The 115343-nt window shown below is 49.5% G+C and carries 114 protein-coding genes and 2 pseudogenes (1 of these 116 running past the window's edge); 62 read left to right on the forward strand and 54 right to left on the reverse strand.

Annotated elements, in window-relative coordinates; translation table 11 throughout:
• From A9180_RS17985 to A9180_RS18010, 7 genes and pseudogenes are all read right to left on the reverse strand, one after another.
• Positions 1–597, reverse strand: a 597-nt coding sequence (locus A9180_RS17985; protein ID WP_074399634.1) for a pyridoxal-dependent decarboxylase, incomplete at its 3' end; no start/stop codon positions are given.
• A gap of 665 nt (positions 598–1262) precedes the next feature.
• A complete protein-coding gene (locus A9180_RS17990) occupies positions 1263–2237 on the reverse strand; it encodes an alpha/beta hydrolase (protein WP_149025981.1) in 975 nt (324 codons plus the stop codon).
• A 1-nt stretch (position 2238) separates the two neighbouring features.
• Positions 2239–2424, reverse strand: a pseudogene (locus tag A9180_RS24800) (cupin domain-containing protein); the annotation flags it as partial.
• Between the two features lie 64 nt (positions 2425–2488).
• Positions 2489–3946, reverse strand: coding sequence for a heavy metal sensor histidine kinase (locus tag A9180_RS17995; RefSeq protein WP_064529941.1), 1458 nt, complete (start codon positions 3944–3946; stop codon positions 2489–2491).
• A 15-nt stretch (positions 3947–3961) separates the two neighbouring features.
• Positions 3962–4642, reverse strand: coding sequence for a heavy metal response regulator transcription factor (locus A9180_RS18000; protein ID WP_064529942.1), 681 nt, complete (start codon positions 4640–4642; stop codon positions 3962–3964).
• A 40-nt stretch (positions 4643–4682) separates the two neighbouring features.
• Complete coding sequence (locus A9180_RS24805; protein WP_262364633.1) at positions 4683–5348, reverse strand: hypothetical protein; 666 nt, start codon at positions 5346–5348, stop codon at positions 4683–4685.
• A gap of 46 nt (positions 5349–5394) precedes the next feature.
• Positions 5395–6327 carry an AEC family transporter gene (locus A9180_RS18010; RefSeq protein WP_064529943.1) on the reverse strand — a complete coding sequence of 311 codons (933 nt, stop codon included), beginning with the start codon at positions 6325–6327 and terminating at the stop codon, positions 5395–5397.
• Between the two features lie 390 nt (positions 6328–6717).
• Here A9180_RS18010 and A9180_RS18015 point away from each other — a divergent pair, with 390 nt between their 5' ends.
• A complete protein-coding gene (locus A9180_RS18015) occupies positions 6718–7743 on the forward strand; it encodes an alpha/beta hydrolase (protein WP_410402967.1) in 1026 nt (341 codons plus the stop codon).
• Positions 7744–8111: 368 nt separating this feature from the next.
• Here the strand turns inward: A9180_RS18015 and lsrK are convergent, their stop codons facing one another.
• Both lsrK and lsrR read right to left on the reverse strand, forming a co-directional pair.
• Positions 8112–9704 carry an autoinducer-2 kinase gene (gene lsrK / locus A9180_RS18020; RefSeq protein ID WP_064529945.1) on the reverse strand — a complete coding sequence of 531 codons (1593 nt, stop codon included), beginning with the start codon at positions 9702–9704 and terminating at the stop codon, positions 8112–8114.
• A gap of 78 nt (positions 9705–9782) precedes the next feature.
• Positions 9783–10736, reverse strand: coding sequence for a transcriptional regulator LsrR (gene lsrR, locus A9180_RS18025; protein ID WP_064529946.1), 954 nt, complete (start codon positions 10734–10736; stop codon positions 9783–9785).
• A gap of 248 nt (positions 10737–10984) precedes the next feature.
• Here lsrR and lsrA point away from each other — a divergent pair, with 248 nt between their 5' ends.
• Genes lsrA through tam form a run of 7 tightly spaced genes read left to right on the forward strand, consistent with a single transcriptional unit; the run spans position 10985 to position 17598 of the window.
• Positions 10985–12520, forward strand: coding sequence for an autoinducer 2 ABC transporter ATP-binding protein LsrA (gene lsrA / locus A9180_RS18030; protein WP_064529947.1), 1536 nt, complete (start codon positions 10985–10987; stop codon positions 12518–12520).
• Positions 12514–13542, forward strand: coding sequence for an autoinducer 2 ABC transporter permease LsrC (gene lsrC, locus A9180_RS18035; protein ID WP_064529948.1), 1029 nt, complete (start codon positions 12514–12516; stop codon positions 13540–13542). Before lsrA ends, lsrC begins: the two co-directional genes overlap by 7 nt.
• The gene (gene lsrD, locus A9180_RS18040; RefSeq protein ID WP_064529949.1) at positions 13539–14528 is read left to right on the forward strand and encodes an autoinducer 2 ABC transporter permease LsrD; all 990 of its coding nucleotides are present in this window, start codon (positions 13539–13541) and stop codon (positions 14526–14528) included. The genes lsrC and lsrD overlap by 4 nt, the downstream gene beginning before the upstream one ends.
• A gap of 17 nt (positions 14529–14545) precedes the next feature.
• Positions 14546–15568: an autoinducer 2 ABC transporter substrate-binding protein LsrB gene (gene lsrB, locus A9180_RS18045; RefSeq protein ID WP_064529950.1), complete on the forward strand. Its 1023-nt coding sequence runs from the start codon at positions 14546–14548 to the stop codon at positions 15566–15568.
• A 26-nt stretch (positions 15569–15594) separates the two neighbouring features.
• A complete protein-coding gene (lsrF, locus tag A9180_RS18050; protein WP_000774178.1) occupies positions 15595–16470 on the forward strand; it encodes a 3-hydroxy-5-phosphonooxypentane-2,4-dione thiolase in 876 nt (291 codons plus the stop codon).
• 22 nt (positions 16471–16492) lie between these two features.
• A complete protein-coding gene (gene lsrG / locus A9180_RS18055) occupies positions 16493–16783 on the forward strand; it encodes a (4S)-4-hydroxy-5-phosphonooxypentane-2,3-dione isomerase (protein WP_064529951.1) in 291 nt (96 codons plus the stop codon).
• A gap of 56 nt (positions 16784–16839) precedes the next feature.
• Positions 16840–17598: a trans-aconitate 2-methyltransferase gene (tam, locus tag A9180_RS18060; protein WP_064529952.1), complete on the forward strand. Its 759-nt coding sequence runs from the start codon at positions 16840–16842 to the stop codon at positions 17596–17598.
• Between the two features lie 3 nt (positions 17599–17601).
• Here the strand turns inward: tam and A9180_RS18065 are convergent, their stop codons facing one another.
• The 7 genes from A9180_RS18065 to sad all read right to left on the reverse strand — a co-directional run bounded on the left by A9180_RS18065 (position 17602) and on the right by sad (position 26320).
• The gene (locus tag A9180_RS18065) at positions 17602–18516 is read right to left on the reverse strand and encodes a bestrophin family protein (RefSeq protein WP_064529953.1); all 915 of its coding nucleotides are present in this window, start codon (positions 18514–18516) and stop codon (positions 17602–17604) included.
• Positions 18517–18801: 285 nt separating this feature from the next.
• A complete protein-coding gene (locus tag A9180_RS18075; protein ID WP_064529954.1) occupies positions 18802–19992 on the reverse strand; it encodes a hypothetical protein in 1191 nt (396 codons plus the stop codon).
• Between the two features lie 335 nt (positions 19993–20327).
• Positions 20328–21779, reverse strand: coding sequence for a tagaturonate reductase (uxaB, locus tag A9180_RS18080; RefSeq protein ID WP_064529955.1), 1452 nt, complete (start codon positions 21777–21779; stop codon positions 20328–20330).
• A gap of 246 nt (positions 21780–22025) precedes the next feature.
• Positions 22026–23444, reverse strand: a complete 1419-nt coding sequence (locus A9180_RS18085; RefSeq protein WP_064529956.1) for a diguanylate cyclase — start codon at positions 23442–23444, stop codon at positions 22026–22028.
• 138 nt (positions 23445–23582) lie between these two features.
• Positions 23583–23942, reverse strand: coding sequence for a DUF4186 domain-containing protein (locus A9180_RS18090; RefSeq protein WP_064529957.1), 360 nt, complete (start codon positions 23940–23942; stop codon positions 23583–23585).
• On the reverse strand, positions 23942–24868 hold the full coding sequence (gene glsB, locus A9180_RS18095) for a glutaminase B (protein WP_064529958.1): 927 nt from the start codon (positions 24866–24868) through the stop codon (positions 23942–23944). The genes A9180_RS18090 and glsB overlap by 1 nt, the downstream gene beginning before the upstream one ends.
• 63 nt (positions 24869–24931) lie before the next feature.
• Positions 24932–26320: a succinate-semialdehyde dehydrogenase gene (gene sad / locus A9180_RS18100; protein ID WP_064529959.1), complete on the reverse strand. Its 1389-nt coding sequence runs from the start codon at positions 26318–26320 to the stop codon at positions 24932–24934.
• Between the two features lie 100 nt (positions 26321–26420).
• Between sad and ptrR the strand changes: the two genes are divergently transcribed.
• On the forward strand, positions 26421–27302 hold the full coding sequence (gene ptrR / locus A9180_RS18105; protein ID WP_064529960.1) for a putrescine utilization regulator PtrR: 882 nt from the start codon (positions 26421–26423) through the stop codon (positions 27300–27302).
• A gap of 88 nt (positions 27303–27390) precedes the next feature.
• Entirely contained in the window at positions 27391–28581 is a 1191-nt protein-coding gene (gene ydeA, locus A9180_RS18110) for an L-arabinose MFS transporter (protein WP_064529961.1), read from the forward strand.
• 152 nt (positions 28582–28733) lie between these two features.
• Here ydeA and marC read toward each other — a convergent pair whose 3' ends face one another.
• Positions 28734–29399 (reverse strand): NAAT family transporter MarC, encoded by a 666-nt coding sequence (marC, locus tag A9180_RS18115; protein ID WP_064529962.1) that lies wholly within the window; start codon positions 29397–29399, stop codon positions 28734–28736.
• A gap of 210 nt (positions 29400–29609) precedes the next feature.
• On the opposite strand from marC, the gene marR reads away from it, so the two are divergent.
• The 3 genes from marR to marB are packed head-to-tail and all read left to right on the forward strand — an operon-like array spanning position 29610 to position 30698.
• Positions 29610–30044, forward strand: a complete 435-nt coding sequence (marR, locus tag A9180_RS18120; RefSeq protein ID WP_000843411.1) for a multiple antibiotic resistance transcriptional regulator MarR — start codon at positions 29610–29612, stop codon at positions 30042–30044.
• A gap of 21 nt (positions 30045–30065) precedes the next feature.
• On the forward strand, positions 30066–30449 hold the full coding sequence (gene marA, locus A9180_RS18125) for an MDR efflux pump AcrAB transcriptional activator MarA (protein WP_000091195.1): 384 nt from the start codon (positions 30066–30068) through the stop codon (positions 30447–30449).
• 30 nt (positions 30450–30479) lie between these two features.
• A complete protein-coding gene (gene marB / locus A9180_RS18130) occupies positions 30480–30698 on the forward strand; it encodes a multiple antibiotic resistance protein MarB (RefSeq protein WP_064529963.1) in 219 nt (72 codons plus the stop codon).
• A 30-nt stretch (positions 30699–30728) separates the two neighbouring features.
• On the opposite strand, the gene eamA is transcribed toward marB, so the two are convergent.
• A complete protein-coding gene (gene eamA, locus A9180_RS18135) occupies positions 30729–31628 on the reverse strand; it encodes an O-acetylserine/cysteine exporter (protein ID WP_064529964.1) in 900 nt (299 codons plus the stop codon).
• A 194-nt stretch (positions 31629–31822) separates the two neighbouring features.
• Between eamA and ydeE the strand changes: the two genes are divergently transcribed.
• Positions 31823–33010 (forward strand): efflux MFS transporter YdeE, encoded by a 1188-nt coding sequence (gene ydeE / locus A9180_RS18140; RefSeq protein WP_064529965.1) that lies wholly within the window; start codon positions 31823–31825, stop codon positions 33008–33010.
• Between the two features lie 40 nt (positions 33011–33050).
• Here ydeE and A9180_RS18145 read toward each other — a convergent pair whose 3' ends face one another.
• Complete coding sequence (locus A9180_RS18145) at positions 33051–33446, reverse strand: rhodanese-like domain-containing protein (protein ID WP_064529966.1); 396 nt, start codon at positions 33444–33446, stop codon at positions 33051–33053.
• Positions 33447–33540: 94 nt separating this feature from the next.
• Between A9180_RS18145 and ftrA the strand changes: the two genes are divergently transcribed.
• The 3 genes and pseudogenes from ftrA (at position 33541) to A9180_RS24640 (ending at position 34818) form a co-directional block, all read left to right on the forward strand.
• Positions 33541–34512, forward strand: a complete 972-nt coding sequence (ftrA, locus tag A9180_RS18150) for a transcriptional regulator FtrA (RefSeq protein WP_123057968.1) — start codon at positions 33541–33543, stop codon at positions 34510–34512.
• 107 nt (positions 34513–34619) lie between these two features.
• Positions 34620–34715: a protein MgtS gene (mgtS, locus tag A9180_RS18155; RefSeq protein ID WP_064529968.1), complete on the forward strand. Its 96-nt coding sequence runs from the start codon at positions 34620–34622 to the stop codon at positions 34713–34715.
• Positions 34715–34818: pseudogene (locus A9180_RS24640) on the forward strand (hypothetical protein). Before mgtS ends, A9180_RS24640 begins: the two are co-directional and overlap by 1 nt.
• 114 nt (positions 34819–34932) lie before the next feature.
• On the opposite strand, the gene A9180_RS18160 reads toward A9180_RS24640, so the two are convergent.
• Together A9180_RS18160 and dcp are read right to left on the reverse strand one after the other, a co-directional pair.
• A complete protein-coding gene (locus tag A9180_RS18160; RefSeq protein ID WP_064529969.1) occupies positions 34933–35823 on the reverse strand; it encodes a diguanylate cyclase in 891 nt (296 codons plus the stop codon).
• A gap of 395 nt (positions 35824–36218) precedes the next feature.
• A complete protein-coding gene (gene dcp, locus A9180_RS18165) occupies positions 36219–38264 on the reverse strand; it encodes a peptidyl-dipeptidase Dcp (protein ID WP_064529970.1) in 2046 nt (681 codons plus the stop codon).
• A gap of 136 nt (positions 38265–38400) precedes the next feature.
• Here dcp and ydfG point away from each other — a divergent pair, with 136 nt between their 5' ends.
• The 3 genes from ydfG (at position 38401) to ydfZ (ending at position 40300) form a co-directional block, all read left to right on the forward strand.
• Complete coding sequence (gene ydfG / locus A9180_RS18170; RefSeq protein ID WP_064529971.1) at positions 38401–39147, forward strand: bifunctional NADP-dependent 3-hydroxy acid dehydrogenase/3-hydroxypropionate dehydrogenase YdfG; 747 nt, start codon at positions 38401–38403, stop codon at positions 39145–39147.
• A gap of 88 nt (positions 39148–39235) precedes the next feature.
• Positions 39236–39922 (forward strand): DNA-binding transcriptional regulator rspR, encoded by a 687-nt coding sequence (gene rspR, locus A9180_RS18175; protein WP_064529972.1) that lies wholly within the window; start codon positions 39236–39238, stop codon positions 39920–39922.
• 174 nt (positions 39923–40096) lie between these two features.
• Positions 40097–40300 (forward strand): putative selenium delivery protein YdfZ, encoded by a 204-nt coding sequence (gene ydfZ, locus A9180_RS18180; RefSeq protein ID WP_000214710.1) that lies wholly within the window; start codon positions 40097–40099, stop codon positions 40298–40300.
• A gap of 39 nt (positions 40301–40339) precedes the next feature.
• Here ydfZ and A9180_RS18185 read toward each other — a convergent pair whose 3' ends face one another.
• The 5 genes from A9180_RS18185 to A9180_RS18205 all read right to left on the reverse strand — a co-directional run bounded on the left by A9180_RS18185 (position 40340) and on the right by A9180_RS18205 (position 46105).
• On the reverse strand, positions 40340–41800 hold the full coding sequence (locus A9180_RS18185; RefSeq protein WP_064529973.1) for a mannitol dehydrogenase family protein: 1461 nt from the start codon (positions 41798–41800) through the stop codon (positions 40340–40342).
• Positions 41801–41888: 88 nt separating this feature from the next.
• Complete coding sequence (ydfJ, locus tag A9180_RS18190) at positions 41889–43256, reverse strand: MHS family MFS transporter YdfJ (protein ID WP_074399636.1); 1368 nt, start codon at positions 43254–43256, stop codon at positions 41889–41891.
• 57 nt (positions 43257–43313) lie between these two features.
• The gene (locus A9180_RS18195; protein ID WP_064529974.1) at positions 43314–44333 is read right to left on the reverse strand and encodes a Zn-dependent oxidoreductase; all 1020 of its coding nucleotides are present in this window, start codon (positions 44331–44333) and stop codon (positions 43314–43316) included.
• Positions 44334–44344: 11 nt separating this feature from the next.
• A complete protein-coding gene (gene rspA, locus A9180_RS18200; RefSeq protein ID WP_064529975.1) occupies positions 44345–45559 on the reverse strand; it encodes a starvation-sensing protein RspA in 1215 nt (404 codons plus the stop codon).
• Positions 45560–45778: 219 nt separating this feature from the next.
• The gene (locus tag A9180_RS18205) at positions 45779–46105 is read right to left on the reverse strand and encodes a YnfA family protein (protein ID WP_064529976.1); all 327 of its coding nucleotides are present in this window, start codon (positions 46103–46105) and stop codon (positions 45779–45781) included.
• A 134-nt stretch (positions 46106–46239) separates the two neighbouring features.
• On the opposite strand from A9180_RS18205, the gene A9180_RS18210 reads away from it, so the two are divergent.
• Complete coding sequence (locus tag A9180_RS18210) at positions 46240–46581, forward strand: DUF1283 family protein (protein WP_064529977.1); 342 nt, start codon at positions 46240–46242, stop codon at positions 46579–46581.
• 34 nt (positions 46582–46615) lie between these two features.
• Positions 46616–47176, forward strand: a complete 561-nt coding sequence (gene speG / locus A9180_RS18215) for a spermidine N1-acetyltransferase (RefSeq protein WP_064529978.1) — start codon at positions 46616–46618, stop codon at positions 47174–47176.
• Positions 47177–47178: 2 nt separating this feature from the next.
• On the opposite strand, the gene A9180_RS18220 is transcribed toward speG, so the two are convergent.
• On the reverse strand, positions 47179–47889 hold the full coding sequence (locus A9180_RS18220) for a YnfC family lipoprotein (RefSeq protein ID WP_074399638.1): 711 nt from the start codon (positions 47887–47889) through the stop codon (positions 47179–47181).
• Positions 47890–47995: 106 nt separating this feature from the next.
• On the opposite strand from A9180_RS18220, the gene A9180_RS18225 reads away from it, so the two are divergent.
• The 6 genes from A9180_RS18225 (at position 47996) to clcB (ending at position 54568) form a co-directional block, all read left to right on the forward strand.
• Positions 47996–48301, forward strand: a complete 306-nt coding sequence (locus A9180_RS18225; RefSeq protein ID WP_064529980.1) for a DUF1161 domain-containing protein — start codon at positions 47996–47998, stop codon at positions 48299–48301.
• Between the two features lie 248 nt (positions 48302–48549).
• Positions 48550–50976, forward strand: a complete 2427-nt coding sequence (gene ynfE / locus A9180_RS18230; RefSeq protein WP_064529981.1) for a selenate/tellurate reductase subunit YnfE — start codon at positions 48550–48552, stop codon at positions 50974–50976.
• Between the two features lie 10 nt (positions 50977–50986).
• The gene (gene ynfG, locus A9180_RS18235; protein WP_064529982.1) at positions 50987–51604 is read left to right on the forward strand and encodes a DMSO reductase like molybdoenzyme iron-sulfur subunit YnfG; all 618 of its coding nucleotides are present in this window, start codon (positions 50987–50989) and stop codon (positions 51602–51604) included.
• Position 51605: 1 nt separating this feature from the next.
• Entirely contained in the window at positions 51606–52460 is an 855-nt protein-coding gene (ynfH, locus tag A9180_RS18240) for a selenate reductase membrane anchor subunit YnfH (protein WP_064529983.1), read from the forward strand.
• A gap of 42 nt (positions 52461–52502) precedes the next feature.
• The gene (gene dmsD / locus A9180_RS18245; protein ID WP_064529984.1) at positions 52503–53117 is read left to right on the forward strand and encodes a Tat proofreading chaperone DmsD; all 615 of its coding nucleotides are present in this window, start codon (positions 52503–52505) and stop codon (positions 53115–53117) included.
• Between the two features lie 158 nt (positions 53118–53275).
• The gene (clcB, locus tag A9180_RS18250; RefSeq protein ID WP_074399639.1) at positions 53276–54568 is read left to right on the forward strand and encodes a voltage-gated ClC-type chloride channel ClcB; all 1293 of its coding nucleotides are present in this window, start codon (positions 53276–53278) and stop codon (positions 54566–54568) included.
• On the opposite strand, the gene bioD is transcribed toward clcB, so the two are convergent.
• The 3 genes from bioD to A9180_RS18265 all read right to left on the reverse strand — a co-directional run bounded on the left by bioD (position 54521) and on the right by A9180_RS18265 (position 57590).
• Positions 54521–55216, reverse strand: coding sequence for a dethiobiotin synthase (gene bioD / locus A9180_RS18255; RefSeq protein WP_064529985.1), 696 nt, complete (start codon positions 55214–55216; stop codon positions 54521–54523). The two genes, clcB and bioD, sit on opposite strands and share 48 nt — an antisense overlap.
• Before the next feature lie 125 nt (positions 55217–55341).
• On the reverse strand, positions 55342–56562 hold the full coding sequence (gene mlc, locus A9180_RS18260; RefSeq protein ID WP_064529986.1) for a sugar metabolism global transcriptional regulator Mlc: 1221 nt from the start codon (positions 56560–56562) through the stop codon (positions 55342–55344).
• 134 nt (positions 56563–56696) lie between these two features.
• Complete coding sequence (locus tag A9180_RS18265; protein ID WP_064529987.1) at positions 56697–57590, reverse strand: LysR family transcriptional regulator; 894 nt, start codon at positions 57588–57590, stop codon at positions 56697–56699.
• A gap of 106 nt (positions 57591–57696) precedes the next feature.
• On the opposite strand from A9180_RS18265, the gene A9180_RS18270 reads away from it, so the two are divergent.
• Positions 57697–58950 (forward strand): MFS transporter, encoded by a 1254-nt coding sequence (locus tag A9180_RS18270; protein ID WP_064529988.1) that lies wholly within the window; start codon positions 57697–57699, stop codon positions 58948–58950.
• A 49-nt stretch (positions 58951–58999) separates the two neighbouring features.
• On the opposite strand, the gene A9180_RS25025 is transcribed toward A9180_RS18270, so the two are convergent.
• Positions 59000–59104 (reverse strand): KPN_01571 family protein, encoded by a 105-nt coding sequence (locus A9180_RS25025; protein WP_222928544.1) that lies wholly within the window; start codon positions 59102–59104, stop codon positions 59000–59002.
• 258 nt (positions 59105–59362) lie between these two features.
• Here A9180_RS25025 and asr point away from each other — a divergent pair, with 258 nt between their 5' ends.
• From asr to A9180_RS18285, 3 genes are all read left to right on the forward strand, one after another.
• Positions 59363–59671, forward strand: a complete 309-nt coding sequence (asr, locus tag A9180_RS18275) for an acid resistance repetitive basic protein Asr (protein ID WP_064529989.1) — start codon at positions 59363–59365, stop codon at positions 59669–59671.
• 92 nt (positions 59672–59763) lie between these two features.
• A complete protein-coding gene (locus A9180_RS18280; RefSeq protein ID WP_000233091.1) occupies positions 59764–59847 on the forward strand; it encodes a hypothetical protein in 84 nt (27 codons plus the stop codon).
• 99 nt (positions 59848–59946) lie between these two features.
• Positions 59947–60768, forward strand: a complete 822-nt coding sequence (locus A9180_RS18285; protein WP_064529990.1) for a trypsin-like serine peptidase — start codon at positions 59947–59949, stop codon at positions 60766–60768.
• Between the two features lie 38 nt (positions 60769–60806).
• Here A9180_RS18285 and mdtI read toward each other — a convergent pair whose 3' ends face one another.
• Both mdtI and mdtJ read right to left on the reverse strand, forming a co-directional pair.
• On the reverse strand, positions 60807–61136 hold the full coding sequence (gene mdtI / locus A9180_RS18290; protein ID WP_064529991.1) for a multidrug/spermidine efflux SMR transporter subunit MdtI: 330 nt from the start codon (positions 61134–61136) through the stop codon (positions 60807–60809).
• On the reverse strand, positions 61123–61488 hold the full coding sequence (mdtJ, locus tag A9180_RS18295; protein ID WP_064529992.1) for a multidrug/spermidine efflux SMR transporter subunit MdtJ: 366 nt from the start codon (positions 61486–61488) through the stop codon (positions 61123–61125). The genes mdtI and mdtJ overlap by 14 nt, the downstream gene beginning before the upstream one ends.
• 411 nt (positions 61489–61899) lie before the next feature.
• On the opposite strand from mdtJ, the gene tqsA reads away from it, so the two are divergent.
• Complete coding sequence (gene tqsA / locus A9180_RS18300; RefSeq protein WP_064529993.1) at positions 61900–62934, forward strand: AI-2 transporter TqsA; 1035 nt, start codon at positions 61900–61902, stop codon at positions 62932–62934.
• Positions 62935–63044: 110 nt separating this feature from the next.
• Here the strand turns inward: tqsA and pntB are convergent, their stop codons facing one another.
• Together pntB and pntA are read right to left on the reverse strand one after the other, a co-directional pair.
• Positions 63045–64433 (reverse strand): Re/Si-specific NAD(P)(+) transhydrogenase subunit beta, encoded by a 1389-nt coding sequence (pntB, locus tag A9180_RS18305; RefSeq protein WP_064529994.1) that lies wholly within the window; start codon positions 64431–64433, stop codon positions 63045–63047.
• A gap of 10 nt (positions 64434–64443) precedes the next feature.
• Entirely contained in the window at positions 64444–65976 is a 1533-nt protein-coding gene (pntA, locus tag A9180_RS18310) for a Re/Si-specific NAD(P)(+) transhydrogenase subunit alpha (protein ID WP_064529995.1), read from the reverse strand.
• Positions 65977–66497: 521 nt separating this feature from the next.
• On the opposite strand from pntA, the gene ydgH reads away from it, so the two are divergent.
• From ydgH to folM, 3 genes are all read left to right on the forward strand, one after another.
• A complete protein-coding gene (gene ydgH, locus A9180_RS18315) occupies positions 66498–67442 on the forward strand; it encodes a DUF1471 family protein YdgH (protein ID WP_064529996.1) in 945 nt (314 codons plus the stop codon).
• 184 nt (positions 67443–67626) lie between these two features.
• Positions 67627–69009 carry an amino acid permease gene (locus A9180_RS18320; protein ID WP_064529997.1) on the forward strand — a complete coding sequence of 461 codons (1383 nt, stop codon included), beginning with the start codon at positions 67627–67629 and terminating at the stop codon, positions 69007–69009.
• A 37-nt stretch (positions 69010–69046) separates the two neighbouring features.
• Positions 69047–69769, forward strand: a complete 723-nt coding sequence (folM, locus tag A9180_RS18325; RefSeq protein WP_064529998.1) for a dihydromonapterin reductase — start codon at positions 69047–69049, stop codon at positions 69767–69769.
• On the opposite strand, the gene A9180_RS18330 is transcribed toward folM, so the two are convergent.
• The gene (locus tag A9180_RS18330; protein ID WP_064529999.1) at positions 69766–70101 is read right to left on the reverse strand and encodes a GlpM family protein; all 336 of its coding nucleotides are present in this window, start codon (positions 70099–70101) and stop codon (positions 69766–69768) included. The two genes, folM and A9180_RS18330, sit on opposite strands and share 4 nt — an antisense overlap.
• 128 nt (positions 70102–70229) lie before the next feature.
• Here A9180_RS18330 and rstA point away from each other — a divergent pair, with 128 nt between their 5' ends.
• From rstA to tus, 3 genes are all read left to right on the forward strand, one after another.
• A complete protein-coding gene (gene rstA, locus A9180_RS18335; protein ID WP_064530000.1) occupies positions 70230–70949 on the forward strand; it encodes a two-component system response regulator RstA in 720 nt (239 codons plus the stop codon).
• 3 nt (positions 70950–70952) lie between these two features.
• The gene (gene rstB / locus A9180_RS18340) at positions 70953–72254 is read left to right on the forward strand and encodes a two-component system sensor histidine kinase RstB (RefSeq protein ID WP_064530001.1); all 1302 of its coding nucleotides are present in this window, start codon (positions 70953–70955) and stop codon (positions 72252–72254) included.
• A gap of 74 nt (positions 72255–72328) precedes the next feature.
• Complete coding sequence (tus, locus tag A9180_RS18345) at positions 72329–73258, forward strand: DNA replication terminus site-binding protein (protein WP_064530002.1); 930 nt, start codon at positions 72329–72331, stop codon at positions 73256–73258.
• On the opposite strand, the gene fumC is transcribed toward tus, so the two are convergent.
• Positions 73255–74658, reverse strand: a complete 1404-nt coding sequence (fumC, locus tag A9180_RS18350) for a class II fumarate hydratase (protein WP_064530003.1) — start codon at positions 74656–74658, stop codon at positions 73255–73257. The genes tus and fumC overlap by 4 nt on opposite strands.
• A gap of 289 nt (positions 74659–74947) precedes the next feature.
• Entirely contained in the window at positions 74948–76594 is a 1647-nt protein-coding gene (fumB, locus tag A9180_RS18355; protein WP_064530004.1) for a class I fumarate hydratase, read from the reverse strand.
• A gap of 198 nt (positions 76595–76792) precedes the next feature.
• On the opposite strand from fumB, the gene manA reads away from it, so the two are divergent.
• Positions 76793–77968, forward strand: a complete 1176-nt coding sequence (gene manA / locus A9180_RS18360; protein WP_064530005.1) for a mannose-6-phosphate isomerase — start codon at positions 76793–76795, stop codon at positions 77966–77968.
• A gap of 99 nt (positions 77969–78067) precedes the next feature.
• Positions 78068–79576: a YdgA family protein gene (locus tag A9180_RS18365; RefSeq protein ID WP_064530006.1), complete on the forward strand. Its 1509-nt coding sequence runs from the start codon at positions 78068–78070 to the stop codon at positions 79574–79576.
• Positions 79577–79801: 225 nt separating this feature from the next.
• On the opposite strand, the gene uidC is transcribed toward A9180_RS18365, so the two are convergent.
• The 6 genes from uidC to malI form a co-directional block, all read right to left on the reverse strand.
• Positions 79802–81067: a glucuronide uptake porin UidC gene (gene uidC / locus A9180_RS18370; RefSeq protein WP_064530007.1), complete on the reverse strand. Its 1266-nt coding sequence runs from the start codon at positions 81065–81067 to the stop codon at positions 79802–79804.
• 38 nt (positions 81068–81105) lie between these two features.
• The gene (gene uidB / locus A9180_RS18375) at positions 81106–82479 is read right to left on the reverse strand and encodes a glucuronide transporter (RefSeq protein WP_064530008.1); all 1374 of its coding nucleotides are present in this window, start codon (positions 82477–82479) and stop codon (positions 81106–81108) included.
• Positions 82476–84287: a beta-glucuronidase gene (gene uidA / locus A9180_RS18380; protein WP_064530009.1), complete on the reverse strand. Its 1812-nt coding sequence runs from the start codon at positions 84285–84287 to the stop codon at positions 82476–82478. The genes uidB and uidA overlap by 4 nt, the downstream gene beginning before the upstream one ends.
• A 383-nt stretch (positions 84288–84670) precedes the next feature.
• On the reverse strand, positions 84671–85258 hold the full coding sequence (uidR, locus tag A9180_RS18385) for a DNA-binding transcriptional regulator UidR (RefSeq protein ID WP_064530010.1): 588 nt from the start codon (positions 85256–85258) through the stop codon (positions 84671–84673).
• Positions 85259–85492: 234 nt separating this feature from the next.
• Positions 85493–86260 carry a 7-alpha-hydroxysteroid dehydrogenase gene (gene hdhA, locus A9180_RS18390; RefSeq protein ID WP_064530011.1) on the reverse strand — a complete coding sequence of 256 codons (768 nt, stop codon included), beginning with the start codon at positions 86258–86260 and terminating at the stop codon, positions 85493–85495.
• A gap of 111 nt (positions 86261–86371) precedes the next feature.
• Positions 86372–87400, reverse strand: coding sequence for a mal regulon transcriptional regulator MalI (gene malI / locus A9180_RS18395; RefSeq protein ID WP_064530012.1), 1029 nt, complete (start codon positions 87398–87400; stop codon positions 86372–86374).
• Between the two features lie 174 nt (positions 87401–87574).
• Here malI and malX point away from each other — a divergent pair, with 174 nt between their 5' ends.
• From malX to add, 3 genes are all read left to right on the forward strand, one after another.
• Positions 87575–89167: a PTS maltose transporter subunit IICB gene (malX, locus tag A9180_RS18400; RefSeq protein ID WP_064530013.1), complete on the forward strand. Its 1593-nt coding sequence runs from the start codon at positions 87575–87577 to the stop codon at positions 89165–89167.
• Between the two features lie 9 nt (positions 89168–89176).
• Entirely contained in the window at positions 89177–90349 is a 1173-nt protein-coding gene (gene malY, locus A9180_RS18405; protein ID WP_064530014.1) for a bifunctional maltose regulon transcriptional repressor/cystathionine beta-lyase MalY, read from the forward strand.
• Positions 90350–90452: 103 nt separating this feature from the next.
• Positions 90453–91454 (forward strand): adenosine deaminase, encoded by a 1002-nt coding sequence (gene add, locus A9180_RS18410; RefSeq protein WP_064530015.1) that lies wholly within the window; start codon positions 90453–90455, stop codon positions 91452–91454.
• A 35-nt stretch (positions 91455–91489) separates the two neighbouring features.
• Here add and A9180_RS18415 read toward each other — a convergent pair whose 3' ends face one another.
• Positions 91490–92530, reverse strand: a complete 1041-nt coding sequence (locus A9180_RS18415; RefSeq protein WP_064530016.1) for an oxidoreductase — start codon at positions 92528–92530, stop codon at positions 91490–91492.
• A 242-nt stretch (positions 92531–92772) separates the two neighbouring features.
• Here A9180_RS18415 and blr point away from each other — a divergent pair, with 242 nt between their 5' ends.
• The 12 genes from blr (at position 92773) to gstA (ending at position 103203) form a co-directional block, all read left to right on the forward strand.
• Positions 92773–92898: a division septum protein Blr gene (blr, locus tag A9180_RS18420; protein WP_032147885.1), complete on the forward strand. Its 126-nt coding sequence runs from the start codon at positions 92773–92775 to the stop codon at positions 92896–92898.
• Between the two features lie 272 nt (positions 92899–93170).
• Entirely contained in the window at positions 93171–93386 is a 216-nt protein-coding gene (gene ydgT / locus A9180_RS18425) for a transcription modulator YdgT (RefSeq protein ID WP_064530017.1), read from the forward strand.
• Positions 93387–93472: 86 nt separating this feature from the next.
• Complete coding sequence (locus A9180_RS18430) at positions 93473–93913, forward strand: DUF2569 domain-containing protein (RefSeq protein WP_064530018.1); 441 nt, start codon at positions 93473–93475, stop codon at positions 93911–93913.
• A gap of 76 nt (positions 93914–93989) precedes the next feature.
• Positions 93990–94571: an electron transport complex subunit RsxA gene (gene rsxA, locus A9180_RS18435; RefSeq protein WP_000133193.1), complete on the forward strand. Its 582-nt coding sequence runs from the start codon at positions 93990–93992 to the stop codon at positions 94569–94571.
• A complete protein-coding gene (rsxB, locus tag A9180_RS18440) occupies positions 94571–95149 on the forward strand; it encodes an electron transport complex subunit RsxB (protein ID WP_000991809.1) in 579 nt (192 codons plus the stop codon). The genes rsxA and rsxB overlap by 1 nt, the downstream gene beginning before the upstream one ends.
• A complete protein-coding gene (rsxC, locus tag A9180_RS18445; RefSeq protein WP_064530019.1) occupies positions 95142–97364 on the forward strand; it encodes an electron transport complex subunit RsxC in 2223 nt (740 codons plus the stop codon). The genes rsxB and rsxC overlap by 8 nt, the downstream gene beginning before the upstream one ends.
• A complete protein-coding gene (gene rsxD, locus A9180_RS18450) occupies positions 97365–98423 on the forward strand; it encodes an electron transport complex subunit RsxD (protein ID WP_064530020.1) in 1059 nt (352 codons plus the stop codon).
• A 3-nt stretch (positions 98424–98426) separates the two neighbouring features.
• The gene (rsxG, locus tag A9180_RS18455; RefSeq protein ID WP_064530021.1) at positions 98427–99047 is read left to right on the forward strand and encodes an electron transport complex subunit RsxG; all 621 of its coding nucleotides are present in this window, start codon (positions 98427–98429) and stop codon (positions 99045–99047) included.
• Positions 99048–99050: 3 nt separating this feature from the next.
• Entirely contained in the window at positions 99051–99746 is a 696-nt protein-coding gene (gene rsxE, locus A9180_RS18460) for an electron transport complex subunit RsxE (RefSeq protein ID WP_064530022.1), read from the forward strand.
• On the forward strand, positions 99746–100381 hold the full coding sequence (gene nth, locus A9180_RS18465; RefSeq protein WP_001030332.1) for an endonuclease III: 636 nt from the start codon (positions 99746–99748) through the stop codon (positions 100379–100381). Before rsxE ends, nth begins: the two co-directional genes overlap by 1 nt.
• 608 nt (positions 100382–100989) lie before the next feature.
• On the forward strand, positions 100990–102492 hold the full coding sequence (dtpA, locus tag A9180_RS18475; RefSeq protein WP_064530078.1) for a dipeptide/tripeptide permease DtpA: 1503 nt from the start codon (positions 100990–100992) through the stop codon (positions 102490–102492).
• Positions 102493–102597: 105 nt separating this feature from the next.
• Positions 102598–103203: a glutathione transferase GstA gene (gene gstA, locus A9180_RS18480; RefSeq protein ID WP_064530023.1), complete on the forward strand. Its 606-nt coding sequence runs from the start codon at positions 102598–102600 to the stop codon at positions 103201–103203.
• A 43-nt stretch (positions 103204–103246) separates the two neighbouring features.
• Here the strand turns inward: gstA and pdxY are convergent, their stop codons facing one another.
• From pdxY to anmK, 5 genes are all read right to left on the reverse strand, one after another.
• Complete coding sequence (gene pdxY / locus A9180_RS18485) at positions 103247–104107, reverse strand: pyridoxal kinase PdxY (protein ID WP_064530024.1); 861 nt, start codon at positions 104105–104107, stop codon at positions 103247–103249.
• A 61-nt stretch (positions 104108–104168) separates the two neighbouring features.
• Complete coding sequence (gene tyrS / locus A9180_RS18490) at positions 104169–105443, reverse strand: tyrosine--tRNA ligase (protein WP_064530025.1); 1275 nt, start codon at positions 105441–105443, stop codon at positions 104169–104171.
• Between the two features lie 128 nt (positions 105444–105571).
• Positions 105572–106228, reverse strand: a complete 657-nt coding sequence (gene pdxH, locus A9180_RS18495) for a pyridoxamine 5'-phosphate oxidase (protein ID WP_064530026.1) — start codon at positions 106226–106228, stop codon at positions 105572–105574.
• Between the two features lie 58 nt (positions 106229–106286).
• On the reverse strand, positions 106287–106616 hold the full coding sequence (gene mliC / locus A9180_RS18500; protein WP_064530027.1) for a C-type lysozyme inhibitor: 330 nt from the start codon (positions 106614–106616) through the stop codon (positions 106287–106289).
• Between the two features lie 84 nt (positions 106617–106700).
• On the reverse strand, positions 106701–107822 hold the full coding sequence (gene anmK / locus A9180_RS18505; RefSeq protein WP_064530028.1) for an anhydro-N-acetylmuramic acid kinase: 1122 nt from the start codon (positions 107820–107822) through the stop codon (positions 106701–106703).
• Between the two features lie 274 nt (positions 107823–108096).
• Between anmK and slyB the strand changes: the two genes are divergently transcribed.
• Positions 108097–108564, forward strand: a complete 468-nt coding sequence (gene slyB, locus A9180_RS18510) for an outer membrane lipoprotein SlyB (protein WP_064530029.1) — start codon at positions 108097–108099, stop codon at positions 108562–108564.
• 46 nt (positions 108565–108610) lie between these two features.
• On the opposite strand, the gene slyA is transcribed toward slyB, so the two are convergent.
• Positions 108611–109045, reverse strand: a complete 435-nt coding sequence (slyA, locus tag A9180_RS18515; RefSeq protein WP_064530079.1) for a transcriptional regulator SlyA — start codon at positions 109043–109045, stop codon at positions 108611–108613.
• Between the two features lie 200 nt (positions 109046–109245).
• Between slyA and A9180_RS18520 the strand changes: the two genes are divergently transcribed.
• Genes A9180_RS18520 through A9180_RS18530 form a run of 3 tightly spaced genes read left to right on the forward strand, consistent with a single transcriptional unit; the run spans position 109246 to position 112354 of the window.
• Positions 109246–109482, forward strand: a complete 237-nt coding sequence (locus A9180_RS18520; RefSeq protein WP_064530030.1) for a DUF1656 domain-containing protein — start codon at positions 109246–109248, stop codon at positions 109480–109482.
• 2 nt (positions 109483–109484) lie between these two features.
• Complete coding sequence (locus A9180_RS18525) at positions 109485–110342, forward strand: HlyD family secretion protein (protein WP_064530031.1); 858 nt, start codon at positions 109485–109487, stop codon at positions 110340–110342.
• Positions 110342–112354 carry an FUSC family protein gene (locus A9180_RS18530; protein ID WP_064530032.1) on the forward strand — a complete coding sequence of 671 codons (2013 nt, stop codon included), beginning with the start codon at positions 110342–110344 and terminating at the stop codon, positions 112352–112354. Before A9180_RS18525 ends, A9180_RS18530 begins: the two co-directional genes overlap by 1 nt.
• Here A9180_RS18530 and sodC read toward each other — a convergent pair whose 3' ends face one another.
• The 3 genes from sodC to A9180_RS18545 all read right to left on the reverse strand — a co-directional run bounded on the left by sodC (position 112355) and on the right by A9180_RS18545 (position 114140).
• Positions 112355–112876, reverse strand: a complete 522-nt coding sequence (gene sodC / locus A9180_RS18535; RefSeq protein WP_064530033.1) for a superoxide dismutase [Cu-Zn] SodC — start codon at positions 112874–112876, stop codon at positions 112355–112357. It abuts the gene before it with no gap.
• 79 nt (positions 112877–112955) lie between these two features.
• Entirely contained in the window at positions 112956–113852 is an 897-nt protein-coding gene (locus A9180_RS18540; protein WP_064530034.1) for an aldo/keto reductase family oxidoreductase, read from the reverse strand.
• Between the two features lie 48 nt (positions 113853–113900).
• The gene (locus A9180_RS18545) at positions 113901–114140 is read right to left on the reverse strand and encodes a DUF1289 domain-containing protein (protein ID WP_064530035.1); all 240 of its coding nucleotides are present in this window, start codon (positions 114138–114140) and stop codon (positions 113901–113903) included.
• A gap of 226 nt (positions 114141–114366) precedes the next feature.
• Here A9180_RS18545 and nemR point away from each other — a divergent pair, with 226 nt between their 5' ends.
• Together nemR and nemA are read left to right on the forward strand one after the other, a co-directional pair.
• Positions 114367–114966 carry a DNA-binding transcriptional regulator NemR gene (gene nemR, locus A9180_RS18550; protein WP_064530036.1) on the forward strand — a complete coding sequence of 200 codons (600 nt, stop codon included), beginning with the start codon at positions 114367–114369 and terminating at the stop codon, positions 114964–114966.
• 36 nt (positions 114967–115002) lie between these two features.
• Positions 115003–115343, forward strand: partial view of an N-ethylmaleimide reductase gene (nemA, locus tag A9180_RS18555; RefSeq protein ID WP_064530037.1) — the 5' end (the start) only. It continues 757 nt past the right edge of the window; 341 of the gene's 1098 nt are visible here — the first part of the coding sequence; its start codon is at positions 115003–115005; its stop codon lies off the right edge, out of view.

The following is a 115343-nucleotide window of genomic DNA, read 5'->3' on the forward strand; positions in this document are numbered from 1 at the left end:
GTCGCAGGCCTCAATCATGCGTTTCGGATCCATAAATAGCTGGCCGGGGCGCATAGGGATCTCACGCAGCTCAACATCCCAGTAGCGGGCAAATTTATGCCAGCAGATTTGCACCGGACCGCAGACCAGGTTTGGTTTATCGGTCGGCTTACCTGCGGCTTCCATACGCTTGCGCCAACGCCATTTCATCGCCATCCCGCCGAGCATACAGGCCTCGGAAGAACCAATGGTGTTGGTGCCAACGGCCTGGCCATTTTTCGGCGCAGGCGCATGCCACAGGTCAGCAACCATGTTTACACAGCGCAGGTCGATGGCTGCGGATTGCGGATATTCTTCTTTGTCGATCCAGTTTTTATTGATCGACAGGTCCATCAATTTATGGACATTTTCGTCGTCCCAGGTCTGGCAAAAAGTTGCCAGGTTCTGACGAGCGTTACCGTCGAGAAATAATTCATCATTGATAATTTGAAATGCGACATCATCGCGCATTTCATGCAGCGGAAAATGTTTAGACTCAGCGATGGTGGAAATAGATTTTGCACCAAAACGTGAATCAAGTAGTTCCGACCTTAAATCCGTTACTTGCTTCTTATCCATTTCAAACTCCTTAAAATGATTGGATCGCAATAAAAAAGTAGGATTTATCGATAAACTAAGCAAGCTCTAAGGTCTGAGTTTTAAATAACAAAATCCTAATTTTATTTTGTTTCTTGTAATTATTTAATCATGTTTTTATTATACAAAACAAAGAGATGCAACATGCGTTACTGATAATATCGAGGTTTTTGGTGTTATTTTAATGTGTTATTTTGCCTGCCGTGATCAGCACGTAAAAATTAGCCAGTAAAATATCATTATTAGTTAGCGGTTAATTTTTAAAACGTCTTTAAAGATTATCGGAAAAATAGATAATTACCATAACCCCTGCCAACGATGTTGATGGGGTAAGTTATTATTTTGGTAGTAATACTCCGTTATAGGTAACTGCGTGAAGGAGTTGTTGCCCTGAATGTAAATATCTTTGGAGGCCCGGGAAGATAACGTCAATACGGCGTTCGGGGAACATTTACACGCCAACTTCCGAAACTGATAAGTCTTCCTTTTAATTAATAGTGTAAAATTTAGGTATAACTCTGACAGGAGGAAATATGCGTAAATACATCACCAACAGCGAATGGGCGCTTTTTTTTAATGCTATAACGGGTACGCGCAATGAAATCCGTGATAAACTATTAAACGGTTAAGGTGATCTTCTAAAATAGCTATTGCAGATTCTTCTCTTTCAAAAACCGACTCACCAAATCAGCGATCTGCACATTATTCAGGTCGGAGAACGGAAAGTGGGTATTACCTCTGATTCCAGCCTCAGGCAGATGCGTCACCGTCACATCCCCGCCATGCATGTTAACCACGTCACGCCACTTACGCGCCATTGCCAGGCGTACTCGCCAGCTGTCCTGGGCGGGCATGGCTACAGGCTTATCCGGTATGTTATCGCCGTAAATAATCAAAATCGGGATTTTAGTCAGCGCCATAAACTGTTCCATTGGCACGGATTCCCCCTTCAGCGTGTCGAACGCACTTGGCATAGGGGCAGGGAGTTCTTTTTCCGGGAACACAAAACCGCTACCAGGCTCGAAGGCGACAATGGCTTTGACCTTGTTGTTTTTCATCGCGGTATACCAGCCTGGTCCACCACCCTGAGAGTGAGTAAAGAGAATTGCCGGGCCTGATTTATCCACTACGGCAGACATCGCATCAGAAATGACATTGACATCAAACGGCCCTGTATTTGGAGTCATCTGGCGGAAATACTGATTTAGTGCCTCTTTGTCGTGGGGAAACTGGACGCCTTTAAAATACTCTGGCCAGACGCCAACACGGAACTGGTTAAACCACATCTGCTCATCTGGTTTTGGTGTAACCGTACCTTCTACAGTGGTACGTCCGGCATCACCCCGACGCGGCTGATCGACAATATACGTGGAGAATCCGCGGCGCAGGAATATGTTCTGGAATCCTTCACGACCATCCGGCGTACTTTCCCAGGTGCGGGAAGACTGGCCTGCGCCATGCAGCATAACTATGGAATATTTATGCGGATTTTCCGGTATTTGATAGAACACCGACGCATGATCGCCATGATAAGTTTGACCTGCTGAGTCCAACGGCTTTTTCGCGTCAAATGTTCCCGGTGCGGTGATGATGGTACCCCCGGCAGAAAAACTTCCTTGCATGGATGTCGTTGTCAGCGCTGAACAGCGGATCAACCCGGACACGACCGGTAAAGTTCTCCGCCGAGCCATACACCGCCGTCTGGCTTCCGGCAGGAGCGATATGGACAGCGGAATTTTGCTCCGCAGCCCAGGATGAAGTTGTGAAGAGAGGCAGTAGTAGCCCGAGATAACGTAACTGTCTGATCATACAAAGCGTCCTTATCTACGGTGATGGGAGGGGATGCCATGATTCTAATCAGCGTGACATGTCGTCAGGCTGACGCCTCGCTGACAATTTTGTCAGTTAACGTTGCTCCAGACTCAGTGCCTGAAGGCGAATTGCCCGCCGTTTTATTCGCTTGTATCGCAAACGTGAGGCCAAATGTATTGATGCCACCTTCACTACGGGCAAAGACATCTCCCCGGTGCATAATAGCGACGGCGCGCACAATCGACAGACCCAACCCATGATGGGCATCACTTCTTGCTCGGGAGGTGTCGATGCGATAAAACCGTTCAAAAAGTCGGTGTAAGTGCTCAGGTGCTATCGGATCGCCCGGATTGGAAACTTCAACACAGGCCTGATTATCCCTTTCGCTTAACCGGACGGTAATCGCGCTATTGGAGGGGGAATGTCTTGCACTATTTTCCAGTAAATTGGCCAGTGAGCGATGGAACAGCCGCCGATCGATAAGCGCAATGACATCGCCTTCAACATCCAGCGAAAGCTGTTTTTCTGTAAAAGAAGGCTCGACATATTCTGCTGTCTTGAGGGTTTCTTCTCGCAAGGAGACTTGTTTAAGCTGAGAAGCCTGTTCTCCCGCGTGGGCATGAGACAGAAACAGCATGTCATTGACGATGGATGTCATACGTTCAAGCTCTTCCAGATTCGAGCCCAATAATTCTTCCAGTTCCTCATGAGAGCGCCGTCGTGACAGCCCCAGTTGCGTCTGGCCAATCAGGTTAGTCAGCGGCGTGCGGAGTTCATGAGCAACATCGGCATTAAAACTTTCGAGTTGCCGCCAGGCGATTTCCTGGCGCTCCAGCACGCCATTAAATGATGATGCCAGTTGCTGCAACTCCTCGGGCAAGGCTCTGTCGTCCAGTCGCTGACTATGGTCCCCAGGGACGAGATGTTGCGCCTGCTTACTGAGCATACCAACCGGACGCAGGCCAATCTTTGAAACAACGTAGCCCAGCAGGGCGACAATCGCTACGCCCAGAGCCGCAATGATCAGCAGTGTCCGCGTAAAGGCATTGAGCGTTCCCATGTACGGCGTGAAATCAATGGCGACCACATAACGTAACTCAGGTCTTTCACCGTTTGCCGGGATCGTTTTCACTAACAAAAACAGTGAACATGCGCCCTCTGATGTGCCGGGCACTTTATTAAATCCCTCCCGTAAAGAAGACCACTGAACTCCCACCGGCGGCATTCCTCCCACGCTAAAACGCGGGTTATCGCTGACAATCCAGTAGCGAACACGCTCACCTTCGGAATTGGTTAATACGGTGAATTTATTGGCAAGCGTGGACCAACCATCGGCCGAGGTTCGCGCGGTGATCCACGGACTCATCAATGATTCCCTGAACAACAGTTCGTTGTGCATCTGTTTTTGCAAGGAATCATGCAAAGAGCTTCTGAGCAGGATACCAATAACGGAAACAATCAGCAGCGCGGATAAAGCAAACATCAGCGCCAGGTGGACAGAGATGGAACGCTTGAGCATGCTTATCCCCTTTATTCACTCAGGCCGGACTTCGAGGACGTACCCCATGCCGCGAACGGTATGAAGCAACTTAACATCGAATGGGGCATCAACTTTGGCGCGTAGACGTTTTATAGCGACTTCAACCACATTGGCATCACTATCAAAATTCATGTCCCAGACTTGTTCAGCAATCATCATCTTTGACAGAATCTCTCCCTGATGCCGGGCCAGAAGGCTCAACAGGGAAAACTCTTTCGCAGTTAGTTCCAATCTCGTTCCACGGCGAAATACCCTGCGCGCCAGTAAGTCGAGATGCAGATCCTGAATGTGCAGTTGGGTGATGTCTGCGCCATCAGTAGGGCGGCGACGCACCAACGCCTGAATACGCGCCACCAATTCAATGAGAGAAAAGGGTTTAGGGAGATAATCATCCGCGCCCATACGAAGCCCTTTGACACGTTCGTCGACAGACCCCCGTGCTGACAACATCAGCACGGGGGTCTGTTTTCTGGCCCGGACGCCTTCCAGTACCTGATAACCATCCATGCCCGGTAGCATCACATCAAGAATTATCGCGTCGTAGTCTAATTCCAGTGCGTAATGAAGCCCTTCAGCACCATCGGCTGAAATATCAACGATGAACCCTGATTCTTTCAATGCACGACTGATATACGTCGAGGTTTTCTCTTCATCTTCTATAAGTAAAAGGCGCATAATATTTATCCCTCTCCATCAATGGTTTTAGGGTGCTGATTTATTTATCGAGTCCTTTATCGTGTAACCACGATGCCAGTATCCCGGCAATCTCCTGATTATTTTTTTCCGCCATCAGGAAATGAGAATTGCCTTTGATACCAATATCAGGAAGATGGACAAGGGTGGCATCTCCACCGTGACGATTGACTGTCATAACAAATTGCTTTGCCATTTCATATTCACTTCTCCATTTATCCGGGCCAACGGCAGTATCCGGTTTTTCAGCAATAAAATCGCCATAATAGATAACGATTGGGATTCGCGTGAGTTTGAGAAATTCGTTCATGGGAACACCCATCGCGGAAGCACTCAATGGTGCAAATGTGGTTTTCACCGGTACAGGCATCTCATTTTCCGGGAAGATAAATGGTGTTCCGCCTGGCTCATAAGCAACAATGGCTTTTACATTGTCGGTATAAAAGGGCGTTCTCCAGCCAATAGTACCGCCCATCGAGTGAGTGATTAAAATACCCTGACCAATTTTTTCAAATAACTGTGCAAGTGTTTTCGCATTCAGGTCATTATCAAGTTCCCCTGAATAGGGATTCCAGGAACGCTGGAATGCTTCAATACTTGCAGGATTGTCAGGGAATTGCGAATTTTTAATTAGTCCGGACAACAAGATATTACCGACCGTTTTTTTGAATAGAGTGTTATGGTTCATATATTATCTCTGATGTTTTATTATGGTTTAAAATAGCGTTCCTGGTTTATCCGATACCTGTCATCATTGCCACGAGAGGCATCGTAATAAGTGACACCAGTGTGGTTAATGTCGCACCTTTAAGAGCTAACGGATAAACTTTTTTATTTAACATCTGAGCTAATAAGGGAGTTCCTGCACCAGCTGGCGTTGCTACCGCAGCAAGCAGGACACCCAACAGTAGCCCATCGTTAATGAATAACTTCATTATTGATATAATAACAAGCGGAATGATGACCATTTTAAAAAAAGTGAATATCCATACTTTCACATCCTTAAAGGCAGATTTCCATTCGATGTCTAACAGGAATGAGCCTATCAGTAGCATTGAAACCGGGCCAGTTATTGCGCCCAGCATTTTTATTGGTTGTGCAATGATGTAAGGAATATGCACATTTGAAATATATAAAAGCAAAGCAAGAATACAGGCAACAATCCCCGGATTGATAACGTTTAACATATTTTTAAAGCTAAGAGTTTCAGCATTACCACTCTGGTCTTTCATGCAGTAATAACCATATGAAAAGAACAACAAGTTATATGGGAGTAAAAATACAGTGATATAAATCATGGCTTCGGCGCCATATAAAGAATAAATCATTGGGATTCCCATCATGGAAACATTAGTAAATGTTGTCATAACAGTAATCACACCATGGTATTCTCTTTCATAGCGTAAAATTCTTGCCAGCATACGACTGCAAATAATCAGTAAAATAAGTGTAGTGAATGCGGATGCAAGTACGATGGAAAGTCCCTTTCTGGAAATATGTGGCTGGTCAGTCGTAACCCCGGAAAGTATAATGGCTGGCATCGCAAAGTTAAAAACAAGAGATGTGAGTTGGGGCGTATTTCCCTGTGTAATAACTCCCACTTTACGTGCTATAACGCCAATGCCAATAAGAAGAAAGAAAATAATAACTTGCTCAAGTGTCGCCATATTAATATCCTTGCCATGGTATATATAATAGTTATCAACTCAGAAGCTGCGAATTTTATTTGTCGAACTGTTATAAGTGACTTATTTTATACGGGGTATATCACAGCCGCTTAAGTCAGAATGAGTATAGCAACATATTTATGTTCATTTGAGAGAGCCTGACCGATAGGGTTAATCAGTCTGATTCATAAATCAGACCCGGGAAAGCGTATTCCAACCGTCGTCAACGGAAAACACGATGAGCTGGGGTTTCCTGACAAAAATGTTATTTAGCGGTCATGATGCTGACAGCTTTTTCTCTCTACTCTGTGTCTGAACGTTCCATCTCGGTTGCCTTATGAACACGCATTTTTATCGGGAGAAACCATGAAATTGACACTTTTAAGTGCAATGCTGATGACGGCAGTCGTCGGTATCACTTCAGCAAATGCAGCAGATTACAAAAAGAACCCGTTTACTCTCGTCTATGACGGGGCTATCACCGAAAATGTCTCAGGCAAGGTCAATATCCATCCTGTGAAATATGATCTGCATGGCATTCAGATTGCAGCGAATGTGTATACACCTGCTAACTATGACCCTGCGAAAAAATATCCGGCAATAGTGGTGGCTCACCCTAATGGTGGCGTAAAAGAGCAGGTCGCCGGATTATATGCCCAACGCCTGGCTGAACACGGATATATTACCATCGCCGCCGATGCTGCTTATCAAGGGGCCAGCGGAGGGCTGCCACGTAACGTAGACAAACCTGCGAATCGTATTGAAGATATCCACGGTATGGCTGATTTCATCAGCCAGTATCCCGGTGTTGATAGCACCCGTATTGGTTTGTTGGGGATTTGCGGGGGAGGAGGGTATTCACTTGCTGCCGCCGAGACGGACAAACGATTCAAATCGATTGCAACCATTAGCATGTTTAATTCAGGACTTGTACGGCGCAATGGTATGCAGGATTCACAGCTGGATACTATTCAGCAACGGCTTCAGCAGGCTTCAGATGCACGAGCTCAGGAAGTAGCCGGTGGCGAAGTGCTTTACTCCGGTGATGCCAACCTGACTGATGAACAGATCGCTAAATTACCTTTTGCGTTATATCGCCAGGGCTACGAGTACTACTGGAAAACCCACGCACATCCAAACTCAACGTTTAAATACACCACGAGCAGTCTGTTAGACTTGATGAACTTTGACGTGACGGACCATATCAACCTGATCAATAAACCTCTGCTAATGATTGCCGGTTCAAAAGCGGATACGCTCTATATGACTAAAGATGCATTCGCTAAAGCTACCGGTACGAAGGACAAAGAACTTTTCCTGATCGATGGTGCTACCCACATTGAGACATATTGGGTGCCTGAATACGTTGACCAGGCGACGCAAAAGTTAGACGTTTTCTTCCATAAGAATATCTAGTTACCCTCCATGGGCTCCCCAGCCGTACAGGCTGGGGGATGTCCATCAGCTGTAGCTAATTAAAAAATCGAAAAAGAGCTCCAGCATCCTGGGGAATCAAGATTCTGACAGTAGGGTAGTAATTTGCTGACTCTACGAGGCGAGACGTGAGTGTAAGATCCAATTCGCAATTTAACATAATATACATTATGCGCACCAATGTTGTAGCTGCAATATCCTAATGTCCGTCTCTGACCAATCCTGACCAAATAGACATGTCTGCGCTACAGTTTCACCACAGCGATCTTTGCAGTCGCCATTGCTCGTCTGAGTCTTCAAACTCTGAAGCCTGGCAGCCACACCATAAGGATGTGGCTTTCATCATGTCACTACAATCCCGGTGCTTTCCATAACGATGTCGTCAGTCCGTGATCAACAAGCCCTAGCTGATCCTGATAAACAGCCTGCCACTTAATGCGTGAATCCTGATAAAGCTCATGCTTTTCCGGGTCTGGTGTGTGCGTTCGTTCCCAGCGCACCAGGCGTTCTCCGGTTTCTGCCATGGATGAAAAAATCCCGGCACCGACGCCAGCTGCAATGGCACACCCTAATGCGGTGGCTTCTTTGACCACCGGAATATTGACGGGTAATCCTGTGACATCAGCGAGAATTTGACTCCATAATTTCCCTTTTGAACCTCCGCCAGCAAAAACCAACGATGTGGGATGAATATTTGAAAAATCAGCAATTTGCTGCAAATTACATGCCGACACAATCGCCGCATTTTCTTCCAGTGCACGGAACAACGTCGCTTTGTTACATTTATCCGGATCAATGGACAAGTTAATAAAGGAAGGCGCAGCGTGATACCAGGTTTTAAAGCGCATTCTGTCGGAGAATATCGGCATCACGCCCCACGATCCTGGCGGTACCCGGCTGGCCATCTCTTCAAGCAGTGTGTAAGTATCGATACCTAAACGTTCGGCAATCAATTTTTCTTCGGCACAAAAGGCATCGCGGAACCAGCGCATGGTGAGTCCGGTAAAAAAGCTAATAGATTCAGCTTGTACCATGCCAGGAATAACGTGAGGATTGACGCGCACGTTCATTTCCGGATCGGTCGCTGGTGCGGCTAAGTTCACTACTTGCTGCCAGAACGTTCCGCCAAGAACAGCAGTTTGTGCCGGACGCACAACGCCTAATCCCAGGCAACCGAGTTGCACGTCCCCTCCTCCCACAACCACCGGAGTGCCAGCCTTCAGACCGCAAAGGTCCGCAGCGTCCGTGCTCACAACGCCAAGTAATGTGCCGGTTTCTTTGACAGGAGAAAGAATATCGGCCCGCAGTCCGGCCATATCCAGCAATGCAGGTTTCCAGTCACGGGTGGTTAGATCGAGAAGTCCCGTGGTGCCAGCGTTAGACGGATCTACCGCCAGTTCCCCACTTAACATATAGGCCAGCCAGTCGCTGATCATGGTAATGGTCGACGCCTGTCGGTAGATATCGGAACGATGATGCGCCAGCCAAAGTAATCTGGGAATAGCGCTTAATGCCAGCGTTTGTCCAGTCGCGCGATACACTTCGTTTTCAAAGGTATTGTTATGCAGTTCTTTAAGTTCGCTGACTTCCCGCGCCGCTCTGGCATCCACATTGGCGCAGGCCCAGATCGGTGTTCCTTCATTGTTATATAAAACAATACCTTCGCGCATCGAACATGCCGAAACGGCAGCAATGTATTCCGGCGCGATACCAGAATTATGTAACGCCTGGCGCATACATTCACACGCCAGTTGCCAGTTCTTATTCAGATCAAATTCCATTGAACCGGGAACATCAGGTACTGCCAGATGCCGCCACTCCGCCTGTCCTACTGCGATTTGATTGCCTTCCAGGTCGAAAATAACAGCCCGGATACTTCCGGTGCCTGCGTCTAGCGCCATCAGGTAATGCTTTGATTCTGAAGGGGTAAAGAGTCGAGCCATTAGATTGTCCTCGGCTTAAGCGTTCTGTCTGTTCCTCTATACGTTCTCCATCGTTCCCGGTAATAAGGTCATGCAAAATTAACCACGCAAAATTGCAGCAGCAGTATCCTGGTCGGTAACCAGTGCGTTGACGTAACCGCCCTTCATCGCAGCGGCGATCGCTTCGGCTTTGTTTTCTCCCCCTGCCACACCTACTCTAATTGGAATGGTTGTCATCGCGGTTAAAGGTAAGCCAATCAGTTCGTTATGTATTCTGACATCCGTGACAACGTCACCTTTTGCGTCAAAAAAGTAACCTAAAATATCGCCAATGGCCCCTTTTCGGCCAATCATTAACTGTTCACCCTGGCTGATATAACCGGAGCGAATAATAGTCGCATCCTCTTTTTGATTCACGGCGCCAATACCGACAATTGCCACATCCGCAGCTTGCGCGGCTAACAGGACATCTTTGACGCAGTTTTCATTTTTCAGCGTTCGGGCAATTTCAGCCGAAGATGCCCGTAATGGCGCCGGAATTATGTTAACGCTGCACGCTGCGTTAAGTTGCCCGATGCCTGTCATATAAGAGCCGACGCCACCGGAGAGTGTTACCAGGCGAATTTGCTGTGACGAAATAAAACCACTTAAGCGTTGCAGCGTGTTCATCGTTGCCTCGCCAAAGCCAATCGCCAGCATTTGCTGTGGCTGGAGCAATCCCATCAACATATGGGCTGCGCCAATTCCTAAGCGCCCGCCGACATCAGCATCTGCGAGTCCAGGGATCACCCGGACATGCTGTAATGAAAACTGGTGACGTAATTGCGTTTCATATTCCAGACAGCCTTCAAAGCGAGAATTAATCTGCACGCGAATAATGCCGGACTGATGCCCTTTCTCCAGCAACCGCGACACTTTCAAACGCGTTAGCCCGAGGCGATCGCTGATCTCGCTCTGAGTTAGCCCGTCGTGATAGTAAAACCACGCTATCCGCGCGACCTGTTCTTCTTCACACATTCCCTGTTCTGAAATTGCCGAATCATTGATTGTCATAATTCATTCTTCACTTTGAACATATTTAAATCTTTAATGCAATTGTTCAGTTATTGCGCGCTTATATCTGTGATAGCCACCACAGTTTAGTCAAACAGTTATTAACAAACGCAACCATAAAAATCAAATTAGCATAAATTGTGATCCATTCGTCGGAATTATGCGCAATAGCCACCTAAGGTTATGAACAAATTAAAAGCAAAAATACATTTGTTCAAACTCACCTGCAGAACTGAACGGGGGAAAATATGCAAACGAGTGATATCTGCGCGTTACCGCTACTTTGCGCCCGCTCGGTTTATAAACAGTATTCCGGCGTTAATGTCCTGAAAGGCATCGATTTTACGTTGCATCAAGGTGAGGTCCACGCCCTGCTCGGCGGTAACGGCGCGGGTAAATCGACGCTAATGAAAATCATCGCCGGTATTACGCCCGCTGATAGCGGCACGCTGGAGATTGGTGGCAATAGCTACGCCAGATTAACGCCTGTACATGCTCACCAACTGGGGATTTATCTCGTTCCCCAGGAACCGTTGCTCTTTCCCAGTCTGTCGATAAAAGAAAACATTCTGTTTGGTCTGGCAAAAAAACAGATCTCCATGCAAAAGATGAATAACTTGCTGGCGGCACTGGGCTGCCAGTTTGATCTCCATAGTCTGGCGGGCTCACTGGATGTTGCCGACCGCCAAATGGTGGAAATATTGCGCGGTCTGATGCGCGACTCGCAAATTCTTATTCTCGATGAACCTACAGCGTCGCTTACCCCTGCGGAAACCGAACGCTTGTTTAGCCGCTTGCGGGAACTGCTCGCCACTGGCGTGGGTATTGTTTTTATCTCACATAAATTGCCGGAAATTCGCCAGATTGCCGATCGTATTAGCGTGATGCGCGACGGAATTATCGCGTTAAGTGGCAAAACTAACGAGCTGTCTACCGACGACATCATTCAGGCCATCACGCCAGCAACGCGGGAAAAATCCCTCTCAGCCAGTCAAAAGTTATGGCTGGAGTTACCCGGTAATCGCCCACAACATGCAGCCGGAACATCGGTACTGGTACTCGAAAATCTGACTGGCGAAGGTTTTATGAATGTCAGTTTTACGCTCAATGCCGGAGAAATTCTTGGCCTGGCTGAACTAGTAGGTGCCGGGCGTACGGAACTGGCGGAAACGTTATATGGTCTGCGGCCTTTGCGTGGTGGGCGCATCATGCTGAATGAAAAAGAGGTCAATAAATTATCCACCGGAGAACGTTTGCATCACGGTCTGGTTTATCTACCAGAAGATCGCCAGTCCTCAGGACTGAATCTCGATGCTTCGCTGGTGTGGAACGTCTGCGCCCTCACCCATAATCAACGCGGATTCTGGGCAAAAACCGCGAAAGATAACGCCACGCTGGAACGATATCGTCGGGCGCTGAACATTAAATTTAACCAACCGGAACAAGCTGCACGGACATTATCCGGTGGCAATCAGCAAAAAATCCTGATTGCCAAATGTCTGGAGGCCTCACCGCAAGTATTGATTGTTGATGAACCGACGCGCGGCGTCGACGTCTCGGCGCGTAATGATATCTACCAGCTGCTGCGCAGTATCGCCGCACAAAATGTGGCGGTGCTACTTATTTCCTCCGATCTGGAAGAGATCGAACTGATGGCTGACCGCGTGTATGTGATGCATCAGGGTGAAATTGCCCACTCTGCGCTGACCGGGCGCGATATTAATGTCGATACCATTATGCGCGTCGCCTTCGGTGATAGTCAGCGCAAGGAGGCTGCATGCTGAAACTTATCCAGAATAACCGAGAGATAACGGCGCTGCTGGCGGTTGTGCTGCTGTTTGTATTACCCGGTTTTCTAGACCGTCAGTATTTAAGTTTGCAAACGCTGACTATGGTTTATAGCAGCGCGCAAATTCTGATCCTGCTGGCAATGGGCGCGACGCTGGTGATGCTGACGCGCAATATTGATGTTTCAGTGGGTTCGATTACCGGAATGTGCGCGGTGCTGTTGGGGATGTTACTGAACGCGGGGTATTCACTGCCTGTTGCTTGTGTCGCGACGTTACTGCTCGGCTTGCTTGCGGGATTTTTCAACGGTGTACTGGTCGCTTGGCTAAAGATCCCGGCCATTGTCGCCACGCTCGGCACATTAGGATTGTACAGGGGCATTATGTTGCTCTGGACCGGCGGTAAATGGATTGAAGGGTTACCCGCCGAACTGAAACAGCTCTCCGTCCCGCTGCTGTTTGGCGTTTCGGCTATTGGTTGGTTGACACTAATTCTGGTGGCATTTATGGCCTGGCTGTTGGCAAAGACGGCGTTTGGACGCAGTTTTTATGCCACGGGTGATAATTTGCAGGGGGCTCGTCAACTGGGCGTTCGTACGGAAGCCATTCGTGTTGTGGCGTTTTCGTTGAATGGCTGCATGGCGGCACTGGCGGGAATTGTGTTTGCTTCGCAGATTGGTTTTATCCCTAATCAGACCGGCACCGGGCTGGAGATGAAAGCTATTGCCGCCTGCGTGCTTGGCGGCATTAGTTTGCTCGGCGGTTCCGGCGCGATCATCGGCGCAGTACTCGGTGCCTGGTTCCTGACGCAGATCGATAGCGTACTGGTGCTGTTGCGAATTCCTGCATGGTGGAATGATTTCATCGCTGGCCTGGTTCTGCTGGCAGTGCTGGTGTTTGATGGACGCCTGCGTTGCGCGCTGGAACGTAATCTACGGCGGCAAAAATATGCCCGTTTTATGACGCCACCGCCAGTCGTTAAACCCGCGTCGTCAGGTAAAAAACGGGAGGCCACATGACGCATATCCGTTATGGTTGGGAGCTGGCACTCGCTGCGCTATTAGTCATTGAGATTGTCGCTTTTGGCGTAATTAACCCGCGGATGTTAGATCTCAACGTGTTGCTGTTCAGTACCAGTGATTTTATCTGCATTGGCATTGTCGCCCTGCCACTCACGATGGTGATTGTCAGTGGCGGGATCGATATTTCGTTTGGTTCAACCATCGGCCTGTGTGCCATCGCATTGGGTGTGTTATTTCAAGGCGGTGTGCCGATTCCGTTGGCGATTATCCTGACGTTACTGCTTGGCGCATTGTGTGGGCTGATTAACGCCGGATTAATCATCTATACCAAAGTCAACCCGCTGGTGATTACGCTTGGCACGCTGTATCTGTTTGCCGGAAGCGCCCTGCTGCTTTCCGGGATGGCGGGGGCGACGGGGTACGAAGGTATTGGCGGATTCCCGATGGCGTTTACTGATTTCGCTAACCTCACCGTGCTGGGCATCCCCATTCCACTGATTATCTTTCTGATATGTCTCATCGTTTTCTGGCTGTGGCTGCATAAAACCCATGCCGGACGTAATGTGTTTTTGATTGGACAAAGCCCACGCGTGGCGCTTTATAGCGCAATTCCAGTTAACCGTACCTTATGCGCGCTCTATGCCATGACGGGTCTGGCGTCTGCGGTCGCCGCCGTGCTGCTGGTTTCGTATTTTGGTTCTGCGCGTTCCGATCTCGGTGCGTCGTTTCTGATGCCCGCCATCACTGCCGTGGTGCTTGGTGGTGCCAATATTTATGGTGGTTCCGGTTCGATTATCGGCACCGCCATTGCGGTTTTATTAGTGGGATATTTGCAACAAGGTTTGCAAATGGCAGGAGTGCCAAATCAGGTGTCCAGCGCCCTTTCCGGTGCGCTGCTTATCGTCGTTGTCGTTGGTCGTTCCGTTAGCCTGCATCGCCAGCAAATTAAAGAGTGGCTGGCGCGCCGGGCCAATAATCCATAGCCATAAAGGATATCTTCATGACACTTCATCGCCTTAAGAAAATCGCCTTACTTAGCGCCCTTGGCATTGCGGCAATCTCTATAAATGCGCAGGCCGCAGAGCGTATTGCTTTTATTCCCAAACTGGTTGGTGTGGGATTTTTTACCAGTGGCGGTAATGGTGCCCAACAAGCCGGTAAAGAACTGGGTGTTGATGTGACCTACGACGGGCCGACAGAACCCAGTGTTTCTGGTCAGGTGCAGTTGATCAATAACTTCGTCAACCAGGGGTATAACGCCATTATTGTTTCTGCCGTTTCGCCAGATGGTTTATGCCCGGCACTGAAACGTGCCATGCAGCGTGGAGTGAAAGTACTAACCTGGGATTCGGACACCAAACCGGAGTGCCGTTCTTACTACATTAACCAGGGAACGCCAGCGCAGTTGGGTGGCATGTTGGTTGATATGGCGGCGCGCCAGGTGAATAAAGACAAAGCCAAAATTGCGTTTTTCTACTCCAGTCCCACCGTTACTGACCAAAACCAGTGGGTGAAAGAAGCGAAAGCGAAAATCGCCAAAGAGCATCCAGGCTGGGAAATCGTCACTACGCAGTTTGGCTATAACGATGCCACCAAGTCATTACAAACCGCCGAAGGGATATTAAAAGCCTATAGCGATCTCGACGCCATCATTGCCCCCGATGCCAACGCCCTGCCCGCCGCCGCGCAAGCCGCTGAAAACCTGAAAAATGACAAAGTTGCAATTGTGGGATTTAGCACGCCAAACGTAATGCGCCCGTATGTAGAACGCGGCACGGTGAAAGAATTTGGCCTGTGGGATGTGGTGCAGCAAGGCAAAATTTCGGTATATGTCGCGGATGTATTATTGAAAAAAGGTGCAATGAAAACTGGCGACAAGCTGGATATTCAGGGCGTAGGTCAAGTGGAAGTCTCGCCAAATAGCGTTCAGGGCTATGACTACGAAGCGGATGGTAATGGCATTGTACTGTTACCGGAGCGCGTGGTTTTCAATAAAGAGAATATCGGCAAATACGATTTCTGATGTGCATTACTTAACCGGAGTAAGTTATGGCAGATTTAGATGACATTAAAGATGGTAAAGATTTTCGCACCGACCAACCGCAACAAAATATCCCTTTTACCCTCAAAGGTTGCGGTGCGCTGGACTGGGGAATGCAGTCACGCTTATCGCGGATATTTAATCCGAAAACGGGTAAAACCGTGATGCTGGCCTTTGATCATGGTTATTTTCAGGGGCCGACTACCGGACTTGAACGTATCGATATTAATATCGCCCCGCTGTTTGAACATGCCGATGTATTGATGTGTACACGCGGTATTTTGCGCAGCGTAGTACCTCCGGCGACCAATAAACCGGTGGTGCTACGGGCGTCAGGTGCAAACTCTATTCTGGCGGAATTAAGCAATGAGGCGGTGGCATTATCGATGGATGACGCCGTACGGCTGAACAGTTGCGCAGTGGCGGCGCAGGTTTATATCGGCAGCGAATATGAACATCAGTCGATCAAAAATATTATTCAACTGGTCGATGCTGGAATGAAAGTGGGAATGCCGACCATGGCTGTGACTGGCGTGGGTAAAGATATGGTGCGCGATCAGCGTTATTTCTCTCTCGCGACCCGAATCGCCGCTGAAATGGGGGCGCAGATTATTAAAACCTATTATGTCGATAAAGGTTTTGAACGGATTGTTGCTGGATGTCCGGTGCCGATTGTTATTGCTGGCGGCAAAAAATTACCGGAGCGTGAGGCGCTGGAAATGTGCTGGCAGGCTATCGATCAGGGCGCATCTGGCGTGGATATGGGACGCAATATTTTCCAGTCTGACCATCCGGTGGCAATGATGAAAGCCGTACAGGCGGTGGTTCACCATAACGAAACGGCTGATCGGGCATATGAACTCTATCTGAGTGAAAAACAGTAACTGCGGATTAAGGAGAAGAATTATGCACGTCACACTGGTTGAAATTAACGTTCATGAAGACAAGGTTGACGAGTTCATCGAAGTCTTTCGCCAGAATCATCTGGGCTCGGTACAGGAAGAAGGCAATTTGCGCTTCGATGTCTTACAGGACCCGGAAGTAAATTCGCGCTTTTATATCTACGAAGCCTATAAAGATGAAGATGCAGTGGCGTTCCATAAAACTACGCCCCACTACAAAACCTGTGTCGAGAAACTTGAACCGCTAATGACCGGGCCGCGTAAAAAACGCGTGTTCAATGGATTGATGCCGTGAGGCGAATTCATCAGATTTATCTACACTTGGGGTAACGCGCTGACGAGAGTATAAAAATGTCTGACTGGAACCCCTCTTTATATCTGCACTTCGCTGCTGAACGCTCGCGTCCGGCGGTGGAGTTGCTTGCCAGAGTTCCGCTGGAGAACGCCGAATATGTTGCCGATCTGGGCTGCGGGCCTGGTAACAGCACCGCCCTTTTGCATCATCGTTGGCCTGCGGCGAAGATAACTGGCATCGATTCGTCCCCGGCGATGATTGCCGAAGCGCGCAGTGCTCTTCCGGAATGTCAATTTATGGAAGCAGACATCCGTAACTGGCAACCGGAACAGGCGCTCGATCTGATATTCGCTAATGCTTCGCTGCAATGGCTGCCCGACCACTACGAGCTGTTCCCTCATTTGGTTTCGTTACTTAAACTGCATGGCGTGTTGGCGGTACAGATGCCAGATAACTGGCTGGAGCCGACCCATGTGTTAATGCGCGAAGTCGCCTGGGAGCAAAACTATCCGGATCGCGGGCGTGAACCGCTGGCAGGTGTTCATGCTTATTACGATATACTGAGCGAAGCCGGATGCGAGGTTGATATCTGGAGAACCACTTATTATCACCAGATGCCGTCGCATCAGGCGATTATTGACTGGGTGACCGCCACCGGATTACGCCCGTGGTTGCAGGATCTGACCGAGAGCGAACAGCAGCATTTTCTTACTCGCTACTATCAGATGCTGGAAGAGCAGTATCCACTCCAGGAGAACGGGCAGATACTGCTGGCATTTCCACGACTGTTTATTGTTGCCCGGCGTATAGAGTAATTGTTACGTCAGTTGGTAATGGCGATCGGGAAGAATTTTCGCTGGAATTTCTGCTTCATCGTTCATCTGTAACAGGTCAATTTCAATGGCGTTGCAGATGGCATCCAGTGGTAAATCGTTATTTTCTGTACCGAACGGATCTTCCAGTTCTTCCGCGAGACAATCCAGCGAAATAAAGGTGTAGGAAATCAGCACAGAGATAAAAGGCGTCATGTAATGCAGGTCCACGACCAGCGCGAACGGCAGCATGATACAAAACAGATAAACGGTACGATGCAAAATCAGTGTGTAGGCAAAGGGAATTGGCGTATAGGCAATACGCTCGCAGCCTGCCAGAACCGCTGAAATATCATTAAGCCGCTCGTTGAGGCTAATAAACAGAATGTCCGAAAGCTGTCCATTGCGTCGCTGAACCGCCAACCACTCCCCCATTATCAACAAAATACGGTTAGCTGGAGAGTTAGAAGCCAGTACACGCTGAAGATCTTCGGCATTGAGATAATGCGCCAGCACCTCTGCCTGTGGCTGTTTACGTAACGTCATCCGTAAACAATGGGCGAAGGCGATTTGAAGTTGGGCAAACTCCTTTACGCTTGCTGAGTCTGGCAAAGTCGTTTTTACCTCACGCAATAATGACCGTGAAGCAATCATCAACTGCCCCCAAAGTTTGCGTGCTTCAACATAACGGGCATACCCCGCGTTATTACGAAAGCCCAAAAAGATGGCGATGGCGACACCCAGAATGCTGAACGGCGCGAGAGTGAATTTGATGCCCAAATGCGTGTACCAGGGCAGCATGAAAATAACGGCGATAGAAAAGAGAAAATTGAGTAGTAAGCGTGAGGATATCTTGGATAATACTGAACCGTGCCAGACAAAAATACGGCGCAGCCAGTGTTGTTGTGGACGAACAATCATGGTTATCTTCAGGCGTGGAAAAGTCGCCCTATTAAACGTGATTGCGATCACGTTCTCAAGCATCAATTCACAAATAGCCTACAAAGCTACAACGTTTACAGGTTTGACATTTGGCACCTGGTTATGAAAAAAGCACATAGGATGTTGTAACTAATGCGTCTCGGTAAAAAACGATCGAACACGGGTTCAGAGATTACGCCGTTATTGGCTAAGTGTACTTTGTTCATGCCGGATGCGGCGTAAACGCCTTATCCGGCCAACCAATGGCCCTGCTAACTATAAGCGCTAATCCGGGTAGTCGTTTTTGGTTACGGTGGTACCCGACTTATCTGCGACAAACAAAAACTCGGTTATACCGCCAGGAAAATTTTGCTTAATCTTTAACACCTGGCTGCCGTCCCAGGTATATTCAACAGAGTCCGTGTCCCCCAGTTTTTCTATTACAAAATCCTCACCCGGCTTCAATGTGGGTACCAGATTTTCACTGTTATAGCGCTTATACGTTTCTTCAAGGGACATTGCGGGATAAAAACAGCGTGTTTGTGAGTGATATTCATCACTGTTTTGTGGCACAGATTCACACTTCTCAATTACAGATTTAGCGGCTGTAGCCCCATCAACACGGGAATAGATAACCATCTTATCTTCATAGAAAAAGGCCAGTTTGTTACCCAAATAAATAAACTCGGGTTTGTCTATAATGCACTCGCCCGACGATGACTTCGTTGCCAGCAGTGTCAGTTCTTCCGGCATTTGTATTCCCGCAGGGGTAAAAAGTGCGGTATAGAACTCAACAGATTTAGCGCTATGGTAATAATTAATCGGTTTCTGAAAATAGGGGCTGAAAGAGAGACGACAGTCATCACTGAATCTTACTTCATTGCCCATAACTGAGATGGGTTTATCACCAAATGTTTGTTTATAAAACGATTCGGGATGCCCGGACTCCCCGTTGACAATCCCTGCAGTCACCGATTCATACTTCCAGGATGATCTATCCAGTTTTTGAATCAGGGCATCAACACGTGGGTTTCTCTTCACCAGTCGCTGCCACTGATTCTCATCCCCATCAAACATCTTGCCCTTAACATAAAAGCCGTCGCTTTGTTTTTTCATCTCAAACTGGGGGGCTGAATAAATACATTCCTCATGCTCATCGCGATGGGTAAACAGTAACGTTGCGCCCGTATCCTGCACGACATAGTCCCCCCGACACGAATATGGAGCATGCCATGTTGTGATATCGATATTCGCCGTTGACGATACAGGATCGATTTTGATGTCCCAGGTGCGTGAAACTGTGCTGCCATCATTAAGCGTCTCCCCTTCCAGCCTCAACGTGTAGCGCCCTTCCCATTGCGGGTTGATAGAAGCAGTTTTCGGGAGTTGCGATAGAGGCTCACGCGCAGTGGCGAAAGAAGAAAAACATGGCGAGCCAAGAAGGCAGACAACACATAACAGGCGACTAAAATCCATTTATTACTCCCACTTATTCCTTGTTAATTTTTTGAGGGCCGATAAATCATGAGCCCTCTGACAAGCGGGAATTCTAATTAAAATAGATCTGTTTTCACAGAATGAAGCAGTCTGAATTTTGGTTTTGCCCTTACAGGTTGGATAAGCGTAGCACCATCTGGCAAAAAACCACATGACTTCAGGAAGTTTGCCCCCATAAGAAGCCCTTCGTTTTCAGATCGACAGCTCTTCCGTATCGCTCGGTCCGGTTGGTGATTTATGATGTTTGCTGATTCATCAAATCGCGCAACCGGACTGAGTTCTCTTTAAATGATTCTACTTTTTTGCGTAGCTATTTAGCACAACGGACGTACAGCTTCGCGCATGCCTTTTTCCAGAATGGAATCCAGGTCATTGGCAACCTGCTCTACCAGACCAGGCACTTGCGTCAGGTTCTGCTCCCAGTGATCTTTTTCTGCCAGCACAATAGCGACCAGCTCCTGGGTGTCGATGATACGCTCACGATGCTGGCTCCAGAGTTGCTGATAACGCTCCAGCCAGTGAGCATCATCCTGTACCGGATACGTTTCACCGTTACGCTCACCGCGATAGAACGCAATCAACGCCGCCAGGGCAAAAGTGAGGCGCGCCGGAAGTTTGCCGGTCGCCTTCTGACCTGCCAACAACTGCGGCAGAATTCGGGTACGGAACTTGGTCATACCGTTGAGCGCGATGGAAAGCAACTGATGTTTGATATACGGGTTACGGAAACGCCCGGTTACCGCACTGGCGAAAGATTCCAGTTCGTCACGCGGCAAATCCAGTACTGGAATAATCTCTTCATAGATAGCTTTTTCAACGAATGCGCAGATTTCTGCATCATTCATCGCTTCGCCTACAGTATCCAGCCCTGCCTGGAACGCCACTGGCACTAACGCCGTATGCGCACCGTTGAGGATTGCAACCTTACGCTCTTTGTATGGCTTAATATCATCGACAATCAATACATTGAGCGGATATTTGTCCAGACGTAGTTCTGATGCTAAAGATTTCGGCCCCTGAATCACAAACAGGTAAAAGTGTTCAGCGGTATCGAGGAAACCATCGTGATAACCGAGTTCTTCTTCCAGCTTCGCCACTTCATCACGCGGATAACCGGTAACGATACGGTCCACCAGCGTAGAACAGAAGCTGTTAGCCTGATCCAGCCATTGAATAAACGCCTCTGGTAGCGCCCACTCTTGTGCGTAGCGCAGAACCAGTTCACGCAGCGCATCGCCGTTATAGTCGATCAGTTCACACGGGATGATGATCCAACCTTTATCCAGCGCACCGTTGAACTGGCTAAAACGTTCGAACAACAGGCGAGTCAGTTTTGCGGGATAGCTTACCGCTGGCGCATCATCAAATTTGTCGCCCGCATGGTAGCTGATGCCTGCTTCGGTGGTGTTAGAGAAAACAAAGCGCATTTCCGGATTGTGCGCCAGCTTCAGGAATTCATCGTATTCACTGTAGACGCTGATTTCACGGTTTACAGAACGAATCAGACGCGCATCGCTTACCGCTTCGCCCTTCTCATTCAGGCCACGAATAATGGTGGTATACAAACCATCCTGAGTGCTCAGTGACGGCGGGAATGAAGTTTCAATCGGACGAACAATGACCACGCCAGAATTCAGATCGGTGTGTTCATTCAGGAGATCAATTTGCCAGTCAACAAAGGCGCGCAGGAAGTTACCTTCACCAAACTGAATGATACGTTCTGGATACTGTGCACCGGGAAAATCGCGACGATTTAGTGTTTTCACAATGGGTTCCCTTTTGATTAGTCATACAACCTGTTTGAATTGGTACGACAGGTTAGCAAACTTTGAAATGCTGAACCCCTGTTTTGATCAACTCGCGGTGAACAATTCACAGTTTTTGGCGAAAAATGTGCTGCTGGTCAAGGTTCCGAAAAGTTAAAGCTTTTAATCATGCGTCACGGTAAGAATGTGGCATGACAAAATTGGTAGAATAAATCAGATGCCACCCCACAAAATATTACAAACCTGTCAGACAACTTCTTCGCCATAATGCATAGTGCTGGTACGATTTCGCCCATCTTTTTTCGAGCGATAAAGGCAAGTATCGGCTTCTACCATTAGTTTGTTGAAATCATCTATTAACGTATGAAATGTTGCACTCCCACTTCCGACACCGATACTAACCGTCAAATAAAGCGTTTTTTGTTGCCAGATAAACGGTTGTATTTCTACGCCTTTACGGATTTTTTCCGCCATCAGTAGACCATCAACAGGATTCACTGAAGGTACTGCAACAGCAAATTCTTCACCGCCCATCCGCGCCACCAGCCCCTTATCACCAACTATCTTCTGTATATGCCGGGCAAACACACTTAGAACTTTATCACCACATTCATGGCCATAGTTGTCGTTTATGCATTTGAAATAGTCGATATCAAGCAGCATCACCGTCAGATGTTGTGTCTGTTGTAGTGACGGATTTTTTAACGCTTCAAAAAGACCTGAGCGCGAGTAAACCTGGGTGAGAAAATCAAAATCGGCACGCTGAGAAACTTGTTTAACCAGCGAATTAATTGCCGCCACGCTAAAGGAAACCATGATCGGGCAAATTGCCATGGTAGCAATCCCCAGACGAGCGGAGAACATTTGTGGGATAGAGAACGGCGAACCGACGGCGATATCTATCACCGAATTTGCCACCAGCACGATTTCCACCGCTCCAGTCAAAAAGGTCAGCAAACACGTTACCTGCGGCGTATAGCGTACCGCACACCAGATCAATGCAGGCAGTGGGAACGCCAGACTCCCCGCCCCACCAATCACCACAGAGGCAATGACCGATACAATGAGCGCAATAAACGGCATCATCTGCTCTGCTTTAAAGCGCGGCAATACCCCAGGAATTGCCAGCGTCAGCATACAAGGAACAATTAACACACCTGTTGAGAATTGTTCACTAAACCAGTCAGCAAGCAAAGGCCAGAAATCCAGACTATCAATACTGACCGAACCAATCGCACCGACGATGGCACATAATAAAGCGGCAATCAGGCAGTAATTAAATAACCGTAGTGCACTTACTGGCTCATACTTATTTTTCCCCAGACGCTTATCCCGCATAACCAGTAAGGCGACAGTTATGATAAACATCATATTGGATAAATTGATAACCAGTGAAACCAGCCCCCATTCGGTGGTCATGGCGTCATAAACCAGCATTGCCACGTAACAGATGGCATAGTAATGCAGACGATTAAGCCAGACGTAGCGGGCAAATATCCCTGCCATCACGCCATTCAGCGGCCAGAAAAGAGAAAGTTCGTGAACCAGGCGTAGCTCTGCACCTATAAAATAGAACAGCGTCGTTAGCGCAAAAATTGCAATGCTATTACGTAGTAGATGACCATCCTGGAACAAACGGAAAGTGGATATGGAGTGTACATGCATTAATTATCTGTCCATACAATTGCGAGTGGCAATTATCTCAACGCAATAAGTAAATTCTCATAAAGGATAGCATGTTCACTGACAGCGGCGACAAAGAAAGATATCAATCAGATGATCTTTTGGCTTTTACCATCATTCTCATGGCTGATTCATCTGAATAACCAGCCAGTGGTAGATAACCGTCACAATATAACGTTGTTGTTCCTCACTTAACGAAACACCCTGCGGAATGTTGTGCCACTTAGCCAGACAGCCGCGACAACATGTTGCTGTAGCATGCTGGGCAATAAACACCGGATGCCCGCGCATGGGAGTTTGCTTGCCATCGTTCGCTGGTAAGGCCGGGGCAAGACGTTTAGCGACAAAATCCGCCGCATGTTGTTCGATAACCGGCGCGCCCTTCTCCAGACAATACTGACGCTCTTTCACGCCTAAACGAAAGAGGGATCGAAATTTTGAACGAGATAAACGCGCGAAGAGTGGTTCAAGAGACTGCATTAGTAAACCGAGCGCCCTAATTGTTTCGTCAATTGTTCAAGTACTGCAATACCGGCAAGAGAGTTACCTGCGTCATCCAGTTCCGGACTCCAGACTGCAATGGCCATTTCATGCGGAACGATCGCCACAATACCGCCACCAACACCAGATTTCGCCGGAAGTCCCACCCGCCAGGCAAACTCGCCTGCGTTCTGGTACATACCGCTGGTTGCCATCAGCGCGTTAATTTGTCGCGCCTGCATTGGTGTCACCACGGGCTCATCGATATGAATAGCCTTCCCCTGGTTCGCCAGAAAGACAAACGTTCTGGCCAGCTCAACGCAGCTCATTTTTAGTGCACAGTAGTGAAAGTAGTTTTGCAGTACTGTTGTCACATCATGATGGAAATTGCCAAATGACTTCATCAGCCAGGCTATCGCCGCATTTCTCGCAGAATGTTCAAATTCGGAACGTGCTACCACCGTATCGTAGGCAATATCAGACACGCCGCTTAGTCCACGCACCACTTCCAGCATACGTTGCCGTGGGGCGCTTAATCGCCCTTGCAGCATATCGCAGACCACCAGCGCACCTGCATTAATAAACGGATTACGCGGAATTCCCTGTTCCATTTCCAGTTGCACTAAGGAATTGAATGGCGATCCCGATGGATCTTTGCCGACACGTTGCCAAATCTCCTCTTCGGAGTAATGACGCATTGCAACAACGAGACTGAGCACTTTGGAAATAGACTGAATTGAAAAACGCTCTTGCGCGTCTCCGGCCTGAAACAGCTGTCCGTCAACGGTACAGATAGCAATGCCCAGTCGGGAACCCTCTACCGTTGCCAGTGCCGGAATATAATCCGCGACTTTGCCCTGACCAATTAGCGGCCGTACTTGCCGCAAGATGTTTTCTAAAATTGCATTATCCATGGCGACTGCCACTCTCTGCTCCTTGCTCGCAGGTCTGAAAAGACCTGCGAGTATAACAGAGCTAAATATGTGACGTCAGATCCGGTCTTTCCATACTGTCTGGATATTACAGAACTCATGTAACCCGAAATGAGAAAGTTCACGACCAAAGCCGCTCTTCTTCACACCGCCAAACGCTACCCGCGCATCGCTGGCGCTGAAACCATTGATAAATACCCCACCACATTCCAGACGTGCAGCCAATTGTTTCGCCAGCACTTCATCAGAGGTAAAAATGGTTGCAGAAAGTCCAAACTCGCTGTCATTAGCCAGTTTAAGCGCATGTTCAGCATCTTTCGCAATGGTGATTGCCGCGACGGGTCCAAACAATTCTTCACGAAACGCGGTCATTTCTGGCGTGACGTCTGCCAGGACCGTTGCCGGATAGTAGTTACCTGCGCCAGCTACCTTTTCCCCACCCAGTAACAGACGGGCGCCCTGTGCCAGTGTTTTTTCAACCTGATGATGTAACTCATCACGCAAATCGAAACGAGCCATCGGTCCGAGGTCGTTCTCTTCGTCACGGGGATCGCCCATTTTCAATGCTGCCACAGCCGCTACAAAACGTTCGGTAAATGCAGAGGCAATGCCCTCTTCGATGATAAAGCGTTTTGCCGCCGCACAAACCTGCCCGGTATTCTGATAACGTCCGGCAACCGCGGCTTTCACGGCCAGCTCCAGATCGGCATCGTTAAGCACAATAAACGGATCCGAACCGCCCAGTTCCAGTACGCATTTTTTCAGTGCCGCTCCAGCCTGTGCGCCAATGGCTTCGCCCGCCCGGACACTTCCGGTGACTGTGACCGCAGCAATGCGCGGGTCTTTAATCATCCGACTTACTCCGTCATTGTCGGCATTCAGCCAGCCATATACACCTTGTGGGATACCTGCATCGTTAAAGACCTGGGCAATTAACTGTGCACAGCCCAACACATTTGGCGCATGCTTAAGTAAGTAACCATTGCCAGCCAGGATAATGGGAACAGCTCCTCGCATCACCTGCCATAACGGAAAGTTCCACGGCATAATCGCCAGAATCGTCCCCATAGGACGATATTCAATAACCGCTTGCTGATTTTCTACCTGCGTCGGTTCGCTCTTCAGCATTGCCGGGCCATGCTCTGCATACCAGTCGCACAAGTTTGCCGATTTCGCCACTTCAGCACGCGCCTGTTTGATCGGCTTCCCCATTTCACGAGTGATCATTTGCGCCATCTCTTCGCTACGGGCGCGCAAAGCCTTACCGATATCACGCAATTTTTCTGCGCGATAATCTACGTTTGTGACGCGCCAGTCGCGAAAGCCTGCCGCCGCGAGCCGAAGTGCGTTTTCAATATCGTCAGCACCAGCCCAGGGCTGCGCAGAAAGTTGTTCGCCATTGGCTGGATTTATTGAAATGGCATGGGTAAGCGGAGTAGTGGTCATCCGGGTATCTCCTTCATGAGTTATGGCGTAAAGATACGCAGATTTACTCTTTCGTGAAAATGAATAATATTAAGTCACTTGTTCACGAATCGAGAATGCCATGGATCTTACCCAACTGGAGATGTTTAACGCCGTTGCCGAAGCCGGCAGTATTACCCAGGCGGCAGCAAAAGTGCATCGTGTGCCATCTAACCTGACTACCCGTATCCGCCAGCTGGAAACAGAACTCGGCGTTGAACTGTTTATTCGCGAGAATCAGCGTTTACGTCTCTCTCCTGCCGGGCATAATTTTTGGCGCTATAGCCAACAAATTCTCGCATTGGTCGACGAAGCGCGAAATGTTGTTGCTGGCGATGAACCACAAGGCTTGTTTTCTCTCGGTTCGCTGGAAAGCACCGCAGCGGTACGCATCCCCGCTACACTGGCAGAATTTAACCGTCGTTATCCGAAAATTCAGTTTTCCCTTTCCACCGGCCCTTCCGGAACTATGCTGGACGGTGTACTTGAGGGAAAACTGAATGCGGCATTTATTGATGGTCCGATTAACCATACAGCCATTGACGGGATGCCGGTGTACCGCGAGGAGTTGATGATCGTTACGCCGCAAGGGCATACACCCGTTACCCGCGCCAGTCAGGTTAATGGTTGTAATATCTATGCCTTCCGCGCTAACTGCTCATATCGACGCCACTTTGAGAGCTGGTTTCATGCCGACGGTGCAGCGCCGGGGACAATTCATGAGATGGAGTCATACCACGGTATGCTGGCCTGTGTAATCGCCGGGGCAGGAATTGCGCTTATTCCCCGTTCCATGCTGGAAAGTATGCCGGGGCATCATCAGGTTGAAGCCTGGCCATTGAGTGAACAATGGCGTTGGTTAACAACATGGCTGGTCTGGCGTCGTGGCGCGAAGACTCGTCAACTTGAGGCGTTTATTGCACTCCTTGACACGTCGCTGGAACAGCATGAAGCGGAAAAATGAGACGTAGATCACAAAGTCATTGTATTCACATCATTAACCGTTTTAAGATCATTTCATCACCTTTTCGCAACTCACCCGATAATCTGTTATGACAACAAACACTGTTTCCCGCAAAGTGGCGTGGCTACGGGTAGTTACGCTGGCAGTAGCCGCCTTCATCTTCAATACTACTGAGTTTGTCCCTGTTGGCCTGCTTTCTGACATCGCACAAAGTTTCCATATGCAAACCGCACAAGTGGGTATCATGCTGACCATTTATGCGTGGGTGGTGGCGCTGATGTCGCTACCTTTTATGCTAATGACCAGTCAGGTTGAACGTCGCAAATTGCTGATCTGCCTGTTTGTGGTGTTTATCGCCAGCCATGTGCTGTCGTTTTTATCGTGGAGCTTTACCGTTCTGGTAATCAGTCGAATCGGCGTGGCTTTCGCACATGCTATTTTCTGGTCGATAACGGCGTCTCTGGCGATTCGCATGGCGCCTGCAGGTAAACGAGCGCAGGCGTTGAGTTTAATCGCTACCGGTACAGCACTGGCAATGGTATTAGGCTTACCCATTGGTCGAATTGTGGGGCAATATTTCGGTTGGCGAACTACGTTTTTTGCCATCGGTGTTGGGGCGCTTATCACCCTGTTATGCCTGATCAAGTTGCTTCCATTACTCCCCAGCGAGCATTCCGGGTCGTTGAAAAGTCTTCCGCAACTGTTCCGCCGCCCGGCATTGATGAGCATTTATTTGTTGACGGTAGTGGTGGTTACCGCGCATTACACGGCATACAGCTATATTGAGCCTTTTGTGCAAAACGTAGCTGGGTTCAGCGCCAATTTTGCCACGGCATTGCTGTTAATGCTCGGAGGCGCAGGCATTATTGGTAGCGTCATATTTGGCAAGCTCGGCAATCAGTATGCGTCTACGCTGGTGAGTACGGCGATTGCGCTGTTACTGGTGTGTCTGACGCTACTGTTACCTGCGGCGAATAGTGAGATGCACCTCGGCGTACTGAGCGTTTTCTGGGGGATTGCGATGATGATCATCGGCCTTGGGATGCAGGTAAAAGTGCTGGCGCTGGCACCGGATGCTACTGACGTTGCGATGGCGCTATTTTCTGGGATATTTAACATTGGTATCGGCGCCGGGGCGCTGGTGGGTAATCAGGTGAGTCTGCACTGGTCGATGTCGATGATTGGCTATGTTGGCGCGGTGCCTGCTCTCGCTGCGTTAATATGGTCAATCGTCATATTCCGCCGCTGGCCTGTGAAACTCGAAGAACAAACACGGTAGTTTAAAGACCCGAACAGGCCGCTTTGTTCGGGTCGGTAAATACAAAAGTACGCAAACTCAATACATTGCAGAGATTACGTAGGCCTGATAAGCGTAGCGCATCAGGCAATGTTGCGTTTGTCATCTGTCTCAAAGACCCATTCGGGTCTTTTTTAATGGTAAGTTTTAATAATTTCCAGGATGCCATTAATAATAAACTGCACCCCCATACACACCAGTAAGAAGCCCATCAGGCGGGAGATCGCTTCAATTCCCCCCTTACCCACCAGACGCATAATTGCGCCAGAGCTACGTAGACTTCCCCACAAAATGACCGCAACCAGAAAAAAGATCAGCGGCGGCGCAACCATCAATACCCAGTCCGCGAAGGTTGAACTCTGACGTACTGTGGACGCCGAGCTAATGATCATCGCAATGGTCCCCGGTCCGGCGGTACTTGGCATTGCCAGTGGAACAAAGGCGATGTTGGCACTGGGTTCGTCTTCCAGCTCTTCGGATTTGCTTTTCGCCTCAGGTGAGTCAATCGCTTTTTGCTGGGGGAAGAGCATGCGGAAACCAATAAAAGCGACAATTAAGCCGCCAGCAATACGCAGACCGGGAATCGAAATCCCGAATGTGTCCATCACCAGTTGCCCGGCATAGTACGCCACCATCAAGATGGCAAAAACATATACCGAGGCCATTAATGACTGACGATTACGTTCGGCGGTGTTCATGTTTCCCGCAAGCCCGAGAAACAACGCTACGGTAGTTAACGGGTTAGCTAACGGCAATAACACCACCAGCCCCAGGCCTATCGCTTTAAACAATTCTAACATTGGTGGTTGTCATCCTGTGTCGCTAGTTATCTGCGAAAAGTATAAAGGGTAAACAAAGAGAAAGTTTCACTCTTTAACTAATCTTGCAGCACACTGCGCAATACTTGAACCGATTTAGCAAATAGTGGCATCCAGGGATTCATTTGTTTGACTTATACTTGCCTGGGCAATATTATCGCCAGTAACTAATTACTTGCCAGGGCAACCATTGTGAAAAGTACCAGCGACCTGTTCAATGAAATCATCCCATTAGGTCGCTTAATCCATATGGTTAATCAGAAGAAAGACCGTCTGCTTAACGAGTATCTGTCACCACTGGATATCACCGCGGCACAGTTTAAGGTGCTCTGCTCTATCCGCTGCGCTGCGTGCATTACTCCAGTTGAGCTGAAAAAGGTCCTTTCGGTTGATCTTGGCGCGCTGACCCGCATGTTGGATCGCCTGGTCTGCAAAGGCTGGATTGAGCGGTTGCCGAACCCAAATGACAAGCGCGGCGTGCTGGTAAAGCTCACCACCAGCGGCGCAGCGATTTGTGAACAATGCCATCAACTGGTTGGCCAGGACCTGCATCAAGAATTAACAAAAAACCTGACGGCGGACGAAGTGGCAACGCTTGAGCATTTGCTTAAGAAAGTCCTGCCGTAAACAAAAAAAAGAGGTATGACGATGTCCAGACGCAACACTGACGCTATTACCATTCATAGCATTTTGGACTGGATCGAGGACAACCTGGAATCACCACTTTCACTGGAGAAAGTGTCAGAGCGTTCAGGTTATTCCAAATGGCACCTGCAACGGATGTTTAAAAAAGAAACCGGCCATTCATTAGGTCAATACATCCGCAGCCGTAAGATGACAGAAATCGCGCAAAAGCTAAAAGAAAGCAACGAGCCAATCCTCTATCTGGCAGAACGTTATGGTTTCGAGTCACAGCAAACGCTGACCCGTACCTTCAAAAACTACTTTGATGTTCCGCCGCATAAATACCGGATGGCTAATATTCAGGGCGAATCGCGCTTTTTACATCCATTAAATCATTACAATAGCTAGTTGAAACGTGACAACGTCACAGAGGCAATCATGAAACCACTTTTATCCGCAATGGTAACCGCGCTTATGGTCTTTTCTGCGCAGGGCTTTGCGGAACAAACCACGCAGCCGGTCGTTATTCCCTGTGGTGATGAAGTGATTGTTCCCCCATCGCAGGAACAACCACCGTTCGATTTAAATCACATGGGTACAGGCAGTGATAAGTCGGATGCGCTGGGCGTGCCCTATTATAATCAGCACGCTATGTAGTTAATTCTGGCCCCGATATCTCGGGGCTTGTTAGCCTCTCACCTTCACCGCTTTACGCCACCGCAAACCAAACACATTGATATACAGTCCGGTCATAATGAGCACGGCCCCTAAGAATTGCAGACCTGTTAAGCGTTCATCCAGCAGTACAGCTGCACTTGCCAGACCGACTACCGGTACCAGTAATGATAATGGTGCGACACGCCATGTCTCATAGCGTCCAAGCAGCGTACCCCAGATCCCGTAGCCAACTATCGTCGCCACAAATGCCAGATACATCAACGCCAGAATGGTGGTCATGTCGATAGTAACCAGACTGTGAATCATTGTTGCGGAACCATCGAGAATGAGCGAGGCAGCAAAGAACGGAATTATTGGGATTAATGCGCTCCACACTACCAGTGACATCACCGCCGGACGGGATGAATGAGACATGATCTTTTTATTGAAGATATTGCCACTCGCCCAACTAAATGCTGCTGCCAGGGTCAAAATAAAACCGAGCATCGCCACATGCTGACCGTTAAAGCTATCTTCGATTAACACCAGTACGCCAAAAATCGCTAACGCAATCCCCGCCAGTTGCTTACCGTGCAGCCGTTCGCCAAAAGTAAAAGCACCGAGCACGATAGTAAAAAATGCCTGAGCCTGTAAGACCAGCGAGGCCAGACCTGCTGGCATACCGAAGTTAATGGCGCAGAACAGAAAGGCAAACTGCGCAAAACTGATGGTTAAACCATACCCCAGCAGCAAATTCAGCGGTACTTTCGGTCGTGCTACAAAAAAGATTGCCGGAAAGGCGACCAGCATAAAACGCAAACCGGCCAGCATCAGGGGTGGCATGTTATGGAGCCCCACTTTGATGACCACAAAATTAAGCCCCCATACAACGACGACTAATAGCGCCAACAACCCATCTTTCCGCGACATTTTCCCGCCTATGAATTTTCATTTTTTGTCAGCAATCAACTTAGCTGAATTTACTTTTCTTTAACAGTTCATTCGTTAATCACCGTTTACCACGGCATTAATGGCAAATAAGTCACTATACTTCGGATTTTTGCCATGCTATTTCTTTACATCTCCAAAACAAAACATAACGAAATGCACTGTCGGACAGCCAAATGAACTTATCTCTGAGACGCTCTACTTGCGCCCTTCTCGCCTCGTCGTTGTTATTAACTATCGGACGCGGCGCCACGCTGCCATTTATGACTATTTACTTGAGTCGCCAGTACAGCCTGAGTGTCGATCTCATTGGTTATGCGATGACAATTGCGCTCACTATTGGCGTCGTTTTTAGCCTCGGTTTTGGTATTCTGGCGGATAAGTTCGACAAGAAACGCTATATGTTACTAGCAATTACGGCCTTCGCCAGCGGTTTTATTGCCATTCCCCTGGTAGACAGCGTCACGCTGGTGGTGCTGTTTTTCGCGCTCATCAACTGCGCCTATTCCGTTTTTGCCACCGTATTGAAAGCCTGGTTTGCCGACAATCTTTCATCCACCAGCAAAACGAAGATCTTCTCGATCAACTACACCATGCTCAACATTGGCTGGACCGTCGGCCCGCCACTCGGCACGCTGTTGGTCATGCAGAGCATCAATCTGCCCTTTTGGCTGGCAGCTATCTGCTCTGCGTTTCCCATGCTTTTCATTCAAATTTGGGTAAAGCGCAGCGAGAAAATCATCGCCACAGAAACAGGCAGCGTCTGGTCGCCAAAGGTTTTGTTACGGGATAAAGCGCTGCTGTGGTTCACCTGCTCTGCCTTTCTGGCTTCTTTCGTGAGCGGTGCCTTTGCCTCTTGTATCTCGCAATATGTGATGGTCATAGCAGATAGTGGCTTTGCTGAAAAAGTGGTCGCAGTGGTCCTGCCTGTTAATGCCGCGATGGTGGTTACGTTGCAGTATTCCGTTGGGCGGCGTATTAACCCGACCAACATCCGCGCACTAATGACGGTAGGCACACTCTGTTTTGTCATCGGTTTGGTCGGTTTTATTTTTTCCGGAAACAGCCTGCTATTGTGGGGAATTTCAGCCGCGGTATTTACTGTTGGTGAAATTATTTATGCTCCTGGCGAGTACATGTTGATAGACCATATTGCGCCGCCTGGAATGAAAGCCAGCTATTTTTCCGCTCAGTCATTAGGCTGGTTGGGTGCAGCGGTAAATCCATTAGTGAGTGGTGTTGTGCTTACCACCCTCCCGTCTTCCTCGCTGTTTATCATCCTGGCGTTAGTCATCATTGCCGCGTGGGCGCTGATGTTAAAAGGTATTAACGCCAGACCCCAGGGGCAGCCAGCACTCTGTTGACGGACGTGCCGTGCCACTACTGGCACGGCTTTGCTAATCATTATTCTGAGGCAAAGGCATAGCCTTCATCTTCCCAGCCGGTTACCCCGCCGAGCATGATTTTAACCGGCTTTCCGAGTCGAGCTAGTTTGAGCGCCGCACGATCTGCGCCATTACAATGTGGCCCTGCGCAATACACCACAAATAGAGTATTGTCCGGCCATTCGGCCATTCTCTCTGCGGTCATTTGCTTATGGGGCAGATGGATCGCACCAGGAATATGCCGACGCGCAAAGTCCTCTTCACGTCCAACCACATGAAGTAGAACGAAATCATCGCCAATGTAAGCCAGAGAGTCATGAACATCGGCGCAATCCGTTTCGACGCTCAAGCGTGCGAGAAAATGCGCCTCAGCAACTTCCGGCTTCGCTGTGGTAAATTCAGTGACATAACGCATAGTGCTTTTTCCTTTTGGTTTGTTGTGTTAACAATAATGTAACCAATCTACTTTTCACTGACCGCCTCCCGATATGCCAGAAAAGAGCAAAATGATGACAACGTTACAACGTCCGCTGGTCGTTGCACTGGCTTATGACGGGCTATGTACTTTTGAATTTGGCGTAGCCGTTGAAATATTCGGCCTGCCACGACCGGAACTGGGCGATAACTGGTATCGTTTTGCCGTTGCTGCGGTAGAACCTGGTGCGCTGCAAGCCACCGGGGGGATCCACGTGGTTGCAGATGGAGGGCTGGAGTTATTGCCCAACGCCGATATGATTATTGTTCCTGGCTGGCGCGGAATAGATGCAAAAGTGCCAGAGATGCTATGTCAGTCATTACGCGAGGCACACCAGCGCGGTACTCGCCTGGTATCGATATGCTCTGGCGTGTTTGTCCTTGCTGCCGCGGGCCTTCTTCACCAGCGAAAAGCGACCACCCACTGGCGCTACACTGAACAACTCCGGCACCGTTACCCTTCAATCAGCGTAAGTGACAATGTGTTATATCAGGATGAAGGACAAGTGATGACCTCCGCTGGAAGCGCTGCGGGGATCGATCTGTGTTTACATATCGTGCGCAAAGATTTTGGCCATGAGATTGCTAATAATGTCGCCCGGCGACTGGTCATTCAGCCACATCGCCAGGGGGATCAACCACAAAATCTGACGCGCCCAATGGCCTCACCGCGTGAAAGCCAGACGTTAGGTGCATTATTCGACTTTTTGCAGCAGAATCTGGCACAAACACATACAGTGTCTTCCCTCGCTGAACGGGTAAATATGAGTCCGCGCACTTTTTTAAGACGTTTTGAAGCGTTAACCGGCATGACACCCGCCCGCTGGCTGCTCAATGAGCGCTTAATACGAGTACAAGATTATCTGCAAAATTCGGCTTTTAACATCGATAAAATTGCCGAGCTGACGGGTTTTGGCAATTCAGCGTTATTGCGTCATCACTTTCATCAACGTTTTTTATTATCTCCTTCGCAATATCGCAAAAACAGCCGTTCCCCATCACAATAACCGCCTGATTCAGCCTTTGTTTAGGTAACCTCTGCTAATATCTTTCTCATTGAGATAAAAATTAAGGTAAGCGAGGAAACACACCACACAATAAACGGAGGAAAAGAATGTTGGGTAATATGAATGTTTTTATAGCTGTACTGGGAATAATTTTATTTTCTGGTTTTCTGGCCGCATATTTCAGCTACAAATGGGATGACTAATGAACGGAGATAATCCCTCACCTAACCGGCCCCTTGCTACATTTGTGTGCAAGGGGCCTGATTTTCTGACGGCGAAAAAAAACCGCCAGTAAACCGGCGGTGAATGCTTGCATGGATAGATTTGTGTTTTGCTTTTACGCTATCAGGCATTTCTCTGCGCTGGTAACGGTTCTTTGACACAGTAGCATCATTTTTCTCAATGAATGTTAAACGGAGCTTAAACTCGGGCAATCACACTCCGCTCGTCAATAAACATGCAGCGATTTCTCCCGGTCTGCTTGCCTTCGTACATTGCTCTGTCAGCCCTTCCAATAACCAAATCCAGCGGTTCTTCAGGAAATGCGCGGCTCACGCCAGCGGTCACTGTTATCTGGATATGTCCGCCAGGGTACGCTATCGCATGGTTATCGACTAACTGACAAATACGTACCCCGGCACGACACGCCTCATCATCATTTTGCGCTTTGATGATAATAATAAACTCTTCACCACCATAGCGATAAACCGTATCGTAGTCACGCGTCCAACCGGCTAAGTAAGTAGCCAGGCTCCGTAAAACCACATCACCAATTAAATGCCCGTAGGTATCATTAACCAATTTAAATCGGTCTATATCCAGCAGCATTAAATAAAGATTCAATGGTTCAGCATTACGTAATTGGTGATCAAAGGATTCATCAAGCACCCGACGACCCGGTAATCCCGTTAATACATCCATATTGCTACGCATAGTCAGCAAATAAATTTTGTAATCTGTTAATGCGGCGGTAAAAGAAAGCAACCCTTCCTGAAATTCGTCAAAATGAACTTCCTGCCAACGATTTTCGACAATAGCCAGCATTAATTCCCGACCACAGTTATGCATATGCTGATGAGTAGAATCTATTATCTGAACGTAGGGTAATTCATCACTATCTAGTGGTCCAAGATTATCAAGCCACCGACCAAACTGACACAGTTCATAAGAATGGTTATCCGTAATTTCTGGCTGACTGGTATCCCTGGCAACCACGCTGTGAAACATGTTGACAAGCCACTGGTAATGGGCATCGATAGCTTTATTCAGATCTAACAAGATGGCATCGATTTCCGTTGTCTTCTTGTGCATTGCCACTCCTTATTCACTGTTCCTTATGTACGTCATTCTAACGGGAGAAAAGAAAACTTATGTCAATATTTTCATAGAAATCCTAATCAGGTGTGATGTTAAAGATAACATGGTGATTTAGAACTAAATCATCAGAAAAAAAGTGTTTAACTCTGTAATTGCCTCCGCACATTCGCTGATAAAACGAGCAGGAATAACGACAATTAACTTCACCGCTCTTATCGCGGAAAACATAACATTTATTAAGTAATGATAATTATCATCAACAACATGGTATTGCAGAATAAATAATAAATTTACGATACCTACCCGGTCACAGGTTATTATCGATAAACATTTACAGCGGCATGAATTTGTAAGCCGGATTGCAGTCAATCCGACTCACTCTTGCAAAATTATACGTTCAAGCCGCGGTGTTGCAGCATCGGTGTAATCTGTGGTGCCTTACCTCGCCATTGGCGATACAGGCGTTCTAAATCTTCGCTATTACCTTTGGAAAGGATAGCCTCGCGAAAACGTTGCCCATTTTCACGCGTTAAACCGCCCTCCTCGACAAACCATTGATAACCATCGTCTGCCAGCATTTGCGTCCACAGATATGCGTAGTAACCTGCCGCATATCCACCGCCAAAAATGTGGGCAAAATAACTGCTGCGATAACGCGGCGGTATCGCGGGAAGATCCATGTTTTCCGCCGCCAGCGCCCGAAGTTCGAAATCGTCCACGTCCTGCCGTGCTTCATTCTCTTCCAGACAATGCCAGCGCATATCAAGAAGCGCAGCGCTAAGTAACTCGCTCATCTCGTAGCCTTTATTGAACAGGCTGGCATTGCGCATTTTCTGTTGTAACTCTTCCGGCATGGCTTCTCCGGTTTGGTAATGCCTCGCATAGCGAGAGAATACCTGCGGATTTGTCGCCCAGTGTTCGTTAATTTGTGAAGGGAATTCGACGAAATCACGCGGCGTGTTGGTGCCAGAAAGCGTCGCATAACGTTGACTGGCAAAAAGACCGTGCAGCGTATGACCAAACTCATGGAATAAGGTTATAACATCGTCCCACAATAACAATGCAGGTTCGCCTGTCGTTGGTTTCTGATAATTGCAAACATTATAAATAACGGGACGTGTCTCATTGAGCGTGGATTGCTCAACAAAATTCCCCATCCACGCGCCGCCGCTTTTGGAATCACGGGCGAAGAAATCACCGTAAAATAGCGCAAGACCAACTCCGTTATGGTCAAATATTTCCCATACGCGCACATCGGGGTGATAGACCGGTATATCAAAGCGCTCGACAAATTTAATGCCGAAAAGCTGATTAGCAGTCCAGAATACCCCCTCATTCAACACGGTGTTCAATTCGAAATAAGGTTTGAGCTGCGCTTCATCGAGACAGAATTTCTCGCGTCTTACCTGCTCGGCATAAAATGCCCAGTCCCACGGCTGGGCGCTAAATCCGCCTTGCTGCTTTTCGATAACCGCCTGAATAGATGCCAGTTCATCGTCTGCTCGCTTACGTGCGGCCGGGACAATTTCACGCATGAAGTTAAGTGCTGCTTCGGGTGTCTTTGCCATCTGGTCGGCGATTTTCCACGCGGCATAATGAGGGAAACCAAGCAGTTTCGCCTGCTGTGCGCGGATCTCCACCAGCCGTTGAATAATGGCACGAGTATCGTTAGCGTCATTTTTTTCTGCCCGCGTCCAGCCCGCAGTAAACAGTTTTTCACGCGTCGTGCGATCGCGCAGTTCAGCAAGCGCCGGTTGCTGGGTGGTATTCAGCAGTGGGATAAGCCACTTGTTATCCAGATCTTTCTCGCGCGCCGCCTCCGCCGCCAGGGCAATATCTTGCTCACTCATCCCCGCCAGTTGCCCAATATCGTCAACCACCAGCCCACCGGATTTGTTCGCGGCTAATAACCGCTGGTTAAACTGACTGATAAGGGTCGCCGCTTCTGTATTCAGCACTTTTAATTTTGCTTTATCGGCTTCTGCAAGTTTGGCCCCGGCAAGAACAAAACGTTGATGAATCACCTCGATCAATCGAATGGATTCGCTATCAAGACTCAGTGTTCCACGGCGCTGCCAGATGGCATCTACCCGAGCGAACAATTCGCCGTTCAGGTAAATGTCATTAGCCAGTTCCGCAAGTTCCGCCGAGAACTGTTCATCAAGACGCTGTAATTCATCGTTGGTATGCGCCGAGGTCATAGCAAAGAAGACGCTGGTCACACGTGTGAGTAATTCCCCGCTCTTTTCAAGAGCCAGAATAGTGTTAGTAAAATCGGGCGTCTGTGGGTTTAACGCTATTGCTTCTATCTCAACCCGCTTTTGCCGCATCCCCTCGTCGAATGCCGGGCGATAGTGATGAATTGCAATCTGATCAAAATGGGGCGCCATATAAGGCAGCGTGCTCTGCGTAAGAAAAGGATTCGTCGTTGACATTTTCTACTCCTGAAAACGAGGTGTTCCATAGCGTAGGCTTACTGATAACGGAGTGCAATCTTGCAAACCAGTATTACCTGCTCTTAAGCATCACGTGCTATGTTAGTGACACACAAAAGCGTTGAGGAACAGTGAGATGATCGTTTTAGTAACTGGAGCAACGGCAGGTTTTGGTGAATGCATTACTCGTCGTTTTATTCAACAAGGGCATAAAGTTATCGCCACTGGCCGTCGTCAGGAGCGGTTGCAGGAGTTAAAAGACGAGCTGGGAGACAATCTGTATATCGCCCAACTGGACGTTCGTAACCGCGCCGCCATTGAAGAAATGCTGGCATCGCTTCCTGCCGAGTGGCGCGACATTGATATTCTGGTGAACAATGCTGGACTGGCGCTGGGTATGGAACCTGCACATAAAGCGAGCGTTGAAGACTGGGAAACCATGATTGATACCAACAATAAAGGCCTCGTGTATATGACGCGCGCAGTCCTGCCGGGTATGGTTGAGCGCAATCGTGGTCACATTATTAACATTGGTTCAACGGCGGGTAGCTGGCCATATGCTGGTGGCAACGTCTACGGCGCGACAAAAGCGTTTGTTCGTCAGTTCAGCCTGAATCTACGCACAGATCTGCACGGTACGGCAGTACGTGTCACAGACATCGAACCGGGGCTGGTAGGCGGCACCGAATTTTCCAATGTCCGCTTTAAAGGCGATGACGGCAAAGCAGAAAAAACCTATCAAAATACCGTCGCGCTGACACCAGAAGATGTCACTGAAGCCGTCTGGTGGGTAGCCACTCTCCCTGCTCACGTTAACATTAATACCCTTGAAATGATGCCGGTTACCCAAAGTTATGCTGGTCTGAATGTCCATCGGCATTAATTTTTATACCCGGCCTCACCGCCGGGTTATTGCTTGTCACAAAAAAGTGGTAGACTCTTGCGGTTAACCCACTCAAAAGCAAGAACGAATGACCGTCGAAACACAACTTAATCCCACACAGCCTGTCAATCAGCAAATTTATCGTATTCTTCGCCGCGACATTGTGCATTGCCTGATTGCACCTGGTACGCCGTTGTCGGAAAAAGAAGTTTCTGTTCGTTTCAATGTGTCACGCCAGCCGGTTCGCGAAGCCTTCATTAAACTAGCTGAAAACGGCCTGATTCAAATTCGCCCGCAGCGTGGCAGCTACGTCAACAAAATCTCTATGACCCAGGTTCGCAATGGCAGTTTTATTCGACAGGCCATTGAGTGCGCGGTGGCTCGGCGGGCAGCGAGCATGATTACTGAAAGCCAGTGCTACCAACTAGAGCAAAATCTTCACCAGCAACGCATTGCCATTGAGCGCAAGCAACTGGATGATTTTTTTGAACTTGATGACAACTTCCATCAACTCCTGACTCAGATTGCCGACTGTCAACTCGCCTGGGACACCATTGAAAACCTGAAAGCGACCGTTGATCGGGTGCGCTACATGAGTTTTGACCACGTTTCGCCACCGGAAATGCTGCTTCGCCAGCACATGGATATTTTCTCTGCGCTGCAAATACATGATGGTGATGCCGTTGAAAAGGCAATGGCATTGCATTTGCAGGAGATCAGCGAGTCCGTACAACTGATACGCCAGGAAAATAGCGACTGGTTCAGCGAAGAGTAATTCTTTTCCTCTCATCCCATTCGGGGTGAGAGTTCATCCCCTTCTTCTGGTTTATGCAAGCATCAAAAAAGATGTGAACTTGATCATAAACAAAAAAAAATTCACTCGACAGGAGTATTTATATTGCGCCCGTTACGTGGGCTTCGACTGTAAATCAGAAAGGAGAAAACACCTATGACGACCTACGATCGTAACCGTAACGCAATCACTACTGGCAGCCGTGTTATGGTTAGCGGCACCGGTCACACTGGCAAGATCCTGTCGATTGATACTGAAGGTCTGACCGCAGAGCAAATCCGCCGCGGTAAAACCGTAGTAGTTGAAGGTTGTGATGAAAAACTCGCGCCTCTGGACCTGATTCGTCTCGGCATGAACTAAGCGTGTGAATGCCGCCGATGGCGGCATTGCTGTCACTTATCACTTCACCGCATATTTCGCCACGGTCGCTTTCGCGCCATGCGCTAATAAAGATAAATACGCTTCCGTCACCTTTGCAATAAACAATGCATTGTTCGGCAAATCATCACCAAATATCGCATTAATCGCCATCAAGGACTGAACGCGCGCTTTCCCTTCTCCGCTACTTTGCACGGCCTTCTGAATGACCGGTAATAACGGGTCACTAATTTCGATGGGATTACCCTGCTCATCAACACCGCCGACATATCGCATCCAACCAGCGACGCCAAGCGCCAACAGATCGAACGCACTGCCCTGTGTCAGATGCCAGCGAATGGAATCCAGCATACGCTGCGGGAGTTTCTGACTGCCATCCATCGCAATCTGCCAGGTTCGATGGCGTAACGCTGGATTACTGTAGCGTTCAATCAGTCGATCAGCATAATTTTGCAGATCCACGCCCTGCACTTTCAGCGTCGGCGCCTGTTCCCGCAACATCAAGGCATGTGCCGCACGGCGATAATTTTCATCTTCCATGCAGTCGTTAATATGCTGATATCCGGCCAGATAGCCCAGATACGCCAGGAATGAATGACTGCCGTTGAGCATACGCAGTTTCATCTCTTCATAAGGCAGCACATCGCTGACCAGTTCAGCCCCTGCTTTTTGCCATTCCGGACGTCCGGCAACAAAGTTATCTTCAATAACCCACTGACGGAACGGTTCACAGGCTACACCCGCTGGATCGCGCACGCCGGTGAGCTGCTCGATTTTGTTCAACGTTTCTGCCGTTACCGCCGGGACAATGCGATCGACCATTGTCGAAGGAAAAGTCACATTCTCTACAATCCATTGCGCCAGTTCGGCATCGACAGCATGTGCATAAGAAGTGACAACGTCACGCATCATATGACCATTTTCCGGCATATTGTCGCACGACATCACCGTAAATGCCGGTAACCCTGCGGCCTTGCGCCGAGCCAGCGCCTCCACAATAACCCCGGGTGCCGTTTTCGGCTTGTGGGGATTGTTTAGATCGTCAACGATCATCGGGTGATCCAGCATTAACTGCCCGGTCGCCGGAGAGTGAAAATAGCCTTTCTCTGTAATAGTCAGAGAAACAATAGCAATTTGTGGTTCGCACATGACAGCAAGCACAGCCTCTAAACCGTCTATTTGCGCATGCAACGCTTTTTTCACTACCCCCACGACACGCGCGGTCCAGGCATCGGCCGACATTTCCGCAACGGTGTAGAGATTATCTTGCTGTTTTAGATCGGCGATTTGTTGTTCACCGCCAATCAGGTTCACTTCATAATAGCCCCAATCGCTATGATGCCCGGCAGCCAGGATATCGGCATACACGCCCTGATGCGCGCGATGAAATGCACCAAAACCTAAATGGACAATTTTGGGTGTAAGGTTATTACGATCATAAACAGGGAGTGTGGTTTTTGCTGATAACAAATTATTTCCCATGACAATTCCTTAAAATTCAATATGGCAAGCTGAATGGTTTGTTATATGAATAAAAAATCCCTCCTCACTAAGAGAAGGGGTTCTGGATTTACAGACTTGTTGAAGGTTGTGCAGCTCTTACAACGCGCGGTTGATCTTCTGCCGCATCTTCCAGCGCACTCAAATCGCGGTCTTTAACTTCTGGCATTTTCAGCGCGGAAATTAAACCGATAACGGAATAAGCCATAATCATTATCGCAATCGGATACCAGGATTCAGTCATGGTGCAGAAAATACCCGCCAGGATAGGACCAAAACCTGAGGCAATAAGACCACCAATTTCTTTAGAAATTGCCATCCGGGTAAAGCGGTTTTTACAGCCGAACATCTCTGCCATGGTAATGTTTTCCAGGGCAAATAACCCCAACACCGCACAGTTATGAATCACAATCAACGCAACCATGATGGTGCTCGGGGCATAGCTTTTATCGACGATAATAGACAGCATAGGCCACGCCAGAACAATGGCCGAAGTATTCATAATAATATAGGGAATACGACGACCAATTTTATCGGACAACCAACCCAGGAATGGAATCGTCATAAAACCGATAATTGAGCTGATCATTAAGGCATCTGTCGGAATCGCTTTATTAAACAGCAATGTCTGTACTAAATAACCTGCCAGGAATGTTTGAATCAGACCGGAGTTTCCTGCCTGCCCAAAACGAAGACCCGTTGCCAGCCAAAAAGATTTGCTCTGGAACATACTACCAGCAGGCACAGCTTTTGGCGCAGATTGCTGACTGTCATTAACCTTCTCAAAGACCGGGCTTTCTTTCAGGTTCATACGCAGCCAGATAGCAAAGACCATCACCACCACACTCGCCAGGAACGGTATACGCCATCCCCATGCCAGCAGTTCTTCTTTACTGAGAATAAAGAACATAAAAGCCCAGATTGCCGTTGCACTCAAGGTACCGCAGTTTGTTCCCATCGCGACGAACGACGAGATAATCCCGCGCTTTCCTTTCGGTGCATATTCAGCAAGCATAGTACCAGCACCAGAAATTTCCGCGCCGGCTCCCAGCCCCTGAATAATACGCAGAGTCACCAGCAAGATTGGCGCAAAAACACCAATCTGCGCATAGGTCGGCAACACGCCAATTAGGGTGGTACAGATCCCCATCATGGTGATGGTAATAAAGAGTACTTTTTTACGCCCTATTCTGTCGCCCATTTTGCCGAAAATAAATGCTCCGACAATACGTGCCACATAGCCTGCACCGTAGGTTCCCATTGCCAGAATTAACGCCATTGCGGTTGATGATTCCGGGAAAAATATTTCATGAAACACTAACGCTGCGCCGAGCGAATATAGCTGAAAATCCATAAATTCAAGCGCAGTCCCAAGCCATCCCGACACTGCTGCTTTCACCAAATCCTTAGTGCTTCTTTCGTGTTTTTCTATTGTCATAATGGATATCTCTAAATAAGAGGTAAGATGCGTACTACTTACTCGCTGTTATTGGTATTATTCAGAAAAAGTAAGTAAGACTTTGCAGCAATGTTTTTGATCCTGTTCAAATAAACTTATGGCATCAGCAACATGCTGAAAATCAAACGTGTGGGTAATTAATTTTTCTGGTTTAATTAACCCTTTGCTTAACCAGTCGATCACGACCGGGAATTTGTTGGCATTTAACCGGGAGGAGAAAATAGAAAGTTCTTTTCCGGTAATTCCCTGCTGAATGACTTCAGACGGTTCACTGGAGAAGCCCATTAATACAATACGTGCTGCCGGAGAAGCCAACGTAACCGCTTCTTTCAAAATTGACGGATGGCAAGCAGCATCAATAATTAATGTTGGTTTGATTCCTTTTTCAGCGAATATTTCGCCAAGCGGTGTCTGACCATTATTAATCGCCCAATCTGCCCCACTCTCTTTCGCTTTTTCCAGTCGTTCATCAATGCGATCGGCAACAATCACATTTTTGACGTTATAAACACCTTTTAATACCTGAACAATAGTCAGGCCAATCGGACCTGCGCCATAAACCAGCACGGTGTCATCTTCAGTAGGTTTACCGTGTCCGGTAACGTTCGCCGCAATGGTAAAAGGTTCGATCATTACCGCAAATTTATCTGCCACTGTATCGGGGATTTTCCATGCGTTTTTTGCCGGAACAACGGCATATTCACTAAAACCGCCGTCAGCGTGAACACCTAATACAGCCAGCGTTGTACAAACATTTGGTTTACCAATTGAGCACGGATAGCAATGCCCACAGCTCACTACCGGATCTACCGCAACACGCTCACCGATCCGGCTGTTTTCAATACCTTCACCGACAGCATCAATCACGCCAAAAAATTCGTGGCCAATGACGCGCGGATATTTCGCAAACGGATTATGACCGCGATAAATATGGCTATCAGAGCCGCAAATTCCGGCCAGTTTCACTTTTACCCGTACTTCACCCGCGGACGGGGTGGGAATTTCACGTTCGATAATTGCCAGTTGATTTGGTTTTTCAATTAAAATACTTTTCATTATTTTTCTCCTTACCAGTTCCACAGAGTGCCATCTTCCAGACGTGCGACTGGCAGATAAGCAGGTTCGTAGGGGTATTTTGCTGCCAGCTTTTCATCAAACTCGATGCCAAGACCCGGTTTGTCGCCCGGATGCATATAGCCGTTATCGAAGGTCCAGTTATGCGGGAAGACTTCGAGCATTTGTTCTGAATAGCCCATATATTCCTGGACACCGAAATTTGGCACCCACAGGTCAAAGTGCAGCGCTGCCGCCATGCAGACAGGCGACAAATCAGAAGGACCGTGTGAGCCAGTGCGTACCTGATACAGTGATGCGAAATCAGCGATCCGACGCATACCGGTAATGCCACCCGCATGAGTCAGCGTGGTGCGGATGTAGTCGATGAGTTGTTCTTCTATCAGCTGTTTGCAGTCCCAAATGCTATTGAAGACTTCACCCACCGCAATTGGCGTGACGGTGTGTTGGCGAATGAGACGGAAACACTCCTGGTTTTCCGCAGGTGTCGGGTCTTCCATCCAGAACATGCGATAATCTTCAATGCTTTTACCAAAGCGCGCCGCTTCAATAGGCGTTAAGCGATGGTGCATGTCATGCAGCAGATGTTCATCAAAACCAAACTTGTTACGCACCGCGTCGAACAGTTTTGGCATGAAGTCGAGATATTTTTCCGTCGACCACAACTGCTCTTCCGGCCACTGCCCTTTGGTCGCAGGTTCATAAGCCAGCCCTTTGCCTTTGGACATGCCATAGGTGGTCTTCATGCCTGGAATGCCGCACTGTACGCGGATGGCTTTGAATCCCAGTTCCTGATGACGAGCATAATCATCCAGTGCTTCATCAATGGAGTGACCGGTCGTGTGACAATAAACCATAACCCCTTCGCGAGACGCGCCACCCAGTAACTGGTAAAGCGGCATGTTGGCGGCTTTGGCTTTAATGTCCCACAGCGCCATATCAACAGCCGAAATGGCCGACATGGTGACTGGACCGCGACGCCAGTACGCCCCTTTATAGAAAAACTGCCAGATATCTTCGATACGGTGTGCATCGCGGCCTATAAGCTGCGGACAAAGGTGATCCTGCAGATAAGACGCAACGGAAAGCTCGCGTCCATTCAGTGTGGCATCGCCAAGACCGGTAATACCGTCCTCGGTGGTGATTTTTAAGGTGACGAAATTACGCCCCGGACAGGTAACAAAAACTTCAGCCCTTACGATCTTCATGTTCGATTCCTTGCATCGCTTGTCGTGATGCATGAAATCTACGCAACTGAGCTACTACCATACAAGTATAAATATTGTAAAAGGTAAGCGTGATCACAAAAATAGGCGCGTATTTACGAAGTGAATAGTTCTAAAGACAGCCAGACTTTGCTGTTATTCTGGACGACAGAAAGAGCGTATCTTATTAATAATAAAAAACATTTCTCATTCCCGACAAAATCAAGCGCGTCCCCAGCCAGCAACAATAATCAACATTCCGCACAGCGCGACCAATGCCCCTGTCCAGTCGTAGAGACTGAGTTTTACGCCATCCACAACCCGCAGCCACAGCAGCGCCGTGCAAACATAAACGCCACCATAAGCTGCATACACTCGCCCACTTGCCGCCGGATGCAATGTTAGCAGCCAGACGAAAAGCGCCAGAGAAATCCCCGCCGGAACCAGCAGCCATACGCTGGCGTTTCGTTTAAGCCACAGCCAGGGCAGGAAGCAGCCAACAATTTCACACAAGGCCGTCGCAAAAAACAGTAATGTTGTTTTAATCATCTTTGTCACTCATTGACATCATGTATATTTATGGCTCGAAATAATATCATCACCCTATACATCCTTCTGGTACGTTTTGCGTTCGCAGTGGATCGTGTAAAATCTCCTTTAAACATTCATGTAAGGAATGAATCATGAATATTACTTTCTGCAAACGGCTCGGACTGCTCGCTTTTCTGCTACCTTGCGCACTGGCATTTAGCGCAACTACTCATGCAGAAACCAATAAACTGGTGATCGAGTCTGGCGACAGCGCACAGAGTCGCCAACAGGCGACAATGGAAAAAGAGCAATGGAATGAAACTCGCAATTTACGTCAAAAAGTCAATAAACGCACCGAGAAAGAATGGGATAAAGTTGACGCCGCATTCGATAGCCGCGATAAATGCGAACAAAGTGCCAACATAAATGCCTACTGGGAACCGAACACTTTACGTTGCCTGGACCGTCGTACTGGCCGCGTAATTACCCCCTAACCTTCTATTGATATAAGGAATGTAAGGACACGTTATGACAAGCGCCCACAGTGTTAAGCTACGTCCGCTGGAGCGTGAAGATTTACGCTATGTGCATCAACTCGACAATAACGCCAGCGTGATGCGTTACTGGTTTGAGGAACCCTACGAAGCCTTTGTTGAACTCTCTGATCTGTACGATAAACATATTCACGATCAGAGTGAGCGCCGTTTCGTGGTGGAATGCGATGGTGAAAAAGCGGGTCTGGTGGAACTGGTTGAAATTAACCATGTCCACCGCCGCGCAGAATTTCAGATAATCATCTCTCCGGAATACCAGGGTAAAGGTCTGGCAACCCGCGCAGCGAAATTAGCAATGGATTATGGCTTTACGGTTCTTAATCTTTATAAGCTGTATCTGATTGTCGATAAAGAGAATGAAAAAGCGATTCACATTTACCGTAAGCTCGGTTTTACAGTCGAAGGTGAATTGATGCATGAATTCTTTATTAATGGTCAATATCGCAATGCCATTCGCATGTGTATATTCCAGCATCAGTATCTGGCGGAACATAAAACGCCTGGTCAGGCGATGCTGAAGCCGACCGCGCAATAGCGTTAATAATAATCAATGGTATTTTTGATAGTGTAAACCCGTTCGACGGCGGGTTTTACTCCCTCATCCACAATGATTAATTGGCAGTCTACCGGATTGGCGTGGCTGTCATATTCACAGGTTTGCTTAACATTACCAACTTGTTGATTATTAAGTAAAGTAACCGCCGTGTAATCAAGCTTTTTGATTGGATCATTTGACGGTGTTGCAGTGACTGATAACGTTTTGTCGTTGCTTACTGTGGTTTTACCCAGCGGATAGCCCTGTTCATCATACCGATATTCCATCTGCATCTGTTTGCTGCTGGCTTTAACCACGAAGCCATTATCATCAGTTTCCCAACTTACCCCGGCGGACGGTAATTCTGCTAACTGGCATTTACCCTGTAAACGTACTCTTTTCTCCAGTGTCTGCGCATCGCGGTAATAATTCGCATCCAGCACTAAGGCAACCACGGTATTATTTTCCAGATCCAGTAATTCAAGCGAATCGAAGCAACCCTCTTCCGATAAACTGCCTGAAACACGTTTCGTCATTTCCCCTTGTTCATTCATCAATGTCTGGGTGAAATCTTTAACCGGACCACGCAGCGGATCGAAATCAAATTCATTAGAGAAACTGGCCATCTCTGGCGTAAAAGAAAACGTTACTTCTGCGCGGTCGCATCCTGTAAGCATTATCGCAAGCAAACATGGCAGTAATTTGAAATTCACGTCAGTCACCAGGCAGTAGAGATGATTCTCAATCATAGTAGTAAATACAGTACTTTACACGTGAAATGCTATGCTTAATTAGTAATATTCATTTAAGGAGCCAATGATGAAAATCTCAACTTATTGTGCCGCGCTTATGCTCACACTGGCCTCACCCGTCGCGCTGGCCGAGCCAGATTCTTGTGAACGGATAAAGAGCGATATTTCACAGCGTATTATCAATAACGGTGTACCAGAAAGTAGCTTTACTTTAAGTATTGTGCCGAATGATCAGGTCGATCAGCCTGACACCAGGGTGGTTGGCCATTGTGCCAATGATACGCATAAAATTCTCTATAACCGCACCACCAGCGGTAACAATTCTGCCCCTGCACAACCGACTCAGGATGGTGCACCTGCCGAACCGCAGTAAAAGTATGATGGACGCTGGCGCGTCTTGTCAGGTCTACATTCTGTAACGGATCTGTAGGCTCGATAAGACGTTCGCGAGCCATCCAGCAACGTACTTCTGATGCTCTATTGTAGCCAGTTATCACTGATGCCCTTCTATTGATATGGATTAATAATTCCTAACCTAAAATGGGTAGACCCCCTATTGTTAGCACGCTAAATATTCAAAATATAAATATGTATATAACGATAGAAATCAGGGAGTGAGTTATGTCCAAAAATGAAAATCAGGTGGGCATTAGCCGCAGAACATTGGTTAAATCTACCGCTATAGGTTCACTGGCGCTTGCAGCTGGCAGTTTATCGTTGCCTTTCGCTATGCGCAGCGCAGCGGCGGCAGTACAGCAGGCCAGCGAAAAAGTTGTATGGGGGGCTTGTTCCGTCAACTGTGGCAGTCGCTGCGCGCTTCGTCTCCATGTTAAAGATAATGAAGTCACATGGGTGGAAACCGATAATACTGGCGACGACGAATATGGCAATCATCAGGTACGTGCCTGTTTGCGTGGTCGTTCTATACGTCGGCGGATTAATCATCCCGATCGGCTGAACTATCCAATGAAACGCGTAGGCAAACGCGGCGAAGGAAAATTCGAGCGTATTAGCTGGAATGAGGCGCTTGATACCATCGCCAATAGCCTGAAAAAAACCGTCGCACAATATGGCAACGAGGCTGTTTATATTCAGTACTCTTCGGGGATCGTTGGCGGAAATATGACTCGCTCTTCTCCATCAGCCTCTGCAGTAAAACGCCTGATGAACTGTTACGGTGGTTCGCTTAATCAGTATGGTTCCTACAGTACCGCGCAAATTTCCTGTGCAATGCCTTACACCTACGGAAGTAACGATGGTAACAGCACCACCGATATCGAAAACAGCAAGCTGGTGGTGATGTTTGGTAACAACCCCGCTGAAACACGAATGAGCGGCGGCGGAATCACTTACCTTCTGGAAAAAGCGCGCGAGAAATCCAACGCCAAAATGATCGTTATCGATCCGCGCTACACCGATACCGCTGCTGGCCGTGAAGACGAATGGTTTCCTATTCGTCCAGGAACCGATGCTGCACTGGTGGCAGGTATCGCCTGGGTGTTAATTAACGAAAATCTCGTCGATCAACCCTTTCTCGATAAATACTGCGTAGGTTATGACGAAAAAACCTTGCCTGCGGATGCGCCAAAAAATGGTCATTACAAGGCGTATATTCTTGGCGAAGGTGACGATAAAACAGCGAAAACACCGCAGTGGGCTTCGCAGATCACCGGTATCCCGGCGGACCGTATCGTCAAACTGGCTCGTGAGATCGGGACAGCAAAACCCGCCTACATATGCCAGGGCTGGGGACCACAGCGCCAGGCGAACGGCGAGTTGACCGCTCGCGCTATTGCTATGTTACCCATTCTGACGGGCAATGTCGGCATCAGCGGTGGAAATAGTGGCGCACGTGAATCTACCTACACAATTACCATTGAACGTTTGCCAATGTTGGATAATCCGGTCAAAACGTCAATCTCCTGTTTTAGCTGGACCGATGCTATCGATCATGGCCCGCAAATGACCGCAACACGCGACGGCGTTCGCGGCAAAGAGAAGCTGGATGTGCCGATTAAGTTCATCTGGAACTATGCCGGTAACACCCTGGTGAATCAGCACTCGGACATCAACAAAACGCATGAAATTCTGCAGGATGAGTCGAAATGCGAAATGATTGTGGTCATCGAAAACTTTATGACCTCTTCGGCAAAATACGCCGATATTTTGCTACCAGATCTGATGACCGTTGAACAGGAAGACATCATTCCTAACGATTACGCCGGTAACATGGGCTATCTCATATTCCTGCAACCGGTGACCAGTGAGAAATTTGAACGCAAACCGATTTACTGGATCCTGAGCGAGGTCGCGAAACGTCTTGGACCTGATGTGTATCAGCGATTCACCGAGGGTCGTACCCAGGAACAGTGGTTGCAGCATCTGTACGCCCAAATGGTCGCTAAAGATCCGGCACTGCCGTCTTATGATGAACTGAAAAAAATGGGGATTTACAAACGTAAAGATCCCAATGGTCATTTCGTTGCCTACAAAGCATTTCGTGACGATCCCGAGGCGAATCCCCTGAAAACGCCATCCGGTAAGATTGAAATATACTCCAGCAAGCTTGCGGAAATTGCCCGAACCTGGGAACTGGAAAAAGATGAAGTGATAAGCCCTTTGCCGGTTTATGCATCAACCTTTGAAGGTTGGGATTCACCTGAACGCAGTACCTTCCCGCTACAACTGTTTGGTTTCCATTATAAATCCCGTACTCACTCCACCTACGGCAACATCGAACTACTGAAAGAAGCCTGTCGTCAGGAAGTGTGGATCAACCCTATAGATGCGCAGAAGCGCGGCATTGCTAATGGCGATATGGTTCGGGTGTTTAACGATCGTGGCGAAGTCCGCCTGCCGGCAAAAGTAACGCCGCGCATCATCCCCGGCGTTAGCGCTATGGGTCAGGGGGCCTGGCATGAGGCAAATATGGCTGGTGATAAAATCGACCACGGCGGCTGTGTGAATACGCTGACCACTCTGCGCCCTTCACCACTTGCTAAGGGAAATCCGCAGCACACCAATCTCGTCGAGATCGAAAAGGTTTAAGGAGTAGCCCATGACAACGCAATATGGATTTTTTATTGATTCCAGCCGCTGTACCGGCTGCAAAACCTGCGAGCTGGCATGCAAAGACTTTAAAGATCTTAGCCCCGAAGTAAGCTTCCGCCGTATTTACGAATATGCAGGAGGCGACTGGCAGGAAGACAATGGTGTATGGCATCAGAATGTGTTTGCCTACTATCTCTCCCTCTCCTGTAACCATTGTGAAGATCCGGCCTGCACCAAAGTCTGCCCCAGCGGCGCAATGCATAAGCGCGAAGATGGCTTTGTGGTGGTTGACGAAGATGTTTGTATCGGCTGTCGCTACTGTCACATGGCCTGCCCTTACGGCGCGCCACAGTACAATGCAGAAAAAGGACATATGACTAAGTGCGATGGCTGTTATTCACGTGTCGCGGAAGGGAAACAACCTATATGTGTTGAATCCTGCCCGCTGCGTGCGCTTGAGTTCGGTCCGATTGAAGAGTTACGCCAGAAGCACGGCACACTGGCTGCCGTCGCGCCACTGCCGCGCGCACATTTCACAAAACCCAATATCGTTATCAAACCTAACGCCAACAGCCGACCGACCGGCGATACCACTGGTTATCTGGCTAATCCGGAGGAAGTCTAAAATGGGAAATGGATGGCATGAATGGCCGCTGGTTGTCTTTACCCTATTGGGCCAATGTGTGGTGGGTGCGCTGATTGTCAGTGGAATTGGCTGGTTGGTTACCAAAGGTGACGCAGACCGTCAGCGCATTGTTCGCGGCATGTTTTTCCTCTGGCTGTTGATGGGCATCGGTTTTATCGCCTCCATCATGCACCTGGGCTCACCGCTGCGGGCATTTAATTCGCTGAATCGAATCGGTGCTTCCGGCTTGAGCAACGAAATTGCTGCCGGTTCATTGTTCTTTGCCGTTGGCGGGTTATGGTGGCTGGCAGTGGTAACAAGGAAGATACCGCAAGCGTTAGGGAGACTCTGGTTACTCGTCAGCATGGTTCTCGGTGTCGTTTTCGTCTGGATGATGAGTTGCGTTTATCAAATCGATACCGTGCCAACCTGGCATAACGGTTATACTACGTTGGCCTTTTTCCTGACGGTTTTGTTGAGTGGCCCCATACTTGCGGCGGCTATTCTGCGGGCCGCCCGCGTGACGTTTAATACTACACCGTTTGCCATCATTAGCGTTCTCGCGCTGATCGCCTGTGTCGGGGGGATTGTGCTGCAAGGTTTGTCTCTGGCCTCTATTCACTCATCCGTACAACAAGCCAGCGCACTGGTGCCAGATTACGCCGCATTACAAGCCTGGCGTGTGGTATTGTTATGCGCTGGTCTGGGATGCTGGCTGTGTCCGCTAATCCGTCGCCATGAACCTCACGTTGCCGGGCTTGTGTTAGGGTTAACTCTCATACTGGGCGGTGAGATGATCGGGCGAGCGCTATTTTATGGCCTGCACATGACGGTCGGAATGGCTGTCGCAGGTTAACAACTTGGTGCGGGGTAACCCGCACGTTTCAGGGTGATAGGAATGACGCATTTTTCACAACAAGATAATTTTTCTGTCGCGGCGCGCGTGTTGGGTGCGCTGTTTTATTACGCCCCAGAAAGCGAGGAAGCCGCGCCTCTGGTTTCTGCAATGACCAGCGATGGCTGGGAAACTCAGTGGCCTCTGCCGCAAACTTCTTTAGTGCCGCTGGTAACGGCTTTTCAGCAACAGAGTGAAGAGTCGCGTACGCAGGCCTGGCAGCGTTTATTCGTTGGCCCGTGGGCATTGCCGTCTCCACCGTGGGGATCGGTCTGGTTAGATCGTGAATCGGTACTGTTTGGCGATTCAACGTTGGCACTTCGTCAATGGATGCGCGAAAAAGGCATTCAGTTTGAGATGAAGCAAAACGAGCCTGAAGATCATTTTGGTTCGTTGCTACTGATGGCGGCCTGGCTGGCGGAGAATGGTCGTCAGACCGAGTGCGAAGAGTTGCTGGCGTGGCATCTTTTACCGTGGTCGACGCGCTTTCTCGAGGTGTTTATCGAAAAAGCAGACCACCCTTTTTACCGCACACTTGGTGAACTGGCTCGCTTAACGCTGGCTGAGTGGCAGTCACAATTGCTGATTCCCGTCGCAGTTAAGCCTCTGTTTCGTTGAGGTTAATCGGTATTACCGGATGGCGACAATAGTTCGCCATCCAATTTTAAATACGTTACAGTGTCACACCTTTTCCCCACTTAAAGCACGTACAGCTTTTGCGCCTGACGTCTTTTCCCGCAAAATAGATGCTCGTATTTAAATTGCCATTTTTACTCATGCATCATCTACACCTTTACCCGGATCTGCGCACCATGTTCCGTCGTCTGCTTATCGCAACAGTAATCGGTATTCTCGCGGCGCTTGCCGTTGCCGGGTTCCGTCATGCCATGCTGTTGCTGGAGTGGTTGTTCCTGAGCAATGATTCCGGGAGTCTGGTCAATGCTGCGACAAACCTTTCTTTGTGGCGACGCTTGTTAACTCCTGCGCTCGGCGGTCTGGCGGCAGGTTTATTGCTCATGGGCTGGCAGAGAGTTACGCAGCAACGCCCTCATGCGCCAACCGATTATATGGAAGCATTGCAGACCGAGGGACAGTTCGATTACGCAGCAAGTTTGGTAAAATCACTGGCCTCTCTGCTGGTGGTAGCCAGCGGTAGCGCAATTGGCCGTGAAGGCGCGATGATTCTGCTGGCGGCTCTTGCCGCATCCTGGTTTGCCCAACGTATTACACCGCGTGAAGAGTGGAAATTATGGATTGCCTGCGGTGCTGCGGCAGGCATGGCTGCAGCCTATCGCGCGCCGCTTGCTGGGAGTTTATTTATTGCCGAAGTGCTGTTTGGCACCTTGATGCTGGCCTCTCTTGGCCCGGTGGTGATTTCAGCCGTGGTGGCATTACTTGTCAGCAATCTTATTAATCACAGCGATACATTACTCTACAGCGTTCAACTCGAGGTGACGCTGCATGTACGGGACTATGTGTTGATTATCAGTACCGGCGTGCTGGCGGGTCTTTGCGGACCATTACTGTTGAAAATGATGAGCGCCAGTCATCAGGGTTTTGTTCATCTAAAACTGGCGCCGCCCTGGCAGTTGGCGTTAGGGGGATTGATCGTCGGCCTGCTTTCTCTGCTCACGCCTGCCGTATGGGGCAATGGTTATAGTACGGTGCAATCCTTTTTAACCACCCCACCACTGTTTACGGTCATTGCTGCGATCTTCATCTGCAAACTTTTTGCCGTGCTGGCCAGTAGCGGTTCCGGCGCGCCTGGCGGCGTGTTTACGCCAACGCTATTTATCGGACTTGCAATTGGCATGCTGTATGGACGTAGTCTGGGGTTATGGCTTCCCGGCGGCGAAGAAATGACGCTTTTACTCGGGCTAACTGGGATGGCAACACTGCTGGCTGCGACCACGCATGCGCCAATTATGTCGACATTGATGATATGCGAAATGACCGGGGAGTATCAGCTACTCCCCGGTTTATTGATTGCCTGCGTGATTGCGTCGGTAATGTCGCGGACCTTACACCCTGACTCTATCTACCGACAGCACACTACGCAGCATGGCTAAACGGATGTATTGACCCAGTTCTCGCTGTTCAGCGCGCGGCAGATAAGGCAGTTCACCAATGAGTGGTGCCGGGAGTTTTTTACCCAGCACATCAATGATTTCTGCATAATGTGCTAACCCGGGGTTAATACGATTAGCCACCCAGCCAATGAGCGGCAGACCGTCGTTCGCAATCGCTTGTGCGGTCAGAAGCGCATGGTTAATACAGCCTTCCTGAATGCCCACCACCATCAACACCGGTAGCTGCTCCTGGACCACCCATTCAGAGAGCGGACGCAGATCATTCATCAGGCTACGCCATCCGCCAGTCCCCTCAACTACAACATGATCAACTTTGTCGGTCAGGTTAGCCAGACCATTTGAAATGAGCGTGTAATTGATTGGACAACTGTGTGCCACGCTACTTTCTTCTTCGCTTAACGCAATGGGATTGACTGCTTCATAAGGCAGTTCAATTGATGAAACACTCTGCAACACCAGGGCATCTTTATTACGCAGCCCGTCAGGTGTCTCTTTGCTCCCCTTCGCTACGGGTTTGTATCCCGCAACCGTTTTTCCCTGGGAGGCTAACGCTTGTAGCAATGCGCGGGAAACCACCGTTTTCCCTACAGAAGTGTCTGTACCTGTTATAAAGAAACGCTTCAGCATCACTAACTCCACCGTTATGCTTCACTAATATAAGCCAGGAAAATAATTCAACGTGGAAAGTCTAAGTTATGCTTTCTGCACTCAATTTGAGATAGCGCAAATTTTGGTAGAACAGTTAAAAAATGTTAACCCTGCAACAGACGAATCAGCAAAGATCCATTATACATCGCGTCTTTTACCAGCGCGGCTCCCGCCATTGTCCCCTGATTGGTGAACTGAGTGCTCTCAACGCTAATATGCTGACTGTATGCTGGAAGCGCCTGCTGACGGATGCTGTCAGAAATCACAGGAAACAGAATCTTTGCCGCTTTGCTTAACGGCGAGCCAATCAGTATTTTTTGTGGGTTAAATAAATTCACCATGATGGCCAGAATGCGCCCAACATGCGCGCCTACGCCAGTGATAATGTCCTTTGCCAGCAAGTCTCCCTGCAACGCCGCATGGCATAAGGAATCCACGCTCAAAGGCTGCCCGTGCAACATCGAACTCATTGATTGATTAAGGCGTAATTGCGCCAGTTCGAGGATGCTGTCCACACTGGCGATGGTTTCCAGGCAACCGTGGTTACCGCAATAACAACGTTTACCATAGGGATCCACCTGGGTATGGCCAATTTCTACCAGGCTGCTGCTTCCGGCATGTAACAGGTGACCGTCGGTAATCACGCCTGCGCCAACATTGTGATCAATTACCACCTGAATCACATCGCGCGCCCCGCGAGAGGCACCAAATAATGCCTCAGCCATCGTCCATGCACTGATATCATGCTGAATATAAACTGGTACACCTGTGTGCTGCTCCAGCGCTTCGCCGAGCGGCATCTCTTTCACATCCTCGTAAAACGGCATCCGGTGCACAATGCCATTTTCCGTATCAATAATTCCCGGCAATGTAATAGCGATGGATGTCAGGCGTTCGAGTTTTTTTTGATGACGGATAAAAAACTGATCAATATGCGCAATGATACGTTCCAGCAAAGGCAATTCATCCTGAAGCGCCAGCTCCAGCGTCTCTTCCACCACCAGCTTGCTGCTTAAATCACGCAAAGCAATGAAAATCAAACCACGACTGATGCGCAGAGAAAGATAATGCCAGGCTTCTGTTTCCACCACCAACCCCACCGCAGGGCGGCCACGGTTTCCCGCTTCTTTAATTTCTAACTCTTGCACCAGGTGCGCTTCTAGCATTTCGCGGACAATTTTGGTGATACTGGCTGGAGCCAGTTGCGCCATGCGAGAAAGGTCGATACGCGAAATGGGACCAAGCTGATCAATCAGGCGATATACAACACCTGCGTTGGTCTGCTTTATTTGATCAATATGTCCAGGCTGGTTTTCAGCAACCACCTTATACTCCCTATATTTTCGCGCTCCGAAATAATCTGTAGGCTATGGTGAAACACTTCAATGCGTGCCGTCAAATTTTTACTTAGCCATGTGATTAACAGCACACTTTTCGGGTTTTTTGGCTGGATTTTACCTCACTTGAGAGCATTCAGCAGCTGAATACGAAAGTTTCGCGCAGCCGGACTTTGTTCATGATGCTTTGGCCAGACCAACCACATTTCAGAAACCGCATCTTCTTCAGCAATAGGTATCCAACGCATTTCATTAAGTTGAACACGCTTAAATGAGGCAGGTAAAATCGAAACCCCCAAACCGGCAGACACAAGGCCCATGATGGTCATTGCCTCACCCACTTCCTGGGTAATAACCGGTGTAAGATTGTAGCGTCGCATCAGGCCAAGAATGTCATCATAAAGCCCCGTCCCAACGTGAGGATCAAAGAAAACAAACGGCTCTTTTGCCAGTTCCGCCAGCGTAACTACAGATTTACTGGCCAATGAATGATCGTGCGGAATCATCGCCATAAGCGGTTCATGCACAATTACCGCGTGGTTCAACGTCTCCGGCAGCAAAGTATTGCGTAACAGTCCCATATCGAGTGTCCCTTCGATAAGGGGCGTAATTTGCTCGCGGGTATTCATCTCGCGTGTCTGCAAATGGACATCAGGAAATTCACGGCGAAATAACGATAAGGTATCTGACACGGCGCGAATGAATGGCGCCGATGAGGTAAAACCAATGCGTAACTCTCCCGCCTCCCCCTGATGCAGACGTTCAGCTCGCGCTGCGGCATCGTCTACCAGAGAAATAATTTGGCGACTATCGGCAAGAAATTGTTTGCCTGCAGCGGTGAGCGAGACGCTACGATTGGTCCTGGCCAGCAGGCGCGCGCCAATTTGTTGCTCCAACGCCTGAATCTGTTGGCTTAGTGGCGGTTGGGAAATATTCAGCCGAGCTGCAGCACGACCAAAATGCAATTCTTCCGCAACAGCGATGAAGTAACGGATGTGACGCAATTCAATATTCATATTTTAAACATATTATTTGAGACTATTAATATATTAGACATAACAATTCGATTTTCCTACTCTATTCCTGAGCTAACACAACGCGCATATTTAGTAAGGATTTCAAGTGAGTCGTACCACAACTGTTGATGGCGCTCCGGCAAGCGACACTGACAAGCAAAACGTTTCCCAGCCAAACCTATTCATCAAACGCGGTACGCCGCAATTCATGCGCGTGACCCTGGCGCTTTTTTCTGCCGGACTGGCAACCTTCGCACTTCTCTATTGTGTGCAACCTATCCTTCCGGTTCTTTCGCAGGAGTTTGGCTTAACACCCGCAAACAGTAGCATTTCACTGTCAATTTCAACGGCAATGCTGGCTATCGGTTTGCTGTTTACTGGCCCGCTTTCCGATGCCATTGGTCGCAAGCCAGTGATGGTGACGGCGCTATTGTTGGCCTCCATCTGTACGTTATTTTCGACGATGATGACCAGCTGGCACGGCATTTTGGTGATGCGCGCCTTGATTGGCCTTTCATTAAGCGGCGTGGCTGCGGTGGGCATGACCTACCTTAGTGAAGAGATCCACCCGAGTTTTGTCGCCTTTTCGATGGGGTTGTATATCAGCGGTAACTCGATTGGCGGCATGAGCGGACGCTTAATTAGCGGTGTCTTTACCGATTTCTTCAGCTGGCGAATTGCACTGGCAGCGATTGGCTGTTTCGCACTGGCCTCGGCGTTAATGTTCTGGAAAATTCTTCCGGAATCTCGCCATTTCCGCCCTTCTTCACTGCGCCCTAAAACGTTATTTATCAACTTCCGTCTGCACTGGCGCGACCAGGGTTTGCCTTTGTTATTCGCAGAGGGTTTTTTGTTGATGGGCTCATTCGTAACGCTGTTTAATTACATCGGCTATCGCTTGATGCTCTCCCCCTGGCATGTTAGCCAGGCAGTGGTTGGGTTATTATCGCTGGTCTATTTGACAGGCACCTGGAGTTCACCAAAAGCCGGAACTATGACCACCCGCTTTGGACGCGGCCCTGTAATGTTGTCTTCGACAGGTGTCATGCTTGTTGGCCTGTTAATGACATTATTCAGTTCGATATGGTTGATTTTTGCCGGAATGTTGCTCTTCTCCGCCGGATTCTTTGCCGCTCACTCGGTCGCCAGCAGTTGGATTGGCCCCCGCGCTAAACGCGCCAAAGGCCAGGCTTCCTCGCTGTATCTGTTCAGTTACTACCTGGGATCAAGTATTGCCGGAACATTAGGTGGGGTCTTCTGGCATAACTACGGTTGGAACGGCGTCGGTACCTTTATTGCGTCAATGCTGGTGGTCGCGATTATAGTGGGTACACGTTTGCACCATAGATTGCACGCCTGAAAAAATAAGTCCGGGCGGAGTAAAATACCCACCCGGACTTATTGTCTGCTCAACTCAACGTTAATAACCATCCTAAAATAGACGAAGCGCCAGCCAATTCCCGCAGCGCATCTAACGTCATCAGGATAATAAACACCCAAATTATCGGATTCATTTACTGTGTGTCATTTATTGATGATGCAAAGTAATTCTACCGTTTTGGGAACAGCGAAATAGTAAACTCGATCAAGACTACTGATATTAGTAGGGGATTCACCTTAAATCACATCACGTTATTATTTACCAATTTACTTTGTACATATCGTTACATGCCGAAACCAACCACTCACGGAAGCTTCTCATTACCCGAGATATAGTCATTACATCGGCCCCGCAGTGGGGTTGCATAAAAAACCAAATTGAGGGTATGACAATGAAAAAAGTATTAGCTCTGGTTGTTGCCGCTGCAATGAGTCTCTCTTCTGCCGTCTTTGCCGCAGAGACTGCGACCACACCGGCCCCAGCAACGACTGCCACCAAAGCTGCACCTGCAAAAACCACTCATCATAAAAAACAGCATAAAGCAGCACCTGCCCAAAAAGCGCAGGCGGCTAAAAAGCATCATAAAAAAGCGACAACTGAACAGAAAGCACCGGAACAAAAAGCACAAGCAGCGAAAAAACACGCCAAGAAACACAGCAATCAGCAACCTGCAAAACCAGCAGCACAACCAGCAGCTTGAGTTTTCAACAGCAATAATGGCGCGCCCCCTCGCGCCTGAAAATTGCGGTGCTAAACGGATAACGTTTAGCGCCGCCTTTAGCGGAGGGTACTATGGTGGGCCGTTATCGCTTTGAGTTCATTCTTATCATCCTTATATTATGCGCACTTATTGCCACTCGCTTTTATCTTTTCTGATCGTAGTTATCTGATTTCACTCCCACTTTAATCCCGTCCCGGCTATAGTATTTATGAGGGTTTGCTTTTAATAATCATAATTACCCACCAGAGTGTGATATGCGTACAACCATTGCTGTAGTACTGGGTGCAATTAGTTTGACATCTGCATTTGTATTTGCGGATAAACCTGACAGTCCTGAATCGGCTAATGATGAAGTCAGCACCCTTTTTTTTGGTCATGACGATCGAGTGCCGGTAATTAACACGACCCAATCTCCGTGGGATGCAGTTGGGCAACTGGAGACTGCCAGTGGAAATCTCTGCACGGCTACCCTGATTGCGCCTAATCTCGCATTAACGGCGGGTCACTGTTTATTAACGCCGCCAAAAGGCAAACCAGACAAAGCAATTGCGCTGCGTTTTGTGTCGAATAAAGGGCTATGGCGCTATGAGATCCACAACATTGAAGGCCGTGTTGATCCGACATTAGGAAAACGGTTAAAGGCTAATGGAGATGGCTGGATTGTCCCGCCTGCTGCCGCGCCGTGGGATTTTGGTTTGATTGTGTTGCGTAATCCGCCTTCCGGCATTACCCCCTTACCACTTTTCGAGGGCGACAAAGCAGCACTCACCACCGCATTAAAGGCGGCGGGTCGTAAAGTGACCCAGGCAGGATATCCCGAGGATCACCTGGATACGTTGTACAGTCATAAAAATTGCGAAGTGACTGGCTGGGCGCAAACGTCAGTGATGTCGCATCAGTGCGATACCCTACCGGGAGACAGCGGTTCGCCGCTAATGCTGCATACTGATGACGGCTGGCAGTTGATTGGCGTGCAAAGTTCGGCGCCTGCGGCGAAAGACCGCTGGCGGGCCGATAACCGGGCTATCTCTGTTACCGGCTTTCGCGACAAACTGGAAGAGTTATCCCGGCAATAGCGTTTACATGCTGCCCGAAAATACGGGCAGCATAAGCGTCAGGCAAGTTTCACCATGATCATTCCAGCTAACAACAGGACCAGCCCAACCCAGCCTTTGCGGTTTAAGCGCTGACCAAACAGGACCCAACCGGCTGCTAATGTGGCGACAATACCAAATCCCCCCCACAATGCATACGCCACTGACAAGTCTATCCCTTTAACTGCCTGGGATAGTGCACTAAAAGCAGCAAGTACCGCCGCCAGCGACAGCAAGCCAAAGATTTTACGGCGAAAGCCATCAGAAAATTTCAAAAAGACGTTTGCAATAATTTCCAGCACTATTGCCAGTGCCAACCAGGCGGCGTGAATCCATTCAAACTGAACCATGATTCTGCTCCAGCGTAGATTTACGCACTTTACGCGTACCCGATTTGATCAATACAATCCCGGCAACCAGGGCCGTTAACCCAGCAATTTTCATCGGCGATAAACTTTCATCAAATAACAAAACGCTAAACAGCGTAATAAATAAAATACCGATGCCTTCCCACAGCGCATAGGCTACGCCTAACGCGATTTTTTTAACGGCGAAAGAGAGAAATATATATGACAGAGAAATCATCACCAGCATTAAAATAAATCCGCCGTTTCCATCACTGACGCTAGCCCATTTCATAGATAACGTGCCGGTAATTTCTGTGGCAATAGCCAGACCTAATAAAACCCAATAAAAATACATCGCCCTTCTCCTGCAAGAGAATTATTTTAATGTTCGCTTAATTCAGCGAAATCTAAGTAAAGTGGTCGAGCCCAGCGCATAGCGTAAGCTTCGGCAGAAGAAAGGACTAAAGCGCGTTGCGCCAGTGCTGCTCACCTGCGAGCAAGATAGTGGATGAGGTACGAAGATGAGTAGATGTAGAAAATAACGTCCTGAACAAATTGTCCATAATATTACAATTATCCGCAGTGTTGCTTCTCGTCATCGCGGATGATAATTGTCCTCGGTAGTTGAACACGTCTGATTTGTACCATAGCTTAAGAATTTACTCAAAACATTTTCATTTCTTTACCTGAGTGGTTCGATTTTCGTTATAATGCCGCCGCTTAAAATAAAATATTATTAGTGAAGGAAGAACAAACGGGGATAAGAATGGCAAAGCCGATCATCACACTCAATGGCCTAAAAATCGTCATTATGTTGGGAATGCTGGTCATTATTCTCTGTGGCATTCGGTTTGCCGCCGATATCATCGTCCCCTTTATCCTCGCTCTATTTATCGCAGTAATTCTTAATCCTCTGGTACAACGCATGGTTCGCTGGCGAGTGCCACGCGTACTGGCTGTGTCGATTTTAATGATCATCATCGTAATGGCGATGATACTGCTGCTTGCCTATCTCGGCTCAACACTCAATGAACTCACTCGTACCTTGCCGCTCTATCGCAGCTCCATCATAAAACCGCTGCAAGCTCTGGAACCGTTATTACAACGCGTGGGTATTGATGTCTCGGTTGATCAACTGGCGCATTACATTGACCCCAACGCAGCAATGACGTTACTCACCAACCTGCTGACGCAGTTAACAAATGCCATGTCGTCAATATTTTTGTTGCTGCTGACGGTGCTGTTTATGCTGCTCGAAGTGCCACAACTGCCCTGCAAACTGCAACAAATGATGGCTCGCCCAGCCGAGGGAATGGCGGCTATTCAACGTGCCATTGATAGTGTATCGCATTACCTGGTGCTGAAGACGGCCATTAGCATCATCACCGGACTGGTCGCCTGGGCGATGCTCGCCGCAATGGACGTTCGCTTTGCTTTTGTCTGGGGATTGTTGGCCTTTGCGCTTAATTACATCCCCAATATTGGTTCGGTTCTGGCGGCTATCCCCCCTATCGCCCAGGTTCTGGTCTTTAATGGCTTCTACGAAGCGTTGTTGGTGCTGGCGGGATATCTGCTGATTAATTTGGTCTTCGGCAATATTCTGGAGCCACGCATTATGGGACGCGGGTTAGGACTTTCCACACTGGTGGTCTTTTTGTCATTAATCTTTTGGGGATGGTTGTTAGGACCGGTAGGTATGCTGCTTTCTGTGCCGTTGACGATTATTGTCAAAATTGCGCTTGAGCAAACGGCGGGAGGCCAAAGCATCGCCGTTCTGTTAAGCGATCTCAATAAAGAGTAACGGCCATTTGGCCAATGCGGCCTACAAGTTAGTGCATATTCAATACATTGCAGCTTACATGTAGGCCTCATTTCTGCGCGGGCAAGCGGCCTCCGTAGAGGCCGTTGAGGTTACAGAGCTTTGAGGATTGCATCCACGCTGGCTTTGGCGTCACCAAACAGCATGTGAGTGTTCTCCTTGAAGAACAGCGGGTTTTGCACGCCAGCATAGCCAGTGTTCATCGAGCGTTTAAAGACAATCACGTTCTGCGCTTTCCACACTTCCAAAACAGGCATGCCAGCAATCGGGCTCTTCGGATCGTCCTGTGCCGCCGGGTTAACCGTATCGTTGGCACCAATCACCAGTACGGTATCGGTATCCGCGAAGTCATCGTTGATTTCGTCCATCTCCAGCACGATGTCATACGGTACTTTCGCTTCCGCCAGCAACACGTTCATATGCCCGGGTAAACGGCCCGCAACCGGGTGAATACCGAAACGCACGTTGATGCCGCGCGCACGCAGTTTCTCGGTGATTTCTGCGACCGGATATTGTGCCTGCGCTACCGCCATGCCGTATCCTGGGGTGATTATCACCGAATGGGAGTTTTTCAGCAGTTCCGCCGTCTCTTCCGCTGTGATTTCACGATGCTCGCCGACTTCCTGATCATCGCCGGTAGAGGAACCATCGGTGCCGAAACCACCCGCAATAACGCTGATAAAGGAACGGTTCATCGCCTTACACATGATGTAAGAAAGAATGGCGCCCGAAGAACCGACCAGCGCACCGGTCACAATCAGCAGGTCGTTACTAAGCATAAAGCCCGCTGCCGCTGCCGCCCAACCGGAGTAGGAGTTCAGCATCGACACTACCACTGGCATATCTGCACCACCGATAGAAGCCACCAAATGCCAACCGAATACCAGCGCAATAGCGGTCATTATCAGTAATGCCAGCACCTGCAAGCCAACACTATCGGTACGAACAAACACCATCAATAGCAGGAAGGAAACGACCAATGCAGCCAGGTTCATTTTATGGCGGTTTGGCAGCATCAACGGTTTAGACGAAATCTTTCCGCACAGCTTACCGAACGCCACGACCGACCCAGTGAAAGTCACCGCACCGATGAAGATACCGAGGAATACTTCCGTCAGGTGAATATTGGCCAGAATCGGCGCCATTTCCGCGTCATGATGCAGATAACTGTTAAAACCAACCAACACCGCCGCCAGACCAACGAAGCTATGCAGGATCGCCACCAGTTCCGGCATTTCGGTCATTTCGACTTTCTTCGCCAGACGGATACCAATCGCGCCACCGATGACCATCGCAACCAGGATCCAGCCAACGTTACCAGTATCTGGTCCAAAGATAGTCGCGATTAACGCAATCGCCATCCCGGCGATACCAAGGTTGTTACCCCGACGAGACGTTTCATGTTTAGAAAGCCCGGCCAGGCTGAAGATAAACAGGATCGCGGCAACAATGTATGCAGCTGTAACTAATCCTCCAGACATATGCTACCCCTTAGTTTTTACGAAACATTTTCAGCATGCGCTGAGTCACGGTAAAGCCACCGAAAATATTAATGCTGGCGATAAGCACCGCGATAAAACTAAGGAAGCTAACCCAGCCGCCCTGGCCAATCTGCAATAGAGCTCCGACAACAATAATCCCTGAAATCGCGTTAGTAACCGACATCAGCGGCGTATGCAACGCATGAGAGACATTCCACACCACGTAATAACCTACGACGCATGCCAGCGCGAAAACGGTAAAGTGTCCGAGGAATTCTTTCGGTGCTACGCTTGCAAACCAGCCGAAAAGAATGATTGCCAGCGCCATCAGCGCGTATTTACGCCACGGTGAGCAGGCACATTTTTCTTCGGTTTTCACTTCAGGTGCCGCTTTCTGCGCTGCCTGCGGCTGGGCTGAAACCTGAATCGGCGGCGCCGGCCAGGTAATTTCGCCAGCACGGATCACGGTCACGCCGCGAATTACCACATCATCAAAATCAACCGTGATGTTGCCGTCTTTCTCTTTGCACAACAGTTTCAGTAGATTGACAAGGTTGGTGCCGTAAAGCTGTGATGATTGCGTCGGCAGACGACCAGGAAGATCGGTGTAGCCAATCACTTTGACACCATTCTCCGTGGTGAAGATTTCACCCGGCACGGTGTATTCACAGTTACCACCGTTTTGGGCTGCCAGGTCGACAATCACACTACCCGATTTCATCGAATCAACCATTTCACGGGTAATCAGTTTCGGTGCTGGTTTGCCTGGAATAAGCGCGGTAGTCACAATGATATCGACCTCTTTTGCCTGGGCGGCAAAGAGTTCCATTTCGGCTTTGATGAACGCTTCCGACATCACTTTGGCGTAACCATCGCCGCTACCTGCTTCCTCTTTAAAATCCAGCTCGAGGAATTCCGCGCCCATACTTTGAACTTGTTCTTTCACTTCCGGGCGGGTATCGAATGCACGCACAATTGCGCCAAGGCTGTTTGCTGCGCCAATGGCCGCCAGGCCCGCAACGCCCGCACCAATCACCATCACTTTTGCCGGAGGGACTTTACCTGCTGCGGTGATTTGCCCGGTAAAGAAACGCCCAAACTCATGAGCCGCTTCAACAATGGCGCGATAGCCAGCGATATTCGCCATCGAACTTAGCGCATCCAGCGATTGTGCACGTGAGATACGTGGTACAGAGTCCATCGCCATCACGGTCACGTTACGCTCCGCGAGTTTTTGCATTAACTCCGGATTCTGCGCGGGCCAGATGAAGCTCACCAGCGTGGTCCCCGGATTCAGTAACGCAATTTCATCATCTAACGGCGCATTGACCTTCAGAATGATCTCTGACTGCCAGACGTTATTCCCTTCTACAATTTCGGCGCCCGCTTGCACAAACGCTTTATCGTCAAAACTTGCCAGTTGACCTGCGCCGCTCTCTACCGCGACGGTAAAACCTAGTTTCAGCAACTGCTCCACTGTTTTCGGTGTTGCTGCAACACGGGTTTCATTGGTTAACCGTTCTCTTGGTATGCCAATTCGCATGATATTCCCTTCCATCGGTTTTATTGATGATGGTTTGCCTGTGTTTTTGATACACAAGCCGCTCATGTACGAGCTAAATGTTACTCCGTTAAAATAAATTAGTAACAAACGTCTATAACGTACTGAAAATAATGCCTGTGATCTAGCGTCAAAAATCAGTAATTCGGCGTGAACTCGCAAAATATAAACGATTCAGTGATGACTGAGGGATAAACACCTTAGAACACAGGATAAAGACCGATAATTGTCTCCGGTGGCCTGGTAAAACATGATATCCCCCCGGCAAAATCTATTGCTTTACATTAAATTAACTTATGCAATTCAGTCATTTCAGCAGTTTTTATGTTACTGCGACTATTTTTTAAGCACTGATGATCATCCGATCAGGTTTAAAATCAAATCAAGGAAGCGGATATGAAAAATGACGCAGACAGTTACACCGTTTAAATGCAATAATCAGCCACGTTTCTCGTTAATAACAATACCAGTACCTGGTTTGCGCAAGGCGAAGGATTATTTTTATGAAGCTTAAGAACACCCTCCTGGCGTCGGCACTGCTTTCTGCTACGGCATTTTCCGTTAACGCAGCAACAGAACTGACACCGGAGCAAGCGGCAGCGGTTAAACCTTTTGACCGTGTAGTGGTTACCGGTCGTTTTAATGCCATTGGCGAAGCGGTTAAAGCTGTTTCCCGTCGCGCTGATAAAGAAGGTGCCGCCTCTTTTTATGTTGTCGACACTTCAGATTTCGGTAATAGCGGTAACTGGCGTGTAGTTGCAGACCTCTATAAAGCCGATGCTGAAAAAGCTGAAGCTGATAAGAATCGCGTTTTTAATGGCGTGATTGAACTGCCTAAAGAGCAGGCTGTTCTTATTGAGCCGTACGACACCGTGACCGTGCAGGGTTTCTTCCGTAGCCAGCCGGAAGTGAATGATGCCATCACCAAAGCAGCAAAAGCGAAAGGTGCCTACTCTTACTACATCGTTCGCCAGATAGATGCCAACCAGGGCGGCAACCAGCGTATTACTGCATTCATCTACAAACAAGATGCTAAAAAACGCATCGTCCAGAGCCCGGATGTGATCCCGGCGGATTCTGATGCTGGTCGCGCGGCGCTGGCCGCGGGTGGCGAAGCCGCGAAGAAAGTTGAAATCCCGGGCGTTGCCACTACTGCATCACCAAGTGCAGAAGTCGGTCGTTTCTTTGAAACGCAGTCCTCAAAAGGCGGACGTTACACTGTCACGCTTCCTGACGGCACCAAAGTAGAAGAACTGAACAAAGCGACCGCAGCAATGATGGTCCCGTTCGATAGTATTAAGTTCTCGGGTAACTACGGCAACATGACCGAAGTCTCCTACCAGGTTGCTAAACGTGCCGCGAAGAAAGGCGCTAAGTATTACCACATCACTCGCCAGTGGCAGGAACGTGGTAATAACCTGACCATCAGCGCAGACCTGTATAAATAACTATTCAGTATCACTGATAAGGCGGCTTTATGCCGCCTTTTGCATTTTTAGCACAAATTTCCCAGTGACCATTGCATGTAGACACATCTCTTCGTAAAATCCCGCGCTTCAGTGGCAAACACCATTTTTATGCGTTCTGCCCTAATATTTATTCTTTTAAACACGTTTTAAACACTGGATATCGATGGAAAAGAAACTGGGACTGAGCGCACTCACCGCGCTGGTATTAAGCTCAATGCTGGGCGCGGGTGTTTTCAGTCTGCCGCAAAATATGGCGGCGGTTGCCAGCCCGGCAGCACTGCTCATCGGCTGGGGTATTACTGGCGCTGGCATCCTATTGCTGGCCTTTGCCATGCTGATCCTGACACGCATTCGTCCCGACCTTGACGGCGGTATTTTTACCTATGCACGGGAAGGATTTGGCGAGTTAATCGGCTTCTGCTCCGCATGGGGGTACTGGCTATGCGCGGTTATCGCCAACGTCTCTTATCTGGTTATCGTCTTTTCCGCATTAAGTTTCTTCACTGATACGCCGGAACTACGCCTGTTTGGCGATGGTAACACCTGGCAATCGATCGTCGGTGCATCGGCATTATTGTGGATTGTTCACTTTTTGACCCTGCGCGGCGTACAAACCGCCGCCAGCATTAACCTGGTGGCGACATTGGCAAAATTATTGCCGCTTGGTTTGTTTATTGTGCTGGCGATGATGATGTTCAAACTGGACACCTTCAAGCTCGACTTTACAGGCCTTGCGCTTGGCATACCGGTATGGGAACAAGTGAAAAACACCATGCTGATCACACTGTGGGTATTCATTGGTGTGGAAGGTGCGGTGGTTGTTTCTTCACGCGCCCGGAATAAACATGATGTTGGCAAAGCAACGCTTCTGGCGGTGCTTTCCGCACTGGGCGTTTATTTATTGGTCACGCTGCTTTCGCTGGGTGTGGTTGCGCGTCCTGAACTTGCTGAGATTCGTAACCCGTCTATGGCCGGTCTAATGGTGAAAATGATGGGGCCGTGGGGCGAGATTATCATCGCTGCCGGATTGATCGTTTCCGTTTGTGGCGCGTATTTAAGCTGGACCATTATGGCGGCAGAAGTCCCCTTCCTGGCTGCTACCCATAAGGCATTCCCGCGCATTTTTGCGCGCCAGAATGCACAAGCAGCGCCGTCTGCCTCGCTGTGGCTGACTAACATCTGCGTGCAAATTTGTCTGGTTCTGATCTGGCTGACCGGTTCCGATTACAACACGTTGCTGACCATCGCCTCAGAAATGATTCTGGTGCCCTATTTCCTGGTTGGCGCGTTCTTGTTGAAAATCGCTACTCGTCCGCTGCATAAAGCGGTAGGTGTCGGTGCCTGCATTTATGGCTTATGGTTATTATACGCTTCAGGCCCAATGCACCTGTTGTTGTCCGTCGTTCTGTATGCGCCAGGGCTACTGGTCTTCCTGTACGCGCGTAAAACGCATACACATGATAATGTATTGAATCGTCAGGAAATGGTGCTAATTGGCATGCTGTTAATTGCCTCGGTTCCGGCAACCTGGATGTTGGTGGGATAACTGTCGTCCCATCGTTGGCTTGCAAAGGAGATTAACGATGGGGAAAACCCAACTCTTGCCAATATTAATTACTGGCGGAGGTCGTCGCATCGGCCTCGCCCTCGCCTGGCATTTTATTAATCAAAAGCAACCGGTGATTGTCAGCTATCGGACGCACTATCCTGCCATTGATGGGCTGATTCAGGCGGGTGCGCAGTGTATTCAGGCTGATTTTTCAACAAACGACGGTGTGATGGCATTTGCCGATGAAGTGCTAAAGAGCACCCACGGCCTGCGTGCCATTTTGCATAACGCCAGCGCGTGGATGGCGGAAAAACCGGGTACACCGCTGACTGATGTTCTGGCCTGCATGATGCAGATCCATGTTAATACCCCTTACCTGCTCAACCATGCGTTGGAAAGATTACTGCGCGGTCACGGACACGCTGCCAGCGATATCATTCACTTCACCGATTATGTGGTGGAGCGCGGAAGCGACAAACATATTGCCTATGCTGCAAGCAAAGCGGCACTGGATAATATGACCCGTTCGTTTGCCCGCAAGCTGGCACCGGAAGTGAAAGTGAATTCTATTGCGCCGTCGCTGATCCTGTTTAACGAGCATGATGACGCCGAATATCGCCAACAGGCGCTGAATAAATCACTGATGAAAACCGCGCCTGGTGAGAAAGAAGTTATCGATCTGGTCGATTACTTACTCACCAGTTGCTTTGTAACCGGACGCAGTTTCCCGCTTGATGGCGGCCGCCATTTGCGTTAATGCAGCTTCATCCAGCAAATAATTAGCACCCATGCGCTTAGGCCCCAGCACGCAACAGAACCCACAAAAGCAGCGGGCAAGCGCATGATTCCGGTGAAATACCACAACGACGCCAGATAAACAAAATAGGGAATAATCGACCACATACTGAAAACGATTGTGGTACGTAAGGCTTCAATGCCGCGTTCACTGACAACAATATAATGCGCGATGAGCGCGAAGGTCGGGAAAAGCGGGATCAGCCCGGCGATATAGTAATTTTTCGTTTTAGCTAATACACCAATCAACACCACCACCAGCGCCCCAAGCGCGGCTTTGATTACCAGTCCCATCTTTTTACCTTAACACTTTCATAACAAGTCATCAATAGAATACCCGATGCAACCTTGTTTAGAAACGATTGATAGTAAGTAAAATCAGCGCGGTGTATTGTGACGTTTTTATATCTGACGTGAATAATATGAACACTATCGTATTTGTGGAAGATGACACAGAAGTCGGTTCATTGATTGCAGCGTACCTGGCAAAGCATGATATGCAGGTTATTGTGGAGCCGCGCGGCGACCATGCCGAAGAGACAATTCTGCGGGAAAATCCGGATCTGGTGCTGCTCGATATCATGCTGCCAGGTAAAGACGGAATGTCCATCTGCCGCGATTTACGCGCAAAGTGGTCCGGGCCGATTGTTCTGCTGACCTCCCTCGATAGCGATATGAACCACATTCTGGCGCTGGAAATGGGCGCCTGCGATTATATTCTCAAAACAACGCCCCCCGCTGTTCTGTTGGCGCGTTTACGTTTACATTTGCGTCAGAATGAACAAGCGACGCTGACCAAAGGTATTCAGGAAACGTCTCTGACTCCTTACAAACCATTGCATTTCGGTACATTAACTATCGACCCCATCAACCGCGTAGTGGCGCTTGCTAACCATGAGATTTCACTCTCGACGGCTGATTTTGAATTGTTATGGGAATTAGCCACCCATGCCGGACAAATTATGGACCGCGATGCGCTGCTGAAGAATTTACGCGGCGTCAGTTATGACGGGCAGGATCGTAGCGTGGATGTGGCTATTTCGCGGTTACGAAAAAAACTGCTCGATAACGCTGCCGAACCCTACCGCATTAAAACCGTGCGTAACAAAGGCTATCTTTTTGCGCCTCATGCGTGGGAATAAGCGATGAAAAAACTGTTTATCCAGTTTTATCTTTTGCTGTTTGTCTGCTTTCTGGTGATGTCTCTACTGGTTGGTCTGGTGTACAAATTTACCGCCGAACGTGCAGGTAAACAGTCGCTGGATGATTTGATGAACAGTTCGCTGTATCTGATGCGTAGCGAATTACGCGAGATCCCTCCGCACGACTGGGGGAAAACGCTGAAGGAGATGGATTTAAATCTCTCTTTCGATCTGCGCGTCGAACCGCTGAGTAAATATCATCTCGATAATAACGCCATGCACCGATTGCGTGGCGGAGAGATTGTTGCTCTGGATGATCAGTACACCTTTTTACAGCGTATCCCGCGCAGCCACTACGTTCTCGCCGTGGGTCCCGTTCCTTATCTTTATTTCCTCCATCAAATGCGTTTGCTGGATATCGTACTGATCGCCTTTATTGCCATTTCCCTCGCCTTTCCGGTGTTTATCTGGATGCGTCCGCACTGGAAAGACATGTTAAAACTGGAAGCGGCGGCGCAACGATTCGGCGATGGCCATCTCAATGAACGTATTCACTTTGATGATGGTTCGAGCTTTGAACGACTTGGCGTGGCGTTTAACCAGATGGCGGATAATATCAACGCGTTGATTGCCAGTAAAAAGCAGCTTATCGATGGCATTGCCCATGAACTGCGAACGCCATTAGTGCGCCTGCGATATCGGCTGGAGATGAGTGACAACCTGAACGCCACAGAGTCCCAGGCCTTGAATCGCGATATCAGTCAACTGGAAGCCTTAATTGAAGAACTGCTGACTTATGCCCGACTCGATCGCCCACAGAATGAACTGCATCTTAGCGAACCAAACCTGCCGTTGTGGTTGTCAACACATCTGCAAGATATTCAGGCAGTGACCCCCGACAAAACGGTACGGATAAAAACGCTCATGCCTGGTAATTACGCGGCGCTGGATATGCGCTTAATGGAGCGCGTGCTGGATAACTTGCTCAACAACGCCCTGCGCTACTGCCATTCAACCGTTGAAACCAGCCTGCTACTGGCAGGAAACAGAGCGATATTGATTGTTGAAGATGATGGTCCGGGGATTGCGGCAGAAAATCGCGAACATATCTTTGAACCCTTTGTTCGCCTCGATCCTAGCCGCGACCGGGCAACTGGCGGCTGTGGGCTGGGGCTGGCGATTGTCCACTCTATTGCTCTGGCAATGGGCGGCACGGTCAATTGTGACACCAGCGAACTGGGGGGCGCCCGCTTCTCGTTCAGCTGGCCACTGTGGCACAACATCCCGCAATTTACTTCTGCCTGACGCTATATGCACAGTGGTCAAGTTGCCGCCACTGTGCTATAAAGAAAGTATGTTGTAACTAAAGTGGTAATTTTATGACCCGTTACGATCTTGTTGACCGACTCAATACGACCTTTCGCCAGATGGAACAAGAACTGGCAGCGTTTGCCGCTGAACTTGAACAGCACAAGTTGCTGGTTGCCCGCGTGTTCTCGTTACCGGAGGTCAAAAAGGAGGATGAGCATAATCCGCTTAATCGCATTGAGGTTAAGCAACATCTCGGGAAAGAAGCGCAGGCGCTGGCACTACGTCATTTCCGCCATTTGTTTATTCAGCAACAGTCTGAAAATCGCAGCAGCAAGGCTGCAGTTCGTCTGCCCGGCGTGTTGTGCTATCAGGTCGATAGCCTTTCACAAGCGGCGCTGGCAAGTCATATACAGCGCATCAACCAACTTAAAACCACTTTCGAGCATATCGTCACGGTTGAGTCAGAACTGCCTACGGCAGCGCGTTTTGAATGGGTGCATCGTCATTTACCGGGGCTGATTACTCTTAACGCTTATCGCACGCTCACCGTTCTGCACGACCCCGCCACTTTACGTTTTGGCTGGGCGAATAAACATATCATTAAGAATTTGCATCGTGATGAGGTGCTGGCGCAGTTGGAAAAGAGCCTGAAATCGCCACGTAGCGTTGCACCGTGGACGCGCGAGGAGTGGCAGGGAAAACTGGAGCGCGAGTATCAGGATATTGCCGCTCTGCCACAGGACGCGAAGTTAAAAATCAAACGTCCGGTGAAGGTTCAGCCAATTGCCCGCGTCTGGTACAAGGGGGATCAAAAACAAGTTCAGCACGCCTGCCCGACACCGCTTATCGCGCTGATTAATCGGGATAATGGCGCGGGCATACCGGACGTTGGTGAGCTGTTAAATTACGATGCCGACAATGTGCAACATCGTTTTAAACCCCAGGCGCAGCCGCTTCGTTTAATCATTCCCCGGCTGCACCTGTATGTTGCAGATTAACGCCCTGCTTTCATACTGCAGACCATCTGCTCTGGTCGCACCCAGCTATCAAACTCGGCTTCGCTAAGATAGCCCAGCGCAAGGGCGGCGGCTTTTAAAGTCAGCCCTTCTTTATGCGCTTTTTTGGCAATCTCGGCGGCTTTGTCATAGCCAATATGGGTGTTTAGCGCGGTCACCAGCATTAGAGATTCATTGAGTAATTGGTTGATACGCTCACGATTCGGTTCAATTCCCACTGCGCAGTGTTTGTTAAAACTTTCCATGCCATCGGCCAGCAAGCGCACTGATTGCAGGAAATTGTGAATCACCATCGGACGGAAGACGTTCAATTCGAAGTTACCAGAAGCACCGCCGATGTTGATTGCCACATCATTCCCCATTACCTGGCAGCAAAGCATGGTTAACGCTTCACACTGCGTTGGGTTCACTTTTCCTGGCATGATTGAACTGCCCGGCTCGTTTTCCGGGATTGAGATTTCGCCAATGCCGCAACGTGGACCGGAAGCCAGCCAACGGACGTCATTGGCAATTTTCATCAGTGACGCCGCCAATCCTTTTAACGCCCCGTGTGCCTGAACTAGCGCATCACAGGTCGCCAGTGCTTCAAATTTGTTCGGTGCAGTAACAAACGGCGCACAGGTAATAACCGAAAGCTCGTCCGCCACGCGACGGGCATATTCCGGATGGGTGTTCAGCCCCGTTCCTACTGCTGTCCCCCCCAGCGCCAGTTCCGCCACGTGCGGCAGGCTGCATTCAATATGTTTGAGATTATGCTCAAGCATTGCTACCCAGCCAGAAATCTCCTGCCCCAGGGTCAGCGGCGTGGCATCCTGCAAATGGGTACGGCCAATTTTGACAATATCGGCAAACGCGCGGGATTTCTCATTCAGCGTTTGTGTCAGTGTTTTAAGTTGTGGAATGAGTTGCTTGCGTAGCGCCAGCAGCGCCGCAACGTGCATTGCCGTTGGAAAGACATCATTGGAACTTTGGCTTTTGTTCACGTCATCGTTAGGGTGAACTTTACGCTCCATCCCGCGCACACCACCGAGCAGTTCACTCGCCCGATTGGCCAGCACTTCGTTCATGTTCATGTTGCTTTGTGTGCCAGAACCGGTCTGCCAGATTGCCAGCGGGAATTCATCGTCATGCTGTCCCGCCAGCACTTCATCCGCCGCCTGACGAATGGCACTCGCTTTCTCTTCGGACAACAAGCCTAAATCTTCGTTAACTTTTGCCGCTGCACGCTTGGTCAGCGCCAGCGCATGAATCAGTGAGGTGGGCATTTTCTCCGTGGAAATGCGGAAATGCTCCAGCGAGCGTTGAGTTTGTGCGCCCCACAGCTTATCTGCCGGGACATCGATCGCACCCATCGAATCTTTTTCGCTGCGTACTGTATTCATGGACTGCTCCTCACCTGATTAATTTTTTTCTTCTTTGCTTACGTTAAGCAACTTTTAGCTCACTCATTATTTACTATTTGATAACAAATGTTTGGTATTTCGTGCCATGTAAAAAAGCCGCCCCTAAGTGAAGGGCGGCTCATATTGTTAACAAAGTGCGTGTTGTTTATGCCGGATGCGGCGCGAACGCCTTACTCAGCCTACAAAATATTGCAAATTCAACAAGTTATTAATTCATTTGTAGGCCTGATAAGTGTAGCGCATCAGGCAAATATCACTCTTACCCAGTTTATTTCACACAGCGGGTACACTGCGTGAGTTGTATCTGCTGGAAGAAATCATTTCCTTTGTCATCCACAAGAATAAATGCCGGGAAATCTTCCACCTCGATTTTCCAGATAGCTTCCATTCCCAGTTCAGGATATTCAACACATTCCAGGCTCTTAATACTTCCCTGCGCCAGCACTGCCGCAGGGCCGCCGATACTGCCGAGATAGAAGCCGCCATGTTTTTTACAGGCATCCGTCACCTGCTGGCTGCGGTTACCTTTCGCCAGCATGATCATGCTGCCGCCCTGCGATTGCAGTTGATCGACGTAAGAATCCATCCGTCCGGCGGTCGTTGGGCCAAGCGAACCGGAGGCATAACCTTCCGGCGTTTTTGCCGGACCCGCGTAGTAAATCGGATGATCTTTGATGTATTGCGGTAACCCTTCGCCGTTGTCCATGCGCTCTTTCAGTTTGGCATGAGCGATATCTCGACCGACGATAATAGTGCCGTTAAGCGACAACCGCGTTGAAACAGGATACTGAGACAACTGTGCGAGGATCTCTTTCATTGGACGGTTAAGGTCAACACGTACCGCTTCGCCTTCTCCCGCTTTGCGCAGTTCTTCAGGAATATATTTGCCTGGATTTTGTTCCAGTTTTTCGATCCAAATCCCCTGGCGGTTGATCTTCGCTTTGATATTGCGGTCAGCAGAACAGGAGACGCCCATGCCAATCGGGCAGGATGCGCCGTGGCGTGGAAGGCGAATAACGCGAATGTCATGGGCGAAATATTTCCCGCCAAACTGCGCGCCCAGACCGAGATTTTGCGCTTCAATCAGCAATTCGTTTTCCAGCCCCACATCGCGGAACGCCTGACCGTGCTCGTTCCCTTCCGTTGGCAGCTCGTCATAGTATTTCGCAGAAGCCAGTTTTACCGTTTTAAGGTTAGTTTCCGCTGAAGTTCCGCCAATAACGAACGCAATATGATACGGAGGACACGCCGCCGTACCCAGCGTGCGCATTTTCTCAACCAGGTAATTTTTTAGTTTCCCTGGCGTCAGTAACGCTTTGGTTTCCTGATAAAGATACGTTTTGTTGGCCGAACCGCCACCTTTGGCCATGCAGAGGAATTTGTACTCGTCGCCATCAACAGCATAAAGATCGATCTGCGCTGGCAGGTTAGTACCGGTATTCACCTCTTTATACATATCCAGCGGCGCGTTTTGCGAGTAGCGCAGGTTATCTTCGATGTAAGTGTTATAGACACCGCGCGCCAGAGCCGCTTCGTCGCCACCACCGGTCCATACACGCTGCCCTTTTTTACCAACGATAATCGCAGTGCCGGTGTCCTGACAGGTCGGCAGAACACCTTTTGCGGCGATATCGGAGTTACGCAGGAATTGCAGCGCCACATATTTATCGTTTTCGCTGGCTTCCGGGTCACGCAAAATGTCGGCTACCTGCTGTTGATGGGCCGGACGCAGCATGAATGACGCATCATGAAAAGCCTGACGCACCAGAAGAGTTAACGCTTCTGGCGCAACTTTCAAAATCTCCTGCCCTTCAAATTCAGATACGCTGACATGTTCGCTGGTCAGCAGGTAGTACTCAGTATCATCTTTTTTGAGTGGGAAAGGAGCCTGATAATGAAAGGGTTTGTTTGACATTGTTCTCTCACTTACTGCCTGGTTTGGTTATGCTCTGGGCGGGTGTTCCATTGCCCTGTTAAAAGCGAGTAACAATATCCTACACACTTTTTTAACAAAAACTGAGACAAGTACGACTTTTTGCGGCTCCAGGTTACTTCCCGTAGGATTCTTGCTTTAATAGCGGGATTAATTTCCACATTTAAACAGGGATTGATCATGCAAAAACTCATTAACTCAGTGCAAAACTATGCCTGGGGCAGCAAAACGGCGTTGACTGAACTTTATGGCATGGAAAATCCGTCCAGCCAGCCGATGGCCGAGCTGTGGATGGGCGCACATCCGAAGAGCAGTTCACGTGTGCACAATGCCGCAGGAGATATCGTTTCACTGCGTGATGTGATTGAGAGTGATAAATCGACTCTACTTGGAGAAGCCGTTGCCAAACGCTTTGGCGAACTGCCTTTCCTGTTCAAGGTATTATGCGCAGCCCAGCCGCTCTCCATTCAGGTGCATCCGAACAAACGCAATTCTGAAATCGGTTTTGCCAAAGAAAATGCAGTCGGTATTCCGATGGATGCCGCCGAGCGTAACTATAAAGATCCTAATCACAAGCCTGAGCTGGTTTTTGCCCTGACCCCTTTCCTCGCGATGAACGCATTTCGTGAGTTTTCCGAGATTGTCGCCCTGCTTCAGCCAGTCGCGGGCGCGCATCCGGCCATTGCTCACTTTTTGCAGCAGCCTAATGCCGAACGTTTAAGCGAACTGTTTGCCAGCCTGTTAAATATGCAGGGTGAAGAAAAATCCCGCGCGCTGGCGATTTTGAAATCGGCGCTCGACAGTCAGCAGGGCGAACCGTGGCAAACTATCCGTTTAATTTCTGAATTTTACCCGGATGACAGCGGACTGTTCTCCCCACTATTACTGAATGTAGTGAAATTGAATCCTGGCGAAGCGATGTTTCTGTTCGCTGAAACGCCGCACGCTTACCTGCAAGGCGTGGCGCTGGAAGTAATGGCGAACTCCGATAACGTGCTGCGTGCAGGTTTGACGCCAAAATATATCGATATTCCAGAGCTGGTTGCCAACGTGAAGTTTGAAGCCAAACCGGCCAACCAGTTACTGACCCAGCCCGTGAAACATGGCGCAGAACTGGACTTCCCGATTCCGGTTGATGATTTTGCCTTCTCGCTGCATGACCTTAGCAATGAAGAAACCACCATCAGCCAGCAGAGTGCCGCCATTTTGTTCTGCGTTGAAGGTGAAGCGATACTGTGTAAAGGTTCTCAACAGTTACCGCTTAAACCGGGTGAATCAGCTTTTATCGCCGCCAACGAGTCACCGGTGACAGTGAAAGGCCACGGGCGTTTAGCGCGGGTTTACAACAAACTGTAAGAGCTTACTGAAATTATTAACATCTCTTGCTAATCTTATTAAAGGCTTATAACACTTCAGGCGGCCAGTCCGCCTGATTTCATTTTATGGATAATCATTATGAATAAATCGCTGGTAGCGGTAGGTGTCATTGTTGCACTCGGCGTAGTCTGGACAGGCGGCGCATGGTACACAGGCAAGAAAATAGAAACCCATCTCGAAGACATGGTCGCGCAGGCGAACGCACAACTTAAACTGACAGCACCTGAATCCAACCTGGAAGTGAGTTATCAAAACTATCATCGCGGCGTATTCAGTAGCCAGTTGCAACTGGTAGTGAAACCCATCGCGGGGAAAGAAAATCCGTGGATTAAAAGTGGTCAGAGCGTCATCTTCAACGAATCTGTTGATCATGGTCCCTTCCCTCTGGCCCAGCTGAAAAAACTGAATCTGATCCCGTCGATGGCGTCGATTCAAACCACTCTGGTCAATAACGATGTAAGCAAACCACTGTTTGATATGGCAAAAGGCAAAACACCTTTTGAGATTAACTCCCGCATTGGGTATAACGGCGATTCCAGTTCCGATATCTCTCTCAACCCTCTGAATTACGAACAAAAAGATGAAAAAGTTGCCTTTAGCGGCGGTGAGTTCCAGTTAAATGCTGACAGAGACGGTAAAGCCATCTCCCTTTCCGGGGAGGCGCAAAGTGGTCGGGTGGACGCGGTTAACGAATACAACCAGAAAGTGCAGTTAACCTTTAATAATCTGAAAACCGACGGTTCCAGCACGCTGGCAAGTTTTGGTGAGCGTGTCGGTAACCAAAAACTGTCGCTGGAAAAAATGACCATTTCAGTGGAAGGCAAAGAACTGGCCCTGCTGGAAGGCATGGAGATCAGCGGTAAATCGGACCTGGTCAATGATGGTAAAACGATCAATAGCCAACTGGATTACTCGCTAAATAGCCTGAAAGTTCAGAATCAGGATCTGGGTAGCGGCAAGCTGACCTTAAAAGTCGGCCAGATCGACGGTGAAGCCTGGCATCAGTTTAGCCAGCAGTATAACGCGCAAACTCAAGCGCTGCTGGCACAGCCAGAGATTGCCAACAATCCTGAACTTTATCAGGAGAAAGTGACGGAAGCCTTCTTTAACGCCCTGCCGCTGATGTTGAAAGGCGATCCGGTGATTACTATCGCGCCATTGAGCTGGAAAAACAGCCAGGGTGAAAGCGCGTTGAATTTGTCGCTGTTCCTGAAAGATCCGGCAACGACTAAAGAAGCGCCGCAGACACTGGCTCAGGAAGTTGATCGCTCGGTTAAGTCTCTGGAGGCGAAACTGACCATTCCGGTCGATATGGCAACTGAGCTGATGACTCAGGTGGCGAAGCTAGAAGGATATCAGGAAGATCAAGCTAAAAAGCTGGCGAAACAGCAAGTTGAAGGTGCATCAGCAATGGGCCAGATGTTCCGTCTGACCACCTTGCAGGACAACACCATCACCACCAGCCTGCAATATGCTAACGGTCAGATCACGTTAAACGGGCAGAAAATGCCGTTGGAAGATTTTGTTGGTATGTTTGCAATGCCAGCATTAAACGTTCCGGCTGTACCGGCAATCCCGCAGCAGTAATAAACTGCCAAAACGCCGGAGAATTTTCTCTCCGGTGTGTTCATCTGATTACAAACAAAATATTGCCTGATGCGCTACGCTTATCAGGCCTACTTTATCCTGCAACATTTCGAATTTATGAACCTTTGTAGGCCGGATAAGGCGTTCACGCCGCATCCGGCATAAACGACGCGTATTTTGTCAACAATCTGAAACGCCGAAGAATTTTCTCTCCGGCGATTTTTCTCACTTCAGCATAAAATCATACTGAATGCTCATTTTCACATCCCAGTAATTCAGGCGATCGCCCAACGCACTGCCGTCGCGCTTTTCCCGTCCTTTATCGGCTGCAAGAATAAAATTCATCCCTTGTAGCGGCCCTTCACTAACCCGATAGTTCACGCCACCCAAGATGCCTGCGCCTTCAATCCGCACATCTCGTTTACTGGATTCATAGCCGCGGGTCACAATCGGCGCAAATGTCAGCGTAAATTGCGGAGTTAAACGATAATTGACACCCAATTGCCAGGACTGCATACCTTCGCGGTTACGATCAAGACTTAATGAAAAGGGATAGCCAATGTCGGTGTCCACCACAGCGCCATTCATCGCATGACGCAAATAGCCACCACTACCAAATACGCTTCCCCATGGCGCGCTCCAGGTCAATTGCCCACTCACCAACGCCATTTCATTGGGCTGGTGGGTATTACGACTTAAGCCTTCGAGTTGCGCATAAAAGCCGAGCAACTCCCCTTTCAGCGCATAATCCTGAGCGAGCGGAATGCTTTTCTCCAGAATACTTTGTATCTGGTTGGAAACATCTTTCTGTACCGATGCCCCCAGCGAATAGCGACTGGTATCATCATGCCAACTGGCGGCGAAAAAAGAACGTGCGCGATGTTTATCGTATTTTCCCGTCTGACTGTTATAGACCCCTTCATCACGAATACCGGTTGTTGAGTCGGTCCACAAAAACACTCGTGAACGCCACATTCCCCACAGTTCGATATTGGGTGTTAAAGCCCAATAACCTAATGCCCCTTCAGAAACAGTCGGTAATGTACGTTGCGAACTGCTGGCTATTAACGGAATACGATAAGGTAAGCTGCCATAACTATAATCCGTCCCGAAGCGACCTAATTTAAGCAGGCTATTTTCACTGGGTTTTATTTTTACTGCCCCAAGGGCAAAGCCAAAACTTTTATCACCATCAAGATACCAACGGGTACTCATATCAGCACGAGCACCTAATTTATAAACATAATACGCCCCGCCTTCAACGCCAATAATATTGGAATAATAACCACTATTGAAATCGAGCAATCCTCCCTGTACCCATGCGTAAATGTCTCTTCCCGCGCCAGCACTGGGCTTATCAGCCCTGCGCAATTCGTTTTTCAGCCTGATGCGTAGTCCCGCTTCATCGTCAGCCAGTTGTGCAGCGTAAGCGGTGGTAAGGCCAGAGGCAGCCGTCAGGCAAATAACGGCCATGGCCACTATTTTTCTCATAGTTGCACCTTTGATGTTCTGATTATTTTTATAGAATATTAATTAGTGATATCGCTGATTAATTGCTGCTGCATTTGTTTGCGATTATCAATTTCAACGACTATTTCTTTGAATTTTTTATCCGTGAGTGGGTAAAACCAGATTATGACAAATGCCAGTAGCATAAACCCGCAGGGTACTAAGGCAATTGATGTGCGGATCCCCATAATAACTTCTGGTGTTTGCACCTGATTTGCAATATATCCGCTTAATCCCAAAATAAAGGCCGGAATTGAACCTCCTATTGCCTGGCCGCATTTGCGCGTAAATGAGAATAGCGAATAGGTAAGTCCTTCAATCCGTACACCAGTCAGGTATTCACCGTATTCTACGGTATCAGCTTCCAGCGCCCACATCACAGTCATGGTAATGCCCTGACCAATTGAGGCAATGGCTAACGCAACCAGTGCCATCGGCAGCGACCAGACGGATAACCAGAAGAACAGCAGGTAACCACAAGTCCCCAGCAGAGCGCCAATCAGGAAGGTATTCTTTTTACCGATCCTGGCGACCATTCCTGGCACCAGCGGCGCCGACGCCACTGTACCGACCAGGTTCTGGACCAGCACCAACACCGTGAACAGTCCTGCATCATTCAAAACATAGCGTACGTAAAATAACGACGAGGCACTGACCGCGAAGGTCGAGATCAGCACACACAGCGCACCAATGCACAGCATAAACAGTGGGCGATTTCGTTTCAGCGTTTGCAGACTAATCTTCAACGAAGGCTGCGCCACAATACGCACCACGTTTTCACGCGTCGATTTAAAGCAGATAAAGTAGAGCCCCATTCCGGCCATTACCAGCGCAATCGTCCAGAAATGGTACACCGATACCATCTCCTCCGGGCTGGAGTTCTTAATGCTCGGTCCGATCAGAAAAGCCAGGCAGACAAAAGTCAGCGAAGCGGCTATCCCGCGAGCCGCCCCTAGACGGGCGCGGGACTGCGGTTGTTGGGTCATCGCGGTTGCAAGTGAACCATAAGGAATATTGCCCAGGCTGTAGCAAAGCCCGAGGCCCATGTAGGTCAAATATGCATACACTACTTTGCTGCTGTGACTCCAGTCGGTCGGCACCCAAAATACCAGCACGCTGAAGATCATTAACGGCGCAGTGCCAAAGAGCAAAAATGGGCGGAATTTTCCCCAACGGGTATTCACACTGTCCACCACACGTCCGGCGAGAACGTCTGCGAAAGCATCAAACACCCGCACCAGTAACAGCATGGTACCCGCCGCAGCGGCACCGACGCCTGCGACGTCGGTGTAGTAACTTAACAGGAAGAGCGCCCCCATAGCGAAGGCGAAGTTATTGGCGACGTCACCGAGGCTGTAGCCGACGATGGTGCGCCAGGAGAGTTGTTGATTCATTGTTTGCCTCCCTGCTGCGGTTTTTCACCGAAGTTCATGCCCGTCCAGCGTTTTTGCAGCAAGAAAGCCGCCGATTTAGGTTTGCGGTCGCGTGTGAAGATCCCTTTCTTATTGCCACCAACGCGCATAATGCCCTGCGAGGTTGCAAAATCAGCGAAGTTCCATACCTGTTCACCAACAACGGCGCTGACGCGATCAAAGACGCGGTGGTACATATCCAGCCAGGCGCACTGATACTCTTCACTCCACATATCGGTATACATCGAGTGCAGACCCGCTAACGTATCCACGCCGTATTCGGTGATGATAATCGGCTGATGGAGTTTCTCCTGCCAGGCCAGCAGTTCCTTTTCCAGTACCTTCTCTGCCGTTTCCAAATCGCCGCTTTGGACATACCAACCGTAATAACGGTTAAGACACAGCACATCGAAGAGATCGCTGATGGTATCGGTGTGAGCGTCGCAGAACATTACATTGACGCAGGTGATCGGTCGCGTCGGGTCGAGTTTTCGCGTTGCTTCCGCCAGTGGTGCGAAATATTCCCGTGCACCTTGCGGACGAGTATCCGGCTCGTTGGCAATGCTCCACATCACCACGCTAGGGTGGTTTTTGTCACGCGCAATCAGTTCTTTAATCGCTTGTAAGTGCGCCTGCTGGGTTTCCCCGTTGACCGCCTCTTCGCTGTAGAGTTCTTTCGGCTTGTTGCCCGCTTCGAAACCAATGCCTAAAGAGAGGTTAAAGCCGACAGCTGCAGTTTCATCAATCACCACAATGCCATGTTCATCTGCCCAGTCGAGCATCTCTTCAGCGTAAGGATAATGCGAGGTACGGTAAGAGTTGGCCCCAATCCAGTCCATTAATGCGTGGTCGTGCACCATCAGCACGTTATCGAATCCTTTACCACGTAAATCTGCATCTTCATGGCGACCAAAGCCAGTGAAGTAGAACGGTTTGTGGTTGATCAGGAACTGTTCGCCCTTCACTGCCACTGACCGGATGCCGACGCGCAACGGGTAGATATCGCACTCTGTCTGACTTTTGGCGGTGACGCACAGTTCATAGAGATAACCTTCACCCGGCTGCCAGAGGTGCGGATTCACCACTTGCAAAGTCCCGCTGGTGCCTTGTCCAGTTGCAACAACCTGTTGATCCGCATCACGCAGTTCAACGCAGACATCACCATTTGCCACCACCTGCCAGTCAATAGACGCATGGTTACAGTCTTGCGCTACATGCGTCACCACGGTGATATCGTCTACCCAAGTGTTCGGTGTGATGTAGAGCATTACGCTGCGATGGATCCCGGCGTAGTTAAAGAAATCATGGAAGTAAGATTGCTTTTTCTTGCCGTTTTCGTCGGTAATCACCATTCCCGGCGGGATAGTCTGCCAGTTCAGTTCGTTGTTTACACAAACGGTGATACGTACACTTTTCCCGGCAATAACATATGGAGTGACATCAGCTTCAAACGGCGTATAACCCCCCTGATGCTCCATCACTTCCTGATTGTTTACCCACACTTTGCCGTAATGAGTGACCGCATCGAAACGCAACACAATACGCTGGCCCGCCCAACCTTTAGGAACAAAGACTTCGCGTTGATACCAGACGTTACCCACGTAATTACGAATATCCGCGTCGGCGAACTGATCGTTAAAACTCCCCGGCACAGCAATTGCCCGGCTCTCCTTTAACGCACCTTCCCACCAACGCTGATAGATTCCACCGTTTTCCCGGTCCAGGCTGAATGCCCACAGGCCATCGAGTTTTTTGATTTCACGGGTTGGGGTTTCTACAGGACGTAACATAAGGGACTCCTCATTAAGATAAAAATACTGGTCAACCTTTAATCTGATTAGTTAACCAATTCTGTGATGCACACAGTTATCAGTGAGAAACCCATGGAAGAGAAATGGAAATAAAAAGAACTGACACCGCGATCAAAAAACCAAAAACTGCAATACCCACAGCGTGATATGGATCGCATTAATCTTTAAAACAGCGTTGACAGAAGGCACAAAATAAGCAATCGAACGTTCGTTCGAGCACCTTTAAAACGATAAATTCCCATGACATATGGTTTCGACGAATGTTTTAGTGGGATTTTCGACCAGGAGAGAACGTTTTTTGTTCAGCAGCGTTGGGGCATTAAATGCGGGCTCTCTCTTCAGCGGCCCGCGGAAAGTGAGGATCAGGATGCGGTCAAGATACCGCCAATCATCGCGCGCAGTCCCTGGGCAAATAACGCTTCTTGCGCCAGGTCTTCCGCTTCGATATCGGCCAGCACGCCATAGGTCAGATCCAGCAGTAAACGGGAGGTCATTGCCGTGTTAATGTCAGGGCTTATCTCGCCTTTTTGCTGGGCATCCCTCATGCGCTGGGCAATAAATTCCGTGATAGTCAGATGCTTATTCTTAAGCATGGTGGCAACCTGTGGATTGCGCATCCCTTCTGCCATAATTTCGACCACCAGCGCCCGTTGTCCAAAGGCTTCATGGGTGAGAGAGACTATCGACTCGACCATGTAGTCAACGAAATGGATCCCTTCAATCGGTTCCCGGAAGCGGGCCAACGCCCTCTCCTGGTCCTGGAGAATAATCGCCTGGATCAAGGCTTCTTTCGAAATGAAGTGGTGATAAAGGGTCCCGGGACTGATGGCGCAGGATTTACAGATGGCTTTCATTGAGGCACTGTGAAATCCATTTTCTGAAAAAATCTCTCTGGCAGCATTGAGGATCCGGGTCCGTGTCGGTTGTGCTTCAGTCTGCATGTTATCCATCGTTAAACCAATATAGTTAGCATGAATAACTAGTTTACCGCGTTGTCCGGTGAGCGCCTATCATTGCTGTTGAATAGTGCGAAGGCACACCCGTTTCGTTTACTATTTACACGATAATTGGTCAACCAACAGGCGAAATTTGGCTGCCAGTTGTCTGACAGAGCCTTTTTACTACCTCTACAAGCGGTGTCGGTAAACAACACTCACTCGGTTGTTTACCGACCTGTTCGCGTATTAATTAAGTTCCTGCACCCCACCGCCGGAGACGGTGAGTATTTGCCCGCTTATCCAGCTGGCAGCAGGTGAGCAGAGGAACAGCGCCGCATTGGCAATATCTTGAGGTTGGCCCAGACGCCTGATTGGCGTGTGCTGCAACATTTTCTGTTCAATTTCTGGTGTAATAACGGATTTCAGAGCATCAGTTAATATTGCCCCAGGCGCTATGCCATTCACCCGAATATTTTTTTCACCCAGGTCAAACGCCATATTCCTGATCAGATGGCTGGCCGCAGCTTTAGATGACGCATAGGAGGTCATGTTTTTATTTTTATTTTCTGCCGCCATAGATGTGATGGTTAAAATAACGCCTCCGCCATTTTTTTCCATTTCAGGCGCAATGAGTTGTGACAGATGGAAAAAAGAAAACACATTCAGCTCATAAGCGCGGCGGAAATCCGCCATTGGCATATCAAACGGCTTAGGACCACCACCACCAGCGTTGTTAACCAGAATATCCACTTTGCCCAGTTTGCTGATGGCAAAGTCTGCCAGAGCAGATAACTCCTGTTCGGAAGTAATATCACAACGCCAGGCAAATGCCTGCCCACCCAACTGTTGAATCTCATCTACAACATAATTTGCTGCATCGGCGTTAATATCACTAACCACCACAGATGCGCCCGCTGTCGCGAATGTAACGGCGATTTCTTTACCGATACCTGCGCCCGCACCAGTGATGATGGCACATTTTCCGTCGAGTCTCAGGTTGTCAGAATTAAACACATAAACCTCCTGTGAACTTCAGTAAAAATAAAAGGCACCGCCTGTGTGCCACATTTTTTATCATTAACCTCGGGGAAAGGACACTACCAGGTATAGCAGATAAAGCGCTGATTACTTCGCCGTAATGAGCCGCGCGGGAATAATTAGATTACGTGAATGTGTCTCTTCATGGGATATTTTTTGCATCATGCGATCCGCTAGTGTCGTACCAAGTTCCCTGGCTGGCGTGCTGGCCCAGATAACAGGTATATCATCGAGCGCGGTTTGCGCCGCATCGGTAAATGCCGCCAGCGAAACCTGTTGTTCAAAGTAACGATCGACTCCGCTCTCCCCGCTTTGCCGCCCTGCTTTCAGCAAACCAAACCATGCCCCCATCGCTATGGTTTCGTTGTAGCAAACCACGGCACTGATGGTCGGGTTATGACGCAAAAGCGCCGTGATAGCTTCCGCAGCTTGCTTCTGGCTGGAAGCGCACTCCAGCACCCAATCGCTGTGAAACGGCAGGCCGAATTTTAATAATGTCGCACAGTATCCCCCCACTCGCTCCGCACGAGTCAGAGAAGAACTTTGCCCTCCCAGCCAGGCGATACGCTGATGCCCATTGCGAATGAGATGCTCCGTCAATAACTGAGCTGCCTGCATGTTGTCCGGTCGAACAGTATCAACATCATCAAGATAACTGGCGCGGGAAGCGAAAATAACCGGGATGCCTTTTTCTTCTGCCATCCGCCGCAGGTCATCACTGCTTCCCGCCGCACCGGCAATGACGACACCATCGACGCCCTGGTTCAGTAACAGCGAAAATCGCTGGGTCAGTTGCTCGCCATCTTTACCGCCGTGGAGTAAAAAAACCATCCGCCCCTGCGCTTCCAGTGCCTCTGTCAGCCCGGCAGTTAATTCAGCATAAAACGGCGCAGACAAATCACGCACGATTAAACCAACCACACCACTCTGACCGCCGCGTAGTGCCGACGCCTGGCGATTGCGCACAAAACCGAGTTCTTCAATGGCGGCGTTAACCCGTTCCCCTGTAGCGGTAGATATTCGCCCTTTACCACTAAGCACCAGCGAAACGGTACTGACCGAGACTCCCGCAGCCAACGCAACATCATGAATGGTGATTTTTTTGGCGGTAGCCATGCAGATGACTTACTCCCTGATTATGTGACAGATAAAACGTTTTACCTTTTATTTATCTTATACCCGCTATTATCGTTGCGTAATGTGATTTATGCCTCACTAAAATTTGATAAAACGTTTTATCTTCTCGCGCAATTTACGGAATCCAGATTGTTCTCTACGAGGAGTCGTTTTATGACGGCGAAAGCAGCACCAAAAGTCACACTGTGGGAATTCTTCCAGCAGCTAGGCAAAACCTTTATGTTGCCCGTGGCGTTACTGTCGTTTTGCGGCATTATGCTGGGGATTGGCAGCTCGTTAAGCAGCCATGATGTCATCACCTTGATCCCTGCACTGGGTAACCCGCTATTGCAGGCTATCTTTACCTGGATGAGCAAGATTGGCTCATTTGCTTTTAGTTTCCTGCCAGTGATGTTCTGTATTGCGATCCCGCTTGGCCTGGCGCGCGAAAACAAAGGTGTGGCGGCCTTCGCTGGTTTCGTCGGTTACGCAGTGATGAACCTGGCGGTGAACTTCTGGTTGACCAATAAAGGTATTCTGCCAACCACCGATGCAGCCGTGCTGAAAGCGAATAACATTCAAAGCATTCTCGGGATCCAGTCGATCGACACGGGGATCCTCGGTGCGGTAATCGCCGGTATTATCGTCTGGATGCTGCATGAGCGTTTCCACAACATTCGCCTGCCAGATGCGCTGGCGTTTTTCGGCGGTACGCGCTTCGTACCCATTATCTCCTCGCTGGTGATGGGCCTTGTCGGCCTGGTGATTCCATTAGTCTGGCCGATTTTCGCCATGGGTATTAGCGGCTTAGGCCATATGATCAATAGCGCGGGTGATTTCGGACCGATGCTGTTTGGTACCGGTGAACGTCTGCTGTTGCCGTTTGGTCTGCATCACATTCTGGTGGCATTAATTCGCTTTACCGACGCAGGCGGCACGCAGGAAGTCTGCGGTCAAACCGTCAGCGGCGCACTGACCATCTTCCAGGCGCAATTAAGCTGTCCGACCACTCACGGTTTCTCTGAAAGCGCCACACGTTTCCTCTCGCAGGGCAAAATGCCTGCATTCCTTGGCGGTCTGCCAGGCGCCGCGTTAGCCATGTATCACTGTGCTCGCCCGGAAAATCGCCATAAAATTAAGGGGCTGCTGATTTCTGGTCTGATCGCCTGTGTCGTTGGCGGTACTACCGAGCCGCTGGAGTTCCTGTTCCTGTTTGTTGCGCCGGTCCTGTATGTGATCCACGCGCTGTTAACCGGCCTCGGTTTCACCGTTATGTCCGTTCTTGGCGTCACTATTGGCAATACTGACGGTAATATCATCGACTTTGTGGTGTTCGGTATTCTGCATGGCCTGTCAACCAAGTGGTACATGGTGCCGGTAGTTGCGGCTGTCTGGTTTGTTGTTTACTACGTCATCTTCCGTTTCGCTATCACCCGCTTCAATCTGAAAACCCCAGGCCGCGACAGCGAAATTGCCAGCTCAATCGAAAAAGCCGTTGCCGGTGCGCCGGGTAAATCAGGTTACAACGTTCCGGCAATCCTTGAAGCCTTAGGCGGTGCCGACAATATTGTCAGCCTCGATAACTGCATTACCCGCCTGCGTTTGTCTGTGAAAGATATGTCGCTTGTTAATGTGCAGGCACTGAAGGACAATCGGGCAATTGGCGTAGTACAACTTAATCAACATAACCTGCAGGTGGTTATCGGGCCGCAAGTTCAGTCAGTAAAAGATGAAATGGCCGGTCTGATGCGGACTGTTCAGGCATAAGGATAAGATATGTTCGATTTTTCGAAGGTCGTGGATCGTCATGGCACATGGTGCACGCAGTGGGATTATGTCGCTGACCGTTTCGGCACTGCAGACCTGTTACCATTCACGATTTCAGACATGGATTTTGCCACCGCTCCCTGCATTCTAGAGGCGCTGAATCAGCGTCTGATGCACGGCGTGTTTGGCTACAGCCGCTGGAAAAACGATGAATTTCTCGCGGCTATTGCCCACTGGTTTTCCACACAGCATTACACCGCCATTGATACGCAGTCGGTGGTGTATGGCCCTTCCGTTATCTATATGGTGTCGGAACTGATTCGTCAGTGGTCCGCTGTCGGTGAAGGTGTGGTGATCCATACCCCAGCCTACGACGCATTTTACAAAGCCATTGAAGGTAATCAGCGCACAGTAATGCCCGTTGCTTTAGAGAAGCGTATTGACGGCTGGTTTTGCGATATGGGGAAACTGGAAGCCGTGTTGGCAAAGCCGGAGTGTAAAATTATGCTCCTGTGTAGCCCTCAGAATCCTACCGGTAAAGTCTGGACTTGCGATGAACTGGAGACAATGGCTGACCTGTGCGAACGCTATGGTGTGCGCGTTATCTCCGATGAAATCCATATGGATATGGTATGGGGCGAGCAACCGCATATTCCCTGGAGTAATGTAGCTCGCGGCGACTGGGCGCTACTGACTTCTGGTTCTAAAAGTTTCAATATTCCGGCCCTGACCGGGGCTTACGGGATTATTGAAAATAACGACAGCCGGGAAGCGTATTTGTCGGCCCTGAAAGGCCGTGATGGGCTTTCCTCTCCTGCGGTGCTGGCGTTAACCGCTCATATCGCTGCCTATCAGCAAGGCGCACCGTGGCTTGATGCCTTACGCACCTATCTAAAAGATAACCTGACGTATATCGCAGATACGATGAACGCCGCGTTCCCGGAACTCAACTGGCAGATTCCCCAATCCACTTATCTCGCATGGCTTGATTTACGTCCGCTGAACATTGATGACAACGCGTTGCAAAAAGCCCTGATTGAACAAGAAAAGGTCGCAATCATGCCGGGATATACCTACGGTGAAGAAGGCCGTGGCTTTGTTCGTCTCAATGCCGGATGCCCACGTTCGAAACTGGAAAAAGGTGTCGCTGGATTAATTAACGCCATCCGGGCTGTACGCTAATTGCGATTGCGCAACGTAAATAATCGTTGCGCAATCGTAGATTTTTACCCTGCTTTGTTTTTATAATGGTGCGCACTTTTATATCCAGAAAAAGAGTGCGACCATGATTGATACCACCCTGCCATTAACTGATATCCATCGCCACCTTGATGGCAACATTCGTCCCCAGACCATCCTTGAACTTGGCCGCCAGTATAATATCTCGCTACCTGCACAATCCCTGGAAACGCTAATTCCACACGTTCAGGTCATTGCCAACGAACCCGATCTGGTGAGTTTTCTGACCAAGCTTGACTGGGGCGTTAAAGTTCTTGCCTCACTCGACGCATGCCGTCGCGTGGCGTTTGAAAATATTGAAGATGCGGCCCGAAACGGTCTGCACTATGTCGAACTGCGTTTTTCGCCAGGTTATATGGCGATGGCGCATCAGTTGCCTGTCGCGGGCGTTGTCGAAGCCGTTATTGATGGCGTACGTGAAGGTTGCCGCACCTTTGGCGTGCAGGCGAAACTCATCGGCATTATGAGCCGGACCTTTGGCGAAGCTGCCTGCCAGCAAGAACTGGAGGCATTTTTAGCCCACCGTGATCAGATTACCGCGCTGGATCTGGCCGGTGATGAACTTGGTTTTCCGGGAAGTTTGTTCCTCTCCCACTTCAACCGCGCGCGTGATGCAGGCTGGCATATTACCGTTCACGCTGGTGAAGCTGCCGGGGCAGAAAGTATCTGGCAAGCTATTCGTGAACTGGGAGCTGAACGCATTGGGCATGGTGTAAAAGCCATTGAAGATCGGGCGCTGATGGATTTCCTCGCCGAGCAACAAATTGGCATAGAATCCTGCCTGACCTCTAATATTCAGACCAGCACCGTGGCATCTCTGGCGGCGCATCCGCTGAAAACGTTCCTTGAACATGGTATCCGTGCCAGTATTAACACCGACGATCCCGGTGTTCAGGGCGTCGATATCATTCACGAATATACCGTTGCCGCACCCGCTGCAGGTTTATCTCGCGAGCAAATTCGCCAGGCGCAGATTAATGGTCTGGAAATGGCTTTCCTCAGCGCAGAGGAAAAACGCGCACTGCGAGAAAAAGTCGCTGCGAAGTAAAAGAAATGGATGGTGCTAATTGCACCATCCCCTTTTCACGCAAGACACAAAGTCGAACGATGTTTGGCGGATTCGATGCCCAGCTCAATCAGCTCCATCACCTGAATGGCCTGACTTGCTGGCACCGGGTTTTCGCCATCGCCATTCAACGCATCGCGAATAGCCGCATAATACGCCGGATAATTCCCCGGCACGGTCAACAGCGTTTCTTCAACACGTTCCTCGCCTTCAACGCGGGTAAGGACACCGTCACGCATATCGTAGCCCCAGTCTTCCTGCGGCAGACGCTCACCATTTTTCAACCGCTCTTCCTGTGGATCGAGGCCATATTTAACATAGCTGCCACGGGAGCCATGCACGATATAGCGCGCTGACTCAGCTGCCGCCAGCATGGTGCCGTGTAAAATGACCCGACGCTGTGGGTAGGACAAAATGGCGTGGAAATAATCGGTCGACTGCGCTCCGGGGCGTAACTGTGCTAAATCTACAGTCATGCTGACAGGTAAGCCAAAAAGCGTAATAGCTTGATCAAGCAAATGCGGTGCCAAATCATACCAGATACCGCTGCCAGGGCCGCCCTGTTCACGCCAGCGGTCGCGCACCTGTGGCCGGAAGCGGTCGAAATGAGACTCAAAGTACGCAACTTCACCCAGCGAACCTTCCGCGAGCAAACCTTTTAGTGTCAGAAAATCGCTATCCCAGCGACGATTATGAAACACTGACAATACGCGACCCAGACTTTTTGCCAACGCATCCAGTTCTCGAGCTTGTGACAGTGTCACGGTAAAAGGTTTGTCGACAACCACATGTTTGCCTGCTTCAAGCGCCGCTTTGGCTAACGGGAAATGGGTATCGTTTGGTGTGGGAATGACAATCAAGTCTATGTTGGGATCATTAAAGAGATGCTTTGGTTCAGAGACAACCGTCACTGTTGGCCAGTCGGCCTTGACTTTTGTTTCGTCACTGCTGGAAATTACTGCCAGTTCTAGTCCGGGCGTGCCCGCAATCAGGGGCGCATGGAAGGTTTTGCTCGCATAACCATACCCAATCAACCCAACACGGATGTTGTCGCTCATGTCATTGCCTCTTAGAGAAGTACGATCGCTATTTGACACTATCCTTTACCCTCTCTCAACAGTTTAATAACCTGTCCGCAATAAGGGATGTTATTTAACTTAAGTCAAAGAAATGGCGAATTTTCTAATGATAAAAGATAAATATCGTAAAAACCTCAGCAAAAATCTTGCTGGAGCAATTATTGCTAAGTAACATTTAGCGCCTGAAGTTAATGGATCACTCAACATAGATGTGGGCAGTAATGAATCGTCTTATTGAATTAACAGGTTGGATCGTTCTTGTCGTTTCAGTCATTCTTCTTGGCGTGGCGAGTCACATTGACAACTACCAGCCGCCAGAACAGAGTACACCGGTACAACATAAGTAATACCTGCACCTGCAGACCAGCATGCAGCCCGTCCGGATGCATGTTTTAACTTGCCGGGTATTAAACCAGGAATTTATTATCTAGTAGTGTGTTGTTGGCGATTGGCAGGGATAGTAAAGCGCGTTACTCTTTTCATGACAGTATTTCATCCCTGAATATTTACTATCAGCGCATTCTTATTATTGTTATTACATAAGCGTTCACTTTTGGTGAAGTTTTATCATTACATATAATACCTACCACTTTGGTATTAATTATTTTATGGGCCTTTTATGACTGTTCAGGACTACTTATTAAAATTTCGCAAAATCAGTTCACTCGAAAGCCTGGAAAAACTCTACGATCATCTTAATTACACACTGACGGACGATCAGGATCTTATCAACATGTATCGCGCCGCCGATCACCGCCGCGCAGAGCTGGTGTCTGGCGGGCGTTTGTTTGACCTGGGCCAGGTACCGAAGTCCGTCTGGCACTACGTCCAATAAAGAAAGTAGCGATCGATTATAAAAGCCTTATAATAACGCCCCTAAAATTAGATTTGCCTGTTTGCTGTCGCTATTCTGGAGAACCTATGACCACCACAACGCCACAACGTATTGGAGGCTGGTTGCTTGGCCCTTTGGCCTGGCTGTTAGTCGCTCTATTGAGTACGACGCTGGCGCTGTTACTGTATACCGCAGCGTTATCTTCTCCTCAAACATTTAAAACGCTCGGCGAACAAGCACTAACAACGCAAATCTTATGGGGCGTTTCTTTTATTACCGCCATCGCCATGTGGTATTACACTTTGTGGTTGACCATCGCTTTCTTTAAACGTCGGCGTTGTGTTCCTAAACACTATATTATCTGGCTACTGATCTCCGTATTACTGGCGGTTAAAGCCTTCGCTTTTTCGCCAGTTGAAGATGGCGTAGCCGTGCGCCAGTTGTTGTTTACTTTGCTGGCAACCGCATTGATAGTCCCCTATTTCAAACGCTCGTCGCGGGTCAAAGCGACGTTTGTGAATCCGTAATAACCTTACAGTTAACCTGTTGTCGCCTGCTCTGGATTAACGGATAATAGGCGGCTTTTTTATTTCAGGCCGAAAAATGACTGACTACCTGTTACTGTTTGTCGGAACTGTACTGGTCAATAACTTTGTACTGGTTAAGTTTCTGGGCCTCTGTCCGTTTATGGGCGTTTCCAAAAAGCTGGAAACGGCAATGGGGATGGGGCTGGCAACAACATTTGTGATGACGCTGGCGTCAATCTGCGCCTGGCTTATCGACACGTGGATCTTGATTCCACTCAATCTGATTTACCTGCGCACGTTAGCGTTTATTTTAGTGATCGCTGTAGTCGTGCAGTTCACCGAGATGGTGGTGCGTAAGACCAGCCCGGTGCTTTATCGTCTGCTGGGGATTTTTCTGCCGCTTATTACCACCAACTGTGCGGTGCTTGGCGTTGCGTTGCTGAATATTAATCTTGGGCATAATTTCTTGCAGTCGGCGCTGTACGGTTTTTCCGCAGCTGTCGGCTTCTCGTTGGTGATGGTGCTTTTTGCAGCCATCCGCGAGCGCCTGGCTGTGGCTGATGTCCCGGCACCTTTTCGTGGTAATGCCATTGCGCTGATTACCGCAGGTCTTATGTCTCTGGCCTTTATGGGCTTTAGTGGTTTGGTGAAGTTGTAATGAATGCTATCTGGATTGCCGTTGCCGCCGTAAGCCTGCTGGGCCTGGCGTTTGGCGCCATTCTGGGTTATGCCTCCCGCCGTTTTGCGGTGGAAGACGATCCGGTCGTTGAGAAAATTGACGAAATTTTACCGCAGAGTCAGTGTGGTCAGTGCGGCTATCCTGGCTGTCGCCCGTATGCGGAGGCTATCAGTTGCAACGGTGAAAAAATCAACCGCTGCGCCCCTGGTGGCGAAGCTGTAATGCTGAAAATTGCCGAGTTGCTCAACGTCGAGCCACAGCCGCTGGATGGTGAAGCGCAAGAGTTGACGCCTGCCCGTATGGTAGCGGTTATCGATGAAAATAACTGTATTGGCTGCACTAAGTGTATTCAGGCGTGCCCGGTGGACGCCATCGTCGGCGCTACCCGTGCAATGCATACCGTCATGAGCGATCTGTGCACAGGTTGTAATCTGTGTGTAGACCCATGCCCAACGCATTGCATCTCCTTACAACCGGTTGCAGAAACGCCAGACAGCTGGAAATGGGATCTGAACACCATTCCCGTGCGCATCATTCCCGTGGAACACCATGCTTAAGTTATTCTCTGCTTTCAAAAAAAATAAAATCTGGGACTTCGATGGCGGCATTCATCCACCGGAGATGAAAACTCAGTCCAACGGTACTCCCCTGCGCCAGGTTCCGCTGGCGCAGCGATTTGTTATTCCACTGAAACAGCATATTGGCGCTGAAGGCGAGCTGTGCGTTAACGTTGGTGATAAGGTACTGCGCGGGCAGCCACTCACTCGTGGACGCGGCAAAATGCTACCGGTTCACGCACCAACGTCTGGCACCGTTACGTCTATTACGCCCCACACGACTGCCCATCCATCGGCATTAGCTGAATTAAGCGTGATTATTGATGCCGATGGCGAAGATTGCTGGATCCCGCGTGACGGTTGGACCGATTACCGCTCACGCTCTCGGGAAGAGTTAATTGAACGTATTCATCAGTTTGGCGTCGCCGGGCTGGGTGGTGCGGGCTTCCCGACAGGCGTTAAATTGCAGGGCGGCGGCGATAAAATCGAAACGTTGATCATCAATGCCGCCGAGTGCGAGCCGTATATTACCGCCGATGACCGCCTGATGCAGGATTGCGCCGCCCAGGTCGTGGAAGGTATTCGCATTCTTGGGCATATTCTACAGCCACGAGAAATTCTGATCGGAATTGAAGATAACAAACCGCAGGCGATCTCCATGCTTCGCGCGGTGCTGGCGGATTCCCACGATATTTCTCTGCGGGTGATTCCAACCAAATATCCTTCCGGCGGCGCCAAGCAGTTAACGTACATCCTGACCGGAAAGCAGGTTCCCCACGGCGGTCGTTCATCAGATATCGGCGTGTTAATGCAAAACGTCGGCACAGCTTACGCCGTGAAACGTGCCGTTATTGATGGCGAGCCGATTACCGAGCGTGTCGTGACGCTGACTGGCGAAGCAATTGCACGCCCTGGCAACGTCTGGGCACGACTGGGTACGCCGGTCCGTCATTTATTGAACGATGCAGGATTCTGCCCTTCTGCCGATCAAATGGTGATTATGGGCGGCCCATTAATGGGCTTTACCTTGCCGTGGTTGGATGTCCCGGTCGTCAAAATAACCAACTGTTTACTGGCACCTTCTGCCAATGAACTTGGCGAACCACAGGAAGAACAAAGCTGCATCCGTTGTAGCGCCTGTGCAGATGCCTGCCCTGCTGATCTTCTGCCGCAACAATTGTACTGGTTTAGCAAAGGCCAGCAGCACGATAAAGCCACCACACATAACATTGCCGATTGTATTGAATGCGGGGCCTGCGCGTGGGTTTGCCCAAGCAATATTCCTCTTGTGCAATATTTCCGTCAGGAAAAAGCCGAGATTGCCGCCATTCGTCAGGAAGAAAAACGCGCCGCAGAGGCAAAAGCGCGCTTTGAAGCTCGTCAGGCACGTCTGGAACGTGAAAAAGCCGCACGTCTTGAACGACACAAGAACGCGGCGGTTCAACCTGCGGCCAAAGACAAAGATGCGATTGCTGCAGCACTGGCACGCGTAAAAGAAAAACAGGCCCAGGCCACAAAACCTATCGTGATAAAAGCTGGCGAACGCCCGGATAACAGCGCGATTATTGCGGCACGGGAAGCACGTAAAGCGCAAGCCAGAGCGAAACAGGCTGAATTGCAACAGACTAACGAAGCCGCAACCGTTGCCGATCCTCGTAAAGCGGCAGTGGAAGCCGCAATTGCTCGTGCTAAAGCACGCAAGCTGGAACAACAGCAAGCAAACGCAGAAGCAGAAGAACAGGTTGACCCGCGCAAAGCTGCCGTCGAAGCGGCTATCGCCCGCGCCAAAGCGCGCAAACTGGAACAGCAGCAGGCTAGCGAAGAGCAGGAAGAACAGCTTGACCCGCGTAAAGCTGCCGTCGAAGCGGCTATCGCCCGAGCCAAAGCGCGCAAGCTGGAACAACAGCAGGCTAGCGAAGAGCAGGAAGAACAGCTTGACCCGCGTAAAGCTGCCGTTGAAGCCGCTATCGCCCGAGCCAAAGCGCGCAAGCTGGAACAGCAGCAGGCTAGCGAAGAGCCAAAAGAACAGGTTGACCCGCGCAAGGCTGCCGTTGAAGCCGCTATTGCCCGCGCTAAAGCGCGCAAGCTGGAACAGCAGCAGGCTAACGAAGAACCAGAAGAACAGGTTGATCCGCGCAAAGCGGCAGTTGCCGCGGCTATCGCCCGCGTTCAGGCAAAAAAAGCCGCCCCGCAGAAGGTTGTAAACGAGGACTAAATGGTATTCAGAATAGCTAGCTCCCCTTATACCCATAACCAGCGCCAGACATCGCGCATTATGTTGCTGGTACTGATCGCAGCCGTGCCCGGAATCGCGGCACAACTTTGGTTTTTTGGCTGGGGTACTCTCGTTCAGATCCTCCTGGCGTCGTTCAGTGCACTGTTAGCCGAAGCTCTTGTGCTGAAACTGCGCAAACAGCCTGTTTCCACAACCTTAAAAGATAATTCGGCGCTTTTAACCGGGTTGTTACTCGCCGTAAGTATTCCGCCTCTCGCACCGTGGTGGATGGTTGTGCTGGGTACGGTGTTTGCGGTGATCATCGCTAAACAGTTGTATGGCGGTCTGGGACAAAATCCGTTTAATCCGGCGATGATTGGCTATGTGGTATTGCTGATCTCCTTCCCGGTGCAGATGACCAGCTGGTTGCCACCGCATGAAATTGCGGTCAACATCCCTGGTTTCATTGACGCAGTACAGGTTATCTTCAGCGGTCATACTGCCAGCGGTGGTGATATGAACACACTTCGCTTAGGTATCGATGGCATTAGCCAGGCGACGCCGCTGGATACGTTCAAAACTTCCGTACGCGCCGGTCATTCAGTTGAGCAGATTATGCAGTATCCAATCTACAGCGGTGTTCTCGCGGGCGCTGGCTGGCAATGGGTAAACCTCGCCTGGCTGGTTGGTGGCGTGTGGCTGCTATGGCAGAAAGCGATTCGTTGGCATATTCCGGTCAGTTTCTTAGTGACACTGGCTCTGTGCGCTACGCTGGGTTGGTTGTTCGCCCCCGAAACACTGGCGTCACCGCAGATTCATCTGTTGTCTGGCGCGACCATGCTCGGCGCATTCTTTATTCTGACCGACCCAGTAACCGCGTCTACCACCAATCGTGGTCGTCTGATTTTCGGTGCGCTGGCGGGCTTATTAGTCTGGCTGATCCGCAGTTTCGGCGGCTATCCTGACGGCGTTGCCTTTGCTGTCCTGCTGGCGAACATCACGGTTCCTCTGATCGATTACTACACGCGTCCACGCGTATACGGCCATCGCAAAGGATAAACCATGCTGAAGACTATTCGAAAACACGGTATTACGCTGGCGCTGTTCGCCGCTGGTTCTACAGGTTTAACGGCTGCCATCAACCAGATGACCAAAACTACGATTGCTGAACAGGCTAGCCTGCAACAAAAAGCGTTGTTTGATCAGGTGTTGCCAGCCGAGCGCTATAACAACGCGCTGGCCCAAAGTTGCTATATAGTGACTGCACCAGAATTAGGAAAAGGCGAGCATCGGATTTACATCGCAAAACAGGATGACAAGCCGGTTGCTGCCGTTCTGGAGGCAACCGCACCAGATGGTTATTCCGGCGCGATTCAGCTATTGGTCGGGGCCGATTTTAACGGCACGGTACTTGGCACCCGCGTGACAGAACATCACGAAACGCCGGGACTTGGCGACAAAATAGAACTGCGCCTTTCTGACTGGATCACCCATTTTGCAGGTAAAAAAATCAGCGGCGCGGATGACGCTCACTGGGCGGTGAAGAAAGATGGTGGTGATTTCGACCAGTTCACCGGGGCGACTATTACGCCTCGCGCGGTGGTGAATGCGGTAAAACGCGCCGGATTGTATGCCCAAACGTTGCCAGCACAACTTTCTCAACTTCCTGCCTGTGGAGAATAAACCGTGAGCGAAATTAAAGACGTTATTGTTCAGGGGTTATGGAAGAACAACTCCGCGCTGGTCCAGTTGCTGGGCCTCTGTCCGCTGCTGGCAGTCACTTCCACTGCCACCAACGCACTGGGTTTAGGACTTGCCACGACGCTGGTGTTGACTCTCACCAACCTGACCATCTCGACGCTGCGTCACTGGACGCCAGCCGAAATTCGAATCCCGATTTACGTGATGATCATCGCTTCGGTGGTCAGCGCCGTACAAATGCTGATTAACGCATACGCCTTTGGCCTGTATCAATCGTTAGGGATTTTTATTCCACTGATTGTCACCAACTGTATCGTTGTTGGCCGTGCGGAAGCCTTCGCCGCCAAAAAAGGTCCGGCGCTCTCCGCGCTTGATGGTTTTTCGATAGGCATGGGCGCAACCTGCGCCATGTTCGTACTGGGTTCACTACGCGAAATCATCGGCAACGGAACATTGTTTGACGGTGCCGATGCGCTGTTGGGTAGCTGGGCCAAAGTATTGCGGGTAGAGATCTTCCACACCGATTCTCCCTTCCTGTTAGCCATGTTACCGCCAGGCGCATTCATTGGTCTGGGGCTGATGCTGGCGGGAAAATACCTGATTGATGAAAGAATGAAAAAGCGCCGTGCTGAAGCAGCTGCTACACGCGAGTTGCCAAACGGTGAAACAGGGAATGTCTGATGAACAAAGCAAAACGACTGGAGATCCTCACTCGCCTGCGTGAGAACAACCCTCATCCCACAACCGAACTTAATTTCAGTTCGCCTTTTGAATTGCTGATTGCTGTACTGCTTTCCGCTCAGGCCACCGATGTCAGCGTTAATAAGGCGACGGCAAAGCTTTACCCGGTAGCGAATACACCTGCCGCAATGCTCGAACTGGGCGTCGATGGGGTTAAAACGTATATCAAAACCATTGGGCTATATAACAGCAAAGCAGAAAATATCATCAAAACCTGCCGTATTTTACTCGAACAGCATAACGGCGAAGTTCCGGAAGATCGCGCTGCGCTGGAAGCCCTGCCCGGTGTAGGGCGTAAAACAGCAAACGTGGTATTGAATACGGCTTTCGGTTGGCCGACCATTGCTGTAGATACACACATTTTCCGCGTCTGCAACCGCACCCAATTTGCGCCAGGGAAAAATGTCGAGCAGGTTGAAGAAAAACTGCTCAAAGTGGTTCCGGCAGAATTCAAAGTCGACTGCCACCACTGGTTAATCCTCCACGGGCGTTACACCTGTATTGCCCGCAAGCCACGCTGTGGTTCCTGCATAATTGAAGACCTTTGTGAATACAAAGAGAAAGTTGACATCTGACAAAAAGGGGTAACATCGTTATCCCTTTCATAACTATTCTTCATCCTCTTACAAAACATCTTGTTAACGTCAATGATGCCGCCTCGCGGCTTCATTTTCAGGCAATCCGTTTGTGAATAACCAAAAATGCAGGTTAATTGTTTTTTTAATAGCGAAATTTTCTATCTATTCGTGATCCAGATCACCTTGATGTCAATATGTAAAAATATTGCTCTGTTTAAGTTAAATTTGACGAAGCATTGATTCAATCAAGGCAGAAACCTACAAAACATTACACTGTCTATTTTTCAGATAATGGACTATCTCACTACATAAAACACCTTACAGTAGAACATATCGCCAAATATCAGTATCCCCCCTCTTCTGGTAGTGAAAAAATCTGCCGTTACGTTTTTTGAAAAATTTAACGCTGGATAACATTTCAATGGGCCGATGATTCCTCCATGCCAGTTATATGTAACAGATTATTACAAAGGACTTGTCTGAAAGTGCAAGATAGTGAACATTACCTGCCGTTTCCCCTCCCACTATAACAATTGCGCGTATGTTTATTAGACATCACGCGAGAAAGCACCCCCGTTAATATGGGATGTAAAAAAGAGGTAAAAGTGTCCACTGCAAACCAAAAACCAACAGAAAGCGTTAGTTTGAACGCTTTCAAACAACCGAAGGCGTTCTATCTCATCTTCTCGATCGAGTTATGGGAACGTTTTGGTTATTACGGCCTACAAGGAATTATGGCTGTCTACCTGGTTAAACAACTGGGTATGTCTGAAGCGGATTCAATCACACTTTTCTCTTCCTTTAGCGCCCTGGTTTATGGTCTTGTCGCTATTGGTGGTTGGTTAGGCGATAAGGTACTGGGTACAAAACGCGTCATTATGCTTGGTGCTATTGTGCTGGCTATTGGTTATGCGCTGGTTGCCTGGTCTGGTCACGATGCCGGTATCGTCTATATGGGTATGGCGGCAATTGCGGTCGGTAACGGCCTGTTTAAAGCCAACCCGTCTTCACTGCTGTCAACTTGCTACGAGAAAAACGATCCACGTCTGGACGGTGCATTTACCATGTACTACATGTCCGTCAACATCGGTTCGTTCTTCTCTATGATTGCAACACCGTGGTTAGCCGCTAAGTATGGCTGGAGCGTCGCATTCGCCCTTAGCGTGGTTGGTCTGTTGATCACCATCGTTAACTTCGCCTTCTGCCAACGCTGGGTTAAACAGTACGGTTCAAAACCTGACTTTGAGCCGATCAACTACCGCAATCTGCTGTTAACCATTATTGGTGTTGTGGCGCTGATTGCGATTGCCACCTGGCTGCTGCATAACCAGGACGTTGCGCGTATGGCGCTGGGCGTTGTTGCCTTTGGTATCGTGGTTATCTTCGGTAAAGAAGCCTTTGCCATGAAAGGTGCTGCACGTCGTAAAATGATCGTTGCTTTCATCCTGATGCTTGAAGCAATCATCTTCTTCGTGCTGTACAGCCAGATGCCGACGTCTCTGAACTTCTTTGCAATTCGTAACGTTGAGCACACTATTCTGGGCCTGGCTGTAGAACCTGAACAGTATCAGGCACTCAACCCGTTCTGGATCATCATTGGTAGCCCGATTCTCGCAGCTATCTATAACAAGATGGGCGATACCCTGCCGATGCCGACCAAATTCGCAATCGGTATGGTGATGTGCTCTGGCGCATTCCTGATCCTGCCGCTGGGCGCGAAATTCGCCTCTGACGCTGGTATCGTGTCTGTAAGTTGGCTGGTTGCAAGCTATGGCCTGCAGAGTATCGGTGAACTGATGATCTCCGGTCTGGGTCTGGCAATGGTTGCACAGCTCGTTCCACAGCGTCTGATGGGCTTTATTATGGGTAGCTGGTTCCTGACCACTGCCGGTGCAAACCTGATTGGTGGTTATGTTGCGGGTATGATGGCTGTACCGGATAACGTAACCGATCCGCTGATGTCGCTGGAAGTATATGGCCGCGTGTTCTTACAGATTGGTGTCGCCACTGCCGTTATTGCAGTGCTGATGCTGCTGACCGCGCCGAAACTGCATCGTATGACTCAGGACGATGCTGCTGATAAAGCGGCGAAAGCTGCCGTAGCGTAAATTTCAGGGAAACTCTTTTACAAGCCGCTAACTTTTCGTTAGCGGCTTTTTTTTTGTTCAGCAACGCACTACCATACTTTAAACCACAGCCAAAAGGAGTTACCGATGAAACTGTTCTACAAACCGGGCGCCTGCTCTCTTGCATCCCATATCATCCTGCGTGAGAGCGGAAAGGACTTTACGCTCGCCAGTGTGGATTTAATGAAAAAACGTCTGGAAAACGGCGATGACTACTTTGCGATTAATCCTAAAGGGCAGGTTCCTGCGCTGCTGCTGGACGATGCAACTCTGCTGACGGAAGGCGTGGCCATTATGCAGTATCTTGCCGACAGTGTCCCCGACCGCCAACTACTGGCTCCGGTAAACAGTATTTCTCGCTATAAAACCATCGAATGGCTGAACTATATCGCCACTGAGTTGCATAAAGGCTTTACTCCGCTGTTTAACCCGGCTACACCGGAAGAGTTCAAGCCGACTGCGCGCGCACAGTTGGAGAAAAAACTACAGTACGTTAACGATGCGCTGAAAGATGATCACTGGATTTGCGGGCAACGTTTTACTATTGCTGACGCCTATCTGTTTACTGTATTGCGCTGGGCATATGGGGTGAAATTGAATCTGGAAGGTTTAGAGCATATTGCCGCATATATGCAGCGTATGGCTGAACGTCCGACGGTAAAAGCCGCGCTATCAGCGGAAGGCTTGCAGTAATGGTTATCGGCCCGCAGGATACTGTGGGCCGACAAGACGTATTTCAGAGCTTCGTCGCACTGAAGTAGTGTTCTGGTTTAGCAATACGATCCTGGGCTGCTACAACTTGCAGCTCATATTCCTGCATAGCTTTGGTGGTCACCATAATTTCGTATACCGCAGCAGTCACATGCTCCAGCGCGTGCTGCAACGTTGCGCCCTGTAGTAGTTTCACCAGCAATAATCCGCTCGTCACATCACCAACGCCCACTGGCTGACGCATGCCAAAATCAACCAGAGGACGGTCGATATGCCATGCTTCATCGGCAGTAACCAGCAACATTTCAAAACGATCTGTGTTGTAACCGGCACGCGCCAGATGTTTCACCAATACGATTTCAGGCCCCTGAGCAATAAGTTCGCGCGCGGCTTTAACCGCATCTTCGACGTTATGTACCGGATGCTCGCAGAGGATTTCCAGCTCAACCAGATTTGGCGCGATGATATCGCTGGCAGGAAGACCGTGACGCACGTGGAACTCCGCCACACCAGGCGCAACGATACAGCCCTTTTCGGGGTGCCCCATTACCGGATCGCAAAAATATTTCGCCTGCGGGTTCGCTGCTTTCACCTGACGGACAATACCGAGGATATGCTCGCCCTGCTCCGCCGACCCCAGATAGCCGCTTAATACGGCATCACAAGTGTGCAATTTATCGATAGCGGCAATGCCTTGCACAATTTCGGTTAAATGACTGGGCGGCATCACGCAGCCAGTCCATTTACCGTATTGGGTGTGATTAGAAAATTGAACGGTGTTGAGCGGCCAGACATTCGCGCCCAGGCGGCGCATTGGAAACTCTGCCGCACTGTTACCCGCATGACCATAGACAACGTGAGACTGGATAGCGAGAATATTTTTCATCGTGCTCCCTGTATAAAAATCAGGGGGAGTGATTTCTCATTCCCCCTTTCCACTTAGTGCATTATTTCCAGCAAATCAGACAGTAATTCTTTTTGCCGCGACGAAGTAAGGTATAACGACCAAACAGACGATCTTCTTCTTTAAAGAAGTATTCTGGATCGGACTGTTTTTCACCATTAATGGTGATGGCATTAGAGGCGATAGTTTTACGCGCCTGACCACGGGAAGGTTGCAGTTCAGAATCAACCAACGCCTGCATCAGATCTGCGCCTTTTTCCAACTCAACCATCGGTACGCCGTCCTGCGCCAGTTGTTCGAAGTCCGCTTCACTCAGCGCACTCAGAGAACCGCTGAACAGGCACTCGGTAATACGTTTCGCAGCTTGCAAACCTTCTTCACCGTGAACCAGTCGCGTCACCTGCTCCGCCAGCACATACTGGGCGCGTGGCGCTTTACCGCTGTTTTTATCTTCTTCTTCGAGGGCATTGATCTCTTCAATGCTCATAAAGGTGAAGAACTTCAGGAAGCGGTAAACGTCAGCATCTGCAGTGTTGATCCAGAACTGGTAGAACTTGTACGGACTGGTTTTCTTCGGATCCAGCCATACTGCGCCACCTTCAGTTTTACCGAACTTAGTGCCGTCTGCTTTGGTGATCAGCGGAACGGTCAGGCCAAACACCTGGTTCTGATGCAGACGACGGGTCAGATCGATACCAGAGGTGATGTTACCCCACTGGTCAGAACCGCCGATTTGCAGCACCACACCGTACTGTTTGTTCAGGCAGGCAAAGTCATAGCCTTGCAACAGGTTGTAGGAAAACTCGGTGAACGAAATCCCCTGATCTTCACGGTTGAGACGCTGTTTAACCGCTTCTTTGTTGATCATCTGGTTAACGGAGAAGTGTTTGCCGATATCGCGCAGGAAGGTCAACACATTCATATTGCCGAACCAGTCATAGTTGTTCGCTGCGATAGCAGAGTTTTCTCCGCAGTCGAAATCGAGGAACGGGGCAACCTGTTTGCGGATTTTGTCCACCCACTCCTGAACAGTTTCTTCAGTGTTCAGCTTACGCTCGGCAGCTTTGAAGCTTGGGTCACCAATCAGACCCGTGGCGCCGCCTACCAGCGCAACCGGCTTGTGGCCCGCCTGCTGGAAGCGTTTCAGGCATAACAATGGAACAAGATGCCCCAAATGCAAGCTGTCAGCGGTAGGATCGAAGCCGCAATAGAGCGCGATCGGGCCTTGCGCCAGTCGCTCTGCTAACGCTTCTTCGTCCGTCACCTGGGCCACCAGCCCCCGCTCTTGCAATTGTTTAATCAAGTTACTGCTTGCCATCAAAATCTCCATGTATATAACGACTGCACCTTTGCCGGTACACGACTTTTCGCCAGATGCGAAAGAGACATAGAATAAAGTGCCGGAATCAGGAGTACCAGCGATTAAAGCAAGATTTTTGCATCTTTTCAGGGTGCGAGGCGATCGATTTTCCACGCCTCGTTTTCACGCTGGTACAAAAAGCGGTCATGCAGTCGATGCTCACCGCCCTGCCAGAACTCAATCTGTTCAAGGCTGACGCGAAAACCGCCCCAAAAACTCGGCAACGGCACTTCGCCCTGCTGAAACTTCTGCTTCAATTCCAGGAATTTGCTTTCAAGGATCCCACGCGCAGAAATACGGCTGGACTGCTTCGATACCCACGCGCCAATCTGGCTATCACGCGGGCGGCTATGAAAATATTTCATCACTTCGAGAGTCGAAAGACGTTCCGCTTTACCGATCACCATCACCTGGCGTTCAAGGGTATGCCATGGAAAAAGCAGGCTAACGCGCGGGTTATTTTCGATTTGGTGTGCTTTACGGCTGCCAAGGTTGGTGTAAAACACCATGCCTTTTTCATCGTAATGCTTAAGTAAAACAATGCGCTGATATGGTTGGCCATGTTCATCAACGGTAGCGACGACCATCGCAGTAGGGTCGGCCAGTTTGGCTTCACAGGCCTGAGAAAGCCAGCGTTCAAAGAGGGTTAAAGGATCGGCGGGAAGATCGCGGCGGCGTAAACCGCCTTTAGTGTATTCGCGGCGCAAATGCGCGATTTGCTGCAATTCGTCGTTATCAGCCATGGTTTTCTTTACAGATTGTCAGTGGGTGACGCTATTGTGCGCCGCCCCTGGAAAAATCTCAACGCTGTGGATTTTGTAACTGACAGTTATTCAAGACGATGTGGTCACGTTTATAGACCGTCGCCTCATCACCTTTTGACCAGAAAACGTAGATACCGTCGGTATAACGTGCGCCAGACGCTGAAATACCCTGTTTAAGGTGCAGCAGTTGATTATCGTAAACAAAACTGACTTCCTGACGCGGATTATTCAGTTTGACGGTCAACGGTTTTTCATCACACTGGTATTCCAGCGTATCAGTTTGCATGCGCTCAACCAGTTGATTAAACGCGCTACAGCCGGTAAGAAATACCGGCAGACAAAGTAGTAACAGTTTTTTCATAAACATATCCCGAAGACTTTCCTGGTCCGGAGGGCAAAACGCCCTCCTCAACTTCCAAGTGTAACGGCAGACTCAGTAAGAAAAATTCAGTTAACTCTGATATCGCGGGTTTGCAGGAAAAATTGCGCCCAGCACCGTCTCCTCGCTTGCGCCGGTAACGGAAGGTAGATTGCCCGGCAGCCCAGCCAGCGTTCGCCAGGCAAGCCATGCGAAGGCTAACGCTTCCATGTCATCGCCGCTAATGCCAACGGCATCGGTGGTGGTCACTTCTGTACCTGGCAGTAATGCAGCAAGACGCGCCATGAGCAGCGGATTGCGACTTCCGCCACCACATACCATCAATCGATCGCAGCCACCGCTCAACAAGACTTGTTCAGAAATGGTCACAGCGGTGAGTTCCGCCAGTGTGGCCTGGACATCACGGGGGTCAACGCCCGGGAAATCGCGTAGATGGCGTTCAAGCCAGGCATAGTTAAAGTATTCGCGCCCGGTGCTTTTGGGTGCAGATTGGGAAAAATACGGATCACTAAGCATTTTTTGCAGCAGCGGCAGAATAACCTTGCCCGCCCGCGCCCACTCAGCATCTTTATCGTAAGGTTTACCGACCTGACGCCAGATCCATGCGTCCATTAGCATGTTGCCCGGTCCGGTATCGTAGCCACCTACAGGCATCCCTGGAATAAGTAGTGACAGATTAGCAATACCACCAATATTAAGCACCATTCGCCGCTCAGTGGGATGGGCCAGCAATGCGTGATGAAAAGCAGGAACCAGCGGTGCGCCCTGGCCACCTAAGGCGATATCGCGACGGCGAAAATCCCCAACAACAGTAATTCCAGTCCGCGCAACAATTTGATTGTTATCACCAATCTGTAGCGTATGTGGCGCGACGCCCGTGGGTTCGTGCCAGACGGTCTGGCCATGACAACCGATAGCCACAATATCTTTCGGCTGTAAATTTTCTGCTTTTAATAGTGCGTTAACGGCATCCGCAAACAAGCAGCCAAGTCGGGTATCCAGTTGACCAAACTGAGAGAGCGTAAGCTGTTGCCCCTGGCAAATATCCAGCACTGCTTGTTTGAGGAATGGGGGAATCGGCCAGCTCAAACTAGCCAGCTGTGCTACCCGGTGTTCATCGATCGTCGCCAGTACAACATCGACACCATCCAGGCTAGTACCTGACATAACACCAATAAAGCGGCCTGATTTCATAGTTCATCCTTTTTCAACCTGATGTTTGCGCTCCACTCAAACACAAACCTTTCGCGAATTCCATGCAAAAGAGCCGATTTTTATCGTTGGTAGTAAAAGATTATATTCACATCAATAACTAATATGAATGTTTTGTTTATACTTGGTTAACCCTACTCTAATTATGATTTAATCATGTTTTAGTGGAACATGTAATCATGGTTATACTAATGCGGTTTACTTTGACCATTAGGGATGCTTGTGAGGCGTTTCATGGTAATCAGGAGATTTTTCAATGATTAAACGCGTACTGGTTGTATCAATGGTAGGTCTTTCGCTTGTCGGTTGTGTTAACAACGATACCCTATCTGGCGATGTTTATACTGCCTCTGAAGCGAAGCAAGTGCAGAATGTCAGCTACGGCACAATTGTTAACGTACGGCAGGTACAAATTCAGGGCGGTGATGATTCCAACGTCATCGGCGCAATTGGCGGTGCGGTTCTCGGTGGTTTTCTTGGTAACACCGTTGGTGGCGGTACTGGACGCTCTTTGGCTACCGCAGCAGGTGCTGTCGCGGGTGGCGTAGCCGGCCAGGGTGTACAGAGCGCAATGAACAAAACACAGGGTGTGGAGCTGGAAATTCGTAAAGATGATGGCAACACCATCATGGTGGTGCAGAAACAGGGCAATACCCATTTCTCTCCGGGACAACGTGTCGTTCTGGCCAGCAACGGCAGCCAGGTGACGGTTTCCCCGCGCTAAACAAGTTGACGTGTGGTCAGCTAACTGGCCACACGCCCCCTTTATTTCACCCTTTGGCCTGTAACTCAGTAATATTATGCTCAAGTTTTGCAATGAGCCTAATCAGTTGTTCCAGTTCCTCTGCTGAAATCCCGTCCAAAATTTCCGCCCGGGTCTTGTTAATAACAGCTTCCATTTCGCTAATCAGTGGCTCTGCCTTTTCCGTCAGTTTAATCCGTTTGGCCCGCCGATCGCTGGGGCAAGTTTGACGCGAAATTAACCCTTTTTCTTCCAGTTGGTCCAACGTACGAACCAGTGATGGCTGCTCAATGCCGATCGCTTTTGCCAGTTGAATTTGCGACTGGTCTGGAGGTAACTGATGTATATTGTGCAACGTCACCCAATGGGTTTGCGTTAACTCCAGGGGTTTCAGGCGATGGTCTATCAGAGCACGCCATATGCGCACCAACCGTGCCAGATCAGAACCTAGTGGCGATTCCAATTTCATCTCCTTATAATTAGCTTGCTAAGATATTATACGGCTTTTAGAATAGTGTGCAGCAATTGTATTGCTAAAACAAATGGATTGCTGCATTTGCTTACCGTCAGACATGCTTTTCAGAAATAGCGAGTAATTTTATCTCACATAAACAATATTTATTAATCTAAAGCAATAAACTCAGCCTCAAAGGAATCTATTTTGTGAAGTTTATGCATAGTGCAACAGGATTGCCCCTACAAGATTTGGTGTTCGGTGCATCCGTCTACTTTCCTCCGTTTTTCAAAGCCTTCGCGCTTGGATTTGTCGTCTGGCTTGTCGTACACCGCCTGCTTCGCGACTGGATCTACGCGGGTGACATCTGGCATCCCTTGTTAATGGATTTGTCGCTATTTGCGATCTGTGTATGCTTCGCCCTGGCAATATTGATTGCGTGGTAACTATGTCAATTAAAACAATTAAGTATTTCTCAACAATAATTGTAGCAGTAGTTGCCGTTCTCGCCGGATGGTGGCTGTGGAACTTTTACATGCAGTCACCGTGGACGCGGGATGGCAAAGTACGCGCGGAACAGGTCGCTATCACGCCACAAGTGTCCGGACGTATTGTTGAGATGAATATAAAAGACAACCAGTTGATTAACGCTGGCGATATTCTGTTCACTATCGATAAAACGCCCTTCCAGATTGCAGAACTGAATGCCCAGGCCCAACTGGCTAAAGCGCAATCTGAACTTGCCAGAGCTAATAATGAGGCCAATCGCCGCCGCCATCTCTCGCAAAATTTTATCTCTGCCGAAGAACTGGATACGGCAAACCTCAATGTTAAAGCAATGCAGGCCAGTGTCGATGCCGCACAAGCAACGCTGAAACAGGCGCAATGGCAACTGGCACAAACGGAAATTCGCGCCCCGGTAAGCGGATGGGTCACCAACCTCTCTACCCGCATCGGCGACTACGCCGACACAGGAAAACCGCTGTTTGCCCTGGTAGACAGTCACTCGTTTTACGTCATTGGTTATTTTGAAGAAACCAAATTGCGGCACATCCGCGACGGTGCGCCAGCACACATTACGCTCTATAGCGATAACAAAACGTTACAGGGTCACGTCTCCAGTATCGGTCGGGCAATTTATGATCAGAGTGTGGAAAACGATTCCAGCCTGATTCCAGACATTAAACCTAACGTTCCCTGGGTTCGTCTCGCCCAGCGCGTCCCGGTTCGCTTTGCCCTTGATAATGTTCCCAGCGATGTCACGCTGGTATCCGGCACGACCTGTAGTATCGCAGTAGGTCAGTAATGAACGCCTGGTCATGGTCCCTGCGCAATCTGCCCTGGTTTAAGGCCACGCTGGCACAATGGCGTTATGCGTTACGTAATACTCTTGCCATGTGTCTGGCGCTGTCTGTTGCTTATTATTTAAATCTGGACGAGCCCTATTGGGCGATGACGTCAGCCGCGGTGGTGAGCTTCCCGACGGTTGGCGGTGTCATCAGCAAAAGCCTGGGGCGCATCGCTGGCAGCTTGCTGGGGGCTATCGCGGCGCTTATCCTTGCCGGGCATACTCTCAACGAACCGTGGTTCTTCCTGTTGAGCATGTCGGCATGGCTTGGTTTTTGTACCTGGGCCTGCGCGCATTTCACGAATAACGTGGCCTATGCGTTTCAACTGGCGGGTTACACAGCGGCGATTATCGCCTTCCCGATGGTCAATATCACTGAGGCAAGCCAGTTGTGGGACATCGCCCAGGCGCGAGTTTGCGAAGTAACCGTCGGTATTCTCTGCGGTGGGATGATGATGATGATTCTGCCGAGCACTTCCGATGCCACAGCCCTTTTAACCGCATTGAAAAACATGCACGCCCGTTTACTGGAACATGCCAGTTTGCTCTGGCAGCCTGAAACAACCGATGCCATTCGTACTGCGCATGAAGGTGTAATTGGGCAAATACTGACCATGAATTTACTGCGAATTCAGGCGTTCTGGAGCCACTATCGCTTCCGCCAGCAAAACGCGCGCCTCAATGCGTTGCTCCACCAGCAATTACGTATGACCAGTGTCATCTCGAGTTTGCGGCGTATGTTGCTCAACTGGCCATCACCGCCTGCTGCTATACGGGAAATTCTTGAACAGTTACTAACAGCCCTCGCCAGCGGGCAAACGGATTTTTACACCGTCGCGCGCATCATTGCCCCGCTACGCCCGACGAACTCAGCCGACTATCGGCATGTCGCCTTCTGGCATCGACTACGTTATTTTTGCCGCCTTTATCTGCAAAGTAGTCATGAATTACATCGACTGGAAAGCGGCGCAGATGATCAAACCAGACTCCCTCGCGCGTCCGGACTGGCACGTCATACCGATAATGCAGAAGCCATGTGGAGCGGGCTGCGTACATTTTGTACGTTGATGATGATTGGTGCGTGGAGTATTGCCTCGCAATGGGATGCCGGCGCCAATGCATTAACCCTTGCTGCGATTAGCTGCGTCCTTTACTCCGCCGTCGCAGCACCGTTTAAGTCGTTGTCACTGCTGATGCGCACGCTGGTATTACTTTCGTTCTTTAGCTTCGTGGTTAAATTTGGCCTGATGGTTCAGATTAGCGATCTGTGGCAATTTTTGCTGTTTCTTTTCCCCCTGCTGGCAACGATGCAGCTTCTCAAATTACAGATGCCAAAATTTGCCGCACTGTGGGGGCAACTGATTGTTTTCATGGGCTCTTTCATCGCTGTCACTAATCCCCCGGTGTATGATTTTGCTGATTTTCTTAACGATAATCTGGCGAAAATCGTTGGCGTAGCGCTGGCGTGGTTAGCGTTTGCCATTCTGCGACCAGGCTCGGATGCCCGCAAAAGCCGTCGCCATATTCGCGCCCTGCGCCGGGATTTTGTCGATCAACTCAGCCGTCGCCCGATGCACAGCGAGAACGAATTTGAATCTCTCACATATCATCACGTCAGTCAGTTGAGTAACAGCCAGGATGCGCTGGCGCGCCGCTGGTTATTACGTTGGGGTGTGGTGCTACTGAACTGCTCGCATGTTGTCTGGCAATTGCGCGTGTGGGAGTCGCGTTCCGATCCGTTATCACAAGTGCGGGATAACTGTATTTCGCTGTTGCGGGGAGTGATGAGTGAGCGTGGCGTTCAGCAAAAATCGCTGGCAGCCACACTAGAAGAATTACAGCGGATTTGCGACAGCCTTGCCCGGCATCATCAGCTTGCCGCCCGTGAGCTGGCGGCGATTGTCTGGCGACTATACTGCTCGCTTTCGCAACTTGAGCAAGCACCGCCGCAAGGTACGCTGGCCTCTTAATTACTTAATAACACCACAGGCATAGCGTTCACCGCCACCGCCCAGCGGTTTAGGTTGATCGGACATATTATCGCCGCCAACGTGGATCATCAGCGCCTTGTCTTTGATTTCATCGAGTGATTTCAGACGCGGCGCAATAACGGCATCGGTCGCATTGCCGTCATTGTTGACCACCAGCGCTGGCAGATCACCTAAATGCCCTGCACCTTCTGGCCCTTCGTGTTTACCACTATTTTGGGGATCAAGATGTCCGCCCGCAGATTGCGCCGCAGTGGCTTTCCCATCTTTCGTTGCGGGTTGACAACTTCCGTTGGCATGAATATGAAAGCCGTGCTCACCGGGGGGTAATGCTTTCAGATCGGGTGAAAACTCCAGACCTTTATCGGTTTCAGTAATAGTGACGCTACCTATTGACTGCCCAACACCTTGCGACGTAACGAGGTTCATCTCGACTTTTTCACTGGCGGCTTGTGCGCCGGTCGCAACAACCAGCGCCAGGATAGCCAGACTAAAACGCTTCATAGGACCTCCGTTCAATGTGCATACCCGTTAAGTGTAAACCAGTGACACATATTTGAACGGCGGCTATTCCTAAAAGTGTTTATGGTACGTCGTAACCTAATGCCGCTTTACGGATGCGGAACCACTGCTGACGCGTCATTTTCAGGGCTTCTGCCTCTACAGCAGCCCGTACGCGCTCAATTTTACCGGAGCCAATTATCGGCAACGGTTGCGACGGCAGACGTAATATCCAGGCATAAACAACCTGCTCAATAGTGGCCGCGTTTAATTCCTGGGCTATCACAGCGAGCTCATCCCGCAGAGGCTGGAAAAAATCATCATTGAACAGACGCCCACCGCCAAGACACGACCACGCCATTGGACGAATACGCAGTTGTTGTAGCTGATCGAGCGTACCATCCAGCAGCAACGGCTGATGTACTGGAGAAATTTCCACCTGATTGGTCGCAAGAGTAAACGGCAGGCGCGATTGCAACAGGGCAAATTGCGCGGGGGTGAAGTTAGATACGCCAAAATGGCGCACTTTGCCACTCTGATGCAGATGTTTAAATGCATCTGCCACTTCATCAGCATCCATTAACGGGTCGGGACGGTGGATTAACAGCAGATCCAGATGATCGGTCGCAAGATTAATCAGCGACTGTTCGGCGCTTTTAATAATATGGTCGCGGTCAGTGATGTAATGACCAATAACGTTTTCTTCACGAGCGGTCGTTGCGATGCCACATTTGCTGACGATTTCCAGTCGTTCTCGCAGATGCGGCGCCAGCTTTAGCGCCTCGCCAAATGCTGCTTCGCACTGATAGCCGCCATAAATATCAGCATGGTCCACGGTGGTGATGCCGAGATCCAGGTGCTCCTCAATAAAGCTAACCAACTGACGAGCAGACATATTCCAGTCCATCAGTCGCCAGTAGCCCATCACGAAACGGGAAAACTCCGGACCTTGCGGTGCAATAGTAATACGCTGAACCATAATCGCTTCCTCTTATCAGATATGAGAGGAGTATACGCAAGATTATGCTCAAAAGAGTGATGGTTGCTCCGGTTCGTCTGATGACGCTGGCTTATTTGCACGTAATTTACGCATAAGTCGTTGCCGACAAAGGCGCAGCACCTCTTGTTTTTCGCCATCGCTCATATTATTCCAGTTAAAACGCTCGTCCCGGCTGCGAAAACAACCGCGACAAAATCCGCGCTCATCAGACTGGCAAATTCCCCGGCACGGGCTCTGGACGGGAAAGAACTCTAGTTGCTCCGCCACTTCGCCCTCCTCAGATAAGTTTTACTCTAAATAATTCGAGTTGCAGGAAGGCGACGAGTGAATGAATACCCAGGAGCTTACTAAAGTAAGTGACTGGGGTGAGTGAACGTGGTCGCAGCGCATGCAACTTGAAGTATGACGAGTGTATTACCACTATTGAAGCTGTTAATGCCCAAAGTAGCAACTTTGCTTGCACTAGACCGACTGGTCTACTACACTCCAACACATGAACAAACACACCGAACATGATACTCGTGAACATCTCCTGGCGACGGGCGAGCAACTTTGCCTGCAACGTGGATTCACCGGGATGGGGTTAAGCGAATTACTAAAAACTGCTGAAGTGCCGAAAGGGTCCTTCTATCATTACTTTCGCTCTAAAGAAGCGTTTGGCGTTGCCATGCTTGAGCGTCATTACGCCGCATATCACCAGCGACTGACGGAGTTGCTGCAATCCGGCGAAGGTAACTACCGCGACCGTATACTGGCTTATTACCAGCAAACACTGAACCAGTTTTGCCAACATGGAACCATCAGCGGTTGCCTGACAGTAAAACTCTCTGCCGAAGTGTGCGATCTGTCAGAAGATATGCGCAGCGCGATGGATAAAGGGGCTCGCGGCGTGATCGCCCTGCTCTCGCAGGCGCTGGAAAATGGCCGTGCCAGCCATTGTTTAACCTTTTGTGGCGAACCGCTGCAACAGGCACAAGTGCTTTACGCACTGTGGCTTGGCGCGAATCTGCAGGCCAAAATTTCGCGCAGTTTCGAGCCACTGGAAAACGCGCTGGCCCATGTAAAAAACATTATTGCGACGCCTGCCGTTTAGCAGGCATTTTTTATCACCAGACGACCGGGAGCCTTTATGTCATCTGAAAAACTCTATTCCCCACTGAAAGTGGGCGCGATTACGGCGGCAAACCGTATATTTATGGCACCACTAACGCGTCTGCGCAGTATTGAACCGGGTGACATCCCTACCCCGTTGATGGCGGAATACTATCGCCAACGCGCCAGTGCTGGCTTGATTATTAGCGAAGCCACGCAAATTTCTGCCCAGGCAAAAGGATATGCTGGCGCGCCTGGCATCCATAGCCCGGAGCAAATTGCGGCGTGGAAAAAAATCACCGCTGGTGTTCATGCTGAAAACGGTCATATCGCCGTGCAGCTATGGCACACCGGGCGCATTTCTCACGCCAGCCTACA

Origin of the sequence: Escherichia sp. B1147 (genome assembly GCF_001660175.1) — a bacterium.
GTDB classification, from domain to species: Bacteria; Pseudomonadota; Gammaproteobacteria; order Enterobacterales; family Enterobacteriaceae; genus Escherichia; species Escherichia whittamii.

Coding starts and splice junctions, on each gene's coding strand:
- A9180_RS18085 (WP_064529956.1), bottom strand. CDS start 23,444: ATGCATGTACACTCCATATCCACTTTCCGTTTGTTCCAGGATGGTCAT.
- A9180_RS18090 (WP_064529957.1), bottom strand. CDS start 23,942: ATGCAGTCTCTTGAACCACTCTTCGCGCGTTTATCTCGTTCAAAATTT.
- lsrF (WP_000774178.1), top strand. CDS start 15,595: ATGGCAGATTTAGATGACATTAAAGATGGTAAAGATTTTCGCACCGAC.
- ydeA (WP_064529961.1), top strand. CDS start 27,391: ATGACAACAAACACTGTTTCCCGCAAAGTGGCGTGGCTACGGGTAGTT.
- pdxY (WP_064530024.1), bottom strand. CDS start 104,107: ATGAAAAATATTCTCGCTATCCAGTCTCACGTTGTCTATGGTCATGCG.
- bioD (WP_064529985.1), bottom strand. CDS start 55,216: ATGCTGAAGCGTTTCTTTATAACAGGTACAGACACTTCTGTAGGGAAA.
- clcB (WP_074399639.1), top strand. CDS start 53,276: ATGCATCATCTACACCTTTACCCGGATCTGCGCACCATGTTCCGTCGT.
- add (WP_064530015.1), top strand. CDS start 90,453: ATGATTGATACCACCCTGCCATTAACTGATATCCATCGCCACCTTGAT.
- ynfE (WP_064529981.1), top strand. CDS start 48,550: ATGTCCAAAAATGAAAATCAGGTGGGCATTAGCCGCAGAACATTGGTT.
- A9180_RS25025 (WP_222928544.1), bottom strand. CDS start 59,104: ATGAATCCGATAATTTGGGTGTTTATTATCCTGATGACGTTAGATGCG.
- manA (WP_064530005.1), top strand. CDS start 76,793: ATGCAAAAACTCATTAACTCAGTGCAAAACTATGCCTGGGGCAGCAAA.
- lsrD (WP_064529949.1), top strand. CDS start 13,539: ATGACGCATATCCGTTATGGTTGGGAGCTGGCACTCGCTGCGCTATTA.
- uidB (WP_064530008.1), bottom strand. CDS start 82,479: ATGAATCAACAACTCTCCTGGCGCACCATCGTCGGCTACAGCCTCGGT.
- A9180_RS18145 (WP_064529966.1), bottom strand. CDS start 33,446: ATGCGTTATGTCACTGAATTTACCACAGCGAAGCCGGAAGTTGCTGAG.
- marC (WP_064529962.1), bottom strand. CDS start 29,399: ATGTTAGAATTGTTTAAAGCGATAGGCCTGGGGCTGGTGGTGTTATTG.
- A9180_RS18530 (WP_064530032.1), top strand. CDS start 110,342: ATGAACGCCTGGTCATGGTCCCTGCGCAATCTGCCCTGGTTTAAGGCC.
- rsxC (WP_064530019.1), top strand. CDS start 95,142: ATGCTTAAGTTATTCTCTGCTTTCAAAAAAAATAAAATCTGGGACTTC.
- lsrG (WP_064529951.1), top strand. CDS start 16,493: ATGCACGTCACACTGGTTGAAATTAACGTTCATGAAGACAAGGTTGAC.
- A9180_RS18540 (WP_064530034.1), bottom strand. CDS start 113,852: ATGGTTCAGCGTATTACTATTGCACCGCAAGGTCCGGAGTTTTCCCGT.
- uidA (WP_064530009.1), bottom strand. CDS start 84,287: ATGTTACGTCCTGTAGAAACCCCAACCCGTGAAATCAAAAAACTCGAT.
- A9180_RS24805 (WP_262364633.1), bottom strand. CDS start 5,348: ATGAACCATAACACTCTATTCAAAAAAACGGTCGGTAATATCTTGTTG.
- A9180_RS18225 (WP_064529980.1), top strand. CDS start 47,996: ATGAAAATCTCAACTTATTGTGCCGCGCTTATGCTCACACTGGCCTCA.
- A9180_RS18185 (WP_064529973.1), bottom strand. CDS start 41,800: ATGGGAAATAATTTGTTATCAGCAAAAACCACACTCCCTGTTTATGAT.
- anmK (WP_064530028.1), bottom strand. CDS start 107,822: ATGAAATCAGGCCGCTTTATTGGTGTTATGTCAGGTACTAGCCTGGAT.
- A9180_RS18265 (WP_064529987.1), bottom strand. CDS start 57,590: ATGAATATTGAATTGCGTCACATCCGTTACTTCATCGCTGTTGCGGAA.
- uidC (WP_064530007.1), bottom strand. CDS start 81,067: ATGAGAAAAATAGTGGCCATGGCCGTTATTTGCCTGACGGCTGCCTCT.
- tyrS (WP_064530025.1), bottom strand. CDS start 105,443: ATGGCAAGCAGTAACTTGATTAAACAATTGCAAGAGCGGGGGCTGGTG.
- folM (WP_064529998.1), top strand. CDS start 69,047: ATGGGGAAAACCCAACTCTTGCCAATATTAATTACTGGCGGAGGTCGT.
- A9180_RS18205 (WP_064529976.1), bottom strand. CDS start 46,105: ATGATTAAAACAACATTACTGTTTTTTGCGACGGCCTTGTGTGAAATT.
- A9180_RS18210 (WP_064529977.1), top strand. CDS start 46,240: ATGAATATTACTTTCTGCAAACGGCTCGGACTGCTCGCTTTTCTGCTA.
- ynfH (WP_064529983.1), top strand. CDS start 51,606: ATGGGAAATGGATGGCATGAATGGCCGCTGGTTGTCTTTACCCTATTG.
- tqsA (WP_064529993.1), top strand. CDS start 61,900: ATGGCAAAGCCGATCATCACACTCAATGGCCTAAAAATCGTCATTATG.
- A9180_RS18320 (WP_064529997.1), top strand. CDS start 67,627: ATGGAAAAGAAACTGGGACTGAGCGCACTCACCGCGCTGGTATTAAGC.
- A9180_RS18525 (WP_064530031.1), top strand. CDS start 109,485: ATGTCAATTAAAACAATTAAGTATTTCTCAACAATAATTGTAGCAGTA.
- ydfJ (WP_074399636.1), bottom strand. CDS start 43,256: ATGACAATAGAAAAACACGAAAGAAGCACTAAGGATTTGGTGAAAGCA.
- rspA (WP_064529975.1), bottom strand. CDS start 45,559: ATGAAGATCGTAAGGGCTGAAGTTTTTGTTACCTGTCCGGGGCGTAAT.
- fumB (WP_064530004.1), bottom strand. CDS start 76,594: ATGTCAAACAAACCCTTTCATTATCAGGCTCCTTTCCCACTCAAAAAA.
- A9180_RS17995 (WP_064529941.1), bottom strand. CDS start 3,946: ATGCTCAAGCGTTCCATCTCTGTCCACCTGGCGCTGATGTTTGCTTTA.
- lsrB (WP_064529950.1), top strand. CDS start 14,546: ATGACACTTCATCGCCTTAAGAAAATCGCCTTACTTAGCGCCCTTGGC.
- dmsD (WP_064529984.1), top strand. CDS start 52,503: ATGACGCATTTTTCACAACAAGATAATTTTTCTGTCGCGGCGCGCGTG.
- mdtJ (WP_064529992.1), bottom strand. CDS start 61,488: ATGTATTTTTATTGGGTTTTATTAGGTCTGGCTATTGCCACAGAAATT.
- tam (WP_064529952.1), top strand. CDS start 16,840: ATGTCTGACTGGAACCCCTCTTTATATCTGCACTTCGCTGCTGAACGC.
- ptrR (WP_064529960.1), top strand. CDS start 26,421: ATGGATCTTACCCAACTGGAGATGTTTAACGCCGTTGCCGAAGCCGGC.
- mliC (WP_064530027.1), bottom strand. CDS start 106,616: ATGTTTATGAAAAAACTGTTACTACTTTGTCTGCCGGTATTTCTTACC.
- pdxH (WP_064530026.1), bottom strand. CDS start 106,228: ATGGCTGATAACGACGAATTGCAGCAAATCGCGCATTTGCGCCGCGAA.
- eamA (WP_064529964.1), bottom strand. CDS start 31,628: ATGTCGCGGAAAGATGGGTTGTTGGCGCTATTAGTCGTCGTTGTATGG.
- A9180_RS18015 (WP_410402967.1), top strand. CDS start 6,718: ATGCTGATGACGGCAGTCGTCGGTATCACTTCAGCAAATGCAGCAGAT.
- A9180_RS18075 (WP_064529954.1), bottom strand. CDS start 19,992: ATGGATTTTAGTCGCCTGTTATGTGTTGTCTGCCTTCTTGGCTCGCCA.
- lsrA (WP_064529947.1), top strand. CDS start 10,985: ATGCAAACGAGTGATATCTGCGCGTTACCGCTACTTTGCGCCCGCTCG.
- A9180_RS18195 (WP_064529974.1), bottom strand. CDS start 44,333: ATGAAAAGTATTTTAATTGAAAAACCAAATCAACTGGCAATTATCGAA.
- dcp (WP_064529970.1), bottom strand. CDS start 38,264: ATGTCAACGACGAATCCTTTTCTTACGCAGAGCACGCTGCCTTATATG.
- A9180_RS17990 (WP_149025981.1), bottom strand. CDS start 2,237: ATGCAAGGAAGTTTTTCTGCCGGGGGTACCATCATCACCGCACCGGGA.
- marA (WP_000091195.1), top strand. CDS start 30,066: ATGTCCAGACGCAACACTGACGCTATTACCATTCATAGCATTTTGGAC.
- ftrA (WP_123057968.1), top strand. CDS start 33,541: ATGACAACGTTACAACGTCCGCTGGTCGTTGCACTGGCTTATGACGGG.
- uidR (WP_064530010.1), bottom strand. CDS start 85,258: ATGGATAACATGCAGACTGAAGCACAACCGACACGGACCCGGATCCTC.
- rsxD (WP_064530020.1), top strand. CDS start 97,365: ATGGTATTCAGAATAGCTAGCTCCCCTTATACCCATAACCAGCGCCAG.
- malX (WP_064530013.1), top strand. CDS start 87,575: ATGACGGCGAAAGCAGCACCAAAAGTCACACTGTGGGAATTCTTCCAG.
- marB (WP_064529963.1), top strand. CDS start 30,480: ATGAAACCACTTTTATCCGCAATGGTAACCGCGCTTATGGTCTTTTCT.
- malI (WP_064530012.1), bottom strand. CDS start 87,400: ATGGCTACCGCCAAAAAAATCACCATTCATGATGTTGCGTTGGCTGCG.
- ydgT (WP_064530017.1), top strand. CDS start 93,171: ATGACTGTTCAGGACTACTTATTAAAATTTCGCAAAATCAGTTCACTC.
- A9180_RS18365 (WP_064530006.1), top strand. CDS start 78,068: ATGAATAAATCGCTGGTAGCGGTAGGTGTCATTGTTGCACTCGGCGTA.
- A9180_RS18160 (WP_064529969.1), bottom strand. CDS start 35,823: ATGCACAAGAAGACAACGGAAATCGATGCCATCTTGTTAGATCTGAAT.
- A9180_RS18280 (WP_000233091.1), top strand. CDS start 59,764: ATGGTGGGCCGTTATCGCTTTGAGTTCATTCTTATCATCCTTATATTA.
- ydgH (WP_064529996.1), top strand. CDS start 66,498: ATGAAGCTTAAGAACACCCTCCTGGCGTCGGCACTGCTTTCTGCTACG.
- gstA (WP_064530023.1), top strand. CDS start 102,598: ATGAAACTGTTCTACAAACCGGGCGCCTGCTCTCTTGCATCCCATATC.
- A9180_RS18010 (WP_064529943.1), bottom strand. CDS start 6,327: ATGGCGACACTTGAGCAAGTTATTATTTTCTTTCTTCTTATTGGCATT.
- rsxA (WP_000133193.1), top strand. CDS start 93,990: ATGACTGACTACCTGTTACTGTTTGTCGGAACTGTACTGGTCAATAAC.
- nth (WP_001030332.1), top strand. CDS start 99,746: ATGAACAAAGCAAAACGACTGGAGATCCTCACTCGCCTGCGTGAGAAC.
- rstB (WP_064530001.1), top strand. CDS start 70,953: ATGAAAAAACTGTTTATCCAGTTTTATCTTTTGCTGTTTGTCTGCTTT.
- sad (WP_064529959.1), bottom strand. CDS start 26,320: ATGACCACTACTCCGCTTACCCATGCCATTTCAATAAATCCAGCCAAT.
- mdtI (WP_064529991.1), bottom strand. CDS start 61,136: ATGGTTCAGTTTGAATGGATTCACGCCGCCTGGTTGGCACTGGCAATA.
- fumC (WP_064530003.1), bottom strand. CDS start 74,658: ATGAATACAGTACGCAGCGAAAAAGATTCGATGGGTGCGATCGATGTC.
- ydfZ (WP_000214710.1), top strand. CDS start 40,097: ATGACGACCTACGATCGTAACCGTAACGCAATCACTACTGGCAGCCGT.
- pntB (WP_064529994.1), bottom strand. CDS start 64,433: ATGTCTGGAGGATTAGTTACAGCTGCATACATTGTTGCCGCGATCCTG.
- malY (WP_064530014.1), top strand. CDS start 89,177: ATGTTCGATTTTTCGAAGGTCGTGGATCGTCATGGCACATGGTGCACG.
- rspR (WP_064529972.1), top strand. CDS start 39,236: ATGACCGTCGAAACACAACTTAATCCCACACAGCCTGTCAATCAGCAA.
- asr (WP_064529989.1), top strand. CDS start 59,363: ATGAAAAAAGTATTAGCTCTGGTTGTTGCCGCTGCAATGAGTCTCTCT.
- blr (WP_032147885.1), top strand. CDS start 92,773: ATGAATCGTCTTATTGAATTAACAGGTTGGATCGTTCTTGTCGTTTCA.
- rstA (WP_064530000.1), top strand. CDS start 70,230: ATGAACACTATCGTATTTGTGGAAGATGACACAGAAGTCGGTTCATTG.
- sodC (WP_064530033.1), bottom strand. CDS start 112,876: ATGAAGCGTTTTAGTCTGGCTATCCTGGCGCTGGTTGTTGCGACCGGC.
- A9180_RS18000 (WP_064529942.1), bottom strand. CDS start 4,642: ATGCGCCTTTTACTTATAGAAGATGAAGAGAAAACCTCGACGTATATC.
- lsrC (WP_064529948.1), top strand. CDS start 12,514: ATGCTGAAACTTATCCAGAATAACCGAGAGATAACGGCGCTGCTGGCG.
- slyB (WP_064530029.1), top strand. CDS start 108,097: ATGATTAAACGCGTACTGGTTGTATCAATGGTAGGTCTTTCGCTTGTC.
- A9180_RS18430 (WP_064530018.1), top strand. CDS start 93,473: ATGACCACCACAACGCCACAACGTATTGGAGGCTGGTTGCTTGGCCCT.
- rsxG (WP_064530021.1), top strand. CDS start 98,427: ATGCTGAAGACTATTCGAAAACACGGTATTACGCTGGCGCTGTTCGCC.
- nemR (WP_064530036.1), top strand. CDS start 114,367: ATGAACAAACACACCGAACATGATACTCGTGAACATCTCCTGGCGACG.
- A9180_RS18330 (WP_064529999.1), bottom strand. CDS start 70,101: ATGGGACTGGTAATCAAAGCCGCGCTTGGGGCGCTGGTGGTGGTGTTG.
- lsrK (WP_064529945.1), bottom strand. CDS start 9,704: ATGGCTCGACTCTTTACCCCTTCAGAATCAAAGCATTACCTGATGGCG.
- A9180_RS18065 (WP_064529953.1), bottom strand. CDS start 18,516: ATGATTGTTCGTCCACAACAACACTGGCTGCGCCGTATTTTTGTCTGG.
- ynfG (WP_064529982.1), top strand. CDS start 50,987: ATGACAACGCAATATGGATTTTTTATTGATTCCAGCCGCTGTACCGGC.
- rsxB (WP_000991809.1), top strand. CDS start 94,571: ATGAATGCTATCTGGATTGCCGTTGCCGCCGTAAGCCTGCTGGGCCTG.
- mgtS (WP_064529968.1), top strand. CDS start 34,620: ATGTTGGGTAATATGAATGTTTTTATAGCTGTACTGGGAATAATTTTA.
- A9180_RS18415 (WP_064530016.1), bottom strand. CDS start 92,530: ATGAGCGACAACATCCGTGTTGGGTTGATTGGGTATGGTTATGCGAGC.
- speG (WP_064529978.1), top strand. CDS start 46,616: ATGACAAGCGCCCACAGTGTTAAGCTACGTCCGCTGGAGCGTGAAGAT.
- lsrR (WP_064529946.1), bottom strand. CDS start 10,736: ATGACAATCAATGATTCGGCAATTTCAGAACAGGGAATGTGTGAAGAA.
- A9180_RS18285 (WP_064529990.1), top strand. CDS start 59,947: ATGCGTACAACCATTGCTGTAGTACTGGGTGCAATTAGTTTGACATCT.
- pntA (WP_064529995.1), bottom strand. CDS start 65,976: ATGCGAATTGGCATACCAAGAGAACGGTTAACCAATGAAACCCGTGTT.
- tus (WP_064530002.1), top strand. CDS start 72,329: ATGACCCGTTACGATCTTGTTGACCGACTCAATACGACCTTTCGCCAG.
- ydeE (WP_064529965.1), top strand. CDS start 31,823: ATGAACTTATCTCTGAGACGCTCTACTTGCGCCCTTCTCGCCTCGTCG.
- ydfG (WP_064529971.1), top strand. CDS start 38,401: ATGATCGTTTTAGTAACTGGAGCAACGGCAGGTTTTGGTGAATGCATT.